This window comes from Ketobacter sp. GenoA1 (genome assembly GCF_003671475.1).
Lineage (GTDB): Bacteria > Pseudomonadota > Gammaproteobacteria > Pseudomonadales > Ketobacteraceae > Ketobacter.
This window is the reverse complement of record NZ_RCHM01000007.1, coordinates 1-115,343: the sequence shown is the minus strand read 5'-3', so window position 1 is coordinate 115,343 and position 115,343 is coordinate 1. Positions and strand designations below refer to the sequence as shown.

Genomic DNA, 115,343 nt, shown 5'->3' with positions numbered 1-115,343 from the left:
TGATGGTAGCTGCGGGACAGGTCACCGATTTCATCGGCGTGCCGGGAGGGCTGGAAGGGGTGTACTTTGCCGTCTGTACTGATGGCGTCTTCTGCGGACCGTTTCAGTTTGCGAATACGCCAGGACAGGCTGCTGGCAAAGGTCACCAGGGTAGCGATCACCAACCCCAGCACCCCCAGGGTGAGATGGGTTACCCGCCGCAGGGCGTCGTTGGTGAGGCTGATCAGGGCGTCCCCGGTCTGGGACAACAACAGATAGCCCGAGAGGGTGCCTCCGTCATAAAGAGGCTGGCTCACCAGCAGGGCGGAACGGCGCTGATCCTGCAGCTGGTACCAACCGGCCCGCGCCGTATCCGTTAACGGCAGTCGCTCCACTTCAAAACGGCCCTGGGCATGGCTCAGTTCTTCTTCACTGAGGGGCCACGGGCTTTGGCTGCCACGGGGGGTGAGCAGGTCGATCAGCAGGCGATAGAAGCGACTCATGCCCTCGTTGAGCAGGTTCTCGGGGGTGGTGGGGGATGGCAGCTCCGGCGGCTGACTGACCCAATCCCGCTGCGGTGACAGGGGCCAACCCTGCGGGCTTACCAGTACCGCGTCCAGCTGATGGGTGCGTTGATCCTGCAGCAGTCCGGCCAGGGCGGGTATCGGTTGCAGCCAGCGATCCCCCTGCCCTGACGGCGACGTCCGGGAGGACGCGGTTTTCACCGCCGGCTGTCCGGCTTGCTGTGCCCGGTACAGATCCAGCACCAGGTGGTCTTTCAGGGCCCGGGTGGCGATGCGGATCTCCACGTTGAAACCGCTGTGGGTTTCTTGCCACCAAACTTTCAGAGCCTGGCTGGGGTGCAGTTCCCGCCGCTGGCGCAACCACTGGTAGGCTTGCAGTTGTCCGGGCCCGCTGGTGAACAGTACCCACTGGCGCTGTTCCTGGCCGTCGTGGGTGGTGAAGCGCAGGTGATCACTGTGGCTGAAATCGAGTCCGGGATCGTGGTATTGGATGCGATCGGTGGCCACCTTCAGCAGCAGGTAGAGGTGGTCATTGTAGAGCGCCTTTTGCAGGCTAACCCCGGGTGCCAGTGTGGTGCTGAGATGATTTTGCCAATCGTCGTCATAACCGTCCACCTGTACCGGCTGATAGCGCCTGGGGGTATAAAACACGGCGCTGCCCGGATCCGGTGGCAGGTCTGCCGTTTGTACCAGCTGCCCCAGCAGGCGCGCCTGTTGCAGCAGGGCCTGACTTTGGTTCTGCCGCAGCGCCTGCTCCATTTCCTGCACATAATGACAGCCTGCCCAGGGCAGCAGCAGGGTGGTGAGGGATACCAGCAGCAGTTGTGTTCGCAGGCCCAATGGCTAGTCTCCGGCGGCGGGCTGGTGCCAGCGGTAACCCATGCCGTACACGGTCTGGATGCCGTCAAACTGCGGGTCGAGCTGATTGAATTTGCGGCGGATACGCTTGATGTGCGAGGTGATGGTGTTGTCGTCCAGCACCACGCTGGCGGCATCCATCAGCTGCTGGCGGTTCTTCACATGCCCCGGATGCTTGGCCAGGGCGTGCAGGATCCAGAACTCGGTGAGGGTCAGGTCCAGAGGTTGCTGCTGCCAGCTGGCGTGCAGGCGGTCCAGGTCCAGCAGCAGCTCACTGCGCTGCAGGCGGTTATCCTCCTGGCGGGGTTGGTTCAGCGCATCCAGACGCCGGAACAGGGCGGTGATACGAGCCGACAAATGGGGCAGGCTGATGTCCTTGGTAAGGTAATCATCGGCCCCCAGGCGCAGGCCGGAGATGGCGTCGAGTTCGCTGTCGCGGGCGGTCAGAAACAGGATCGGCAGGTGCGGTGCCCGCTGTCGCAGTTCCCGGCACAAATCAAAGCCGCCTTCAATTTCATCCTGCAGACCAATGTCGATGACCGCCATGTCCGGTAACTGCAGATCCAGCCCTGCCAATGCCGCGGGGCGGGATTCATAGGTGCTGACCTGATAGCCCTGGCCCTGCAGATAGGCTTTGTAGTTTTCGCGGATGGCCGCTTCATCTTCGATCAGTGCAATGTGTTTTGCCATAGTACGCTGGATCCGTTGGCCCTGTGTCCGGCTGAGATTGGGTGTGGTGTAAGTGTACATCAGTCACGGGCGGGCAAAAGGCCTTGCCACAATTCATCAGAATTCATCGCTGTGCTGCCATCGCTGGTGCGCGCTCCTGCCATGCTCTGAGGGTTTACTGGGGGAACATTCAATCGCGGGAGGACACACTATGTTGACGCAATGGAGCAACCGCTGGTACGTATTGGTGCTGAGCCTGGCACTGCTGATGTTTGCTTTGGGGACGGGCCAGCGCAATCGCGCGCCGCAGCTTACGGTGCCGCTCTCAGCCTACGCTGAACCCGTGGATCGAACGCCGCGTTAAAGCAGGGGGCAGGCCATGGTTACCACCACGCTTTTTCGCCCGGTTGGCCCCGGTCAGTTGCAGGCTGTGCTGGAATGCGACTGTCGCCGTTTTCCGGCGCGACGGCCGAACCAGAAGTTTTTCTATCCCCTGTTGCACGAATGCTTTGCCCGCCGCATTGCCTGGCAATGGCATGTGCTGCGTTCCGGCGTCGGTTACATTACGGCGTTTGAGGTGATCACGGATTATCTGCAGACGTTACCGGTGTTTACTCTGGGTGGCCCTGAACATCGGGAATACCGTATCCCGGCTGCCCAGCTGGAGGCATTTAACGATCAGATTGTGGGGCGCATTCATGTAGTGGGTGTAGTTCTGGCGGGGCAGGGGCAACCGCTAAGCAGGCCCCACTGCGGAGGCCTGTTCCAAAGGGCGGGCTAGGCAGCTGATTCAGTCTGCCAGCCTAGATGCCATAGACGATGTTCTTTTCGCTTTTCAGTAATTCACGCTGTTCGCGCCAGATGGTTTCACCGTTGCTCTGATCCAGTAATTTCAGGCTCAGCCGGTAAAACACTTTCTTCTGCTTGGGCTGGGTGCGGATCACGTTGCTGATTTCACCCACCAGCAGGTAATCGGCCGCCACGGCGGTGGCCAGAGACTGGCCGCTGGCGGGATCTTCAAACAGTTGATAAAGGCTGTCTTTCCACTTTTCGCTTTCTGCGGACATGTCTTCCTGATCGGAGAAGCGGAAGCGGTTGGCTTTGTTCAGCTCATTCATCAGTTGACCGTTGATGGCGGCCAGATCCAGTTTGTCGTAGGTGAAGTTGATCAGACCGAACACCGCCAGCTTGGGGCGGGAGCTTTTCGTGGCTTTCTGTACCTCAGGATCCAGCAACATGGCGTCCAGCATGGCAGTGGCATTATTGCTGATGGTGTCCGCACCCACCTCTTTCTGTACGGTTTTGGAGGCCGGAGTGTCATCGTACTTTACGGTATTGGTGCAGCCTTGAAACATTAGGCTAGCCAGGATGGCACAGCTCATTGCTATTTTTTTGGTCATTGTTGCCCTCTGCTTATTCTTTTTTGGCACGACGGTTGGCAATAACGGCTAAGTGTCTACGGATTCAGTGCATCAATCAAGAGCGAAGGGCGATCAATGTGGTGCCGAACTGGCGGATTTACAGCTTGTCTACCATAGTTAAGGGAGGCGAATTGATTGAATCTCGAGCAGGATAATCGGGATTAAGGCAATGGCGGAGCCAACAAAAACAAGACTAAGCAGTATTGGCAAAGAGTGTCTTCTATGAAGCAGTTTATCCTTCCTAAAATAGTAACCGGATGCCTGAGCGCTACCTTGCTGGTGTTGTCCGGTTGTGGTGGTGACAGCGGCGGTGATCGGTTCACGCCGCCTTCCCTGTCGGATGGGGTGATCTTTACCTACCCCATTGATGGTCAGACGGATGTGCCCCTGGGCACCCGGTTTTACGTCACCTTCAGTAAGAATGCCAGCCAGTCGGCGGTGAATGCCGCCTGCAGCGTGGACGGCGGCGGCACGGTTTCCGGCAACTTTTGTCTGCTAGGCCCGGGCAACACAGTGGTGCCCATCGCCCCCAGTGTCAGCGGCAAAGTGGTGCAATTCGAAACCGATCAACTGCAGCAGGGTACCCGCTACGAGCTTTACGTGCGTGGCGCGGTGATTGGAGGCGGCAGTACCAATCTTTCCTCCACAGATCCCCTGATTACCTTCCTCACCAGCCAGACCGATCCGGTGGCCGGTGTGGCGCCCACCGTGACTGCCATCAACGGCGAAGACCCCGATGTGTATTCCACCACCATGCCGACCCCCCCCGCAGCGCGCTATCCGATGATGGATTTCTCCACCATCCGGGTGGAGTTCAGTGAACCCCTGGATGAAAAAACGGTGCAGGTGGGCACCAGCTTTGAGTTCGTTGAAGTGGATGGCGGTGGCGGTGAAACCCCGGTACCCGGTTCCATTGTGGTGCGCAAGCAGCACATCAGTTTTGATCCGCAGCAGGCGGAGCTGACGGCGGGAATGACCTATCGTTTACGCCTTACCGGCGCCATTACGGACCTGAACGGCGAAGCCCTGAATCCGGTCACCTACGAATTGGTGCCGGTGGATTCCAACAGTTGTGGTTGCGTAATAACCCAGCGTTTCAATACCACCAACGCCTTTGGCGAGTCCGGGTTTCCCACCACCTCCAGGCTCACCGGCCGGCCACTGAACGCCATTGATCTGTATTCTCCGCTGATCGGCAGCAATGAGATCAATCTGCGTGATACCACGTTGGAAGCGCGCCTGGCGGACCCCAGTGCCTTCGGTGGTTTGATTCCCTTTGTGATCCGCAAGGGTGCCTATCTGGATATCACCGGACTGGACCTGGCCCTGGGAGGAGAAGTACCGGCCAATCTGCAGACCGGTGACATCACCGCCAGCTTTATCACCGACGTCACCGGCTACATGGATCGCAACCCCTATCGCCCCTACAGCACGGCGCCGGATGCCGACAAGTCGCCGGTGTTTGTGTACCTGATTTTCGATTTGGCGCTGACCAGTTCCGATGCCAACGGCAATGCCGTGTTGAATCAGACCATTCCCCATGTGCAGGCCACCGGTACTGCCCGGGTGAGCGACGGCAAGCTGTATATTGAAAGCGTGCGTACCCTGCAGATGGATTTACTGGGGCTGGATCAGGCGCCGGCCCATTTGGTGCTGGGTATCAATTCGGATCTGGTGGCGCAGCCGCTCACGGATACCACCGCCCCCACCATCACTGCCAGTTATCCGGCTACCGGCAGCGAGGATTTTGCCGTGGCCGACGAGATTTCCCTGATTTTTTCCGAGCCCATGGATAACGCCGGTGTGTTGCCTCAAGATGAAATCATCTTGAGCAACGTTACCGATGGTGGCCAGGTACCGTTCCAGATCACCTGGGACGGCAGCACGGTACTGCTGAAGCCGGATACTGCCCTCGCCTACGGTAAGCAATACCAGGTTACCATCGGCAGCCTGGTGGATCTGGCCGGCAACAGTCTGGTGCTGGATGCGGGGGACGCCACCGGAGGCACCGGCAATATTACCTTTACCACTGAGAATCCGGCGGCCACCACCGTGGGGCCCCTGGTGAGCAGCCTGTTTAATGGTGCCGCCTGCCCGCTGACCGCCGGCGATGCGAATTTCGCCGGTCGCTGTGTGGGCGGCGACAGCGGCGATGAGCGTTATCTTCCATTTACCATGCCCACCGATGGCCGCATTGAGGTGGCGTTCAATCAACCTATGAATCCGGCCACCCTGGTGCTGGGGTCCGCCTGCGGCAGTGGTGCAGTGCGGGTGGAGGAGCTGGATGGCGGTGGGACCTGTGTCGGTGTGGTGGACGGTTCTTTGATAGCCGATACCCGCAGTTTCAAATTCACCCCCACCAATGGCTGGACCGAAGGCACGCAGTATCGCGTGACACTGGTGCCCGGTACCAATACCAGTTGCGGTGCGGGCGAAATATGCAGTGCCAACGGCGTTCCACTGAACCCCGATCCTTTAAACGGTGGTGAAGCCGCCGACGCCGGTGGCAGTAATATTGTTGCCACCTTCACCGCGGTGGCGGCAGGCAATGATGTGTTCCTGCCGCTGAAACTGGAGCCCTACGCCGACATCAACGGCAATGGCTATCTGGATGGCAGCGAGACGGCACGGACTGAAAACAGCGCCGGTGTATCCATCGTGGACCTGCTGGATGACGGCCTGAACAACGGCATCATCACCCAGGCTCAGTTTCTTGATGGACCCGGTGGCGCGGTCATCCCCGAAGCCAGTATTTATCTTGGCGGGGCCCTGCCGGTCACCGTGGGGGAACCGGAGCCGATTACCATTGACGGCGCAACCTGGGGTATGACCCTTGCCGGCACCAGCCAGATACCGGTGCGGGTGCATCCCGGTATCTTGTACGGCACCTCCATTACCATGGAATCATCGGCCACGGTGCTGGGCATCCCCATTCCCATCAGTGATGTGGAAACCGGCATCAGCGTTTTGCGGGTACGTGAATCCGGCGGTGAACCGGTGACCGGCTATATCGTGGCGGAGGACGGTGTTGAGCAACCCCAGTTCATCGCCCAGCTGGACCTGTACATGGATGCCCCGGATATGCAGATTCAGGTGAATATTCCCCTGTTGGGTGGGCTCATCGCCGTCAATCACAACATCCACAGCCTGCCCCTGACTGCCATCGTCAAAGGCCCCATCACGTTTCTGGAAGATGGCCGTATTCTGATTGAGCAGACCAATCTTGCCGATATTGAATTGGTGATCAATGTCACCTCCATCGCCGGCAACGGTGCCATTAAAATGCTGATCCCGTCCGGTGCCATGAACCTGCGCCTGATCGGTAATCCACTCAAAGGCCGCAAATAGGAGGCGAGCATGAACAAATCAGTGTCATTCGCCCCGCTGGCGGTATTGGCCGCTGCATTGGCGGTTGCATTACAGAGCCCCGCGCTGCTGGCGGAGGTAGCGCAAGCGGAACCGGCCAGTGAAGGCAATATCTGGGAGCGCACCAAAACCAATATGCTGGGAATGAAACCCGGGGCCAAGCCCTTCTATTTCCGGGCCGGCTATACCTCGCTGCAGCCGGATTCGTCCAGTGATGAAGTCAGCCTCAGTATCCCCGCGGATTCGGAAGCCACCCTGGCCATCAGTGACGGCCCGATTGCAGGCTCCGGCGCCTCGGTGAATCCGGTGAGCTTTCCCTCCGCCATTGTGGGCTATCGCCTGCCCTGGATGGATGGGCAGTGGGCGGTGGAAACCATTCTGGCATTGCCCTTTACGGTGGAATTCGAGGCCGAGGGCACCTTGGCGACGGATTCCATCGCACCTTATGCGCTGGACAATATTCCCACCGGTGTAGCGCCGTTGGGCAGCGAGTTTGGTGAAAGCAAGGTGCTGCCTCCGGTGGTGACCCTGGTGTATCGCTTTCTGCCGGATAAGCCACTGCGGCCCTATCTTGGGGCCGGGCTGTCGTACATGATTACCTATGATGCGGAGGTGACCAACCCGATCCTGACCGCCGTGGGTGAGCCGGAGCTGGAGATCGACGATGTCTTCGGTTACGTGCTGCAAGGGGGGGTTGAATACAACTTCTATAACGACTGGTGGGTGAACCTGGACGTGAAATTCATCGGTGGCCTGGAAGCGGAAGCCACCGTGAAAGGCATATACGTGGAAACCCCGGAGCTGGATCTGTATCCCTATGTGGAGGTGGGAGATGCCACTGTCAATGTGACCGTGGACCCCTGGGTTTACCACATTGGCATCGGTTTCGATTTCTAGCGCGGTCACGACTGTGCACCATAAATCAGTATAATGGGCACAGTTTCTAGTCGAATCTGATGCCAGCAGAAATGCTGCACGCCAAATAAGGACGCTGTGCCCGTGACCACCTTGACCACCCGCCTCAAACTGCTCAGCTGGAAGCAATGGGCTCTCATTGTTCTGCTGCTCCTGTACCTGCTCTATATTGCCCTGTCTTACCTGTATCTGCCGGGTAAACTGAAGCAGGTGGTGGAAACCGATGTTGCACAGCTGGTGGGGCGCGACATCACCGTGGAGCGCTTTGACTACAACCCTTTTGACCTTTCCCTGCGCATATTCAATCTCAATGTGCCGGATAAACCCGATGCGCCCCTGGTGGCCTGGGAGCAGTTGTATGTGAATTTCACACCCTGGGGCTCGTTGTTCAACTGGGAGGTTAAACTGGAAACACTGCAACTGGACCAACCGGAAATCAACATCGACAAAACCGCGGAAGGCTTCAATTTCAGTGACATCATCGAGCGCGTGGCCGGGGGCGAAACGCAACCGGAAGAGGGCACGGCCGGCCCCGCCATTGCCCTGGAAATTGTCAGTACCGCCATCAATGCGGGCCGCTTCCGCTTCAGTGATCTGAGCGGCAAACAACCGGCCCGGTCGGAAATGGACGACATCACCATCCAGGTGTTTGACCTGTATCTGGCCACCGGCGATGAGCATCTGAATCCCTTCAATATTACGGCGGCCATTCCCGGGGGCGGCACATTGAAGCTGGCTGGCGAGTATCGTCTTGATCCCTTGTATGTGGATACCAGCGTGCAGGCGACGGGCATTGAACTGAAAGAGTTCAGTGATTTTGTCAACAATGTGGTGCCCATTCACCTGAGCAGCGGCCAGCTGTCTCTGGACGCTGGCGTGCACCTGGAGCAGCAGGGCGCTGACCTGGCTTTCCTCTTTACCGGCCGGGATCTCAGCATTGCGCAATTGGCCATGGACGATTTCATGGCCGATCCACCCATGGCGCGGATCGAGTCCCTGCAGGTGCAGGGCATTGAGTTTGATCTGTTGCAGCAAAGTGTCATCGTGGACCGTGTGCAGGTGATTAATCCGCTGGCCAATCAGTGGATGGATGAAGAGGGCAGGCTGCGCTTCGAGCATCTGTTGGTGGAGAAAGTGGTGGACGAGAATGTGCAGCAAAAGGTGCAGCAACAGGCGCCGCAATCGGGTTCACCGGCGGCGCAAGAGGCGTCTGAGCCCTGGTCGGTACGGGTGAACAGGTTGCAGCTCGACAATGGCCGGTTCAACTTTTCCCACCGGCATCCTGATATTTCCCGCGGCCACAGCGTGACCCAGCTGAATGTGACCCTGCAGAACCTGACCCTGCAGGAGGGCGAGCGGGTGCCGGTGGTGGTGAGCGCCCGGCTCAATGAACAAGGGGAGTTGATATTGGAAGGCGACATGGCGCTGGTGCCTTTCAACCTGCAGATGGATTACTCGGTGAAGAATCTGCCGTTGGCGCCGTTTTCTGATTATGTGCAGGCAGCCACTTACCTGCGCATCGAAAAAGGTGCGCTGCAGGTGGCGGGCAGCGTGGCCCTGGATACCGCAGGCGATGCCCCCATAACCAGCCAATTGCAGGTAGCAGTTGACAATTTTCAGGCCGAAGACACCCGCACCGGCAAGCCGGTGGTGCAGTTTAAACAGGTGCGCCTGGATGAGATCGCCCTGGATACCCTGGCGCAGAAGGTGAGCGTGGGGGCGGTTACCCTCACTGAGCCGAATATGCTGGTGGCCATTGATCAGGACAAGCAGCTGAACTGGGCGAGCATTGCCAAAGACGAGGGGCAGACGGTTGCAGAGGCCGCAACGGAAGGCAAGGCTGCAGAACCCGCCACCGGCAGCACCCCCTGGCACTATGCAGTGGGCAAAATGGAAATCAAAAACGGCCTGACCCGTTTTGAGGACCGCAGCGTGACGCCGGCGTTTACCACCGGCTTGCACAATGTGGAATTCACATTGGAGGAATTGTCCAGCGAGCGTAATGACCCCATAGGCTTTGCCCTGACCAGCAAGATTGACCGCTATGCACCGTTCAACATAAAAGGCGCCCTGGATCCCATTGCCCGGCAACCGGGCTTTACTTTCAAAAGCCAGCTCAGCGGTTTGGACATGCCGGCCTTATCGCCCTATTCCGCAGAGTTTATCGCCTACAACCTGCAAAGCGGAAAACTCAATCTGAATCTGGATTATCAACTGCACGACAACACCTTGCAGGGCCGCAACAACATTGTGGCGGAGCAATTGTATCTGGGTGAAAAGGTGGAGAATGAAGACGCGATCGACGCCCCGGTGGGGTTGGGATTGGCGTTGTTGCGGGATGTGAATGGTGTGATCGATCTGGACGTGGGCATTTCCGGTGATATTGATGATCCCGGGTTCAGTGTGTCCGGTGTGGTGTTGAAAGCATTGATGAACGTGCTGGTGAAAGCCGCCACCTCGCCTTTCACCATGCTGGGCGCGTTGGTGGGTGGCAGTGAGGACATGGGTGAGATCGAGTTTGCACCGGGCAGGGCGGAGCTCAGTGCAGACAATCAACAGGGGCTGCAGAAGTTGGTGCAGGCGTTGCAGCAACGGCCGCAGTTGATTGTGCGCTTCCACGGAGCCGCCCATGGAGATCAGGATACGCCGGTGCTGAAAAAACAGCGTATTCAGGAGCGGGTGGCCGCCGCACGCAAGATGTCATTGCCTGAGCTGCTCGAAGAAGCCGGTGATGTGGACTGGTGGACCGTACGGGCCAACCGCAACGCCATCGAAGAGATCAATGATGCGCTGCAGCTGCCCGCCGCTGCGGCTCGGGAGGCCGCCTTGCAGGCGCAGAATCCGCAGCTGAAAGGCGACGCACTGGACGCCGCGGTTTATCAGGCCATGTATGAAGCGGTGGCCGACCGCCAGGTGATCACGGTAACGGATTTACTGGCGCTGGCGGATCAACGGGCACTGGTGGTGAAGCAGTATCTGGTGGATGACTTGCAACTGGATCATGCCCGGGTGGCCGTTGACAAAACCCGGCAGGAGGATCTGGCGGGGCGCGTGGTGAACCTGGAGCTGGATGCCCGATGATGGGTGTGAATACGGAGGTGAGCGGGCATTGGGTCTTGTTGCGGGGCCTGGTGCGTCAGCAAAAACATTGGGAACGCTTTCCCCAGGTGTTTGCAGAGGCCTTTCCCAAGGCCCGGGTGCACACGCTGGATCTGCCGGGCAATGGTGTGTTGTGTGATCGCCCCAGTCCACTTTCGGTGCGGCAGATGATGGAGGTGGGCCGCGCGCAGTTGGCGGCGCGAGGGGTGAGCGGCCCCATTCACCTGCTGGCCATCTCTCTGGGGGGGATGGTGGCCATTGAATGGATGCATCGGCATCGGCAGGAGGTGGCGTCAGGGGTGATCATCAACTCGTCCCTGCGCGATGCGGGTTCATTGTTTGAGCGCCTGCAGCCGGCCAACTATCCCGCCATTCTGAAAACCATGTTGCTGCAACGGGATCCCCTGTCACGGGAACAGCTTATCCTGGACATCTCCAGCAATCTGTATCCGCACAAAGGGGAGCTGGCCCATAAATGGGCAGGCTACGCCAGCACCCATCCCACCAGCCTGAAAAACGCCGCTCGGCAGCTGCTGGCGGCGGCCCGCTACCGGGCGCCCAAGCGCCGCCCCCACGACCAGGTGTTGTTGCTGAACAGTGCCCGTGATCGCCTGGTGAATCCGGTGTGCAGTCAGCGCATGGCGCAGCGTTGGCACTGGCCTTTGCTGACCCATCCCCGCGCCGGGCACGATCTGCCGTTGGATGACGGGGCGTGGATTATTCAGCGTATTCAGGCTTGGCAGCAGGATGCGGCGCGGCAGGAAACCCCTTTGGCATAATCTTTTCATGTTGCACCGGCAGTAAGGCGTTTGCCTGCACTGAATGACAAGTGAGGATATTGCATGACGAAACCAACCAAGGCACCCAAGGCTGAGCGCAGTGCGGCAAAAATTGCCTTTGATCTGCTTACGGCGGAGGACGATGGTCGGGTCTGCAAGGACATTCCGGAGAGCGCCTGTCGGGATCAGCCACAGAATTTTCTTATCCATGTGATTTCCCTTTCGTTAACCAAGGCAGCCGATGGTTTTATTAACCCCAAGCTGGTATTGAGCTGGATTCTCACGGCCATGGGCGCGCCGGGCTTTTTTGTGGGGTTGCTGGTGCCGGTGCGTGAGGCCGGTGCCTTGCTGCCCCAATTGTTCATCGCCGGTTTCCTGCGCTCCCTGCCGTTGCGCAAATACGCCTGGGCCCTGGGCAGTTTTGTTCAGGGAGCCTGTGCTGCGGGCATTGCTTTGGCCGCGCTGCTGTTGCGTGGTTTTGAGCTCGGTCTGGTGGTGGTGGGTTTGTTGGCGTTGCTGGCCGTCGCCCGCAGTGTTTGTTCGGTTTCCTACAAGGATGTGCTGGGAAAAACCGTGGGCAAATCACGGCGCGGCACCGCCACCGGTACCGCCAGTACAGTGGCCGCCGCCGTGGTGATCCTGTATGCCCTGACCATATCATCCGGCATGTTTGAGAAACAGTATCTGGTGATTGTGGGCCTGTTTATGGCGGCGGGGTTCTGGTTGCTGTCCAGCGTGCTGTTTCTGTCCCTCACCGAAGAAAAAGGGGCGACGGAAGGGGGCGGTAATCCGTTTGCAGTGGCAAAGGAACACCTGGGCTATGTGTTCAGTGATGGTCAGTTGGGGTTGTTTATTTTGACTCGCGGCTTGCTCATAGCCACGGCGTTGGCGCCACCGTTCATGGTGGCCCTGCAGGCGCAGGACGTGCGCGAGGGGGTGGCGGGATTGGGCTGGTTGTTGTTGGCCTCAGCCTTGGCCAGTCTGTGCAGCAGCTATGTGTGGGGCCGCCTGGCGGATGTCTCCAGCCGCAAGGTGCTGATGTTGTCGGGGGCATGCGCCGGCGTGGCGTTGTTGTTGACGGTGCTGTGCGCCCGCCTGGACTGGTTGCAGGAAACCTGGCAGTTGCCGGTGTTGTTGTTCGGTTTGATGGTGGCCTATGAAGGTGTGCGGTTGGGCCGTTCCACCCATCTGGTGGACATGGCAAACCCGGACAAGCGGGCAGCCTATACGGCGCTGTCCAATACCGTGATTGGTGTTTTGCTGTTATTGGGTGGCGTGTTCAGCGTGGTGGCCAAGGTCTATGGTGAGGTGACGGTGCTGGCCTGGTTTTGCGGGATGAGTTTTGCTGCCTGCCTCAGTGCATCCCGATTGCGGGAAGTCCAGTCAGAGGACTGAACTTGCCACGCATGGGGCCCCGTTGCCAGCAGTGTGAGGTCAGCGCAGGGGCAGGCCTTTGTTCAGGCGGCGCCGGAAATCCCACATCAATGCCAGCCCGGGCAGTTGGCGCAGGGTACGGGGCAAGCGGTTGTTCACCGTGGCCAGCAGTTTGATGGCGCGTTTGAAACGGCGTTCCTCTTTCGGCCCCCAGGGCAATCCCATCTGCTCGCGTATGGTGGGGTGCAGGAAACCGCTGGTGAGGAGGCGGCCGGGGCTGCCGAAGGCAAAGCTGATCACCGGCCCCAGGAAACGGAGATCCACCAGTTGCATCAGCCATTGTTTGACATCCTGCGGAATGACGATGGTATCCAGGGTCGAACTCCAGTATTGCCAGAAGGCGTCTATGTCCTCGGGCCACATATCCGGGCGGACCTGCAAAGTGGTGCCCAGGGGCTTGGCGAATTCATAGAAGCGGGCCTGGTCTGCCTTGGACATGGGGCCGCGCAGTTTTTCGTAGACATCCAAATGTCCCCAGAACAGACAGGCCGCGACCCACAATTGCAGATTGGGGTCCAGGCCCCGGTATTGGATGGGTGATTGTGCCGTGGAGGTGACCTGGGCGTGGGCCTGGTTGATGGCCCGGCGGTAGGCCAGTTTCTCCTCGCTGGTACCGTAAAACGCCACCGAAAGATAACTCAAGGTGGTGCGTGCCCGTTTGATGGGGTGCAGCAGAATAGAGCCGGATTCCACCCGGCTTTCCATGACCCCGTGACCAACGCCGGGGTATGCCAGCTGCATGATGGTGTTGGCGGGGCCGCTCAACAGGCCGATACTGTCAATGCAGCCGGGGATGGCGGCATCCAGTTCTTGGGCGGTGGTGTGCTCCCACTGGGTCTGAATAGGCTGTTTTTTGGCCTCAGAATGGGGCTGATCCGGGGTGTTATCCAGTTCGTGTGCGGCAGAATTCATAATCTTGCTCACTTTGAAGTTGGTTTGGGTTATCCTAAACCAAGCAATTATTCAGAAAAACTCGGATATTCAAAGTTCAGGATAGAATACTTTGAGCGGCAAGCAAGTCTATGATTTAAATTATAAAAAGGTGCCCAAGCAAGCCCGGGCCAAGGCCACGGTGAACGCCATAATCCAAGCAAGTGCTCAGATTTTGGTGGAGGAGGGCTACGCCGGATTGACCACCAACAGGGTGGCGGAGCGGGCAGGGGTGAGCATTGGTTCGGTGTACGAATACTTTCCCGGCAAGGAGGCCATGGTGGCGGCGGTGGCCACACAGCGGGTGGAAGTCATGCTGGCGGAGATGCAGTCTGCCCTGTTGCGGGCCGAACGGCTGGCGTTTGAGCCGGCCATGCGCCACTGGATCGAGAGCCTCTATAAGATTTCATGTGCCCAGCATCAATTGCTGAAAGTGCTGTTGTTCCAGGTGCCGTTTGTGCATCAGGTACCCGCGGTGGCGGGGATGCGCGCGGAGCTGTTTCGGCTGGCGTTGGTGGGGGCCAGCAAAACCCGGGAATACCATTTTATTCACCTGTCCCGGGAATCCCTGTACCTGATTACCAGTATGACCGGCGCTGCCCTGTTGCAGCTGGCCCTGATGCCCCCGCCCGGCCTGGATATCGATGCCATAATAGATGAACTCACCCAGAAAATGATTCAGTGGCTGTATCAGGCCCGCGATGGCGATAAACACTAAGGCAAGGCGATGCATCATCACGGCACTCATCACCGGCACCCTCCCGAGTCACAGCAGGCGCAAAGCGGCCGGCGTATTGCGACCGCGTTTTTCCTCAATCTGGCTTTTTCGATTATTGAGTTTGTGGGGGGGTGGCTCACCAACAGTACCGCCATCATGGCCGATGCCGTGCATGACCTTGGGGATAGCCTGTCCATCGGCAGTGCCTGGTTGCTGGATAGGGTGGGCCGGCGCCGCGCGGATGACCAGTTCACCTATGGTTACCAACGATTGTCGCTGTTCGGTGCCCTGTTGAATGGGGTGGTGCTGGTGGCCGGTTCCATCTGGGTGTTGAGTGAAGCCATACCGCGATTGGCGGAGCCGGTGATGCCGATGACCGAAGGCATGTTGGGGCTGGCGGTATTGGGGGTGGCCGTGAACGGTTTTGCCGCCTACCGGCTCAGTGCCGGCAACACTCTCAATGAACGGGTGTTGAACTGGCATCTGATGGAGGATGTGTTTGGCTGGCTGGCAGTGTTTGTAGTGGCGCTGATCATGCAGTTTGTGGAGTGGCCGATTCTGGACCCTCTGCTGTCCATCGGATTTACCCTGTTTATTCTGTTCAGCGTGACGCGCCTGCTGTGGAGCACCGCCAAGCTGTTTTTTCAGGCGGTGCCGGATCCCGCATTACTGGCGGAACTGCGCCGGACGCTTGTGGATACCGACGGCGTGGCCGGCGCCCACCATTTGCATCTGTGGTCTTTGGATGGGGAGCATCATGTGTTGTCGGTGCATCTGGTGCTGAGTCGGGATTTTGATCCCGCGGCCCAGGTGGAACTGAAAGCATTGATCGCCGCTCGGCTGGCCACGTTCCGCCTCAGCCATACCACCATCGAGTTTGAGTTCGCCCATGAACCCTGCCGGGATGCCTGAACCGCCAGCGTTCAGATCAACATCAGTTGCGGTTGCGGGCATCGCGGTACTGGCTTGGGGTTTGACCGGTCCACTGGCGAAAGGCCCGGGTAAAGTTGGCCGGATCCTGATAACCCAACAGGCCGGCAACCCGCTGCACCTCAAGATTGTTGTCATCGAGCAGTTGAATGGCATCCCGCCGTTTGGCTTCTTCCAGCAGGGCTTTGTAGTTGGTGCCTTCCTCATCCAGACGGCGGCGCAGGGTGCGGGAGGTCATGTGCAGGCGCCGGCTGATCTGTTCCAGTGTGGGATAGCCATCGGCACCAAAAGTCATTTCATGGCGGACTTTCTCCCGCACAATGTAGCCGTCATCGTCCAGCAACGCTGCTTCTCGCTGGCATTGCCCAATGGCAAATTCCAGACCGGTTGGGTTGTGCATGGGCAGTGGTCGATGCAGCAGGGTTTCGCTAAACCGAAATTGATTGGCCGGCATGTTGTAGCGCACCCGGCCCAGGGCTCGCGCTACCTTTTCGGCGTAATAAGGTGGGGGGCCGGAAAACCAGATTTCCAGTTCGTCCCGGCTGGCATTCACCAGTAACTGGAAACCACGGTAAAAGCTGGCCATGGTGCATTCAAAACTGAGCCGGTCCAGGGGCGGTGGCAGTGGAAACAGATGGTTGAGATCGACGATGCATTGGGGCGCATCGGTATTCAGGGAGACGGTCATGGCGGGCCCCAGCAGCTTCCAGTAACGAATCAGCAACTGCGCCGCCTCACCCAGCGTTGCGCTGCACAGCAGGGCGTAGCCCAGGTTACTGTAAGCCGTTGGCGGCATGCGCAGGCCCACGTCCACACCCAGGGTATCATCGTCCAGCACGGTGATGACCGCTGAGATCAGATCCCGCATCTGCAGCAGGGTCAGTTCCGGACTGTGGTGATCAAGGGTGGCCACCGGCAGCCCGGCCAGGCGGGCGAGGGTGGTGAAGTCGGCATTGCGCTCCCGGGCGTAATCCAGATAAGCCCGGGGAAACAAGGCCGGCACGGTTTGTTCCTGCCAGATGCTCTTTCTTTTTGTCATGGTTCGCTTCCCGCAGCCCCGCTTCTGGTGGAGTGGTCAGGAAAACGACTGTAGCAGGATCTCCCGCGGTCAGGAATGGCCTCTAATGACAAGTTATAGTGCCGCTCGGCACACCTCCACAATTTGCTTTGCCGGCGCCTGGTGAGGCGGCACGGTTACTCCCGCAGCATGACGCGCCCCACCAGGTTGGAGAAACCCTGGGGAAACACCCGGGTCAATGCATCCAGCAGGTAGGCATCCTTGCCCACCAGGAGCCGTTGCTTGTTATTGAGAATGCCGCTGATGATGATGCTGGCGGCTTTTTCCGCCGTGGTGCCGGCGATTTTTTCGAAGCGTGCCGCCGCCTGCTCCTTACTGAGTTTGGGGGACAGTGGTTTGACGATGCGGCTGTTGCGTACGATGTTGGTTTTAATGCCGCCGGGGTGCACGGATGTAATGTGGATATTGGTGCCCCGCAGTTCCTGAATCAGGGTTTGATTCAATGCCTTTACGGCGTGCTTGGCGCAGTTGTAGGGGCCGTTGCTGGGAAAGGGAAAGAAGCCGTTGACGCTGGAGATGTTCACCACATGGCCTTCCGGCCGTTGCCGCAGGTAAGGCAGGAAGGCCTTGGTGCCATAGAGCACGCCGTAAAACACAATATCGAACACCCAGTTGAAATCGTCGTAATCGAGATCCTCAATCATGCCCTGGGAGGCAACGCCGGCGTTATTGATGACCACATCCACTCCGCCGTGGGCGGCCACCACATCCTCTGCCCATTGATATACCTGCTCTTTCTTGGCGACATCAACCAGGTGGATGGTGACCTGAGTGCCCGGTGGCAAACTGGCCATGGTTTCGCTCAGTCCGGCTTCGTTGACGTCGGCCAGTGCCAGGCGGCAGCCACGGGCGGCCAGTTGTTGTGCCAGGCAGCGGCCGATGCCGGATGAGGCCCCGGTCAGGGCCACTACCTTATCGTGCAATGTTTTCATTCTGTATTCCGTAATGGGATTAGGTTGATTTTTTTGTGGCTTCACTGTAAACCAGCGGACGCTGGCGGGCCAGATGCGGGCGGGACAATCTGCCTGTCATATGGGGCCGTGCCGGTGGTGACGGACGGCCTTTCAGGGGCCCGGATCTGGGGGCCGAAAAACAGCAGATTCCGTGGTTCTATCTATAATTCAGATGTTCTACCCAATAAACGTGCATGGTGAATGCACTTCACAGGATTGAAATAACAGCCCGTTCAGTTGGCTGTTTGGTCACAGGGTCGTGAGTACACATCATCAAAACCCCTTATCCGTAAAAGTTGTCATCCCCCTGTTGCTGCTGCTCACCATAGTGGCGGGCTGGTACCTGCATGTGGGCACGCGAGAGCGGATTCTGGACTATAAAGTGGCGGAGCTGAGCCATCAGCTCAATCTGCGGGAAAACCTGCTGATTCGGGGCATCGAAGAGGCCCGCCTGAAAGTCCGTTTCCTGTATTCGACACCACCGGTACAGGGCATTGTCAGGGCAACGGCCAACAACGGCATTGATCCATATGACGGCACTCAATTGACGCAGTGGTATGTGCGTTTGGAAACCATTTTTGAAGCCTATCTGGAGAACAACCCCAATATCACCCAGGCGCGGTTCATTGGTGTGGCCGATCAGGGGCGTGAGCTGGTTCGGGTGGCACGCAGCTTGGGCAATATTAAAGTAACAGGCCGGGGCCAGCTGCAGCGCAAGGGCGAGCGTGACTATTTCCAGCGGATCAGCGAACTGGCGTTCGAAGAGACCTATGTTTCCGGGATTAATCTTAACCGGGAACACGGGCGGGTGGTGATTCCTTATCAGCCCACCTATCGTTCCGGCATACCGGTGTACGATGCTCAACAGCAATTGTTTGGCATGATGGTGCTGAATTTTGATGCCCGCAGGATACTGGGTGAACTGCAAAGCGACCTGCCTGATACGGTGGATATTCTGCTGCTGAATGCCAATGATGGTTTTATTGTTCACCCGGATCCGGATTACGCCTTCCAGCAGGAGCTGGGCGGGGTTGCGGATTGGGGTAACTATTATCGGCAGCTGGAGGATCCCTTTCCCAAGCTCCAACATTTGCTGGAACAGCGCACCGGGCTTGAGTATTACGCTATGGAATCGTTGGTATCGATCCCGAACTCGGGCGGTAATCAGTTTATGCGGTTGGTACTGAAAACGCCGGTTGCCCTGGTGGAGGAAGAACTGTTTTACCAGAGCACGCAGACGCTGGTGGTGGCCGGGGGTGCGCTGGTGCTGGTCATCGTGTTTCTTGTGATTTACCAATCCAATGTCACCAAGAATCTGCGCCTCAGTGAAGCCCAGGCGCAGTTCGAAGCCATTATTGAAGGCTCATCCGATGCCATTGTGGGTATGGACACCATGGGTGTGGTGACCAGTTGGAATACCTCTGCCCAGGATATTCTGGGCTACTCCTCCCGTCAGGCCCTCGGCCAGCGGCTGGATCATCTGATCGCGGTGGAGGGGCAGCAGGAAAAGATCGATCCGGTAATCAAGCAGATCGCCATGGGAAAATACCATGAACCGCTGCGCCTGACGTTGGCCAAGCGTAATCAATCGCAGTTGCATGTTTCGATGTCGTTCTCCCCGATCATGCTGGATTCCCACAGAGTGGTGGGAGTGGCCACCATCATCCGGGATATTACCGAGCAGGTGGAAGCGGAAGAAGAAATCCAGAAGATGAACGCGTCACTGGAATACCAGGTACAGGAGCGCACCCGCGAGCTGGAGGCGGCCCGTAATGAAGCGTTGTCCGCCAGTCTTACCAAAAGCAGTTTTATCGCCAACGTCAGTCATGAAATGCGAACCCCCCTGAACGGCATTATCGGCATGCATAACATGCTGCGTAAAAGCAATACTGCCGAACAACATAATCGTTACCTGGCCATGGCGGAGGCCAGTGCTGAAGCCCTGGCCTCACTGATCAATGATGTGCTGGATCTGTCGAAGATTGAAGCGGGCAAACTGGAAATAGAGAACGTTAATTACGATCTGATTGAGGTGGTGTCCCATGTGGTGACGTCCCTGTCCATCAAAGCGTTTGAAAAGAACATCGAACTGATTCTGGATGTTGCGGGGATCGAGCAGGCAACGCTGGTGGGTGATGCCAGCCGCTTGCGTCAGATTCTTATTAATCTGGTGGGTAATGCCATCAAGTTCACCACCACCGGCTGGGTTAAGCTGGCGCTGCAAACGCAACAGTTGACCGACGGGCAAGTGGAGGTGGGGATTCAGGTGCAGGATACCGGCGTCGGTATCTCAGCGGAAAAACAGGCCTGGATATTTGAAGCTTTTGCCCAGGAGGACAGCAGCGTCACACGACGCTTTGGCGGCACCGGGCTGGGCCTGTCCATCACCCGTCAATTGTGCCATTTGCTGGACGGAGATATTCAGTGTGACAGCGAACAGGGCGAAGGCAGTACTTTTCGTTGCACCCTGCGACAGGGCATCAGCCAGGAGCCGGGGCTGGATGTGAGTTTGGATCTAAGCGCAAAACAGTTTCTGGTGGTGGACCCCTGTCTTGAGGTGGCCGCCGGTATTGCCCGTCAGCTGCGCTGCTGGCAGGCCGGTGAGGTGGATTGTCTGACGGGCCCCGATATACACAAGCTGCCGGCGCTCGTCACGCAAAAAGCGTTCGACCTTGTGCTGGTGGATGAAACCCTGGTGGATGCAGCGGTGCCGGAGGGAATGGAGGGTATGAAGGGAATGGACGCTCAGCGACTTGTGCTGCTGGTCCATTTTATGGGGCGTGATCAGCCTTCCAGGCATGGGCAATCTTTCCTTAATCTGCAGAAACCGGTAACACCGCTCGCGTTGGCCAGGTTGCTGCATCAGGCTGGGGTGGTACCGGCTTCGGCGCAGGCGCAGGTTGCCGATCGCATCGATGCCGCCATCGTGCCGCAAGCCCTTGACCTGTCAAACCTGAACATTCTGGTGGTGGATGATAACCGCATCAACCAGCAGGTGGCAGTGGGAATGCTTGAGGATTACGGTGCGACGCTGATCACCGCGGATAATGGACAAGAGGCCCTTGCCCGCATGGCGGAAACCACATTCCACCTGGTATTGATGGATTGTCAAATGCCGGTGATGGACGGCTATACGGCAACCCGGGAAATCAGAAAAGGCAGCGCCGGTGAACGTTCAAAATCCATTCCTATCGTGGCCATGACCGCCAGTGCCATGGCGGGTGATCGAGAGCGCTGCATGAGCGCCGGGATGGATGACTACATCACCAAACCCCTGGAACCCGAAGAGCTGGAAACCCGGCTCGTATACTGGAGCCATCAAATCCGGAACAATAAACCGGTGGTGTCTGGTGGGGCGACTGCCACAGGAGTCGCGGCGCAGTCGGCGACTGCTGATCTGGGTGACTACCCGGTATGGGATTCCGGTGCACTGGCGAAAAGAGTGAAGTACAAACAACATCGAATGCTGGAGATGATCAGCCTGTTCAAAGAGGTGAGCGCAGAAAAAATAGATCAACTGAGCGCGGCCATTGAACAGGAACAATTTGCCCGGGTTGATGCCATCGCCCATGCCATTAAAGGGTCGGCGGGAAACCTTGGGGCGACACGGCTACAGATGCTGTGCCAGCACATCGAAACGGCGGCCCGGGCCCAGGCCAGCCGACAATTGCAGATGAGCAAAGACCAGTTGCACGATGAATACAACCTGTTACTGGTACAGTTGCAGCAGAAAGGCCCGGACCGACAGGATGCTATCAATTAGCGTCAGGGGTTTTTCGCCCCAGAATCGATCAGATAGCGGCGCCAGGCACCCAGTTCGGTGATGTCTTCAGCAGCGTCCAGGCCATAGGGCTCGCAGATGAACCCACTCTCCCAGCGTCCATCCTGCAATTGTACTTTGCCGATGCCCAGCGGGGCTGGAACCTCCGCCACGAAACTGCCGAACGCCTCCAGCGGCACCCGCCACACTTCCACTTCGATGGCACGGCCGCCTTCCTCCACCCGCAGCATGCCCGGGCGTAAAGGCGGGCCGCCGGCCAGGGCGAATAACTTATAGCAAGGGGCAGATTGGGTGGCCTCCACCAGAGTGGCACCGCGCTCCTGCAATTGCCAGTTGAGCGGCAATCCATCCAGATGGGCGCCGCACACCACAAGGTTGATCGCGGTGCGTGGTGGTTTCGACGCCGGTGTCATTGCCCTGGGGTGAAGCGCCGTTGCGCCCAGGGTGATGGGGTTGGCTTGTTGCAGGGTACGCCCGATACTCAACAGCCGTTTGTCGCTGAACGCATGCTGAAACAGGGTGATGCCGAAGCCCACACCGTTGCGATAAAAGCCGGAGGGGATGGCCAGTGCACTGCAATCCAGAAGGTTCATGAAGTTGGTGTAGTAGCCCAGGTTGCTGTTCAGTTGAATAGGGTCGTTCTGCACCTCGGCCACCGTGTAAATACTGCCGTTGGTGGGGGTGACGATGGCATCGACCTGCTGCAGCACAGCCGCTGCCTGTTGCGCGTAGGCCTGTAATTGATACTGGGCACGAAACGCATCCAGGGCAGAGGGTTGGCTGCCGCTGCCGATGATGGTGCGGATCACCGGCAACAGGGCGTCTGGTGCGGATTCAATTAAGGCTTGGGTTGCCAGATAGCGTTCTGCCACCCAGGGGCCCTCATACAGCAGCCGGGCCGCGCTGCGAAAGGGTTCAAAATCAATCTCCACCAGTTCGGCACCCAGATCACGCAACGGTTGCAGGCCGGCGGTAAACAGGGCCTCGGCTTCGGTGTTGCCGAAAAAATTCAGTTGCGAGGCAGGGGGTACCCCAATGCGCAGGGCTCCGCTGTGTGAGTTGAAATAGCGTTTGCTGTTGGCATAGGGGTTGGCGCGGGCGTAAGGATCCTGCGGGTCGAACTGAGCGGCCACATCAAACACGGTATTGGCGTCGTCCACCGTGAGCGCAAAAATGGAAACGCAATCCAGGCTACGGCAGGCGGGAACCACGCCCCGTGTACTGAGCACGCCCTTGCTGGGCTTCAGGCCCACGATATTATTCAGCGAAGCCGGCACCCGTCCGGAACCGGCGGTGTCGGTGCCCAATGAAAAGCTCACCAGTGCCTTGGCCACGGTGACGGCCGAGCCTGCACTGGACCCACCGGATACGTATTCGCTGTTGAGCGCGTTATGGCATGGGCCCCAGGGCTGCGGCGAACGCACACCCACCAGGCCGGTAGCGAACTGATCCAGATTGCTTTTGCCCAGGGGCAGGGCACCGGCAGCCAGCAACTGCTGGACCACAAACGCGTGCTGCTGCGGTGTATAAGTGAACGCCGGGCAGGCTGCGGTGGTGGGAATGCCGGCCAGATCGATGTTGTCTTTAATGGCGAAAGGGATGCCGTAGAGCGGTAATTGCTGCGGGTTTTTGCCTTCCAGTGCTGCCAGATACGGCGCGAGTTCCGCCTCGCTGAGCAGATGTATCCAAACCGGATTGCTTTGATTCAGCGCCAGGTTGGCCTGGCGCAGACTGTGGATTAACTGTGCCGGGGTAAAGTCACCGTTGGTGTAGTGATCCAGCAAACCGGTGATGGTCATGTTAATGGTGGTGAGATCCAACATAATGGCTCCTGCTACGAATCCTGCTCCAGAATTAAAAGAGGTTGGCCGGCATTCACCTGCTGGCCCTGTGTGCGACACAGTGATTGCACTGTTCCGCTTTCCGGTGTGGTGATCTCAATTTCCATTTTCATGGATTCCAGCACGCACACCACCTGCCCGGTGCTGACCCGATCCCCGGCGTTGACTTTCCATTGCCACAGGTTGCCGGCAACATGACTGTCGATGGCGATGCAGCCCGGGGCCAGGGTCTGCTCCCCCGCGGACTGGTCCTGGCTAGCGGGTTCGGAATCAAAATGAAACTGACCGCTGTCGATCCAGTGCTGTAGTTCGGTTTCAAAGGCAGCATTGCGGCGGGTGGTGAACTGCTCGATGTCCGTTTGATGCTGTGCCAAAAACGCCTGGTACTGTTTCAAGCTGAAACTGGTTTCCTCAATCTTCAGCGGATAGTGTCCACGGGGAAACTGGTGTCGTATCGTTTTCAGTTCATCGGCGCTGACTTCATAAAATTTTATCTGGTCAAAGAAGCGCAGCAACCAGGGCTGTTCAAATTCCGGGGTTTTGCGATAGCGGTTCCACATTTGCAGGGTGCGGCCCACAAACTGATAGCCTCCCGGGCCTTCCATGCCGTACACGCACAGGTAAGAACCGCCGATGCCGACGGAATTTTCCGCAGTCCAGGTGCGGGCCGGGTTGTATTTGGTGGTGACCAGTCGGTGGCGGGGGTCCAGTGGTGTGGCCACCGGTGCACCCAGATACACATCGCCCAACCCCATCACCACATAGTGGGCATCAAACACAATGCGTTTGACGTCGGCTATGCTGTGCAAGCCGTTGATCCGGCGGATGAACTCGATATTGCTGGGGCACCAGGGGGCATCCTTGCGCACCGACTGCATGTATTTTTCGATGGCGATGCGGCAGGCCTCGTCATCCCAGCTCAAGGGTATATGAACAATGCGTGAGGGCACCGTCAGATCATCGTGGCGCTGCAGCTCCTGCTCAGCCGCCTTCAATATCGCAATCAGATCATCCAGCGGCAGTTGCAGACTGTCGTAATGAATCTGTAGTGAACGGATGCCGGGTGTCAGTTCTTTCAGTGCCGCCAATGCCGGGTTGCGGTGCTTGTTGTCCTGCAACCACAACATCAGGGTGTGCACCATAAAGCGCAATTCAATATCCAGTTTTTGCGGGCCGTATTCCACCAGCAGATATTTGTCGCCGGCGGGCCGGTATACCACCTGTACGCCGTTTTGCTCCGCGCTCAATGTGCTGTGAATGGGATCCAGCGTTGACAGAGGGGCCGCTTGCGGCACAAACGGGTCGGGCGTCAGGGTTCGCAGCTGTTGCCGTTGCGCCACTTCCATCGCTTTGGCGGTGTCCTGGCTGACCGGTACAAACTGAATCTTGTCGCCTGCCCGCAACTGGCCCAGTTTCCACAAATCGGCGGTCACCACCGTAGCCGGGCACACAAAGCCACCCAAAGAGGGGCCGTCGGGGCCCAGTATCACGGGCATATCACCGGTGAAATCCACCGTACCGATGGCATAGGCGTTGTCATGAATGTTGGAGGGGTGCATGCCGGCTTCGCCACCGCTGCTGCGCGCCCACTTGGGCTTAGGCCCGATCAAACGCACGCCGGTACGGCTGGAGTTGTAGTGCACCTCCCAGTTGGCGGCAAAAAAATTCTCGATATCATCACCGGTAAAGAAATCCGGGGCACCATGGGGGCCGTAGGTGACGTGCAGTTGCCACTGGGTTTGGATGCTGGGCCGCAGTGCCGCGGGTAAGGTGGGTGATGGCAACGTGCCGGTGGGGTTGCCGGCGGGTTGCAGCATATGCAGCACGTCGCCGCTGCGCAGGGCCCGTCCACTGAAACCGCCAAACTGGCCCAGGGTAAACGTGGCCCGCGAACCAAGGTACAGGTTGCCGTCCAGGCCCCCGCTGACCAACAGATAGGCGCGGGCACCGGCGCCGTGCACCTTACCCAGTTTCAATACCTGGCCTGGCTGTGCCTGTTGCACCTGCCAGCAGGTCACCGGCGCTTCATCCAGCTGAGCCTCCAGCGTCGCGCCGGTAATGATAAAGCGCACCGCCTGATTGAATTGCAGGGTGGGGCCGTTCACTGTGATCTCAAGGCCCGCGGCCTGTTCCGGATTCTGCAACAGGCGATTGCCCAGTCGGAAGGAGTAGTTGTCGAAGGGGCCGGACGGGGGCACACCCACATCCCAGTAACCACTGCGCCCGGGATAGTCCTGGATGGTGGTCAGGGTGCCGGGCAGGATGACGTCGATGGTGGCCGGGTGGTACGCCAGATCGTTGAGGTAGCGGGTATGAATGCGGCCTTGTTGAAACACCTCTGTCTGGAGAATGGTGTGAACATAGTCGATGTTGGTTTCAATGCCCTGAATGGTGCATTGCTGTAGCGTACTCTGCAGTGCCGCCAGCGCCTGTTGCCGTGTTTCGGCCCAGGTGATCACTTTCGCCAGCATGGGATCAAAGTAAGGCGACACCTCCAGACCGGCACTGATCCAGTGATCAATGCGCAGTTGCCTGCCATCAGCCTGGGGCAGTTCCACCGCCGAAAGCAGACCGGCACAGGGCTGGAAGTTGCGCTGTGGATTTTCGGCGTAAACGCGGGCCTGTATGGCGTGTCCCCGGGGTACCAAGTTGTCGGCCAGTGTCTCCAGGTCTGTCAGTTCGCCGGCCGCCAGTTGCACCATCCACTGCACCAGATCCACACCATAGATCTGTTCGGTTACACCGTGCTCCACCTGCAGTCGCGTATTGACCTCAAGAAAGTAAAACGTCTGTGCTGACTGATCGTAAATGAATTCCACGGTGCCGGCGTTGCGATAGTTCACCGCGCTTACCAGTCGTTTGGCCACGCTCTGCAAAGTGTGGCGCACCTCATCGCTCAAATTGGGGGCCGGGGTTTCTTCCAGGACTTTCTGGTTGCGGCGTTGGGCGGAACAATCCCGCTCACCCAGGGCCACGGCCTTACCCCGGCCATCACCAAATACCTGAACTTCAATATGACGGGCGTGCTCAATGTATTTTTCCAGGAACACACCATCGTTGCTGAAGTTATTGGCGCTCAGGCGTTTCACGCTGTCAAAGGCGCTTGTAAGCTGGCTGCGGTCATAACAGGTTTGCATGCCGATGCCGCCGCCACCGGCGGTACTCTTCAGCATTACGGGGTAACCAATGTCTTCGGCGGCGTCCAGCGCAGCCTGCAGCGTGGTCAGCAGATCCGTGCCCGGCAACAGGGGCACCTGGCTGTTGCGGGCCACTTCCCGGGCGGTGTGTTTCAAGCCGAACACCCGCATCTGTTCTGCTGTGGGGCCGATAAAGGCAATGCCACAGGCTTCGCAGCGTTCGACGAATTCCGGGTTTTCACTGAGAAAACCATAACCCGGGTGCACGGCGTCGATGGCGTGCTGCTGCATGATGGCAAACAGTTTGCCTTGGTTAAGGTAGGTGTCTTTGGCGTTGCCGCTTCCCAGGCTGAAGGCACTGTCAGCCTGCTGCACATGCAGCGAATCAGCATCCGCTTCGGCGTAAACCGCAACCGCGTGGATACCCATTGTTTGCAGCGTTCGTATCACCCTTACCGCAATGGCGCCTCGATTGGCAATCAGAACTTTCTTCAACATATCAGGTCAATGGCGGGTCGTCCCGCTGTGAGTAACTGAATCAGGCCGTCCTGATCAGTGGTCAGTCGGAGGGGTTGCGTTACTGATCCCAGACCAGTATTTCCACCGGAGTGGGGTTATAGCCATTGCACGGATTGTTAAGTTGAGGGCAGTTGGAAATCAACACAATCACGTCCATCTCGGCGCGCAATTCCACGTATTTTCCCGGCGCGGAAATACCATCTTCAAAGGTCAGGCCGCCTTCACTGGTGACCGGAACATTCATGAAGAAATTAATATTGTGGGTGATGTCCCGTTTGCTGAGCCCCAGTGCTTCATGTTCGGCAATGGCCAGCATCCAGCTGTCGCGACAGGCGTGCATGCAGCGCTTTTCCAGGTCATAGCGCACCGTATTGCTCTCGGTGGCACAGGCTCCGCCCAGGGTGTCGTGGCGGCCGCAGGTGTCGGCGACGATGGTCAACATGGTATTGCCCAGATTGGACAGTAATTCTGTGCCGGCTGTAAGATAAACATTGCCCTGCTCGCGAATGGTATCCATGGCACTGTAGCGCTCAGAGACATCGGCGGCATTATAAAACAGGGTGTCGGCGGCCTGGTTGCCTTCCAGATCCAGAATGCGAAAGATCTGTCCGGCCTCTACGATCTTGAGAAAATATTCCCCGGCCGGGACCACTTCACTGAAGACGGCAGTGGATGCTTGTAATGGGCTTTCCACGATCATGCTGTCAGCCTCCTAATGAAAAAAATGGTAGAGACGGTTGTTTGCAAAACCGCGCTGGTTTTCAGGGCGCAGGTTCTTGCAGAAGTCGTCGTCGCTGACCGGTGGCGCCGCCATCATTTCGCAATGCACCGGCCTGTAGGGGTAATCCGAAGCCGGATTCAATGGGTGCGGGCAAGTGTGCAGAATTACCAGCGTGTCCATTTCAAAACGCAGGGTGACCTGGGCACCGGCGCGGGCCGCGCTGCTGTCCAGGCTCAGGTTGCCGGCATCGTCCACCACCACTTTGCTGAACAGATTCAGGTTGGATGCCAGATCCTTACCATTGAGGCCGTACTTGGCCAATTCCACCAGAAAACTGTCATAGCCATTCTGGTGCCATTGGTTGCGGGCTGCCTGATAATCTTTTTCTCCCCACTTTTCGGCCACCATGGCTTTGTTGCTGTTGCCGCACACGGTGTCGTGCCAGCCGAAACTGTCTTCTACAATGGAGCAGAATATGCGCCCCATATCGGAATACAGACAGTTGCCCCGCGTCAGTTTGAAGGTGTGCTGACACTTCAGGGTGTCCGGTGCGTTGTATTTTTCCAGCAGGTCTTCCGGGTTGTAAAACATCATTCCCAGATTGGCACCACCCTCCACGTCGGTCAGGCGTAAGCTGGTACCGCGGCGCACCCGCAGCGACCAGTGGGCCGCAGCCGGTACCGTGTATTGATAAAGGATTTCCGTCATGGTGTTGCTCCATCCAGTTCAGGTTGAGATTGGTCGCTGTTTGATTGCTTCAGGGCGGCGGCCGTTGCCTGCACATCCTCTTCGATAATGTTACCGGCGTTGGGGTCCACCTCGCCGGCGGGCACGTCGTAGGTGATGCGGGCACCGAAGGCTCCCGGTGCTTGTGGGTCAAGGCGATCCTTATCGAATACCCACAGGCGGGTACCAAGGTAGAAACCCTCTTTCAGATCATGGGTGATCATGAAAATTGTGAGTTTGTAGCGCCGCCACAGATCCTGCACCAGCAGGTGCATGTCGGCACGAATGCCCGGGTCCAGTGCGCCGAAGGGTTCGTCCAGCAACAGGATGCGGGGTTTTTTAATCAGGGCCTGGGCGATGGCCAGACGTTGCTGCATGCCACCGGATAGCTCATGGGGGTATTTGTCCACCGCATGGCTGAGCCCCACCGCCTTGATCATGGCCATCGCCTCTTCTGTTGCCTGCTGTTTGGCTGTGCCGAACAAACGCGCCAACAGTTTACTTTTTTCAAACTCCTTGGCGGCCACCACATTCTGCAGTACGGTCATATGGGGGAACACAGAGTAGCGCTGGAACACAATGCCCCGCTCCGAATCCGGTTCATAACGCAGAGCTTCGCCCGCGACGGTAATCAAGCCCCGGGTTGGGGCCTCGGTGCCCAGCAGCATTTTCAAAAACGTGGTTTTACCGCACCCGGATGCGCCCACGATGGTAATGAACTCGCCTTCTTCCACCGTGTTGTTGATGCGTTCCAGCACCACCTGATCGCCGTATTCCTTCCACACATTATTAATGGTGATGTAGCTCATGATCACGCTCCTTCCGGGGTTTGTGAATGGAACCAGGGATACAGCCGTTTGGACAGCACGCGCAGCAGGTAATCGATGGCAAAGGCCAGTAGGGTGATCCACAGCACATAGGGCAGGATCACATCCATGGACAGGTAGCGGCGTACCAGAAAAATGCGATAACCCAGGCCGTCGGTGGCGGCGATGGCTTCGGCGGCGATCAGAAACAGCCAGGCCGACCCCAGGGACAAACGCACGCTGGCGATCAGCCTCGGCATGACCTGTGGCAGCACCACGCGCACAATGATCTGCCAGGTGTTGGCACCCAAGGTCTGGGCCTTAATGATTTGTTCAGCGGGAATCTCCAGTGCCCTTTGCTGCATGTCACGAATCAGAAACGGGGTAATGCCGATGGCAATCAGCACGATCTTGGACAGCTCACCCAGGCCAAACACAATGAACAGTACCGGCAGTATCGCCATGGGGGGCACCAGTGAGATGGCCGTCACCAGCGGCGAGAGGTTGGCCCGCACAAAGGGAATCACGCCGTTCATCACTCCGATGGTGAGCGCAATCAAGGCACTGATTCCCACACCGATGCCCAGCCGTTCCAGGCTGCTGGCGGTATCCTGCCAGAATACGTACTCGCCCGAGCGTTTACTGGGCTCAAACGCCATACGCTGCATGGCGTCAGTGAAGCTGCTGAACGCAGGCAATAGTTTATCGTTTGGATTTTCCGCCAGGCGGGCGTTGGAGGCCCCCACATAAAACAGCAGCAGAATCAGAAATGGAATAACGCCCAGTAACCAGCGAAACGGTTTGGTGGGATGTTGATTGATGAGCTTTTTCATACAGAACCCCCAGCACAGTCGGCTAACATGAGAGACAGCAATTGTCACAACAGCAGTGAAGTGCCCAGGTACCGATTCAACACCGGTACCTGGCGCTGGCTTTACAGTTTGCCGTCGGCCGCCATCTTCATGTAAGAGGGATCAAAGCGCAGTTTGATGTTGCTGTCACTGCCGAAAACGCCGGAGGGGGTTTCGATGCCGATAAAACCGGCATCAGGTGCACCTTCTCCCAACAGGCCGTGTTTGAAAGAAAACTCGGCCACATATTTCATGGTGGTTTTCAATTGCGCGCTGTTGGTAAAGGTGACGGCTTCGGCGGGGGTGTAAAACATTTTGGTGGAGGCCAGCTGAGCCTCGTAACCGGCAAGATCGGTGCCGGATGCTTTGCCCATGAATTCACGGGCGGCTTTGCCGGCGGCGCTGTCGGCACTCATGGTGCTCATGATTTCATACCAGGCACCGACCAGTGCCTTGCCAAAATCGGGGTTGGCCTTGAGGGTCTCGGTGTTGACCACCAACAGGTCAATGATCTCACCGGGAATTTTACCGGAGTCGAAAACCTTGGTGCTGTTGGGCATGGCTTCGATTTCGCTTAGCAGCGGGTTCCAGGTCACCACCGCAGTAACATCGTCAGTGGTGTAGGCTGCCACCATATCGGCATCGGAGGTGTTGATGACCTTCACATCTTTTTCTGTCATACCAACGGATTCCAGGCCACGGGCCAGCAGGTAGTGAGATACACTCAATTCCACCAGATTGACGGTTTGGCCCTTGATGTCTTTGAGGTCTTTTTTACCTTTGAGCACCACGCCATCATTGCCGTTGGAGAAATCACCGACGATCAGAGCAGTGGAATCCACGCCACCGGCGGCGGGAATGGTCAGCGCGTCCATGTTGGTCATGCTGCAGCCGTCGTATTGGCCTGCCGTGTATTGGTTGATGGATTCAACGTAATCGTTGATCTGTACCACTTCGATATCGATGTCGTATTTGTCGGCCCATTTTTTTACGATGCCTTTTTGCGCGCCGTAATCCCAGGGCATCCATCCAACGTAGATGGACCAGCAAATTTTAAAAGAGTCTTTAGCGTTGGCGAGGGGAGCAAAGCTCAGCAGAGCGGTGAGAAGACAGAGAACAGTGGTGATGCGCTTGGTCATGGTTAACCTCCTGAAGGTTACACGTTTTTAATACAGAGGAGTCAATGGCATCGTGGCCATGCTTGCCTCCCGGGCTTTTGTCCCGCCGTGTAACCTCTCCGCCGCCTGATGTTGCTGCTACGACAGTCTGAGGTCGACAGCTCTCGGACCAGTCACCAAATCATCAGTGCCCTGAAAATTTGATCGGAACCCTAGCTGTCCATTGTTAGTGCGCCAGATTGTAGTCAGAGCCAACAGCAAGATCAAGATGCCATTGATTCCTCTGATGTGGTCAACGATTATTTAGCAAGGGCTATGCCACGGGAGTTACGGGCAAAAAATGCCCTTAAACCGTTGTTTTATTGAACGATCGGTAATTGGCTCGCGCCCCATTGGGGCGGTGCAGGGGGTAATGTTTTCTTTTAGTGCGTAAACTGGGTGGTGCAATAGGCTTGGTTAACACAGGTGCAAACGATGTTATCTCATACTGATGCGCGCCCTGGTGCAGGCGTGGCACTGGCGTGGCTGGCCTGGGGGGCCGCGTTGTTGCCCTTCCTCACCACCCACATCAGCTTTCTGCTGGCGGCGGGTTTCGAGCAAGTGCCCTGGTGTGTTCCCTATTGGGACAGCTGTACTTCGATCAGCGCCACCGGCCGTGGGCAGCCGGCCAAATACGTGTTCAAACTGGGCATGATTCCGGCTGCGTTATTGACCGGCACCCTGTGGTGGGCATTGCAGCGTTGGTGCCGTCAGTTGGGAGTCGCAACCGGCAGGGCAATGCCGGTGGTTGGCGGTGTTGCGGCGCTGAGTCTGGTGCTTTACACCTTGGCCTTGGGGGAAGTGGGGGATGGCTTTCGGCTGTTGCGACGCATTGGCGTTGTCCTGGCGTTTGCGTTCACTTTTATTGCCCAGGTGATGTTTACCCGTTGTGTCCGGGAGCTTGCCCGGCGTGATGGTGATGCCCGCTGGCACAGGTTTTATGGCTGGATGATGCGCTTACTGGGCCTGTTGTTGGTGGTGGGTGTGGTGAGTGTGGTTCTGGATGCGCTTTTGGCCGACGATTACGACGCCATGGAAGATGCCTTTGAATGGTGGATGGCGCTGTTGCTGAATGCGTATTTTGTGTTGGTGGCGTTGCTGGTGCAACGGGCGCGGGTCTATCTTGATGTGGTATCGGCGGGTGGCCCGCGATAGCTATCAATGCGCTTTAACCAGCCCGGCAACCAGACCTCCTGTTCAATCGACCTGCCGGATAACCGGGCCCGCTGGGTTAGCACTGTCGCGGCGGCATCGGCAAAACGCTCGTGGGCGGAGTGCGCATTGCCGCCGTTCATGCGGATCAGCACCTGCTTTAGCCCCCAGCCCTCACCGGCATAGGCCTCGCTGGGGTTTAGCCCCTCACCCTTGAAATTGACATAATCAATCAGGCTGTACCAGCCCAGCCAGCTGTCGCACAGTTGGGTCAGTTTGCGCTGCAGGCCCGGGCGTTCGGCGCTCGGCACCTGTTGCATCAGATCCGGCAATGCCTGTTGCAGGCGCTGCAGCAGAAACGCAGTTTGGGCATCGGTATGCCGAGCCAGAAATGCCTGCAGCGCAAGCACGGGTTTGCTGTCGCGTTGTTGCAGAAACGTGGCACGATCAGGCCAGGGCGCTGTCAGGGGTTTCAGCTGATCCAACCAGCGGGGTAATGTCACCCGCTGTTGATTAAGGTGCTGCACCAGCAACGGAAAGCTTTCGGTGAAGCGGGGTTCAACACCCTCTGGATACCAGATGAAGTGGCCAATACCCAATGAAGGAAAATCCTCACCGGGGTTCCAGTCCACCAGGCACTGGGGCTGTCGATTGCACTCATTGCGATAGATCAGATCACCAATGCGGGTCAGTTCGCCGGGGGAAGGGGGGATTGCACAGGGGTGGTCAGCGCCGCTGGCGTTACCGCACAGCAGCAGGAGCGCGGCAATGAAAACAGTCGGTCTGGGCACTGCCGTGGCCGGGCTGATTACTGTGCTGTAGCCGCGCTGGCATTGCGCGCTTTCATCGCCTCCGGTACCCGCTTGGCAACGGTTTGCACGGTGTAATCCAGTGAGGCGCGCAGGGCGGTGAACAATTTCTTGCCGGGGGGGCTGTCGGCAAATTGCAGAAACTCTTCAATGGTTTCGTCACTGACGGTTTCCAGTGCCACTGTCTGTTGCAGCAGCAATTGCTCGGCGATCCTGTCCTGCATGGTGGTTTTAGTGGCATCAAAACTGGCGTGCACCTGCTGAAAGCTTTGTGTCTGGTTGGGAGCGATCATGGTGCCCAGGCCGGTCATAAAGGCAGCCTGCAGATTTACCATCATATCCAGGGCAATGTCGTTGGCGCGGGTGGATCTTGCCATGTGCTGGAGCAACTCAAGCCGTTGCGGTGGTACGTCGGCCTGTTGGGAGGCCAGCACTTCGCCCATTTTTTTCAGGGTCTCGGGTTTGGTGGCGTGCTGCTGCGCACCGATCAGGGCGCGGGCATTGTCACTGCGGTACCACTGCATGGCGTCCAACAGGGTGGGGACATCCAGGCGTTTCATTAAATCCTTGGCCAGGATGTCCAGCATTTCCTCAGGCTGGAACACCGAAACCAGTGATTTCATCAGTGGGTTGACAAAGGTGCTGGCGGGGTTGTTGGGGCTGTCGGCGGTTTTGTGCAGCGCCTCCGGAATCTGTTGGATGTGTTTATCCAGCCCGGTGGCGGAAATCAGTTGCTGAACCTGGTTCAGGTCAGGCTTGGCAGGTTGCGCAGCGGCCAGGTGAACGCTCAGCAGCAGCGTGATACAGGTCATAACAAAACGCATAATCGTTCCTTAGTTACCGTTTTTGGTGCCGGCCAGCACTTCTTTTTCCAGTGACCAGAGGCGATCCTGTCCCCACAGTACCAGGCTGCCGTATTTAAAGGCCGGTACGCCCCACAGGCCCAGTTTGCCCAGCTCTTCGTTGTTGCGTTCGGCCTGCTTGCGCCAACGGTCGGTGCCGAGGAAGGTCTCTGCTTCCGACCAGTCCAGCTCCGCCCGCTCCACTATTTTCCTTAAATGGCTTTTACGGGTCACGTCCAGGCCTTCCGACCAGATGCCACTCATGACCGACACCACATACTCTTTATCCAGCCCCTTTTGTTGGGCGAACTCGAAGAGTGCCATGGCATTGTAGATTCCGTCACCCAGTGGGTCACAAATTTTACCGAAAGGCATGTTGTACTTTTCCGCTTCCCGCTTGGCGTCGATAAGAATGTAGCGGCGTTTGGCTTTGGGCAGGGCGATGCCGCGGCTGACCATGGGCAGCACCGGTTTCGGAATCACCGGGATTTTGTACAGGTCTGCCAGTTTGAATACCCGATCCGCCGCCAGGTAAGAGTAGGGGCTGCGGAAGGAGAAATAGAAATCCAGGGTTTTGACCTGCTTGGGGCGGGGGCGCAGGGTATTGTAGCTTTGCAGCACATGCCGATACTGGCGTTGATAGTCGGCCAGATCCCCGGTGACCCGCCGCATGCCCGGTTTGTTCAGGCGATCCGCCAGGTGCGCCAGTCGGTCCAGGCCCCAGTACCATTCACCGCCGTAGTACAGCATGGCGGAGTTATAGTGGCCACGGGCCTGCAGCTCGGCGGTGGCCTGGCCCAGCAGAGCGCGGGCCTCACTGTCTTTCAGGCTGCCATAGCGTTTGGCGGCACTCTGGAAGGTGGTGGTGCTGCAGCCCCACAACGCGCTGGTCACCTCGGTGACCAGGTGCAGCAGCTTGGGCCGGTTTTGGTGTTTGAGCAAAATGGCAGACGCTTTGAGGGCATCCTCCTGGCTGGGCAGGCTGGCGTTGTCAGGAAACACCAGATCGTGCAGTTTGGCCAGGCGCTTGGCGTCCTGCAGCGCGTAGTTGGCCTGCAGTGACTGATGTGGGTTGGTTTCTGCCGGCAACTCCAGCACGAACCGGATTTCCAATTTGACTTTGAAGTCTTCCAGGAAGCGGGGCAGGGCTTGCAGCAACAGCAGTGAATAGGGATCGTTCACCCGATGGTAGAAGATAACCGTATTCAGCGACGGCAACAGGCGTCGTTTTACTTCAAACCAGCCCCGTCTCAGGTTACGGACGTTCGGGCTGGTTGCCATCTTCGCAAAAAATGGCATGAGCATTCTGCTTAAAGTCATGATGTTTTGACGTGTTCCCCCAGTCCGTATTCTGCGGCACTGTAATGTATAACGTTAACGCTCCGCTGTCAGACGCTTAACAAATACCTTTGAGTTCCGCTGGTAATTGTACAGGGATTGTTTGTGTTGTGGCAGTTCTGATATGGCGGCACTGCTGAACCCCCGTTCCATAAACCAGTGTGCGGTTCGGGTGGTGAGGACGAACAGGGTATGCAGGCCGAGCATGGCGGCGCGCTGCTCAATGGCTTTCAATAAGGTTTCACCCCGGTTGCCCTGGCGGTAATCCGGATGCACCACGACGCAGGCCAGTTCACCGCTGTGTTCTTCCGCAAACGGGTACAGGGCCGCGCAGGCAATGATTTTGTCATCCCGCTCAATCAGGGTGAAATGTTCAATTTCGTTTTCCAGTAATTCGCGGGAGCGTCTCACCAGTACGCCCTGCTGTTCCAGGGGCTCGATTAATTCCAGCAGGCTGGCCACATCATCCACACCGGCCAGGCGCACGTTCTCGTAGGTTTGCTGGGTGAGCAGAGTGCCGGTGCCGTCCAGGGTGAACAGTTCCTGCAATAAGGCGCCGTCGTTATTGTAGCTGATGATGTGGGCGCGATTGATGCCCTTGGTGACCGCATCGCGGGCACTGATCAAGGTATAGTGGGGTGCATGATGGGCGTTGATCAGGCCATTGGCTTCGGTGACGGTGAGTTCCCTCACCAGTTGGCCGTGGTCATCCAGAATCCCTGCCTCGCCATTGAAATAGATGATCTTGTCTGCCTTGAGGCTGGTGGCCGCCGCTTCGGCCACCTCTTCCCACAACAGGTTGAAGGCTTCACCGGTGGGGGAATAACCCAGGGGTGACAGCAGCACCAGATGGCCATCCTGCAGTTGCTGATGGATGGCATCCTGACGCACCCTGCGCACTTCGCCGCTGTGCTGATAGTCGATGCCGTTGTGCACCCCGTAGGGTTTGGCAACAACGTAGTTGCCACTGGAAACCACGCTGTGATCCGGGCTCAGGTGGGCGGCGGCCATGCATTGCACCAGTTGGCTCTGTACCTGGATGGCGGTGCGGCCGATGGCTTCCATGACCGCCGGCAGGCTGGCCAGGTCGGTAACGCGACGGTGGTGCTCAATCTGAATGGGGAGCAGGCTGTCCTGCAGGCGTTGATCAATCTGCGGTCGTGCCCCGTGAACCAACACCACGCGGATGCCCAGGCTGTGCAGCAAGACTACATCCTGAATCAATTGGGGAAAGCGCGGCGCTGCCACCGCCTCACCGGGAAACGCCACCACAAAGGTTTTGCCACGGTGGGCGTTGATATAGGGCACACTGTTGCGGAACCAGCCTACGTAGGCGCTGGTGGCGTCGGTACCGGGTGTGTTTCCCGCCTGTTCAGTTTGCATGCTGATGCTGCTAAGCCTCCGATTCGTCAGGGGTTATCTTATCCTTGCGTCGCCCCTGATCTCAATCATCCGTCAGTAATTTTGTATTGCCACCCACGGCTGCGGTGTTAACGGAGATGGTTTTTTCATTGGCCAGGCGCAACAGATAGTGGGGTCCGCCGGCTTTCGGGCCGGTGCCGGACAGGTCCTGGCCGCCAAAGGGCTGGGAGCCCACGGTGGCCCCGATCATATTGCGGTTGATGTAGACATTGCCCACCTGAGCCCGTTGGGCCACGGTTTCACAGAACTGATTGATGCGGCTGTGCACACCCAGAGTGAGGCCGAAGCCGGTGCGGTTGATCTGATCCAGCAGCTCATTGACTTTGTTGGCACTGAAAGCAATCACGTGCAGTACCGGGCCGAACACCTCTTCGTGAAGCTCGTTGATGTCTTCCAGTTCGATGATGGTGGGGGGCACGAAATAACCCTTCAGGTCGGGCAGTTTGCCTTCATAGAGAATGCGGTCCTGGGAGCGGAAGCGTTCGATGTGCAGCATCAGCTCAGCTTGGGAATGGCGGTCGATCACCGGCCCGATGTCGGTGTCCCATTGCAGTGGATCACCCAGCGTGATGGTATCCAGGTAACCGGTGAGGGTGGCCAGGGTTTTGTCTTTTACGTCTTGCTGGATGAACAAAACCCGCAGCGCCGAGCAGCGTTGCCCGGCACTGTCGAAGGCCGATTGCACAATATCCCGCACCACTTGCTCGGTAAGGGCGGAGCTGTCCACGATCATGGCGTTCTGGCCGCCGGTTTCCGCAATCAGGGGAATAATGGGGCCATCCCGTTCGGCAATGTGGCGGTGGATCTGCTTGGCGGCGGCGGTGGAGCCGGTGAACATCACCGCCCGCAGCGCCGATTCCTTAAGAATGGTGTCTTCCACCAGTTTGGCCGGTGCCAGCAGGCATTGGACCACCTCGGGGGGAAATCCCGCCCCGTGGAACAGTTCAATGGCACGCTTGGCAATCAGTGGCGTCAGGGTGGAGGGTTTGGCGATCACGGTATTGCCTGCCGCCAGGGCGGCCGCAACCTGGCCGGTAAAAATGGCCAGGGGAAAGTTCCAGGGGCTGATGCACAGAACCGGGCCTTTGCCTTCCAGCACCAGGGTGTTTTCCTCGCCGGTAATGCTGGGCAAGGGTGTGGGTTCAAACAGCTTGCGCGCCTGGTTGGCGTAGTAGCGCAGAAAATCCACCGCTTCCCGTACTTCACCCAGGGCGTTGCTCAGGGTCTTGCCGGCTTCCTGCATGGAGATCAGCATCAGTTCCGCGTAATGTTCCTCATACAGGCGGGCGGTGGCTTCCAGTAATGACGCCCGTTCCTCCACCTCCTCAAAACGCCAGTGGCTCCAGGCTTGCCGGCTGCGGTCAAAAGCGTGGTGGCAGTCCTGGCGCCCGGCCTTGCGATAATAACCAATCACCTCTTCGGGGTTGGCGGGGGACGGCACCGGGGTGTGCTCGCCTTCCTTAGCGGGCAGTTGCGGCGGTTGCCTGAGCAGTTCCTGCATGGATTTACTCAGGGTTTGCAGCGCTTTCAGGCTTTCCAGGTTAATGCCGTGGGAGTTTTTCCGCTCAGGCTGGAATACCCGGTGTGGCAGGGGAATGCGGGGGTTGCGCAGACGCTCCATGGCGCGGATGTTGGCGCTGGGCTCCTCGATCAGCCAGCTGCCGTCGCTTTGTGCCAGCTGTACCTGGCGCACAAAGGAGGTGTTGGCACCGTTTTCCAGCAGGCGGCGCACCAGGTAGGGAAGCAACTCCTGATAGCGGCCCACCGGTGCGTAGATGCGGCAGCGGGCGTCGTCGTAGCTTTCCAGCAGGTGGTCATATAGGCTTTCCCCCATGCCGTGTAAACGCTGGAATTCGTAGTGGGTGACGTTGTGTTGCCGGGCCAGCTCCAGAATACTGGATACGGTGTGCGCGTTGTGAGTGGCAAACTGGGGATAGAGAAAATGCCGGCCGCTGAGCAGCATTTGGGCGCAATACAGAAAGCTGAGGTCGGTGTGATCCTTTTGCGTGTAAACCGGGTATTCTTCCAGGCCCATCTGTTGGGCCTGCTTGATTTCGGTGTCCCAATAGGCGCCTTTCACCAGGCGCACCGGCACCTGACAGTGCTGGGTTTTACTCACATCCATCAGCCATTGAATCAGGGCCGGAGCCCGTTTTTGATAGGCTTGTACCGCCATGCCCAATTTACCCCAGTTGCGCAGGCGATTATGACCGATGGCGCGGGCAAACAACATCAGGCTGGATTCCAGACGCCAGGATTCCTCGGCGTCGATGGTGACGGCAATGTCTTTTTCCTGGGCCAGCAGCAGCAGGTCCATCAGGTGCGTGTGCAACTGATCCAGGTTTTTGCCCTGACGCAGTTCGAAACGGGGGTGCAGGGCCGATAGTTTGATGGAAATGCCGCCATGATCCTTGCGCGTTTCCAGCTTTTCACTTTGATGACTGATGGCATGCTCGTAGGCATCCATATAGCGTTCAACATCGGCGGCGCACATGGCTGCTTCACCCAGCATGTCGTAGGAATGGGTGTAGCCCTGTTCGGTTTCCTGCGCGCTGCGTTGCAGGGCTTCCTCAATGGTTTCGCCGGCCACAAACTGCTGGCCGATGACCATCATGGCCTGGCGAATGGCACCCAGCGCCAGGGGTTCCCCCAAGCGCCTGATCAGGCCCTTGAGGCTGTCGGACAGCCAGTTGCCGGGCAGTTGTTCCTTGGTAAAGAGCTTACCGGTAATGAGCAGGCCCCAGGTGGAGGCGTTGACCCAGCGGGCGTCACTGTGGCCAAGGTGTTCGGCCCAGTTGCCCTGTCGTAATCGATCCTGCAGAAAGCGCTCGGCGGTGTCCTGATCCGGAATCCGCAACAGGGCTTCCGCCAGGCACATAAGCGTGACCCCCTCTTTGTTATCGAGTCCGTACTCCTTGAGCAGGGTTTCCACGCGCACCCCGGGTTTGGCATTGCGAATCGCCACCAGAAATTCACTGGCCTGGGCTTTGATGCGGTCCCGGGAGGCGTTGTCCTGTGTGTAACCCATGAGCAGTTCCTGCACAGCGTCTTCCTCGTTGCGCAGATAATGGGTTAACAGGTTGTCCGGGAGTGGAAATTCCAATCCCATGGATGATGGGGCTTTACAGCGTGCCACGTGTGTTCCTGATGTCCAAAGCAATGTTCTATAAAGACATTTTGGCACAGGATGGGCCAGGGTGTGAGGAATTTACGGCTTTTGTTTGGGATCATTGCCCCAGGTGTCGGCGATACTCCCCCGGGGTTTCTCCGGTCCAGCGTTTGAAGGCTTTGGTAAACGGGCTTTGTTCTGAAAATCCCAGCAGAAAGGCCACATCCACCAGGGACATGTTGGGATCGTTCAAATAGTGGCGGGCCAGTTGCTCGCGGGTGTTATCCAGCAGTGTGCGAAAGCTGGTGCCGCTTTGTTCCAACTGATACTGCAGGGTCCGCGCCGGTACCTGCAGTTCGGCCGCCACCTGTTCCAACGAGCAGCGACCACTGCTGATCTGCTGGCTGATGATGTCCCTGATAGAAGCATGTAACTCATCGGGGCGCTGCAGATGTTCCAGTTGTTGAATCACCTGGGACACCAGGATGCGGTGGGCATCCGGGTCATGGTAGGTGATGGGCAGCTGCAGGTAATTGGCGGGGAATATCAGTTGGGTGATGGGCTGCCCGAAACAAACCGTGCCACCGAACAGCTGTCGGTAGGGTTCGATGTCTACCGGTGTTGCAAAGGTAAAATCCACATCAGCCACCAGATCCCTGCGCCCGGTATGGCGCCGGGCAAAGGCAACCCAACTGGCCAGAGACACCTGCATCAGAGCCGGGTGCAGATGTTCCAGGCGCGGTATCCATTGCAGGCAGACGTTGTCTCCCTGCATGATCAGTCTGCTGTCGTTGGCATCATCAATCAGGCGCTCATAGCGCACCAGCATGGCGGACACTTCCCCCAGGTTTTTGCAGGTCATGGCAGCGTAGGCAAATACGCCCCAGTGTTTGGGGATCAGCTCCTCGGCCAGGTGCAATGGCAGGCAGGGATCGGCGGAAACGGCAATGGCTTTGGCCAGCAACTCACCCCACAGCACCACTGAAATCCGCTCGTTGAGTGAGCCATCGTCCAATTGGTTGCGCAGTTGGGGTGTAAAGACCGCAGCCGTGTCCAGTTGATGGTTCTCCAGGTAATCCAGTAACGCCCTGACATAGCCGGTGCGAACGGTACCGGTGGCGGCATTTTGCATCCCGATTCCTTGTGTAGTGTTTTATTTTTATTCGTTTTTACTGAGTTACGCTTCACGCGTGGCCGCATATAACAAGATGTGGCCGCTAAGGAGTATAAATCATACCCCCTATTACAGCCTTTTTGTACAGTAAAAAAAGATTGCGCCATTGATCTATGGCGTCCGGTTTCCATCAATACGGCAGGTTTTATGTGCGTTAAGGTGGTGGGCTTATTCAGGAACAGAACTAAAACAATAAATAAATAAATAAATAAAATAAATAAGGAGTCAGCCTGTGTTTACCTTCATTGGTCGGATGCTTGTTGTGGGTTGGGGAATAGTATTGATTACCGGCTGTGGGGCCGGATCCTCCGGCGGAGGCGATGCCTCTGCCGGAGACAACGAACCCCGCACCCTGGTGCAATCGGAGTCAGGCGCGCTCAACGATACAGTGGAGAATTTGCCGGTTATTGAGGATGAGCAGGCCGCTGCGGTGGGCGGCAGCGCCTTGTATGACCGCCCCGCAGATTATCCCCGCGTGCACATCGCCCCCATGCGCTACATTCCCATCTCATCCGGCCAGCAGCTGGGGATGCGCCTGGCACTGCCTGCCGATGAGCAGGGCAACCCGTTGCCAGGTCCGTTCCCGGTGATTCTGGTGCAAAGCGGATACAACATTGGATTGATGTCATTCGCCGCGGCGCCTGGAGGTGTAATGCTGGGGATTCCCGATTCCTATCTGGTGCGCCGCGGTTACGCCATGGTGTCGGTGGATGTTATCGGGGGAGGGATTTCCCAGGGGGGGTGGGAGCTGTTCGGCACCAAGGAGCAGATCGGCTACGGCGACACGGTGGATTGGGTTAAGGCTCAACCCTGGTGTGATGGCAACATCGGCGTGGCCGGAGCATCGTATATGGGCATCACATCGCTGTTTACGGCACAGCAACGGCCGGACGACATCAAAGCCGTGTTTGCCAGTGTGCCCCTAGGGGACGCCAAGCGCGGCATCGTGGGTACCGGTGGCATGCTCAATGCCGTGTTCATGGGAGAGTGGATGACGTTGACCCATTTGACTTCAACCCAGAATATTCCCTTGATGTTGTTGCAGCCCGAGCTGATGACAGAGGTCATGAGTGCCACCCGGGAGCACATTGATCATATCGATAGTTACTATATTCCCCTGATTGAAAAAGCGGTGAATGGCGATCCGGAAATGGCTTACGACACGCCATTCTGGCGGCAACGATCACCGCTGGAAAACATGGACCGCATTCAGGCTCCCACCATCATCACCGGTGCCCTGAATGATTTGTTTCAGCGCGATGCGCCCCTGTTGTATGAGGCACTCAAGGATCAGGTGGACACCCGTTTGATGTTGTTTGACGGTGATCACCTGAGCAATTTTATGCAGGGCCTGCCCGGTACCGAAAAAACCAGCCCGTTATTGCATGTGATGCTGCAGTGGTTTGATCGTTATCTGAAAGACATGGCTTCCGGCACAGAATCGATTCCACCGGTGACCCAGTATGTAAAACATTTCAAACCCGGATTGTGGCAGGGCTTTATCACGGCACAGGATTGGCCCCATCCGGCCGCCGAACCCCAGCGCTGGTATCTGCACGGTGATGGCGGTTTGTCGCAGCAGGCACCCTTTATGGATGAGCCGGTGCGCGACATGGCGGCGGCACCGTTTGCGGATTACGACTATGGCAAAAGTGATGACGGTGGTTTTCTAAAACTGGATATTACCCCCAATGACGGTTCGGATTGCTCGCTCAGTTATGTGCAGTGGACCCTGGGGGTGGCGGGGCTCACGGATATCCGCTCCTGTTACTGGGATCACCGTGTACTGGAGGCGTCGGCGCTGAATTATGAGACTGCCCCCATGGCAGAGGATTATGTCATTGCCGGTCCACTGCAAGCGGATCTCTGGATCTCCAGTACGGCGGCGGATGCAGTGCTGTCGGTGCGCATTGGTGAGGTATTACCCAGTGGCCGCGTGGTGCCGATCACCAACGGTTTGCAATTGGTGTCTCTGCGCGCGGTGGATGAAAGCCGATCCCGCTATGTGTTCGGGGAGATGGTACAGCCTTATCATTTTCTTACTCAGGATAAGGAACAAATGCTGCAGCCCGATGAGGTGGTGAAAGTATCGGTGGAGATCTTTCCAACCAGCGTCATGATTCGTGAGGGGAGCAAGCTGCGTATTTCCATCAGCCCCAGCAATCAGGCCCAGGGGGTGCTCAATCTGGTACAGCGGGAGAATGTAAAAGGGGGGGTGACCACGCTGCATCACAGCGTGGATTATCCATCCAGCCTGGTATTGTTAAACGTGCCGATGTCGGTGTTGAGCGATTAAGTTTCAAGCCCTGTGATCCAGTGTTTGCTGGATTATCTTTGGCGGAGTGATGGCCTGTTGCCGGTCACTCCGCCTTTTTTTTCTGGTGCCTGATGTTGTTCGGCCCATGGCCGGCTCAGGATGAGGGTTCGACGTTGCCCTCGAAAGCCGCAGCTCCGGTTTGCGCCGGGTTGTCGCCAAACAGCTTCAGCAACAGAATCGGCAACAACACCAGATCCACCAGTAGCGCGCACACAATGGTGATGATGGTGATCAAACCCAGATCCTGGTTGGGAATAAAGTCAGACCACAGCAAGGCCGTGAAGGCAATGGCCATCATGGCGGTGGTGAGCAACATGGCCACGCCCACCGTGTCCATGGCGTACTGTACCGCCTGATAATTATTTAAATGCAGTTGCTCCCGGGCATATTTGTATTTCGCCAAAAAGTGGATGGTGTCATCCACCACGATGCCCAGGGTGATGGTGATTCCCACCGACATGCCGAATCCGATTTTGCCGCTGATCAGTGCCCAGATGCCGAAGGCCATGGCAGCCGGAAACAGATTGGGCACCATGCTGATCAGGCCCAGCTTCCAGGACCGGAACAGGGCAATGAGCAGCAGTGAGATCATAATCAGCGCCAGCACAAAGCCTTTCGACAGATTGTTCACGTTGCTGTATTGCATGTGGGCGAAGGCCAGGTTGGCGCTGCCGATGGTGGCTTGCCTGGTGTCGAATTGATGCTGGTCCAACCAGAGCTGAATGCGCTGCTCCAGATCAATCAGCTCCTTATCCGACAGTTGATCGTATACGGCGATGACCCGGCTTTCCGAACGGTCAAAGTTGATCAGATTACTGAGATCCTGGCCAAACGGCAGCGACATTTCGTACATCAGCAAATATTGCGACGCCAACTCACGGCTGTCGGGTACCCGATACCATTCGGCGCTGTCTTCGTGCAGGTTTTTATTCAGGGTTTTCATGACTTCCAGCAGCGATGTGGTAAAGCGCAGTTGCGGGTTTTCCTGCAGGTGTTGTTCCAGATCCTGCAGCAGGTTCAGGTACTGCGGGTCGTAAATGCCGCCGTTTTCCGTGGCCGGAATACTGATGTTGACCACCACGGAACCACTGATGCGCTCGATCATGAAATCCATGTTACGGCGCACCTCCAGATCCTCATCGAAGAATTCCACAAAATTATCATCCAGGCGGTTCATGGGGATGAGTGATGCCAGCGACACCATGATCAGCACAAAGCCAATGATGATTTTGTTGGCGTGGGGTTGATACCAGCGGATCAAGCCACCCATGTTGGGCATCCTGGTGACACCGCGGGCTTTACTCGGCAGATAGTAGATCAGCGCCGGCAGAAAGGTCAGCGAGGCCAGCATGGCGTACAGGATCCCCACTCCGGCGGCGGTGCCCATATGAGCAAAGGGCGGGGATTCGCTGAAGTTCAGGGCAAAGAAACTGATGGCGGTGGTGAGGCTGGTGAAAATAATGGGGCTGAAGTTTACCTCGATGCTTTTTTCCAGGGCGGCCTTTTTATCCAGGCCCCGGGCCAGGCCCTGGGCGTAGTTCACCATCAGGTGAATGCAATCCGCCATGGCGATGATGATAATGATCGACGGCGTGTTCACCAGAATGGGCGAGACTTTCACGCCGCTCCACAGCACGGCACCCATGCCGGCCATGATGGCCAACAGCGCCGTCACGATGCAGGCAAGATTTGCCACCAGATCCCGTAGGGTAAAGGTGAGAAACAGGAACACCAGCACCAGGGCAAAGGGGAAAATGGTGCGGCCGTCCTCCTGCACAATGGCCGGCAGAGAGGTTTCCACGGCGACCCCGCCCACCACCCGAAAATCAATGGCCGGATACTGCTGCTGCAACCGGTCGACGTATTGATGCACGGTGTCAATCACGTCCACCGCTGCCTGGCCGTTGTCCTCTTCGGGAATATTCAAAATCACAGACACCAGCGACAGGCCCCCGTCGCGTGTGACCAGATAATCTTTGACCCCGGTTTTGCCGGTGGCGTAGCGTTTGCGTTCCAGCAGGTCCTGTGGCGACAGGGCGTCCACATCGTCTACCAGGAAATCCACGGTCAATTCATCGCCATTTACCCGGGTGTAAAGGTGGTTGCTGAGGGATTCCACCCGCTGGGAGTGGGGTATGGACCAGCCGAATTCGGTCAGTTGCTGAATGGCCTTTAAGGTGTCCGGGGTAAACACATTGCCGCTGTGGGGTTCCACCAACACCATGACATTTTTGTCGCTGGTGTAGTCCTCCTCGATGCGGATCAGGTCATTGAGGTTTTTATCATCGGGTTTGAAGAAGTCTCTCTGGTTGGCTGAGAATTGCGCGTCCTTGGCCCCCATTCCCAATAGCAACGCCCCCAGAACCACCAGCGCCATGCTGGTGAAGCGATGATTCATTACCCATTTTGCCCATATTTTAGCCAACACGATGACTGCCCCCCCAACACCTTTTCTTGGTATATACCGTATATAAGCTGGGACATAATAATGTGAATGTCTTGGCGGTGACAGCGCAGGAACGGACAGAAAACTGTGAAATGATGCCACCCGGTTTGGGGGTGGCAGGGTGTGAGGGGGTGGCTTCAGTGGCTGGCGGCTTTGGTGGCGCGATCCATCTTATCCATCAATTGCATGCACAGGGCAGACAGCACAAAACCCATGTGCACAATCAGCAACCACATCAGTTTGTTCTCCGCGGTACCGCCTGCATCGGGGGTGTATTCCATATAGGCTTTCAGTAGATGAATGGCTGATATCGCCACAATCGATGCAGATAACTTCAATTTCAGCGAGCCTGAGTCCATTTTTCCCAGCCAGGAGAGTTTTTCGCCGCCTTCATCAATGTCGATTTTGGAGACGAAGTTCTCGTAACCGGAGAACATCACCATCACCACCAGGCTGCCCACCAGGGTCAGATCCACCAGGGTGAGGATTTTCAGGATCAGGGTCTGCTCCGGCATGGTGAGGATGACCGGAACGATGTGGGCCAGCTCCTGAAAGAACTTGAAGGCCAGCACCAGCAACAACAGGCTGAGCCCGAGATAGACCGGGGCCATGATCCAGCGGCTGGCGTAGAGGGTTTTTTCGATCAATGATTCCATGGGAAAACGTATCCTAGAGACCGGGAGATGGGGCAAAAGATACCGGATTTTTTGGGTGTGGTCACGATTCTGATAGAGGAATGATGCGGGAGGTTGGTTTGGATAAACGCTTGAGACTACAATTGTTTTAATAGACCAAACACGCTCGGACCCAGCAGGTGAGTATAGAGCGGTGGTGGAGGGCAGGGCATGCGTTAGCCTGAACTCCAGGATCGCCCTCTGATTCCACTGCGCTTCCAACCAATAAAGAGCAATCATTGTGACCAGTATTCATAAAGGCAAAGCCAGTTTCCTCCAGCCCAGTATTCGTATTGATGTGCGCTGGGCACTGGATGGATTGTTCGAGGACGGCCGTATCAGTGAGCGGGATATGAACTTTGTCTCCGGTCAGCGGCGGGAAAAGCAGGAGCTGAACTGGAATCCGCTGCAGTTCATCGCCAAGTTCAATCTGGACGATCAGCAATTTGAGCATCGCAAGCTGGACCTGGACAATCTGACGGAATGGCTGGCCAAGCGTGCCGACCAACCCCTGTACCATATCGATCCGCTGAAAGTGGATGTGGGGGCCACCACCGCCGTCATGTCGTTTCAGTTCGCCGAACGCCATGAGATTCTGGCGGTGGCGGTGGACGACGACACGGTGACCATCACCAGCGGCCAGCCTTTCCTGAATGAATGGGAGCAGGGGCTGGAGCAGACCTTAAAAGGCAAGCGCATCAGGCGGGTCATCACCAATCCCGCCGATATCCGCCGGTTCACCCTGGAATTCTATAATCTGGCCCGCTCGGTAAAAGGGGCTGCCGGTGGCAAGGGGCCGTCCAACGTCACCAACTTTGAGCAGCTGCTGCAGTTGGGCGAGCTGACCTCGCCGGATGCCAATGATCAGCACATCGTAAAAATCGTGGACTGGCTGCTGCAGTATGCGTTTGACCAGCGCGCCAGTGATATTCATCTGGAACCGCGCCGGGAGCACGGCAATATTCGTTTCCGTATTGATGGTGTATTGCACGATGTGTATGAACTGCCCGCCCCGGTGATGGCGGCGGTGACCAGCCGCATCAAGATACTGGGGCGCATGGATGTGGCGGAAAAGCGCCGCCCCCAGGATGGCCGCCTGAAAACCAAAAGCACCGAAGGGGATGAAGTGGAGTTGCGTTTATCCACGCTGCCCACGGCATTTGGCGAAAAAATGGTGATGCGGATCTTCGATCCGGAGGTGCTGGTGCGCTCGTCGGCGCAGATGGGGCTGGCGGATGACGATTATGAGCGCTGGAACAACATGGTGACCCAGCCCAATGGCATCGTGCTGGTGACCGGCCCCACCGGTTCCGGTAAAACCACTACCCTGTATTCCACCCTCAAGCAGCTGGCCACCCGTGAGGTGAACGTTTGTACCATTGAAGACCCCATCGAGATGGTGGAACCCTCGTTCAACCAAATGCAGGTGATGGACAATGTGGACCTGACCTTTGCCGACGGTGTTAAAGCCCTGCTGCGTCAGGATCCGGACATCATCATGGTGGGGGAAATCCGTAATCTGGAAACCGCCAATATGGCGATTCAGGCAGCGTTGACCGGACACCTGGTGATATCCACCCTGCACACCAACGATGCCCCTTCCGCCATTGTGCGGTTGACGGATCTGGGGGTGCCTTCCTATATGATTTCGGCCACGTTGCTGGGGGTCATGGCCCAGCGTTTGGTGCGTACCCTGTGCCCGCACTGCAAACGGGATACCTATGTGGATCCGGATGTCTGGCATAACCTGATCCACCCCTGGAAAGGCAAGCAGCCGGAGAAGATCAAATCGCCGGTGGGTTGTCTGGAGTGCCGGAAAACCGGTTATCTGGGGCGGGTGGGCATCTACGAGGTGATGCCGCTGTCCCAGGAGCTGAAGGACATGATCAGCCACGACGCCGAACTCAATGAATTGCGCAAGCAGGCCATGAAGGAAGGCATGCGCACCCTACGTTTGAGTGGTGCACAAAAAGTGGCCGCAGGGCTTACTACGCCGGAAGAAGTGTTGCGGGTGGCACCGGTTGTGGGGGGCGCCTAGCCGGCTTTGTTATATCGGTTTTCCTAAAGCGTGAAACCGTTGCTAGAATGGGGGCTCCCTTTACTGCAGACTTCTCGTCAGGAAGATGAATGTGCTGAGGGAGCCATGGGTCGGCTCAGCAGTCTGATATAAGAATAAGAAGAGTATAAAATGAGCACCCTGCTGTCGGCGTTTTCACCAGTACGCAATTTCAGGCAACTGTTTATCCGGCCAAGCTCCAACTTTCCGGTGTTGGATGGTTTCCGTGCCCTGTCCATGCTGATGATCATGGTCTTCCATACCTTCAGTATTTACTCTCTGTACCATCCCGATGTGGAATTGATCAATATGGTGGAGGCCAGTACCTGGTCCGCCTGGATCTGGAATGCCGACAAGAGCGTCGACATCTTTTTCGTGATCAGTGGTTTCCTGATTACCGGCATCCTGTTGCGGCAGATTGATCGTGAACAGACCATTCACTTTGGCAACTTCTATTTTCGGCGTTTTTTGCGTTTGAGCCCTGCCTACTGGCTGGTAATAGGGCTGTACCTGCTGATGGGGTTGTCCACTGCGGACCCGGAAGCCCGTGCCCAGTTGAAATTGGAAAGCCTGTGGGCCAACCTGCTGTATGTGAACAACTTTATTCCCTATCAGGATCAGGCCATGAACTGGACCTGGACCCTGGCCATTGAAGAACAGTTCTATCTGGTGTATCCCCTGATTCTGTTGTTGCTGGTTAAGTACACCCGGCAGCCGTTAACCGGCTTGTGGGTGCTGATGGGGCTTTCCTTTTTGATCCGGTTTCTGGTCATCGTGAGCGATGAACGCATTCGCACCATGTCCGGCAGTGACCTGGCCCTGGATGAGGAATTCCATGCCCATCACTTTTCCGTGCTGTATGACAATTTGTATACCCGCTTCGGGGCCTTGCTGTGTGGCTGTATTGCCGCGTTCTATTACTTTCATCATGAACCCGGCCTGCGCCGGTTTCTGAACTCCTTTTGGGGCAAAGTGCTGGAGTTTGCCAGTTTTGGCATCATCATTCTGTTCTTATGGTTGCCGGTGCTGAGCCGGGAGATGAACGATCATCCTGCCTTTACCGTACTCTATCAGACCTTCAGCCGTAATCTGTTCAGCGGCGCGGTGGCTTATCTGGCGCTGGTGTGCCTGGAGAAAAGCTATCTCAGCCGGGTGTTGAACCTGATCTTCTCCAATCGGTTCTGGTACCCCCTGGCGCAGCTTTCCTACTCCATGTACCTGCTGCATATCTTCCCGATCCTGGTGTTGGTGCAATTGGGTGTCAATGCCATGCAGCAGTATCCGGAGCGCTACGATTACACCCACTGGGAAGCCATGAGCCTGATCTGTCTCTACGCCACCGGGCTTACCATTTTAGGATCCGTTGTCATTTACCTTATTATTGAACGCCCGATCATGAACCTGAGGAAGTAGTTTGAACCTCCTGCCATTGGATAAGAAAGTCGTTGGGGCGCTGTTGCTGGGATTATTACTGGCCCTGCCCTCGTTGTGGGTGGGTATGCAGCTGGATGATTATTTTCACTGGGGGCTGGTGACCCAGCGCAGCCAGGTGTTGCAAACCGTGAGTCCGGCCAGCCCCTATGGCCTGTTCAGTTTTGTGGATGGCGACCCGGCACGGGTGATGGATTTGATGAACCTTGGGCTTGCGCCCTGGTGGACCTATCCCCAGGTGGAATACGCTTTCTGGCGCCCGCTCACCGAACTCACCCATGGTCTGGATTATTCCCTGTGGCCACAACACCCCATGCTCATGCACGTGCACAGCATGTTGTATTTTGGTTTGATGCTGGTGTTCGGGTTTCGCCTGTTCCGAAAAATCCAGGGGGATTCGGCGGCCTGGGTGTGGGCCATGTTCCTGTTTGCCCTGTCTTATACCCATGGTGTTCCGGCGGGGTGGCTGGCCAACCGCAATGCCGTGCTGGCGGTGCTGTTTGTGATTTTGACCCTGTCGTCCCATCACCGTTGGCGTGAGGGCAACCGTAGTCCGTTGGATTTTCGCTCCAGTATTTTCTTTGCCCTGGGGTTGCTGTGCGGGGAGATGGCGGTGACCGCGGGCGCTTACCTGTTCGCCTATGCCATGGTGCTGGAGCGGGGCCCGTTCCGGGATCGTTTGTTCTCGTTGCTGCCCTATGGCGTAATTGGTGCCGCCTGGTTGGGGATGCGCTCGTTGCTGGGCTACGGTGCCAGCGGCTCCGGTCACTATATCGATGTTTTGCAAACGCCCGGGCTGTTTATTCAGACGCTGGTGGGGCGCGGCCTGGACCTGCTGGGTGGTTTGTTCTGGGTGGTGCCGCCTGAACTGGGCTCCGGTTTGCCGGAGATCCGCCGGCTGGCCTACCTGGGATTGTTCGTGGGGTTGATGTGGGTGGCCTGGCCGCTGTTGAAAACCGATCGCCGGGCCCGCTTCTGGTTGCTGGGTGCATTGTTGTGTCTGGTGCCGGTGGCCAGCACCATTCCCCATAGCCGTTTGTTGATTGCCGCCAGTGTGGGGGCTGCCGGGTTTTTGGGATTGCTGCTGCAGGCCTGGCGCACTGCCGGTCTGGCACCATCCGGCGCACGCAAAGCGGCGACCACTGTGCTGGCCGCAATCCTGGTGGTGTTGCACCTGGGCCTGTCCGCCCTGTTGTTGCCGTTGGAAATGGTGTCCATGCGCATGGTGGGGGACAACTATCTGAACAGTGGTGCGCAATCCTGGGATCTGAGCGATATTCCCCGGGAGACCACGCCGATTTTAATCAATCCCCCCCTGTCCAGTGCGGGGGGGTATATCAATGGGGTGCGGGCCTATCAGGGCTTGCCGGTGGCTGCGAAAACCTGGTTGTTGGCGTCCGGCCTGCAGCCGCTGACCCTCACTGTGCTGAACGATCACACTCTCGATTTGTACAGTCCAGAAGGGCTCTACGACCCCGTGCAGGAAGGGGTTTTACGGGGGCCGCAGGCGCCCTTTGCGGTGGGTGACAGCGTGCAGCTGGCGGGCATGATTGTCACGGTAATGGAAGTCCGTAACGGGGTGCCGCTCAGGGCCCGTTTCCAGTTTGCTCACCCCTTGAGCAGTGATCACTACCGCTTTTCACACTGGAACAGCGGCCAGGTGGCGCCCTGTGTGTTACCGGGCAAACAGCAATCCATCGAATTGAGGGTGGATTCCGCCCACTGTGCCGGGCCCTGAGCCAGCACCGGGCGCTCTGTTGCAGATCATGGTGTCGTGACGTACCTTGGCGGATAATGTCGGGCACTGTCGACCCGAATTGAAACTCGCGCCCAATTTATAAAAAGGATCGTTGCCCCCATGACTCTGTTTGCTCCGGAGCGCTTTCCGGATTCTGTGCAACCTGCTCTGCAACCCAACCTTGACCGACTGCAGGACGCGTTTGCGGAAGCCGATCTGATGGCGGCCGTGGCGGCACTGGACACGCAAACCCTGCGCCAATTGGAAGCCTGTGTGCTGGCCAGTGATTACGTGGTCGACCAACTGGTGCGATACCCCCGGTTGCTGTTGCAGTTGGTGGACAGCGGGGATTTGCTCAGCCGCTACGGGAATGACCGATATCGATCTGCCCTGCAGACTCAGTTGGCAGGCGCCCAGGATGAGGCGGCCTTGGCCAGGGTGCTGCGTCAGTTCCGGCGCCGGGAAATGGTGCGCATCATCTGGCGGGACAGTTGTGGTCTGGCGGATTTTCAGGAAACCGTGGGCGACCTCAGTCATTTGGCGGATGCCTGCATTGATGGGGCACTGGATAAACTCTATGGCTGGATGGAGCCGGAGTTCGGCTTGCCGTACTACCACCCATCGCCATCACCATCGTCACAACAGGGCCAGCCCATGCCCATGGTGGTGCTGGGCATGGGCAAGCTGGGTGCCTGCGAACTGAACCTCTCCTCTGATATCGATCTTATGTTTGCTTATGCCCATGAGGGTGAAACCCGGGGTGGGCGCCGCTCCCTGGCCCATCGGGATTTCTTTACCCGCTTGGGGCAGAAGCTGATCAAGGCATTGGATGAAAACACCGTGGACGGCTTTGTGTTCCGGGTGGATATGCGCCTGCGCCCCTATGGCAGCAGCGGGGCTTTGGCGCTGAATTTCCGCGCCATGGAAAGTTACTACGAAGAGCAGGGGCGGGAGTGGGAGCGCTACGCCATGATCAAGGCCCGTGCCATTGGTTCCGATAATGGTGACGGGGATGAATTGCTGCGGCGGTTGCGACCGTTTGTGTATCGCCGCTATGTGGATTTTGGTGTTATTGAATCGTTGCGGGAACTGAAAAAACTGATCAATCAGGAGGTGCTGCGCAAGGGCAACGAGGACAACGTCAAAACCGGTGCCGGCGGTATCCGCGAAGTGGAGTTCATTGCTCAGGTGTTTCAACTGATTCGCGGTGGCCAGGATGTGGCATTGCAACAGCGCAATCTGATGCAGGTGATGGGCATCATTCGCGATCTGGAACTGCTGCCCGCCGCCGTCATTCAGTCCCTGTGTGACGATTACGTGTTGCTGCGCAATGTGGAACACCGTATTCAGGCGTTGCAGGATCGCCAGACGCAATTGCTGCCCACCGACCCGCTGCAGCAGGCACGCATCGCCGTGGGCATGGGGTATGCGGATTGGGCGGGCTTCTACCAGGTGTTGGGGCAGGCGCGGCAACGGGTGCGCAGCCATTTTGATGCCTTGATTGCCGCGCCGCAGGATCAGGATGAGGTGGTGGTGCGGGATCAGGCGGTGGCATTGTGGATGACAGAACAGTCCGGTGCGGAAGGGCAGGAGGATTTGCAGGCACTGGGGTTCCGAGCGCTGGAGTCGAGCTGGCATCTGTTGCATGAGTTTCGCACCAGCCGTCAGGTCACCCACCAGCAGGCAGTGGGGCGGGAGCGTCTGGACAAACTGATGCCCATGCTGATCAATGCCTGTGCCCAGCAGGCCGATCCGGACCTGACCCTGCAGCGGGTACTGCGGCTGGTGGAAGCCATCCTGCGCCGGTCTGCCTATATTGCCCTGTTGGTGGAAAACCCCCATTCCCTGGAACGTCTGGCCATGCTGTTTGCTGCCAGCCCGTGGGTGGCGGATACCATTGCCCGTTACCCCATGTTGCTGGATACCCTGCTGAATGAAGCAACCCTGCTTAACCCCCTGGATGTGGACACCCTCAAGAACGAACTGCGCCAGGTGCTGCTGCGCATACCCGAGGACGATCTGGAACGGCAGATGGACGCCCTGCGCCAGTTCAAACACAGCCATGTGCTGCGGGTGGCCGCCTCAGAGATAGCAGAAACGCTACCTCTGATGAAAGTGAGCGATTACTTAACCTGGCTGGCGGAAACCCTGTTGCAGGCGGTACTGGAGCTGGCCTGGCATCAGATGGTGGATAAATACGGGCGCCCGATGCGGGTAGACGGCACTCCCTGTGAGCAGGATTTCATCATCGTCGGCTACGGCAAAGTGGGGGGGATCGAGCTCAGCTACAGCTCGGATCTGGATCTGGTGTTCATCCATGATGCGGATTCCAGCGGCGTCACCGACGGCGACAAGAGCATTGATAACAACGTGTTTTTTGCCCGCCTGGGGCAGCGCATTATTCATATCCTGACCAGCAAAATGGCCTCCGGTGAACTCTACGAAACCGATATGCGGCTGCGACCGTCCGGTAATTCCGGCTTGCTGGTGAGCTCCCTTAAGGCCTTTCAGGATTATCAGGAAAACAACGCCTGGAATTGGGAACACCAGGCCCTGGTGCGGGCCCGGGTGGTGGCCGGCTGTCCGCGGCTGGCCCGGCGTTTCGCCGAGGTGCGGGAAGCCGTGCTGTCTCGACCCCGGGATGAAGCGCAACTGCGGCAGGAGGTGGTGGCCATGCGGGAAAAAATGCTGGGCCACCTCAGCACTTACAAAGAACTGGAACTGAATGAAGCCCGCTTGGCTGCCGACTGCAGCTTCGATCTGAAGCAGGATCCCGGCGGCATTGTTGATATAGAATTTCTGGCCCAGTACCTGGTGTTGCGCTGGTCGGCCCAGAAGCCCGCCATGACCCGCTGGACCGACAACATGCGCATTCTGGACAGCGCCCTCGAACAGGCTATTCTCAGTGCCGAGCAGGTGACTGCCCTGCAAAATGCCTATTTGCTGTATCGCAGTCAGACCCATGCTCTGGCCCTGCAGCATGGGAGCGGCAAGGTGAGTGCGGAACAGTTTGTGGAACAACGCCGGCAGGTACGTGAAATCTGGCGTAAAACCTTCAATTAATGTGATATAGTTGCGGGTCCCGGTGGCCCGTACCCTGCGGGCTCCGGCTATAATCCAGTACGGCTATAATCCGTAGAGGAATCCCCAATTTTTGAAGGAGAAGTAGATCATGTCCATGGCCGACCGTGACGGTCTAATCTGGTTTGACGGAGAAATGGTTCCCTGGCGCGATGCCCGGGTGCATGTGCTGACACACACCCTGCATTACGGCATGGGTGTCTTTGAAGGTGTCCGCGCGTATGAAACCGTCAAAGGCCCGGGCATTTTCCGCTTGCAGGAACACACCGACCGTTTGTTCCGCTCCGCGCATATCATGAACATGAAGATTCCCTTCTCCAAAGAGCAGGTGAACGAAGCCCAGCTGGCGGCGGTGCGGGAAAACGATCTGCCTCACGCCTACCTGCGACCCATGGTGTTTTACGGATCAGAAGGCATGGGCCTGCGGGCCAATAACCTCAAGGTGCACATGATTGTGGCGGCCTGGGAATGGCCTGCCTATATGACCCCGGAAGCCAAAGAGATCGGTATCAAGGTACGCACTTCGTCCTATACCCGTCATCACGTCAACATCACCATGTGTAAGGCCAAGGCCAACGGCAACTACATCAACTCCATGCTGGCGTTGAACGAGGCGTTGTCCTGTGGTGCCGAAGAAGCCCTGTTGCTGGACCCGGAGGGCTACGTTGCCGAAGGCAGCGGTGAAAACGTCTTTATCGTGTATAACGGAAAACTCTATACACCGGAACTGACTTCCTGCCTGGATGGCATCACCCGTGCCACGGTGATCACCCTGGCGGAAGAGCTGGGCTACGAAGTTATTGAGAAGCGCATCACCCGTGATGAGGTCTATGTTGCCGATGAAGCCTTCTTTACCGGTACCGCAGCGGAGGTGTTGCCCATTCAGCAGTTGGACGGCCGTGTGATTGGTTCCGGTAAGCGCGGGCCCATCACCGAGCAACTGCAAAAACTGTACTTTGATCACGTCATGGGGCGCACCGACAAGCATCCGGAGTGGATCAGCCTGGTATAAGGCGGCAACCATTGTGATCATCCTTAAAAACCGCAGGTGGTGAACCTGCGGTTTTGTTTTATGAACGATCCTGAATTAAGCAGCACAACGGGCAGGCACAGCATGAAAGACGCAACATCCCGCGTATTATGGGTGGTGACGGATGAAAAGCCGGGCCATCGCAGCCAGCAGGAAGGGCTGGTGGAGCGCTTGCAGGCGCTGGCCAGTTTCGACGTGTTCTGGTTGAATGTCGAGAGCCTGGATATCTCCCTGCTGGATGTGTTGCTGCGCCGGCGTATCAAGCCCGAGCTGCCGGCACCGGACTGGATTCTGGGGGCGGGTGCCGGTACCCATAGCCTGATTCTGAAACTGAAACGGATTTTTCGCGCCAAAACCATCTTGCTGATGCGCGGGGCTTTCCCCATGGCCTTGTTCGACGCCAATATCACCCCGGTACACGACAACCCGCCCAAACGTCGCAATGTGCTGCCCACCACCGGCGTGATGAATCCGGTGGTGCCCCGCTATGAAGGCCGGGATGAGCATACCGGTACCTTCCTCATTGGCGGTGTCAACGATCATTACCAGTGGGATGACGCCTGGATCATCGAACAGGTGGCACGCATTTGCCGGGCCCAGCCCCAGGTACAGTGGACCTTGACGGATTCACGCCGCTCACCGGACGCATTCTTGCCGGCCTTGAAGGCGCTGGCGTTGCCTAACCTCACGCTTATTTCCTACCGGGATACCCAACGGGGATTCATCAAGCAGCAGCTGGACACCACCGGGCAGTTGTGGGTGACCCGTGACAGCGTGTCCATGGTGTATGAGTGCATTACCTCCGGCGCCGCCACCGGATTGCTGGATTTGAAACCGCTGCGTCAATCCCGGGTGGTGAAAGACATGGATAAATTGTTGCAGCAGGGCTGGGTGCAGGACTATGCCCAGTGGGACATACAGCAGCCATTACCGGTGACGGAAACCAAATTGTGGGAAGCGGACCGGGGCGCCCGCTGGCTGCTGGATTTTTTACGCTAGCGACGAATGCGCGAGTAGAATTCCACGTATTGTTGCACGATGTGATCTTTGCAATAGCCCTCAGCGTACACCCGGCTGCCGCCTTCGATCAGGCTTTGCCGTAATTCCTTGCTTCCCAGCACCCGCAGAACCGCTTTGGCCAGGGCATCGGCGTCATCAATGGGGGTGATCAATCCACTGACCCCGTCGGTAATGGCTTCGCCGGGGCCCTGGGAATGGGTGGCCACGATGGGGCAGCGGTGGGCCCAGGATTCCATCACGATGGAGCCCAGGCCCTCGTGCCGTGACGGGCACACAAACAGGTCGACGCTGGCCATCAAGGTGGTGACGTCGTTGCGCCACCCCAGAAACCGGACCCGTTCGTTCAACCCCAGTTGCCGGCACAATGCTTTCAGGTTGGCCTCCTCCGGCCCGGCGCCCGCCAGCCAGAGGGTGACCTTTGGCATTTGCGTCATGCTGTGCAGCAGGGTGTCGAAGCCCTTGTTTTCATGCAGGCGCCCCGCCGCCAGAATCAGGGGTTGATCCGCAGGGGTATCGAAGCTGTCTCGCGCTAACGGCGTTACCGGGGTTTCGTCGGCAAAATTGGGGATATAGACCACCTTGTCTTTGGGGAAGCCGCCGTCGATCATATGTTGGCAGATGCCACGACTGATACCCACCCAGTAATCCGCATGACGGTAGTATTTCAGCTTGTAATAGTGCCCCAGCCGGTTCACCAGTACGTAATGTGGGGAGGCTGGCGTAGTGCCGCTGGCGCGACTCATCCAGGTCATCACAATGTCGGGATCGTAGGTGTTGAGTGCGCTTACGTAGCGACGTTTACCCAGCAGGTCCAGCTTGCCGCCGAAGCGGAAGCCCTCGGTAAGTACGCTGTTCTCGCGCAAGGCAGCAATGCGGTGAGCGTGATCGCGGATAAAGGCTTTTTGCTGCAACTCCGGCCGTTCATTTAAGCCACTTACCAGGCGCACAAAAAAGTTTTCGGCACCACCCTGTTCGGCACCCGCCAACACCTGGGCTATGCGGATGGGGTCGGTCATGGTTTTTCTCCGTTCATTCGATCATTGTCCAGGCCATTGTGATAGAGCTGGCCGTGATAGCCCGGGAAGCGACCGGTTCCTCGTTGTGACAGTAATTCCTCGATGCGCTCCTGCAGATTCTGTATTTTACGTTGCGCTTTTCTGCGTCGGTAGGATAGGGGTTGCAGCCAGTCCGGCAGCATATTGGGTGCGCCCAGCCCATCGATGATCACCAGCCGCTGCAGATTGCCGTTGCTATCCCGCTGCACCACCAGGTTATGCAGAATCAGATCCCGGGAGGGCACGGCCAGTTCAAGCCACAGCCGGGAGAACCGGTTGACCACCTGCTGGCATTGTTCTGTGTAACCGTGATCCCATAGGTACTGTTTCAGGGTATGGGAGATGGGGCCATCGGCGTCCCGAATCAGTTCCGAGGTAATGCCACGCCCCAGGTCGGTGTCTTCAAAGCCGAAGCAGCGGCTGACCAGGGTGAAAATCGCGTCGCCGTAATGATCGTGTAGCCGCTTCATCACCCTGAATTCCTCCAGGTTGTCATCGAAACTGGAGAGGGGACGCAGATTTTTGGGAAAGCGCTTTTGCGCGCGCAGTTTGGTCAGCGGCCGATCCGGCCGCCGTACTTTAATGCAGCGATCCGGGTGTTGTGGATGCACAAAACACAGCCGGTTGCCGCCACGGGCGAAGGGTTCCAGAGCGGACAGCTGCAACGTCATTTCATGGTGCCGTTTAAGTGAATATCCCGTGCCCATACATAGTCATGGCTGAACGGAATCTGCAGCGCCGCTTCCAGAATGTATTGCGCATAGAGTTTGGAATTCATCTCGGTATGAAAGAACTCCCGTGCCCTGGCGGCCCAGGCCTGACGCTTGGCATCGTCGTGATGGAATTCGCGGATTTTGCTCAGCAGGTCATCCTCATCCTTGAAATATACCGCGCTCTCCGCCGGCAGCAGCTCATCAAAACGGGGTTCGGCGCTGGTGAACTGGAGAATTCCGTTACCAGCCAGCTGTGCCATACGGGCGGAAGAGTACCAGTAATCTCCTTCCTGGCGGTTCAGGTTGAGGCCCATCCTGGTATTGGCCAGGGCGCGATCGTAATCACGCCCCCACACCGGTGGCTCACCGAAGCTGCCATAGGTTTTAAAATTCATCTCGTCAGCCAGGGCGTCCTTGAAGCGCTTGATCATTTGCAGGCGCTGGGTGAAGTCGTTGCTGTTGCTGCAGAACAGCAGATCGATGGGCAGATCGGTACGCTTGGAGTTGTCCAATATCTCAATAGACGCATCCACTGGGTTGGGCATGTGATAAACCCTGGCACCAAGGCCTTCGAATTGCGTCAGTTCCCGGCGTCCGGTGGACACAAAAATGGCGTCAGTGATGCTGGCCCGGTGCTTGATACGTTCCACATTGCTGGGCACAAACAGAGGGTCGTTGTTGCAATGAATCACCGCGCAGTCAGGAAAGCGACGTTTGATGGCCTGCAGGGTGTCGTTGGTAATCATATCGCAGTGACCGGCAATCACCAGATCCGGCTCAAAGGCCGCCACCGTTTCCAGCAGACGTTTGTTGGCGCTTTTAGTGCCCAGTTCGCGTATGCCCAGGGGCGCTTCAAAGGCCGCCACATCCCGGTCGCTGAAGCCCTGGGTATAGTGATCGTTCTTGATCAGGCCGAAGGTCAGCTTCTGTGCCCAGCTGACCCGGGTTTTGCCGTAACGGCGCAGCTGCTGGTAGGCGATGTGCAATACTCTCATGAATGCTTCTCTTGTGGCGATTCCAGGCCGATGACACCGGGCTTAATCCGGGTTTGATCGGGCGGCATTATAACAATGCCGGCGGGCCGGGATAACCCATCAGCAAGGCCGGTGGGTGGCCAGCAGTTGACGATAGACCTGCAGGGTGGCGTCAACCTGGCTTTGCAGATAAAAATCCCGGGGTAACGTAATGCGGTAGTGCGCATGGAGGACGTCGCTGACCCGTTGGGCAAAGGCTGCAATGTCATCCGGCGTAACCAGCCCCTGGGGAAAGCCCGCGCTGAGGGATTCGCTGGCGCCGCCCCGGTCCCAGGCCACCACCTTGCAGCCGCAGGCCAGGGCTTCCGGTACGGTGCGGCCGAACGGTTCGGCCTTGTTCGACATATGACAGGTTACCGCCGCAAGGCCGTAAAACGCCTGAATGTCCGAACGGTGGCCCACAAAGGTGACTCTGTCGGCCAGCCCCAACTGATCCCGCAGCGCCAGCAGTTCCTCCAGGTAGTGTGCTTTATCCGGCTCCGCTGCCCCCACCACCACTCCGTGGCACGCAGGCTCCAGCGTCACCAGCTTCGCCATCATGTGCAGAAAATCCTCCTGACCTTTCCAGCGTGAGAGCCGGCCGGGCATGAGGATGACATTGCGATCAGCCAGTTGCGGGTAGTCAGCCAGCAGCTGCTCGCGCCATTGCCGGGTGCAGGCGTTGGCGTTGAAGGCGGACGGATCCAGCCCGCGATAGATGCGGGTAATGACGGCGGGGTTCACATCGTAGTTGTCCAGAATATAGCGGTGCACGCAATCAGAGATGGCAATCAGGCGCTCACCCCTGGCCATGATGGCGCTGTACGGAGTGACGGAGTACATGCCGTGAAAGGTGCTGACCAGGCCGGGCCTGGTGGCCGGTGGCATGCGGCGCCAGGCCAGCCAGCTGATCCAGGCGGGGATGCGGGAGCGTACATGCACTATATCCGCGTTCAGTTTCGCCAGCAGCCTGCGCATGGGGCGTACCTGCAGCAGGGAGGCCAAAGATTTTTTGTGCACCGGCATCTGGATGTGCTCGGTGCCCTCAGCCTCCAGCTGCGCCACCATTCTGCCGCCACTGGAAATGACGATGGAGCGATGGCCCAGCCGCACCAGTTCGCGTGCAAACTCCACCGTGCCCCGCTCTACCCCGCCGGCATTGAGGGCGGGCAGCACCTGGACTACGGTGAGTGGGCGATCCTGTTCGGTAGCCGCCAAATCCACTGACCGGGGTTACTGTATCGGCGCCAGGGAATCGCCCCGGGCGACGGCGTAATACATAAAGCCGGCGGCCTTGGCATCCGCAGGGTTGTACAGGTTGCGGCCATCCACCACCACGGCGTGGTTAAGCTGTTGCTTCAACCACTGAAAATCCACGGTGCGGAAGGCTTTCCACTCGGTGCAGATTACCAGTGCATCGGCGCTTTTCAGCGCCTCGTTGCGGGTGCCGCACAGCATCAGGTCGTCGCGGCTGCCATAGATGCGCTGGCACTCTTCCATGGCTTCGGGATCATAGGCCTTCACCTTGGCACCGGCGGCCCACAGGGATTCCATCAGGTTGCGGCTGGGGGCCTCCCGCATGTCATCGGTATTGGGTTTGAACGACAATCCCCACACGGCAATGGTTTTACCGGCCAAATCACCCTCGAAGGCTTTGTTGATCTTGGCAAAGAGGGTTTCCTTCTGGCGATTATTGACGTTTTCCACCGCCACCAGCAGCTCAGGATTGTAGCCCACCGATTGCGCGGTTCTGGCCAGGGCCTGCACATCTTTCGGAAAGCAGGAGCCCCCGTAGCCGGCACCGGGGTAGATAAACTGATAACCAATGCGGGGGTCGGAACCAATGCCTTCCCGCACATGCTCAATATCCACCCCCAACAGCTCTGCCAGTTGCGACATTTCATTCATAAAACTGATTTTGGTGGCCAGCATGGCGTTGGCGGCGTATTTGGTGAATTCCGCGGCGCGGATATCCATGAACATCAGTTTGTCGTGTACGCGCATGTAAGGCGAGTAGCAATCCCGCATCAGTTCACGCACGGAGTCAGAATCGGTGCCAACAATGATGCGGGCACCCTTGGTGAAGTCTTCCAGGGCACTGCCTTCCTTGAGAAATTCCGGGTTGGAACAAACGTCAAAGTCGATACTGGCGCCGCGACTGGCCAGTTCGGAATCGATGGCGGCTTTCACTTTTTCGGCCGTACCCACCGGAACCGTGGACTTGTCGACCACCACCTTGTAATCGTTCATGTGCTTGCCAATGGTCTTGCCCACGGCCAGCACGTATTGGAGGTCCGCGGCGCCATCTTCATCCGGCGGTGTGCCCACGGCGATGAACTGCAGCACTCCGTGGGCCACGGCCTCTTCTGCCGATGTGGTGAAGTTGAGGGTGCCTTCTGCCACGCAGTGTTTCACCATGGCTTCCAGGCCCGGCTCAAAAATGGGTATAACTCCTTGTTTTAATTTGTCTATTTTGTTCTGGTCGATATCCATGCAGACAACTTGATGGCCTACATCGGCCAAGCAGGCACCAGTGACCAGTCCGACATAGCCGGTTCCGAATACAGTGATTTTCATGAGCGGATTCGTACCTTTGTAAAAAATGGGTGTGGTGATGCGGGCTAAATCCCTTAGCGGGGTGTCGCCTGAAACATGGCGCAAAAGGATACTGATCATTGGCCGTAAAATCCATGCCAGTACGGCCGTGAAAACCGGAAATTATAACAATTGATGGTCGCTGGTGTAGAATGCGCAGCCATTGTTTTGCCCGCACCTGGAGACAAATGGATACTATCGCGGTCTGTGTTTGCACCTTTCAACGGGAAGCGCTGCTTGAGGCATGCCTGTCCAGCGTTGCCGCAATGGCGCTGCCGGCGAGCACCGCAGTGCATGTGGTGGTGATCGATAATGATGCGCAGGCTACATCCCGGGATTTTGTGGAATCCTTGCGGGGCCGCTTTCCGTTGCCCCTGCACTACGAATGTGAACCCCGGCGCGGCATACCCTGTGCCCGCAATCGCGCCATTGAGGTGGCACATGCGTTGAAGGCGGATTATTTTGTCTTTATTGATGACGATGAGCGGGTAGAGCCGAACTGGCTGGTCAGCCTGGCGGATTACTGTCGTGAAAAAGGCGGTCAGGCGGTTATTCATGGCGCGGTTGAGCCCATGTTGCCGGAAGGTACCCCGGCGCATATCCAGGCCGTTTATCAAAAGAAGAACCGGCCCACAGGGGCGCGATTGAGCACCTGTGCCACCAATAATGTCATGGTGCCGGTGCGGGTGACCCGGGAGCTGAATTTGCGCTTTGACGAGCGCAATCCGTTGGCCGGAGGCACGGACACCATATTTTTTACCCAGGCGGTCAGGCAGGGTATCGAAATCTATGAATGCAGGGAAGCGTTGGTGAGGGAAACCATTCCGGCCAGCCGTGCCACCCTTGGCTGGTTGTCGAAGCGGAAGTACCGGGCCGGCATCACCGAGGCCTGGCGCAAGCGGCAGGGCGGACGCAGCGGTTTCAGTATTGTGTTGTCGGCGTTGTTGCAGTGCCTTGTGGAGGGCATCAAAGCCGGGGTCACGGGGCTGTGTGGGCTGAAACACCTGCGTAATCGTTTTTGGCTGAAAGCCTGCCGGTCCGCGGGGGTGATGGCCGGAATGTTGGGGGCAAAAGTGGACAGTTATCGAAAAATCGATTCCTGAGGGGAAAGCGTGGCGATCAGAAATGTCGTACTCTATTCGCAGACCTTGCCGCCTGTGCACGTAGGGGGCATTGAAACCAATGCATTCTATCTGGTGCAGTATCTGAGTGGCAAAACGTCGCTCAACCTGTCTATTGTAACGGCCACCAAACGTAAGTTTCTGCTACGCTCCACTCTGCCTCTGCAGTACGGCAACGTCCGTTGCAAAGCGCACCTGGTTCGTAAAAAAGTGACGAAAGACCCTGCCAGAATCACCGCATATTTGGATGCTTTGGGGTTTAAGCCGCAGGAAACCGTGGTTTACCACAACAGCCTCGATCTCTATAAATCCTACGCTGCGCTGAAAGCCAGAGGCTATCATCAGGTGGCCCGATCCGGGGGTAACGATTTATCGTTTCTGCAAAAGAATGCCGGGGATACGCGGAGTTTCTGCACCGCGTTGGCGCAATTGGACAGGTTGTTTGTCAACAGTGATTATAGCCGGTTGCGGGCTGAATCAATCGGCCTTTCCGCTGCGACCCTGCACGTTGTGAAAGGTGGTTGTGAGGTGGTGGGCCGGCAGCCGATGCAGCGTGAGCAATTGGGGTTGCCGGCAGACCGCCCGCTGATTGTCAGCTGCGGTAGGCTGGTTGATTTCAAAGGTCTGGATGATGCCCTGTCTGCCATTGCTATTCTGAAAAAACGCGGTAAAAGGCCGCTGTTTGTGATGGTGGGGGAGGGCGCGCTGGAGGCGGATCTGAAGCGGTATGCTGCAGAACTGGGTATCGATTCCTGCTGCCATTTTGTGGGAAAGTTGGGGCCGGCCAGGGTGTTTGATTACTACCACAGTGCCGATATTTATCTGTCTTCTTCCAAAGAGGTGGTGCGAAATATCGACGGCTTCCGTTATACCCACACTGAAACAATGGGGCGCAGTATATGCGAGGCTCAGGGGTGTGGCCTGCCGGTGGTGACCACCGATGCGGGCGGTGCTCCGGAGATGGTGCTGGACGGTAAAACCGGGCTGGTGGTTCCACAAGGTAATGCGGATGCCATGGCTGTAGCCCTGGCATCATTGATTGATGATGCCAGGGCGCGTCGGGCCATGGGGGAGGCGGCGCTGCAATACGCCAGGCAGCAGTTGGGGTGGGATGCGGTTTTGGGGCAATATGTGAAGGTTATGACCTCACTGGCGTAATTATTCACCCTGCACTTTGCGGTAAGAATCTACTTTAATACCCCAGGGGCCCAGACCTTCGCCCAGTTTTTGACAACCTTTGAGCCAGCTTTTCAGGTACTTGTGTTTTTTCAGTAAAACCAGGTACAGGCAGGATTTTAAACTGTATTTGAGAAAGGCAACGCTGCGTTTCAGTGTATGGATGGCTTTGGGCAAAGTGCCCGCAAATGCAATGTGTTCACCCATGGTCAGGCCGATCCTGAAGTAGCGTTTGGATAGCCATGCTAGGCGCAGTCTTTCTGCGGGCACGTCTTCGTTGACCACGGCCTCATCACAGTAAATCAGTGGTACACCCAGGGCATGGGCTTTGCGGAACAGTTTGCTGTCCGTGCCGCCGGCAAAGGGGCGCGATTCATCAAAGCGCAGGTTATGCTCAGAAAACAGAGTCACTGGAACCAGTACATTGTTCGTTCTACACATGTGTAATGTACTGCCGGTGGCAATCGGTTTACGTTGAAAGAAAGGCAGATAATGTGCCGGAGTGCCGGGGGGCAGGGTGGAGCGCACACTGCCCTGGATAACGGTGCCCGGTGGTTGCCTGTTGGCGTAGTGCCAGATGTTGACAAGCCAGGATTCGGTAAACCATTCATCATCGTCCACAAAGGCGAGGTAATCCGCTTTGGCTTGTTGTGCAATTTGGATACAGTGGTTACGGGCGAAGGGGATACCCAGGCGAGATTCATGGTGGTAATTCACCTTATGAACTTGGGAATTATAGCTTTCGACCAGCTCACGGCAGGTAGGCTGGGTATCGTTTTCAACCACCTCCAGGCTTAACGACAGGTTGTCCGGGATGCTCAGGCGGGTGAAGCTGTCAATCAACTTGCTCAGCATCTTGGGGCGTTGGCGAGTGCAAACACAAACAGCGATATAAGGGAAAGGGCTCTGGGGTGGCATAATGTATTGGTGTGATCGTTGAAATGAAACCACATTTTAGCAACAATTCGCGGTTTTTGGGTATGAGGTTATGGCCTGGGCAGTATCGAAATTAACAGAGATTACGGTGAATGTCGTACACTTGGCGATGTGAAATAACGGTATGTCCCCATCAAACGGTACAATTCACTTCGGCGGCAACTGTATTCATGATGTCAGGGGCGCTGCTGTTGATCACCATGTTGCACCCCGGTATCGATTGCGGGGCAAATGTGAAGCGTAAAACTGAAAAAAGGAAGCGGCAAATCCGCTTTATGTGAATGAATGAGTGAACCCATAATCACGATAAACAAAACCGGCAAGGGCAGCCTGAAAACCTATCTCAGGATGCTTAGATACCTCAAGGGGCTGATTGGGGCATTTTCCCTGAGTATCATAGGATTTCTGGTTTTTGCTGCTTCCCAGCCCATGCTTGCCAAAACAATGGAGCTGATCATTGAGGCCATCGAAGCGAAGAATGATCAGGCACGCTGGACCTTGCCTGCCTTCGCCGTAGGTGTTTTCCTGTTGCGTGGAATCGGCATGTTCATGGGTACCTACTTTAACGACTATGTGGGCGCCACCGTCATCAAAAAAGTACGCCTGGAAATATTCGACAAATTAATGGTGTTGCCCGCAAGTTATTATGACGGTATCACTCAGGGACAGCTGTTGCACCGCCTGAGTGGGGGCGTGAGCAGCATCCGGGGAGCCATTACGAACGCACTGAAAACCATTGTTCGCGAAGGGTTCACCATTGTTGCTCTGTTGGGATACGTATTTTATTTGAACTGGCAGCTGTCGTTGGTGTTTTTGGGGGTGGCCCCGATTCTGGCTTATATGGTGTCGTATACTTCGAAGACCTTCAGAAAAATTGCCCGCAAGGATGAAGGTGCAATGGGTAAGGCCATGCAGGTGTCAAAGGAAACCATCGGTAATTACGGTGTGGTGCGCGGGTTTGGCGCGGAGGTGTACGAGAAACGCCGATATGAGGGAGCCATTAATCAAGCCTTTAAAGCCCAAATGAAGATTCGGCGCATTCAGGCTGTGTTTTCCCCGCTCTCCCAGGTGGTTATTTCGATCGCGGTTTCGGTGATTATTTTCCTGTTGCTGGATCCCACCATTCTGGCTGCCAATACAACAGGTGAATTGGTCGGCTATTTGACTGCCGTTGCTCTGATTCCGAAACCCTTGCGTCAATTGAGCGGAGTGTCGGTCACCATACAGCGGGGGATTGTCGGTGCCGAGTTGGTGTTCGGTGTGTTGGACGAGGCAGAAGAGACCGATCAGGGCACCTATGTGACGGAAGGGGTCGAAGGGGGCATTCGGGTTGAAAATTTGTCGTTTAAATATCCTTCCACCGAACACAATGTGCTCTCGAATATCGGGTTTCATGTGGAGCCCGGCGAAATGGTGGCCTTTGTTGGTAAATCCGGCAGTGGGAAATCAACCCTCATGAGTTTGCTGTACAGAACCTATGATGTTGAGGCTGGTAAAATATTTCTCGATGACGTGGATGTGAACGATTACCGGCTGTCCAATCTGCGACAGCATATTGCCACGGTGAATCAGAATATCGCTTTGTTCGATGACACGATCAGGAACAACGTTGCTTACGGTGATTCGGAATATTCGGATGAGCAGGTGATTGCAGCTCTGAAAAGTGCTCATGCCTGGGAGTTTGTTGAAGGGTTGCCGGATGGTTTGGATACCATAATTGGAGAGAACGGATTGAAGTTGTCAGGCGGTCAGCGTCAACGCTTGTCTATTGCCCGAGCATTCCTCAAGGATGCGCCTATTTTGATTCTGGATGAGGCGACCTCATCACTGGATAATGAATCGGAAGCGAAAATAACCCAGGCCATTGAGGCACTGGCAAAAACAAGAACAACACTGGTTATTGCTCACCGTTTGTCTACCATCATGAGAGCCGATCGTTTGGTGGTGCTAAACCAGGGTAGTATAGTGGAGCAGGGTGTGCATTCTGACCTTATAGAGAAAGGCGGAGTCTACGCTGACCTATTTCATGCAGAATTCGAGTAACAGGTGGAAGCAGCCTTGTCCCCTACAGAAAACGAGAATCATCGCCCAATAATTTCCTATTGCGTCACCTGTATGAATCGGGGTGAGCAGTTGAAAAAGACGCTTGAATATAATCTTGAGATCATCAGGGAATATTCAGGCCAGGTAGAACTTTGCCTTGTGAATTTTATAAAAGATGCTGAAGGTGAGGCGATACACAATTGGTTGAAGGGGTTGGCTGGCCGCGAAGGTTTTCGCTATTTCTTCAGTAGAAATCTCACTGTATGGCATGCCTCGGTTGCAAAGAACACGGCCCACATGCAGGGAGCGGGATGTTTTTTGGTTAATTTGGACTGCGATAATTATCTGAGTCGCGGTCTGGTGGATGGCCTGCTGGGGCTGCCTGATGATGTGAGAGACAATACCGTGTTTTCCGGGTTTACAGGGGGATTTAGGGAGGAAATTACAAAACATAAAAGCAAATCCGTCCGTCTACGGCAGGCGTTGGCCTGGTTACTGGCCTGTTTGAAGTCACGGCAGCCGGGTGTGCGCGGTGTCAAAAGAAAGCCTGTTTTATTACGCAGTGTTCGGCAGGGATCAGACCGCCATTTCAATGGAACCTATGGGCACATTGGTTTACCCGCCACGTTATTCCATTACCTGGGTGGATATGATGAATCGTTGCCGCCTATGGGCGGGCAGGATAAGAACCTGTTGTGGCGGGCCTACAATATAGCGGGGGTTACCCTGACCCATATTCCTGTGCCTCAGGATTGTATTCCGGTTGAGAATACCAAAATAGAATCCATGAAACACACTGATCTTAGCAGTGGCTGGTCCCAGCTTCAGCTTGAAGGTACGGCGCTGACATTGAATGCGATACGTGACCGGCGTCTTATCGCTAATAACGGATGCCCGGGCGGAGTTGCGGTGGAGAAATGTAAATGATTTACTTAAGGGAATGTGTGCGGGGTAAGGTTAATGTCAAACAAAGTAACGGTTCAGGTTAATCGGGTTTGAATATTCTTCATGTGGTGCGAGACTTTTCACCGTTGTCTCAGACATTCATATACGATCTGATCTGCAACCTGTCGCAGAGTGAAACCTTGTCCCTTAAGGTCTTGTACTATCGTAACAGGATGCTGGAGCAAGAAAGGCCACTTGATAACGTACACTCCTGCAAATTGGTAGAAGAGGAATCCATTCTTCGATTGGAACGGCTATGGCTGAAGTTGCGCAACCGAAGCTGGCGTGCGCTTGCATTCTCCCGATATATCGAAAAAGAGAACGTAGATCTTATTCACTGTCATTTTGCCTGGTGTTTGTGGGAATGCTTCGAGCGCTTTGATCAGGCGTCTGTGTTGAAACGCCCCATGTTGGTGTCCGTGCATGGTACGGACATAAGCAAAAAAATGTGTCACGGCAATCATCTGGCGAAGTTTGAATTGATGGCAAGCAAACCCAACCTGTTCTTTGCTGCCACTACCCCGTTTTTGATGCACTCATTGTTGGCATTGGGGGTGAAGAAAGAAAAAATCTTTATCATTCCAAACGCACTAAACCCGCTGTTTTTGGCCCCTGCCGCTACAGCCTCCGCTCCACCTGGCAGTGCTGGCTTCAGAGTGGCGTGCAATGCCCGTTTCGTGCCCTGGAAAGGTCACCGCTTTCTGATCGAGGGCTTTGCCCGGTTTGTTAACGAAGTTAATGACGATGCGGAACTTACGTTGATTGGCGAGGGTGAAACAGAGCAGCAGGTGAAGGAGCAAGTGCAGCGGTTGGGATTGGAGCAAAAGGTTCGATTTCTGGGGGCGGTTCCCCACGCCCACATTCCTCAAATTGTGGGCAGTCAGGACGCGTATGTACAACCGTCCATCAAGGATGAGAGCACAGGGCAGGTGGAAACCTTTGGCATTGCCGCATTGGAAGCGGTTGCGCTGGGTGTTCCTGTGGTGGTAACAGATCAAGGCGGTTTACCCTATGTTGTTGGGGAAAGTAATGAGTTTGCCCGAATAGTTGCCCAGCAATCGGCGGACGCGATATTCGGTGAGCTGGCTGCGATTTATCGTGCCGGAGACTTGAAAGCCCGTATGCGTCCCTACTCGCATTCGCGGGCCGCGCAATACTCGCAGGAAAGGCAGTTGGAGTCCTGCCACTCCGTCTATGAGGAGATCAGTCGCCGCTGTGGCAGGTGATGTTTTATGAAGGGCCTTGGTTTGCTTTAACCGATGTGGCGCCGAATCGATAACCGCTTGCGTTCAGTAACGCCGCACTGCAAATACCAAAAAGCAGGACGCCGGTTTTATAAAACATAAAGGATTCAAATATATTGGCAACCAGCCAGAGTGTGCCGGCGATAATCGTAAAGACCTGAACATCTCTAATTCCAAGTTCGAGGCAACCCTTTCTAATCTTCATCGCAAGCCAGCCTAGTAAGGCGGCGATTATAAATAAGCCGAGAATCCCATTGTTGACCAGGGTTTCAATATAGCTATTATGCAAGTGTCCGAACTTATTCCTAATGGAACCAGGAAGTGTGGAAGATTCCTGGATGGCTAGACTTTTACCATTTTCGCCCCATCCTACCAATGGGCTTTGGGTAAACCAGTGCCAGCCTTCAATCCAAGTGTGTATGCGAACCCCTGAACTTGATTTGTAAGGAATATCTGCGATATCACCTGAGGCCAGCGATTTCACCGTATCAACTTCACGTAACCATTTTGTTAGTGGGTTAGAAATAATGCTCAGCGACACAATCATAATAATAGAGAGAGCAACTGTCAGAAGTACTTCACGCTTTCTGGGTTTTTTGTTTTTCATAAGCAGCCCTGCTCCAGCGAGCAAAATGCCAGCAAGTAGACCTAAAAAAACTCCCCTTGTATAAGTAATGGCTACGATACTAATGCAGTAAAGCATGGCTGTTGCAAGTGCTATTATGACTTTTGCTCTCGATGAAGCATAAGCATCTAAAGCCCGTTTTCTAAACACCACCAAAGCGACAAATAAGGTCGCAAACATCAACGCCGGATGCTGTGCGTTGCGTAGTCCAAACCCTGATCGTTTGGCTTCGATAAACTCAGATAGCCCCTCGCCACGGGTAAAAGGCATGATGCAGAGGCCAACAAAAAACACAAACAAGAGCATCCAGGGAGCGCGATTGTTGGCTTGCAGTATCCAGGCAATGGGAATAAACAAAAACAGATAACCCAGCCGTTTAAAGTCCGGGTCCGACTCCGCGTATTGGGGAAAATTGTTCTTGCAAACCATCCAGGAGGCTATCTGTATCAATATCGCGGCACCGAATAGGAAGAAAGCCGGGCTGCGCCAGATTTGTGGCAGATGCCACAGTATGCTGATGATGCTGGTGATCAGAAACAGCTTGAAGGCGGGTTGGCCCAGAGTGGGATTGTTAAAGTAGAGAAAGGTACTGCAGTACATCAAGTACAGAGAAAACAGGTTAAGGTGTTTTTTGATTTCAGTCCCGGTCAAAGCGCTCATGCGTATGCTGTCTGCTTAAAATAGTGATGATGAATACCAGCTTGATCGGAACCGCAGTGCAGGCGTTTTCAGACCAATGTGTGCGGATTATATCAATAACCCTGGTTGTCTGGATACTGTATGCGGACATTCAGATTGTGCCGGTTAGGCAGGTAGCATCAGTGTCTCAGGCGTTCGCTACGGCCGGGAGTTGACGTGGGTTTAGTGGCCGGTGTCAGTTCACTGCGATGTCGCAGATTGTACCAGCGCCGCATCACACTCCGAAACAACTTATACAAGCGCCAGCCCACCGTAACCGAAAGCCTCTTATCAATGCCTCCTTTGGTTTTGGTAATGTTCGATGGCCCGCCCAACTCGTAAATGGCGTGGGGTTCAATGCCGTAACAATTGAAGTCGAACACAAAAAAGCTGTCATAAAAACTGTCGATGGGCATAAAGATACGGGCGCCGGATTTCACGATCCTGCGCATGCCTTCACGGTTCACAATGTAGCCCTGAGTGCCCAGGGAGCCTCGAATGGGGCGTACCAGATTGAATTGATCATTCAGCGCCTGCACTACCTTGCGCTTGCGGATCTTCAAGGCCATCAGGCGCACCAGATGTGCGGTGTCATCCAGTTCCAGAATGCGCCGCATGGCGTCCCCCAGGCCTGGTTCAGCAACTACGTCGTCTTCAAACAGCGCCACGTGGGATAGGCCGTTTTCATAAGCCTGCTTGATCAAACGGTAATGAGACAGATAGCAGCCTACCTCGGAGGAGGTCAATTTGGCGCGACGGTGCACTAGCGCCAGCTTCTGCGATAATTTTTCGCCGGGCTGTAGCGGGGGCATGGCGTGACGACCGTCAATCGCGCGCGAAATTTCGGCATCGAAACCCTCTGCGAGCAAGGTTTTCTGCAGCGCCAAGGCGATGGGGTTATCAGGATTGAGCGCGATGATCCAGGCTTTAAGTGGCATGATGTAAACAATATTGGAAATATTTATGTTAATGGGTTGGCAGTATCGATAGTTATTTGGTGTCACGCAAGCGGTGGTAAAAAATTATTGAGGCAATCACTTGGGCCTCCTCCGGGCAACCATTATACTGCCAGGTACCATCATAATCTGGATCGAAAATGCTTACCCGCTGGCTATACACTCTGGCATTTTACCTTGCTGTTCCAATTCTGCTGCTGCGTTTGCGCAAAAGAGTGAAGAAGAACCCTGCTTACCGGGAGCGCGTTGCCGAGCGCTTCGGCCTCTATCCTCCCGGCAAGCCGCTGCAGGGTGCATTATGGTTCCACACTGTATCGGTGGGCGAATTCCTGGCGGCAAAACCCCTGATTGATCGAATTGCCCAGAGCTATCCGAATGCCCCGATTCTGATCACCACCATGACACCAACGGGCTCGGAGCGGGTGCAACAGGCCTATTCGGAGCTGCTTGCCAGCGGCAGAATTCATCATGTCTACCTGCCGTACGACCTGCCGGATGCCCTTAATCGTTTCCTGAAACGCTTCAACCCCAAGCTGCTGGTGATCATGGAAACCGAGCTGTGGCCCAACATGATCCACTTTACCCAGCGGCGGGGTGTTCCCATCATCGTGGCCAATGCCCGCCTGTCAGAAAAATCGGCCGAGGGCTATCGCAAGATTCTGCCTTTGTTCCGCCCCATGATGCGGGAAGTGGCCCTGATTGCTGCGCAGTCGGATGCCGATGGCGAGCGTTTCGTGGAGCTGGGGTTGCCACCGCGTCACCTGCAGGTAACCGGTACCATAAAGTTCGACATGGACATCAAGCCGGACACCCTGGCCGCGGCGCGGGCTTTGCGGGAATCCTGGGGTGGTTTGCGCAAGGTGTTCATTGCGGCCAGTACACACCAGGGTGAGGATGAGCAGGTATTGGAAGCCTATCTGTATTTGCGCAGTGAAGTGCCGGAATCGCTGTTGGTGCTGGTGCCCCGTCACCCGGAGCGGTTTGAGGATGTGGCGAAGCTGGTGGAGGCCCGTGGTCTGAACCTGAGCCGCATCAGCCAGCAGGAGCCGGTGACCCCGGAAACGGAAGTGGTGCTGGGGGATACCATGGGTGATCTGTTGACCCTGCTGGGGGCATCCGATGTGGCCTTTATCGGTGGTAGCCTGGTGCCGGTGGGCGGTCACAACATGCTGGAATCCCTGGCCATGGGGACACCGGCGTTAACCGGGCCTCACGTCTTCAATTTTCAGGTGGTGGCGCAGATGTTGGGGGAATTGGATGTTTTGAAGACAGTGACCACTCCGCTGGGGCTGGGTCAGGCGGTGGAATCCCTGTTCAAGAATGAAGAAGCCCGCTACGCCCTGGCCAAGCGGGGTAAGTGTGTGGTTGACGAAAACCGGGGCGCCATGGACCGTTTGTTTGGTCTGATTTGCCAACAGATAGTCTGAGGGTTCGGTTGCTGCCATCTGGCACACTGGTTATAGTTGCTGTTCAGCTTTAACGGGAAAGATTCCCGTCCATTTTTTGGAGAAACCCGGATAAATACAGCGGTTTTTACTCCACTTGCAACGATAGAGACCACCATGAGCGCTTATTCAGACGATTTCCTCAGCCAAAATGCCAAGGTCGATGAGGCATCCATTCAGCCTTTTCCCAATTCCCGAAAAGTGTATGTGCAGGGCAGTCAGCCGGACGTGCGGGTGCCCATGCGTGAAATCTCGCTCAGTGACACACCCACGGATTTGGGCGGGGAAAAGAATCCACCGGTGTTTGTTTATGATACCTCCGGTGCCTACACCGACCCGCAGGCGACCATTGATGTGCGCACCGGCTTGCCGCCCATTCGCCAGGGCTGGCTGCAACGCCGAGCAGATACTGAACAGCTCACCGACCTCACCTCGGCCTATGGACAACGACGCAAGAATGATCCCATGCTGGCGAATCTGCGCTTTGACCACATCCGCAAACCGATTCGGGCCAAATCCGGGGCCAATGTCAGTCAGATGTATTATGCCCGTCAGGGCATCATTACTGATGAGATGGAATTTGTTGCCATTCGCGAGAACATGAAACTGCAGGATGCCCGCCAAAGCGGTGTGTTGCAGAGCCAGCACCCCGGGCAACCTTTTGGTGCCAGTATTCCCGATGAAATCACCCCGGAATTTGTACGCCAGGAAGTGGCTATGGGGCGGGCGGTGATACCGGCTAACATCAATCACCCTGAGCTGGAACCCGCCATCCTGGGGCGCAATTTCCTGGTGAAGGTTAACGCCAATATCGGTAATTCGGCGCTGAGTTCCTCCATTGAAGAAGAAGTGGCCAAGATGACTTGGGCCACCCGTTGGGGTGCCGACACCGTGATGGATTTGTCTACCGGCAAAAATATTCACGAAACCCGTGAGTGGATCGTGCGTAATTCGCCGGTGCCCATCGGCACGGTGCCCATTTATCAGGCCCTGGAAAAGGTGGATGGTGTACCCGAAGAACTCACCTGGGAGCTGTTCCGCGATACCTTGATTGAACAGGCAGAGCAGGGTGTGGATTACTTCACCATACATGCCGGCGTTTTATTGCGTTACGTTCCACTGACCGCCAACCGTCTCACTGGCATTGTGTCCCGGGGCGGTTCCATCATGGCGAAATGGTGTTTGGCCCATCATCAGGAAAGCTTTCTCTACACCCATTTTGATGAAATCTGCGAAATCATGACCGCCTACGACGTCACCTTTTCCCTGGGTGACGGCTTGCGCCCGGGTTCCATCCAGGATGCCAATGACGAGGCCCAGTTCAGTGAACTGCGTACCCTGGGTGAACTGACCCATAAAGCCTGGGAACACGGTGCACAGGTCATGATTGAGGGCCCCGGTCACGTGCCCATGCACATGATCAAAGAAAACATGGAAGAACAGCTCAAGCATTGCAGCGAGGCGCCTTTCTATACGCTGGGGCCGCTGACCACGGACATTGCCCCCGGTTATGATCACATCACCTCCGGCATCGGAGCGGCCATGATCGGCTGGTACGGCACGGCCATGCTGTGTTATGTCACACCGAAAGAGCACCTCGGCCTGCCCAACAAGGAGGATGTGAAGGAAGGTCTGATTACCTACAAGATCGCCGCCCATGCGGCCGATCTGGCCAAGGGCCACCCCGGTGCTCAGATTCGGGATAACGCCATGTCCAAGGCCCGCTTTGAGTTTCGTTGGGAGGATCAGTTTGCCCTGGCGCTGGATCCGGACACCGCCAAAGCCTATCACGATGAAACCCTGCCCAAGGAAGCCCATAAAGTGGCGCACTTCTGCTCCATGTGCGGCCCCAAGTTCTGTTCCATGAAGATTACCCAGGATGTGCGGGATTACGCGGCCAGCCAGGAAGCGGAAAAGGCCGCCGAGGCCCGAGAAGCAGAGCAGGGTATGCTCGAGAAATCCCGTGAGTTCAAAGCTCAAGGTGCTGAAATCTATAAGAAAATCTGATGTCAATCCACAGGTGGTAAAAATAGTGAGCGCCTGAGCGTTGTTCTCGTGGGCTATACTGACTAGCCTTAGGGTAATGCTTTAGTGCAGTTCGAAATCAGGTATCAGGTGTATTCATGGATCGAAACGAAGGACCCTGTTTTGGCCACGACGATGTGGAAGTGGCGGAAAAACGGCTGGTGTACGACGGCTTCTTTAAGATGCAGCGCTATCGGTTGCGCCATCGGCTGATCGAAGGGGGCTGGAGCCGCGAGCTTACCCGGGAGTGCTTTGATCGTGGCCCATCGGTAGGGGTGTTGCTGTACGACCCCTACAAAGATGCGGTGGTGTTGCTGGAGCAATTTCGTGTTGGCGCCCTGGAAGCCAATGAGGGCCCCTGGCAGCTGGAGTTGGTGGCCGGTATTGTGGAGCCCGGTGAAACCCCGGAAGACGTGGTGCATCGCGAGGCCATAGAGGAATCCGGCAGTGATGTGCTGGATCTGGAGTATATCTTTGAATACTACCCCAGCCCCGGAGGCTCCAACGAAAAGCTTCACCTTTATTGCGGTGGGGTGGATTCCACCGGTATTGGTGGTGTGCATGGCCTGGCGGAAGAAGGCGAGGACATCTGGGTGCAGGTGTTTCCTCGGGAGGAGGCCTGGCATATTCTGCAGGAGAACTACATTCACAACGCGGCCACGATCATTGCTCTGCAGTGGCTGCAAATGAACTATCAACGTTTACAGGAAAAGTGGCAGTAATCACTTGATGAATCCCAAAAAAAAGAACTACACACCCAATCTCAGCAAGCTGATGAGTGATTGCGAAATCAATTACCATCGTCTTATGCGCCTGCTGCCTGAAATCGATGAGCAGGAGGAGTGGTGCTTTGGGGTGGATGCGGATTCAGAACAGCTCAGGCAGGTCAGTATTCATGTGGTGGAGCGCAGCAAGTACACCACCACCGTGGCGGTGGTACAGGAATCGTTGCTGGAAGATTGGGTACCCAAACCCACGTTAACCGTCCGGCTATACCATGATGCCCAGATGGCTGAGGTACTGTCCTTTCAGCGCAACCGCTATATCCGGCAAAATTATCACTATCCCAACGAAAAAATGTTCCAGCCAGATGAAAAAGCTCAGCTCAATGCGTTCCTGGGGGAGTGGCTTGAGTTTTGTCTCAGGTCCGGACGGGCGCTGGTCAGGGTGTAATGTGATGGGCTGCACAGAGTCGAAAAATGTGAAAATTCACAGAGAGTTGAGATCGATTTTGTTGCAATGGAACCTGCCGGTCGTGTGAAAACCCGTTATACTGATCAGAATGCCGCCTGCTTTATACACTTTACTGGTTGAGGTGTGTGCGGGGGCTGGCGGTTTATAGGCTGGTAGTTTATAGCTATCTAATGACAAATAGAATGGATTGACCTTTGGTTAGAGACACTACCCAACCATCAATTCGTATCGTTCAACTCTCAGACTGTCATCTGTTCAAGAGCACAGAGGGCAAGTTGCTGGGCCTGAACACAGAGCAGAGTCTGGCGCTGGTCATGGACCTGATTCAGGATCAGCAGCATGCTATTGATCTGGTGTTGGCCACCGGGGATCTGTCCCAGGATGGCAGTAGCGAATCCTATGCCCGCTTCCACCAATGGATGGAGGCGTTCAGCTGCCCGGTGTACTGGCTGCCCGGTAATCACGATCTCACTGACATTATGGCCAATCATCAGGCCGCCCAGCGCATGAGCCCCTGTGTTATTGATGCCGGTAATTGGCAGATCATCATGCTGGATTCCACCATTCGCGGCAAAGTGCCGGGTAACTTTGCCGCATCCGAGTTGCAGTTTTTGCAGCAGGCACTGCAGGCATCCACCGGCAAACACGTCTTGATTGCATTGCATCACCAGCCGGTGCCGGTGGGCAGCGCCTGGCTGGATCAGCAAATCGTTGGTAATGCCGCTGAATTCTTCAAAGTGGTGGACCAGTTCACCAATGTGCAAGCCATCATCTGGGGCCATGTTCACCAGGTGTTTGAAACCCGGCGTAACGGTGTACAGTTGATGTCGGTACCGTCCACCTGTGTACAGTTTCTGCCCAATAGCAAGGATTTTGCGGTGGACAAGACCAGCCCGGGCTACCGCTGGCTGGACCTGCACGCAGATGGCACCATCGGCACCGGAGTCTCCCGGGTGACCGGTGTGGATTTTGTGGTGGATTACAGCGTCAAAGGCTATTAGTCTGAGCCCCATGGCAGAACGCTTTCATCTTTTTTATATCCATGGTTTCAACAGCTCCCCCCAATCGGCCAAGGCCCGCATTCTGGGTGACGCGGTGGCGGACGATCCCCGGGTTCAGTTGCATGTGCCCGCTTTACCCTATGATCCCGGCCAATCCATTGCCATCCTCAAGGCCGAAGTGGAACAGTGTCTTCCGGAACCCGTGGGCTTGGTGGGCAGTTCCATGGGAGGTTTTTACGGCACCTGGCTGGCGGAGCGTTATGCTCTGCCGCTGGTGCTGGTGAACCCGGCCATTCGCCCGTTTGAATTGCTGCGGGATTATCTCGGAGTGAACGAGAATGTGTATACTGGTGAGCGTTACGAGTTCACCGAGCAACACATTCAGGAGCTACGGCAGCTGGATATTCCCCAGGTCAGCCAGCCCGAGCGTTACCTATTGCTCACCCAGACCGCCGATGAGGTGCTGGATTACCGGCAGGGCGTGGCGAAATTCGCCCACAGCAAACAGATCGTGGAAGAAGGTGGCTCCCACGGTTTTGACGGCTTTGAACGCCATTTACCCACCCTCTATTCGTTTTTCAACCTGACACAACCGGAATAACCCAATTCTATGGCAGACAATAATTACACCTCGGAATCCATTGAAGTACTGAGTGGACTGGACCCGGTGCGCAAACGCCCCGGCATGTACACGGATACCACCCGCCCTAATCATCTGGCTCAGGAAGTCATCGATAACAGTGTGGACGAAGCCCTGGCCGGTCATGCCAGCAAGATCGAGGTTACCCTGTACAAGGATGGTTCGCTTGAGGTGACGGATGACGGCCGCGGTATGCCGGTGGACATTCATCCCGAAAAGGGTGTGCCCGGTGTGGAAGTGATTCTGTCCACCCTGCACTCCGGTGGCAAGTTCTCCAACAAGAACTATCAGTTCTCCGGTGGTTTGCACGGTGTGGGGGTGTCCGTGGTGAACGCCCTCTCCACCATGCTGGAGATTACCATCCGGCGGGATGGTAATGTTTACCGCATGGGATTCAAGAACGGTGACAAAGCCACTGAGCTGGACATCATCGACACCTGCGGCAAGCGCAACACCGGCACCTCACTGCGTTTTATGGCGGATCCGAAATATTTTGATTCCCCCAAGTATTCCGTGGCGCGGCTGTCTCACCTGTTGCGGGCAAAGGCGGTGCTGTGCCCGGGTCTGCACGTTAAGTTCACCGACCAGAACAGTGGTGAAGTACAGGAATGGTGTTACGAGGATGGCCTCAAGGATTATCTGTTGAGCGCCAACCGTGGCTGGAACTTGTTGCCGGAAGAACCCTTCATCGGTGCCATGAGTGCGGACACCGAAGCGGTGGACTGGGCCGTGCAATGGCTGCCTGAAGGCGGCGAGCTGATCACGGAAAGTTATGTAAACCTGATCCCCACCGCCCAGGGTGGTACCCATGTGAACGGCCTGCGCACCGGCCTGCTGGAAGCCATGCGTGAGTATTGTGAGAATCGCAACCTGTTGCCGCGGGGTGTAAAGCTCACGGCGGATGACGTGTGGGATAAATGCACCTATGTGTTGTCGGTAAAAATGCAGGATCCCCAGTTTGCCGGGCAGACCAAAGAGAAATTGTCATCACGCCAGACGGCGGCGTTTGTGTCCGGTGTAGTGAAAGACGCGTTCAGTCTGTGGTTGCATCAGCATACTGCGGAAGGGGATGCGCTGGCGGATCTGGCGGTGAGTAACGCGCAGAAGCGCATGCGCGCCAGCAAGAAAGTGATACGCAAAAAAGTCACCGCCGGCCCGGCTTTGCCCGGTAAGCTGGCGGATTGTTCCAGTCAGGATTCCGAGCGCTCGGAATTGTTTCTGGTGGAAGGGGATTCTGCCGGTGGCTCTGCCAAGCAGGCCCGGGATCGGGAATTTCAGGCGGTAATGCCCCTGCGCGGTAAAATCCTCAACACCTGGGAAGTGGATTCCACCGAGATACTGGCATCCCAGGAGGTGCATGATATTTCCGTGGCCATCGGCCTGGAGCCGGGCTCGGATGACCTCAGTAATCTGCGCTATAGCAAAATCTGTATACTGGCGGACGCTGATTCCGATGGCCTGCACATCGCCACCCTGCTATGCGCCCTGTTTGTACGGCATTTTCGACCGCTGGTGCTGGCCGGTCACGTGTATGTGGCCATGCCGCCCCTGTACCGCATCGATGTGGCGAAAGACATGTACTATGCCCTGGATGAAGACGAAAAGCAGGGCGTACTGGATCGCATCAAAGCCGAGAAAAAACGCGGCAATATCCAGGTTACCCGCTTTAAGGGTTTGGGCGAAATGAACCCCTTGCAATTGCGGGAAACCACCATGACCCCGGACACCCGCCGTTTGGTGCAGCTCATTGTGGAGCAGGGGGATGACACCAACGAAGCCATGGATTTGTTGCTGGCCAAGAAACGGGCCGGGGACCGCAAGGAATGGCTGGAGACGAAAGGAAATCTGGCGGTGGTGTGACGGTGTTGTGAGCTGAATCGTTCACCATTAATCAAAAAAAGCCCCGGCAAGCTCGACTTGTCGAGGCGTTTCAGCATTTCAAGGAGGGGGTATGGCGTTTGCAATCACTCTGCATTTACTCAGTGCAGTGATCTGGGTCGGGGGTATGTTCTTTGCGTATATGGCGCTGCGGCCGGTGGCGGCCGAACTATTGGAACCACCACTGCGTTTAACCCTGTGGCGCCAGGTGTTTGCCCGGTTCTTTGTCTGGGTAACCATTGCCGTTGTGCTGCTGCTTGGTACCGGGTTGTGGATGATCTTTGCCGTGTATGGTGGTATGGGGAACACGCGCCCGCACATCCATGTGATGTTGCTGCTGGGTGTGATCATGATGGCGATCTATGGGCACCTGTACTTTGCCCCCTATGGCCGCTTGTGCAGGGCAGTGGATGCGGAAAACTGGCCGGAGGCCGGTAAGCAGTTGAACAGCATTCGTAAGCTGGTGGCGGTGAATTTGTCATTGGGGCTGTTGGTGGTGGCCGTGGCGGCGGCAGGGCGGTTTTTATAGGTGATGTGTAATTAGGGAGTGCTTTGCCGGGCAAGATTCGGTAGATTTTACCTGTCCGTCCGTTGCCTACCCGGGGATCACAGTGCAGCAACCACCCTCATCACCAGCGTCATCTCATAATCGCCATCGTCATTATCGTTACTACGATTACCTGATGGCGGGCTTCGTCACGGTATTGATCTGTTCCAATCTGATTGGTCCGGCCAAAGTCAGCGAGATTGATTTCAGCTGGCTGCCCCTGATCGGGGGCGTTTTGGTATTCGGTGCGGGCAATATCTTTTTTCCCATTAGTTACATCTTTGGTGATGTGCTGACGGAAGTGTATGGCTATGCGCGGGCCCGCAAAGTGATCTGGGCGGGTTTTTTCGCCATCCTGTTTGTCTCCATCATGAGTGCCATCATCATACGCTTGCCGGTGTCCGGCACTGAGCCTTTTAATGTTGCCTTGCAGTCCTCGCTCGAAACCGTATTCGGTAATACCTGGCGTATTGTGGTAGCTTCCATCATCGCGTTTTGGGTGGGCGATTTTGTCAATGCCTATGTGATGGCAAAGATGAAACTGCTCACCCATGGCAAATATCTGTGGACCCGTACCATCGGCTCTACCCTCTGCGGGCAGGGTATCGACAGTTTGATTTTCTATCCCATTGCGTTTTACGGAATCTGGGAAAATACCACACTGGGTTTCGTCATATTGTTCAATTGTGCCTTTAAGATCTGCATTGAGGTGATTATGACGCCGGTGACCTATGCGGTGGTGGGTTGGTTGAAAAAGCAGGAAGGCGAAGACTTCTATGATACGGATACGAACTTCACTCCGTTTTCGGTCCGTGACTGAGGCCAAAGAAGCGACGCATGATCCGATTGTTTTTTTGCATTAAAGTAACTTGTTGCTAGAGTTAACATTAATCCATCCCTAAGCTCAGCCTTGAATTTGGATGGGTTTATAAGTGTGTTGCCGATGATAGACGGTTGCGCATTTTTTTCTGTCAGACCACCGCCGGGAAGTTGCTACTGTATGTCTCAAGACGCACACAGCCTGTTGCTGTTTTTTGATGATGAATCGCGGCACAAGCAGTGCCTGTTGATGTTGTTGAAGCTGCACAAACAAGAAGATGAAGAAGCCTCCAGATGGAGCGCTGCACTGGGGGTCGATATTCGCACCGACTGGCAAGATCACTGGTTTAACCATGAGCTTAGCGCCCAGCCTGAGTATATCCGCATTGATTATGAAACCAGTACCCATTACGGCTTGCCCCTTCATGCCCTGCAGCAGCTGTTTGCTTGCGGTATGACGGCAGCGGTGGTGGATACGTTTCACGATCAGGTGGGGGAGTGTTCCCGTCACTATTTTTTACAGGGGCAGTTGGTGGATGAAAACACCCTGTTTGAAGCATGCCCCGCAACCCGGACGGTAGTTGAGGCCCAGTTCGATGATGATTTGGAAAATGAATCGGAGCCGGTGCGTCCTGTCGATATTGCTGCCTTGATCAAGCAAACCAGGCAACAGCAAGATGATGCCCAGGAGATGGTGGGTACTTTGCTGGAGCTCAGCAAGATCGCCCGCGAGTCAGGGCAGAATCCCATGGACGTAATGCGGTTTGCATTGGTGCTTCGGGCACTGGTGAAGGGGGTGGTTCAAGGGGTTCTGTTCGGTGTAGTGACGGTATTGTTGTTCAAAGGCATGTGGCTTTGGGTGGGGTTGAGCGTGCTGCTGGTAGTGATTTTGCCCTTATACCATGTTACGCAGGCGAGTAAAGAATTTGACGATGAGGAGCGGGCCGATGCTGACTGAAATTGAATGGTGGGGTGGCCTGCTTTACCTGTGTGGTGCTTTGGCTTACTGGATCACGTACAAGGAAATCGGAATGAAGTGGGCCCTTGACTACATCGGATTTCATCTGGCGTTCCTGACATCCGCCGTATTATTAGCCCTCTATTTCTATGAGCTGGATTCTCCGCTGCTGCAGAAACTCTATGTTGGCCTGACTGCGATGGCGCTGGTGTCGATTCTGTTGATGTGGTTTTGGCCCAGCAGCGACGAGGAGCCCTCTGCCGATTCACTGCATGAGGATGTTGCTGATAAAAAGGCGGACGAAGAGGCGGACGAAGAGGCGAGCCTGCTGACAACAATTATCGGTAATCTCGTACTCTGTGGCCCTCTGTTAGCAACCGTGGTGTTGGGGGCGTTGAAATCTTATGGGCTGGTGCAACAACTGGGGTGGATGAGCTGAATCCTGTTCTCCCGCTGTGGCCAACCGGTCATTTCCATGTCCCGCGCAGGCCCGTATAATAGGCCACTTTCAAATCCGGTCTGGTTACAGACATCAACGTCAGTGGGAATTCAACTATGCAACGTCCTTTCAAAGTGCTGGGTGTCCAGCAGATTGCCATCGGTGGCCCTTCCAAAGAGCAGCTCAAGAAACTGTGGGTGGACAGGCTGGGCCTGGAAATCACCGGTAACTTTGTCTCTGAGCGGGAAAACGTTGATGAAGACATCTGTGCCATGGGGGCGGGTCCGTTCAAGGTGGAAGTGGATCTGATGCAGCCGGTGGATCCGGAGAAGAAGCCCGCCGTGCACACCACGCCGTTGAATCACGTGGGGTTGTGGATCGATGACCTGCCCAAAGCAGTGGAATGGCTCAGTGCCAACGGCGTGCGGTTTGCGCCCGGTGGTATTCGTAAAGGGGCAGCGGGCTTTGACATCACGTTCCTGCACCCCAAAGCCAACGATGAGTTTCCCATTGCAGGTGAAGGCGTACTGATCGAGCTGGTGCAGGCCCCGCAGGAGGTCATTGACGCCTTTGCCAAGTTGGCCGCCCAATAACGGGTTGGTCATTGCGTGAAATGAAACCGCCGCTGTCGAGCGCCCTGTGGCGCCAGGTTATACTGGCCGCTGTCCATTGGATGCTGGGTTTGTTCGTAGGCGGCGTTGCGGTGCTGCTGTTCGTGGTGGATTCCATGCCTGATCTGGATGTATGGCACCAGGCTCAGTTCAGGCACGAGTACAACCACCAGCAGCATCGGGCTTTCCGCACTCTGCAGCAGTATCAGACGCTGGAACAGCAATTGTTCCAGGAGCTGCAGGCGCAGGTTTATGATCGGGTTGATACCGCTGCCTTGCCGGATGTTCATCGTTTTCATCGCGGCAGTCCGGTGGACCCCACTGCTTACACCCATAACTGGAATCGCAGTCGGGAATTTTCAGTCGCCAACCCCCGGGCTGCGGTGTTATTGCTGCATGGTTTGTCGGATTCCCCTTACAGCCTGCGGCAGCTGGCGCAAACCCTGCACGCCTCCCAATCCCATGTGGTTTTGCTGCGCCTGCCGGGCCATGGTACGGCGCCCGCTGCCTTAACCCGGGTCAGCGTCGAGGATTTCAAGGCTGCCGTACGTTTGGCGGCGCGGCATCTGCGTCAGCAGGTGGGGCCGGATGTGCCCTTGTTTGTGGTGGGCTATTCCAATGGTGGTGCGCTGGCGGTTGAGTACGCTCTGGCGCAGCTTGCGGGTGAACCTCTGCCGGAGTTGGCGGGGCTGGTGTTGATCTCGCCGGCCATGGGGGTATCCAGGCTGGCGGTACTGGCATCCTGGCAACGGCGCCTGTCTTACCTCCCCGGCCTGGGTAAACTGGCCTGGCAAGCAGTGCAGCCGGAGTTCGATCCCTATAAATACAATTCCTTTCCCCTCAATGCGGCAGAACAGGTCTATGACCTGACCCAGGATATTGCGGTGCGGCTTGAGCAGTTGCAGAACCAGGGGCGGCTGGGGGATTTTCCGCCTACTCTGGTGTTCAGTTCAGCGGTGGATGCCACCGTCTCGGTGAGCGCGCTGATTGATGGGCTGATGATGAAGCTGGCGTCCCACCGTCACAGACTGGTGCTGTACGATGTGCATCAGCGGGCCAACAGTGCGTTCCTGTTCACTGATGAAGCCAGGCAGGTGGCGCAGCAAGCACTGTCCCGGAGCTTACCTTTTACCCTGGATATTTTGTCCAACGGGCCGGCGGACAATGATCAGTTGGTGCGCATGATCAAACCGGCCGGAACGGATGCGGTGGAGCTGGTGCGCACCGATCTGCAGTGGCCTGATGAATTGTACTCGCTCTCCCATGTGGCATTGCCGTTTGCACCCTGGGATCGGGTCTACGGCGATGTGCCCCACGTGAACGGCAAACCGGAATCGCTGGGTAATGTCACGTTGCGGGGCGAGCGCGGCATCCTGCAGGTACCCATCAATCAGTTGATGCGCTTACGATACAATCCCTTCTACGCGTATCAGGAAACCGAGATTCACGCCTTTATCCTGGGTCAAACCAGCGCAAACTAATGGGTTTAGACGCAGTCTACGGCGTTTACCATCTGTAAAACAAGCACACCAATTCGTAACTGCATGGGCGCAGTATTCAGGGTACAAAGTAAACATTCACGCTGTTTATGAGTACACCATCATAATAATGAACGCCATGTTTAGATCTTGGAATGGACATCAGTAATCGACTCTACACCCGAATTGGCAATCCGCTGGAATGGACCTCCACACGCAAAGCCGCCTTTCTCATCTGGATCTACTTTTTTCAACAGGGGATCTACATGGCATGGTTGCTTTGGTTGCCCGGTCAGGGTGAGTTTGAGCAGCATTTCAATCGGGTGGCCATTGCGGATCACACCCAGCGCTTTATCTGGCTGCAGCTGGTGTCGCTGGGGTTGATCGTGATCACCGGTTGGGCGCAGCTGCGTAAAAGTGACCACTTGTTTTATGAATACCTGGCAACATTGTATTTTGGTGTCACTCATGTTTACTACGGGTACTGCGTGGGCCTCATGTCGCTGCCGGTGGGCGTGGTGCTGGTGGGGGCACCGGTGGTGGGCTTTATCTTCTTCAACCGCAGGGCGGTGGCGCTGGCTTTTGTCAGTGCGCTGTTGGCGGTGAGTGTGTTGAGCTATTTAACCTACATGGGGCGATTACCCTACGCACCATTGGCAGAACAGCTCTATCTGCAGAACCATCAGTTGTCGCCGTTCTGGTTGTTGGCCTATTGCGTATTTGCCTCACCTCACTTGTTGATCATATTTGCACTGACCTACTACGTGTTGCAGCGTTGGCGGGTGCGGGAACAGGAAGCCAATTACCACAGCAGGACGGATTCACTGACCGGACTGGTGAACCGGCGTTGCATTCTGGAACTGCTGGAACAGGAACAGAAAAGAAGTGTACGGGAACGCGCACCGCTGTCGGTGGTGATGGTGGATCTGGATCACTTCAAGTTGATCAATGATTCCTGGGGCCATCAGGTGGGGGATGCTGTGCTGGTACTGGCATCCAGAGCGCTGAAGCATACCCTGCGCCAGCACGATCATGTGGGGCGCTACGGTGGTGAAGAATTCCTGGTGATATTACCCGGCCTGGAGGCCGAGCAAGCCCGGAACCTGGCAGAACGGATACGCGTTGCCATCGGTGAGGTGATGATGGACCTGCCCGGAGGCCAGCATCTGTCGCTGTCGGCCAGCCTGGGCATGACCAGTGTGAGCGCGACCCATCCGGTTTCCGTGGATGTTCTGATAAAACAAGCGGATACGGCACTTTACCAAGCCAAGAGCTGTGGCCGTGACCAGGTGGTGGTGATGGTTTGATGGCGGTGCGTTTTACCTAATTCGTTTGCGTAGACCATATTTCCGGATTTGCACAAGTTCTTGGTGTTTTTTTCGTAATCCACAACTTACCAATCGCAATACAAGATCACCATTTTATAACTGCATAACAGATAGAATCAGGTTAAAAAGTAAACATAGCCCGGTTCCAATGACTACCGGGAATGGTTTAATAATGTGCTGAAGCGAATGACTATCAAGCAAAAACTGATACACCACATTGCCAACCCACTGGAATGGAGTTCATCCAGAAAAACAGCTCTGTTGCTGTGGATGTACCTGTTCGATCAGCTGTTGTACACCGCGTTTATTGTGCTTGGCCAGTATCACCCTTTGGTGGCGCCCTGGTTTGATCAGCAGCAGGCGGCGTTACACAGTTATTATTTTGTGTTGCTCATGGTGACGTCAGCGGCATTACTGGTGTTGGTGCATTTTACGCCGCAACGGTACCGGAATAACGTGGCAATCGAGTACATGGGCTGCCTTTTTTTCGGTCTGACCCATGTGTATTACGGTTACTGTGTCGGATTGATGTCGCTGCCGGTGGGAGTGGTGCTGGTGGGGACACCGGTGGTGGGGTTTATTTTTCTTGATTTGTGGGCGGTGGCCACGGCCTTTGTTGCCAGCCTGTTGCTGGTGGTGGTGCTCAGTACTGCCACGCTGATGGAGCAGTTGCCCTATGCTCCCTTGTTGCAGAACCTGTACCGGGCCGATGGTCAGATGGAAGCCATATGGGTGATCTCTTACTCGATTCTGGCGTCACCTCACCTGTTCTTCATTTTCACGCTGGCATACTATGTGTTACAGCGTTGGCGGGTCAGGGAGCAACAGGTTGTCGCGCTCAGTCGCACAGATTCCCTCACCGGGCTGATTAACCGTCGTCATATTGTGGAATTGTTATCCATTGAGAAAACAGAATGTGAATCACTGAAACTTCCATTGTCTGTTGTTATGGTGGATCTGGATCACTTCAAGAAAATCAATGACGGTTGGGGCCATGATGTCGGGGATCGAGCGCTGATTGCTGCGGCTGCGGCACTGCGCAGTGCGGTGCGACAGAATGATCATGTGGGGCGCTATGGCGGTGAAGAGTTTTTGGTGGTATTGCCCGGTTTGGACGCCACCCAGGCGCGTATGTTGGCGGAACGCATTCGTACCACTATTGCCGCAACCGTATTGGAATTACCGAACAATCAGTGTTTGTCTTTGTCCGCGAGTTTGGGGATGAGTTGTGTCGCGGTAGCCGATGAGGTCACAGTGGAGCACCTGATTAAGCAGGCTGATCTGGCGTTGTACCGGGCGAAGGATTCCGGCCGCGATCAATTAGTGGTTGCTGCCTGATATGATCCGGTTTTTTGTTGAGTGAATAATGAGTTGGGGCTCGGATGTCAGTCATTAACATTACAAGAAGAATCACCAAAGCAGCCAATCGCCGCATCGGCAATCCACTGGAATGGCAATCCAGCTCCAAAGCCATGTTGCTGGGGGCGGTTACTGCAATTCTTTATTTGCATTACGCGTTGTGGGCAGAGTTCCTGTTACTGTCCGGCAATGGAGCAGACCATATTGATCTGGACTACCTGGCCGGGGAGCTGGATTATTTCTATGGCTTTGTGTTTGCGTCTTTGGGCCTGGTGGTGGCCACCTATCTGGCGCAACGCAGCACTCGTGATCTGGTGGCCTATGAGTATGTCGCTGCCTTGTATTTCGGCCTGTCGTTATGCTATTTCAGCTATCAGGTGGGTACCTTGTCGTTACCAGTGGGTGCGGTGATGGTGGGTGCACCGGTGGTGGGCTTTATCTTTTTCAACCGTAGCGCCATTGTGTTGGCGCTGGTACTGTCCGCGTTGGTGCAATTGATTCTCTCTTTTGGTGCCGCCTGGAAGTGGTGGGCCTATGCGCCCATCTACCGTGATGGACCGCAGCTGCTGGTGGCACCTTCAGCCTATACCACCTTCCAGATGTACATATTCACTTTTCCCCATTTGGTGTTTCTGGTGCTGGTTTCCTATCTGGTGTTGCGCCGCTGGCGTGATCGCGAGGAAAGAGTTCGTTTACTCAGCATTACCGACCCGTTAACCGGCCTGTTTAACCGGCGCAGTATTTTGGTTCATTTGGAGCAGGAACAGGAACGCAGTCGCAAGAAAGGGCCGGCGTTGTCACTGCTGATGGTGGATCTGGATAACTTTAAATCCATCAATGATGATAAAGGCCACGAGGCTGGGGATTTCGCCTTAATAGCGGCGGCGGATGCCCTGCAGCAGAGTTTGCGTCAGAATGATCGGGTGGGGCGCTATGGTGGCGAGGAGTTTTTGATTATTCTCCCCGGCACCGATTTGGATGGGGCCAGAAAACTGGCCGAGCGCTGTCGTCAGCAGTTGGAATCCACCAATGTGCGTTTGGAGAGTGGTGAGAACCTCAGGTTAACCGGCAGCTTCGGCCTGGTATGCAATGAGGGTGATGTGCACATGGATGTAGACGAGCTGTTGCGCCGCGCGGACCGGGCCATGTATCAGGCAAAGGAAGCAGGCAAGAATCGGGTGGTACTGGATGGTGAGGGCGTGGTTTGATCCGCACCCTCTGGTGTGCATGCGCTAGGGCTGGCTCACATCCAAATTCAGTCTTGTTTCCGAGATGGTGTTGGCCCGGATGTCTTTTTCTGTAAAGTGCAGGGGGCGCAACGCCGGTTGATGTGAATAGAGCCGGGTTTGGTCGTCACGATGTACAGAAGTGGGATCGATGGATTGAGAGTAGGTCATCAGGCCCCGTGCTTGCGGCCCCTGTTGGGTGAAACTGACAAACATGATCCAACTGGAGCCCTGCGATATCTGGTAACCCTGGCCTTCGGCACTGATCTGGCTGCCGGGGATAGGGGGATAAACATGACGGGGGATTAAGGAGCTGTCATCGCCGATGGAACGAAACACGTTAAAACCACCTTCCACATTATTGGCTCCCTCCCAGGGCAGCTTTTCACCACTGGGGGAGCCATCCAGATTCGAATATTCCACAAACTGAACCTCCCCCAGGCTGGCATCCAGCGCCACTCCGGTTTCCTGCAATACCAATACGGCTCTGGCCAGGTGCTGTAACACCACATCGTTGCTGGCCAGGGTGTTGGGCGTGTTGATCGGATCGGTGGGATCAAAGGGGGCTAACCACTGGGGATCGGTGGCAAACTGTTGGGCGAATTCGCGAAAGACATGGGCACCGCGGCTGTTTTTTCCATAGCGGCCATCCCAAGATGCCAACCCGTGACAGGCCGGTGCAATGTTGACGGCCAGCGTCTGTGTTGATGCTGTCGCCGTTGACGTCCCGGGTATGGGGATCTCTACCGCAACCGGCTCATGACCCTGAATGCGGCACAACTCCAACAGGTCGTCCAGTACGGCTTCCGCCAGGAAAGCCCGCTCGCTGAACAACATCTGTTCCAGATCATCCAGGTCAAAACGGCCATCCTGGCCGGCGCTGTCGCTGAGCATGCTGTGTGCCATGCGGGAACGCAGGGTTTGTTCGGTATGGGTTGCGCCGTAGAGAATGGAATAGTCAGTCAGTGGGGATGCGGGATTGGTAAGCCAATAGCTGTCGTTGGAGTTTTGTACAAAGTCGGTGCGCTCCAGCTTGGGCGCCTGTTCATAGGGAACCGGGCCGTCAAAATCAAAAACCGCCGAAGTGCCGGGCAGGATGCTGAAGCCGATGGATTCACGGGTCTGGACTAAAATGGGATCGCTGCGCAGCGCCTGTTCGGCAGTGGGGGTCAGATTGGGTACGGTGGAGTCGTCGATGTAGAAGGTATTGCCCTGCTGATCTACGGCCAGCGTGTTGTTGAACAGTACACCGTCGTATTGGCGGAAGCTTTGCTTGAACTGGTCCATGTTGTGAGCCAGGTTCATGGCCAGCCAGTGATCCACAATATCGAAGTTCCGTTGGTTCACGTCCTTGATGCTGTAGGCCACGTAACGGGATTGCTCATCGGTACCCCAGGGCAGTACGTCCGGAACCACAAGCATGGGGCCAAAGTCACTGTAATACACTTTTTTGGAAAAGGGCAGAACCGTGCCAGGCGCGACGGCTACGTCCAGGGTCAGGGTTTTTTCGGTCATGGTGCGGGGTGCTCCGTCCACCAGATAGGTCAGCCCGCTGCTGTCGTCGGGGTCAAGCATAAGCTGGTAGACGATAAAATGTTCGGCAGTGGAATAGGTATGGGACCAGGCCAGGTGCTGGTTAAAGCCCACGTTGACCACACCCGGTGTGCCGTAGAGGGAGGCGCCCATCACATCCAATACCCCCGCGATGGTGGAGTGAAACTGCCAGAAACGCAGGATACCGGTGTGGGGAAAGTGGGGATTGGCCATCAGCAACCCTTTGCCGTTGGCGCTCAGCTCTTTGCCAATCGCCCAGGCGTTGGAGCCCAGCGCCTGGGAATGGGAGCGGGGTAGCTGCGGCAGCCTGATGTTGTGGGTTAGCGGCAATCCCGGTTGCGGTTTGCTGTTGTCCGCCAGCGGGGTGGGCAGATAGCTGGTGTTCGGTGGTGCGGCCAGAAAAATCGGTGCCAGGAAGTTACCGGAACCCGGTAACAGGGCCGTGCCCAGCAGCGCGGTGAGCATATCGATCTCATCGATGGGTTGTACCCAGGGTTGACCGGCACAATTGGGATCCAGCTGGTCCCGGCCGGTTTTGGCCAGGTAATGATTGAATCCGCGGCTGTAGCCCAGCAGCATGGCTTTGGTGTTGTCAGTCAAGCCGGCATAGCCCTGTTCCGCCTGCTGGCGAATGCCCAGTGCCAGATAGCTGAAGTCGGAAATCAGGTTGGCGCTGTCGCCGGACCCCGGAATTTTATCAGGGCCGTAAAATTGTGAGCGGCGGCTGTTGTAGCGGGCCACTATGTCCAGCAGCATGCAGGCGTTGTCCTCTGAAAACGCGTAGCCGATGCCAAAGGACAGGCTCTCCAGATTATCCGCCTGGATGTGCGGGACACCGTAGTCGGTACGACGAATGGTGGCTTGCAATACGCCGTCGTCGTCAAACGCGATCAATTGTTGCTGAAAGCAGCCGGTAAAATTCAGGCTGGCCAGGGTGAGTGCAAGCGCACCAATGACGCCTGGGATGCGTAGTCTGGTCATAATGTAATCCTTGTTGTGGGTGGTGATTTCCCTATCCTGGGAACATTTTTTATAGCGCAGAACAGCGGGATCGAACAGCGGAAAACAGCGGTGGGTCAGGCGGGGTGATGGAATGCAGACCGGCAGGACGGCAAAGCATCCCGCCGGTCTGTTGAGCGGGATTAGTGGAACGGGAACAGATAGTTCATCCAGGCAGACATGCGCAGTAATATCTTGCGCATGATCGCCACATGGTGGGCGTGCTCACTGTAGATGGCCGCCTGACCGAATGCACCGCCGGGTACCAGATGACGATAGGCGTCGAAGGCCGGATCGGTGATCTGAATCTGAACCGGAATGCGCCCTGCCTGGTTGTTGTCCGTCATGAGATTGCCACTGGGCTGTATCTGACCTTCTGCTGTCACCGGCAGTACACTGAGCACCTTGCCACTGAAGACCTGGCCGGGAATACCGTCAAACGCGATTTCCGCTTCTTCATTCGCCTGCAGTCTGAGCAGACTGTTCTGGCGAAACCAGCCGGCGAAGATGTCCTCCTCGTGGTGAACAAACACCATCACTGGCCGCAGTGGCAGGCTGACTGCCATCATGCCGGGATGCAGAAAAAGTTGGGTAACATAGCCATTGGTGGGGGCCCGCACCACGGTTTCATCCAGGTTATCCTGCGCCGCCAGCAGTTGGGCGGTCAGGTCGTCCACTTTGGCTTGAGCCAGATCCTGATTGCGGCGCGGACCGGCACCGCTCTTGGCCAGTTGTGTGGCCCGTGCCAGATCTTCCCGGGCGGATGTCAGTTCGGCGGTGATGGATTCCACTTTCGCCCTGTACTGCACGTCATCGATGCGAAACAATACGTCGCCTTTTTGCACCGGGGTGTTGGCGCGGACGGTAACGTCCGTCACCCGGCCGGAGACAGTGGGAACGATGGGGGTGGTGGCCACGTACTTGCGCACCCGCTCTGAGTAGGGGTGATTGTAATTCATGGCGGTAACCAGGGTGCCGATGATGACCACCCCACCCAGCACGGCGCTGGGTACGGTCCATTTGTTGACGGGCACCCTGAACACTTTGAAGATAAACAGGCAGATGGCACCATAGGTAAGGATCAGCAGCATTTCCATCAGTCGCGTACTCCTGTTTCCGGGGTGGTGCTTTCCTGTGGTGGCTGTTCCAGTTGCAGCAGGCGCTGGTTTAGCTGTGCCAGTTGCTGCTCCAGGGCTTCTATGTGCTGCCGGCTGTCACGTCCATCCTGAAACCCCCAGCCTCGATCCGAGCGATACAGCGTGGCCCAGATCCAGAGAAAAGGCCAGATCACGTGTAACGTCAGTAGGCTGATCCAACCTGCCACGTGAATGGCATCCTGATGCGGATGGTGGCGGTGTTTGGCGATTTCATAGGGAATGTCGTGAATGGCAATAATGCCATAGAACAACACCACCGCCACGAACAGCAGTATGGCCAGGGCGACATATTCCAGCATAGGGGATGCTCCGCTTCAGGATCAGGCTAAAGGATAGATTGGTTTATCTTTGGATTCACAGATCCAGCGTGCCCACAATTTTTTGTCATTGCCTTCCTGTAGGTCGACAAAGTTGCGACTGCGCAGATACTTGTCGGAATGATAAGGCTGCAGCATGGAGATCTCAATGCTGTGATCTTCGTTCATGTACTCCTTGCAATCATTGGTTACCGCCATGATGCCGAGCCAGGCGATGCGGCTGGGGGCTGGGTGTACGATGCCGGAGGACACAATCTGATGAATGCGTTGCCCGTTACCGCGGCGGTCATTGATCACCCCCAGGCATCCGATGTGCACGTCGCCCGATAGAATCACCGTCTTACCGCCGCGCTTTTCATGGTTGGCCAGCAGGCGCATGATCAGGCGGGCCCGTTCACCCTGGTGTTCCTTGGCGCGCCAATGGTCTTTCAGGTCATCGGTGAGTTCTTCTTCCCAGGGGGTAACGTCGAGCACGGATTCACTGAAAGAAAAGTCACGGTACACCACGGGCACTGCAGACAGCAGTAATAGATGGCCGTCGGTGGCGCGGGTGTTCAGGTAATCAATCAGGTCAGCCCACTGCTGTTTGCTCATCACCTGTTCCAGGGTACGTTCACCCCGGTTGTCCATGGCCACAATGTGATAACCACGAAACTTGAAGCCCAGGGCATAGTGGCCGGCGGCGATGTTGAGCAGGCTTTTGTTCTGCTGGGAGCGAATCTGGAACAGTTCAAAATAGTGTTTGGCGATGCTGAAAATACCCTGGAATACATGGCAGTTCTGCAGGTCATCGGGGTAGCTGCCCCAGCCGTCAAAAATGTCGTGGTCATCCCACATCATGACGCTGGGTATGCTGGCGAACACTTCCGCCATATCCGGATCGCTCCAGCGGGAGCGGTACAGATCGTCGTAGAAGCGTTCAACCTGCTGTGCCATAGTTTTGGTAAAGGTGGTGCGCTTTGATGTTTTCTTGCTTCGGGACAGTTTGCCCCAGGTTTTCAGGCTGGGCACGCTGCCCCACATTTCGTCGGCATAGAGTTGATCCCCGCCCATCAGCAGCAGGGAATAGGGTTCCTCCTGATGGCAACGTTTCAGGCGCTCCCACAATGCGTAGGGGGTATCGGTTTTGTTGACCAGGTCCGCACTGGAAAAACCATTACAGGAAGCGTAGGCAAAGCGGGGTTTTTCATCGGCGGCCGGCACGTAAAAGGTCCAGTCATGTTGACCTTGGGCGTTAACGGCCTGATCGCCGTTCAAGTTAACATGATAGCGTACCAGCTTGGCGCTGCTGTGAGGCGCTTCGGTGTGTTCCGCTCGCCAGAAAAAACTGCTGCCGGTCTCGCCCACTTTACTGGCGGCGCGGCTGTGTCCATTGAGGTTTACCTGGGCTTCGGTTACCGATTTATCGGTGCTGAAGCAGATGGTGTATAACGCGTCGGATTCCAGGCCCAGTAATGGCCCCACCTGAATTTTGGCGCTCATGTTATCCCCTGATCTTATAAAGTAATCGTACCTGAATGTGGGCTACCGATAGTGTCGGTTATCGATAGAACTCAGGTGCATGTTTGATGTCGGCATTTTGTTCTTTGTCGTGCTGTATCCACAGTTGCGCACCACTGCTTTGTACCAGTTGTTCGATTTGCTCCATGCTGTGCAGTGTCTGTTGCTTGTCGAAGTTAAAGGCCGGAACGCGGCGCTGTTCGCGGTTGCTGGTGAAGTGGTACAGATCCCCGGACAGAATAATGCGCCCGCTTTGGGGCAGATCCAGATACAGTAACTGATGGCCCGGGGTGTGCCCCGGCGTGCTTTTGATAACGACACGGCCATCGCCGAATACATCGTAATCACCCTGCAGGCGTTTGCTGTTGTTTGCGTTGAATCCGCTGTAGCTGTCCGGATCGAAACCGTATTGGTGGGCGTTGTCGCCAAAGGCTGCGGTGAACTCCGCCTCCTGGATCAACAGGGTGGCGTTGGAAAACCAGTTGGCGTTGCCCGTGTGGTCCGAGTGAAAGTGGGATATGCCCAGCCATTCGATTTCTTCGGGTGTGACGCCGATGGACTTTAACTGATCCTGCAACGGCTCGGTCACGCTCATGTGAAAGGCGCCGTCCATAAACTCGACACCGTCGGGGCCGAAATGATCGGGCAGGCCGGTGTCCCAGAACAGATCCCCCTGTGGGTGACGAATCAGGTAACAGCTGTTGGTCAGTTGTTTGCTCTGCCCCTGGTTGACGCCGGGGGAAAACAGGGACACATCCCGTGATTCGATATTACCGCAGTGGAACACGTACAATGTGATGTCGGACTCTTGGGTGGGTTGGGTGGCACAGGCGCTCAAGCCCAGCACGGCGGCTGCACTGATCCACAACGCGGCCAGAACGGCGCTTGGAGTTTTTTGCTTCATAATCATTCCCTGATGGGGTTCAACTTTATCTTGCTTCAGCTTATTAATCTTGGTTCAGCTTAATAGTGGGGTGGTTTTTCATCGACCTCTGCACCGGGTTGCGATTGCATTAGATCCTGCACTTTGCCCAATAAAAGCTGCACGGTTTTTTCCAGCTTGTCGATCTGTTGCTGCTGGCGGTAGATGATGTCGCTCAATTCCTGAATGGTATCATCCTGAAATGCCATGCGGGTTTCAATGTCGATAATTTTTTCTTGCATGATGGTTCACACCTCTTGATTGAGCGTGGTTTTCAAAACACGGATTTTAGAAGTTGTTGCAGGGCGCGCCAACGGTTGATGAGCAGCGCCAGAAAAATCAATGAGCAGCCGATGAGTTGCTGGAGCGTCATGGTTTCCGCAAACCAGAATACCGCCAACAGGGATGCCCATAAGGGCTCCAGCACCATGATCACCGCGGCGTGGCTGGCGCTGGCCATGGACTGGGCATAGGCCTGGATCAGAAAGCGGGCGGAGCTGGCCAACAGCACGCTGGCCAGAATCCAGCCCCAGGTGTGCGTGTCGATCAGGGGGGGCCAGGGTTCCCGCAGCATGGCAACACAGAGTGCCACCAGCCCCACGGTGGTCAGCTGTATGGCGGTAAGGGCAAAGGCGGGAATGTTCACCAGGGCCCGGCTGATCAGGTTAAAGTGTACGGCAAACATGACAGCGGCCACCATAAACAGCACCTGGGCCTGTTCAAAGCGGAAACCGTTGTTAAGCGACAGGCAGGCCAGGCCCGACACCGCCACCGGCAGTGCCAGCCAGGTACTGCCTTCCGGTGTGTCACGAAATATCAGAGTGGCCACCACCGGTACCAGGACCACACCCAGACTGGTAATGAATGCGCCTTCCCCCACGTGATCACTCTGGAACAGGCCGTTGATCCAGCACATCAGGGCCACGGCGAACAACAGCCCCATAGCCAGCGACAGGCGCCACTGGGGCCGGCTCATGCGGGTGAGTTGGGGCAGACACAGGGCACCCAGCAACAGGCCCGCCAACAAAAAACGAATACCCAGAAATGACAGCGGCGCCACCCCCTGCAGGGCCTCCTTGGAAAAAATCCAGCCCCCTGCCGCCAGCAGGGTCACCAGCAGCAGTAACAGGTCGGAGAGCAGGGTTTTATCGATTTTCATTGGGGTTATCTGCCGCGGGTGGATTGTTGCTGCAGGCTGCGCTGCAAGCGCTGTGCGATCGGAGGCCAGTCATCATCAATGATGCTGAAATACACCGAATCCCGAACATAGCCCTCCCGCACCACCATGTGTTTACGGAACACCCCTTCCCGTGTGGCACCCAGGCGGGCAATGGCCCGCTGCGAGCGTTCATTGCGGCGGTCGCACTTCAGCTCCACCCGCAGTGCCTGCAGGCTGTCAAAGGCATGGCGCAGCAGGCAGAATTTGGCGGCGGTATTGACATGGCTGCGTTGAAAATCCCGCCCCAGCCAGGTGTAGCCGATCTCCAGGCTGCGATGGGCGGGGCGAATGTTAAGCAGTCGGGTACTGCCTGCAAGGCACCCACTGACCTGATCCCGAATGGCAAAACCAATCTGTTCGCCCAGCTCCGCCAGTGCCTGCGCTTCCTCCAGCCAGCATCGGGTGTCGGCCAATGAAGTGAATTCGCTACGCGGCATATAGCGCCAGTCCTCAACCTGCTGACCAATGCTGTAGAGCGCCGCAGCGTGTTCAGCGGTCAGGGGTTCCAGGCGCACTCCGTAGCCTTCCAGTACCAGGGGGCGGACGGTCAATGCCATGATACAGACTCCTTGTGTCGGCGTGAGGCAGAAGGGGGCATACAGTACCACAGTCCTTGGCGGCCGTGCTTGATTTCCAATTGAGCAATGCCCTAAGCTGCCGGGGTCTCTCACTTGAACCCTGAGCAGTATGGATATTGATCTTCTCAAGACGTTTCTGGAAGTAAACAAAACCCGCCATTTTGGCCGTGCCGCCGACAATCTGTATCTGACACCGGCCGCGGTCAGTGCCCGGGTGCGGCAACTGGAGCAGATTCTGGGGGTGGAATTGTTTCTCCGCACACGCAACAACATACAGTTGACTCTGGAGGGGGAGCGCCTGCTGCCCCACGCGGAAACCATGTTGCTGTCCTGGTCGCGGGCGTTGCAGGATGTGGCGTTAAAAAGTGATCAGGGCCTGCAGGTTAATGTGGGCACCACCCACAGCCTGTGGAGTTTTGGTTTGCACCAGCAGTTGTCCAAACTGTTTCAGCTGCTGCCGAAAACGGCGCTGCGCGCTATTTCCCACCCCTCGGATCTGTTAACCCGGATGTTGGTGGAGCGTACCCTGGATGTGGCGTTTCTGCTGGAACCGACAACGCTGGCGGATTTTCAGGCCGAAAAAATCGGTCAGGTGAAGCTGGTGTTGGTGAGCAACGAGCCTGACCGCAATCACAAAACCGCGTTTCAGTCCGGTTATGTGTATGTGGATTGGGGGGTGTCGTTTGAGATGTTTCACGCCAAGCGCTTTGGCGATCTGCCCAAACCGGTGCTGCATACCAACATGGGGGCCATTGCCCTGGATTACCTGCAGCATGAGCAGGGTGCCGCCTACCTGCCTCACAGCGTGCTGGAGCTTGAGTACCAGCGGCCCTTATATCAGGTGCAGGGCGCGCCGACGTTTTCACGCCCCCTGTATGCGGTGTATCGGACCTCCAGTGATCGCAAGGCTATTGTGGAGGAGGTGGTGCATCTGTTGCAGCCGCTAGCGGTCTGACCGGGTCGTTGCGGACACCTAGTCCAGCCAGGACATATCCAGGTCGTCTATCTGTGAGCGCAGGCGTTTCATTTCCATACGGTCTTCCAGTTTGCGGCGGATATCCAGTTTCTGCTTGCGTGTCAGCTGCACATCATCCAGCGTGGTGTCTTCCACGCTGTCGTCTTCGAAGATATCGTCATCCCAGTCAGTAGTGGCCGATTGGCTCATGGCTAACCTCAATCAACATTTGATAAATCCGGTCAATGGGGCGCAGGCGGATTCAGCCGCTGCGAACATGCGCATTAGAAAACACCGCCGCGCCCGGTGGACAGCAAAAAATATTTGATATGAGATTAACGGAATTTGAATAAAGTTATGGCTCAGAAACCGGTTTGGCTGTAGACGCAATCGTCTACGAATACGGTTTTGTCTTCCCCTTCCATGCCGGACTCCCGCGCCCACTGCTCACACTGGCTGCGCACTTCTTTTACCTGGGTTGCCTGATAACTGTCCATTTGCGGCTCTTCGTAGGCGGGTTCCTCGTAAGCCGGCTCCTGATAGGGCTGCTCATAGGGTTCTTCCTGGTAGGTTGCTTCGCCGTATTCTTCCTCTTGCACGTAGCTGTCCTGATAGGGTTCTTCAACGTACTGTTCTTCAACATAGTCTTCGTTGGCGCAGGCGATATTCACATTAAACAGCATGGCCATTGCGGCCAGCATCGCTGTGGCGGAAAGTTTGAACGTCACTGGAAAGCTCCCGGGGTACAGTGTTGGTCTCATTTTGGACGCTGCCCCCCGGGATGTGTATCAAAAAACCTGATTCGTGGTGACTAAAAAATTTTGATGTAAGGCGCTGCCGTCAGCCGTTTGATTTCTCCACCGGGCGGTACCAGTGGGCCCACCAGGAGAAGGCAGAGACCCCGCGGGTTTGTATCCAGACCTTACCCTTACCCTTGAACCGGCAGACAAAACCCTCACCGGAGAAGAACAGGGATTTGTAGCCCCCCACTTTGCTGATGCTGTAATCGAGGCCGTCGGTGAAGGCAACAATGTTGCCGGTATCCACCACGTAGTCGTCTTCCACATCAATCTCGATCAGTGCGCCGTAGGTGTTGAACCAGAGGTCACCCTGACCGCTGGCCCGGATCAGAAACAGATTCTCGCCGGAGAAAAAACCCTTGGTAAAACCCTGCCATTTGGTTTCGATTTCAACGCCCATGGTGGAGGCTACAAAGGCCGAGTTCTGCAGGTAGACGATGTTGTTGTCCAGGTACAGGTGCGTCATGTCGCCGGGTGACCCGGGGGCGATGCCGATTTCCGCCGGACCCCCTTCGGCGGTGAACTCATTGATAAAAATGGATTCGCCGCTGAGGAAACGGCTGAATCCACCCCGCAGTTTGGTTTTCATTTTGACGTGGGTATCCATGGTGGCCATGGAGGACGCTTCCACTTTGAGGGTTTCGTTGGCTGGTATGCTCACCGTCAGAAACGCGTAGTCCGGCCGGCCTTCAATGCTGAACTGGTAGCCGCGGGGGTCCGGCGCCTGGGTTTCCAGCTGAGGGGAAGTGGACGGCGGGGAGCCCTGGGCAGCCGGTCCGCTGTCACTGACCGGTTCCGGCTCATCGAAACTGAGCGGGCTCTCGCTGCCGGGCAGGGGCGGATCAATGACGGCAATGGCGCCAATCTGCTCCAGCGCTTTTTGGAATTTGGCGGCGGTTTGTTCATCCACCCCTTTTTTAATGGTGACATTACCCTTGTCGAAAATGGCGTTGGCTTTTTGCTCATCAATATTGGCCATTTTAGCAAATGCTTGAATTACGGTTTCCCGCTGCGCGTAGGGGCTGATTTCACCGGTCACATTGACGTTGTACGTGCTCATAATGCCTCCTATACGCGTCGTGGGCGCAGGCCGGTGGTAAGGGCCTGACCGAAACTGATGGGGTTATGGGATTGGCACCAGACGGTACCCTGGCCACTGAATTTGCACACCAGGCCTTCGCCGCCGAACATGGAGTGAAACCAGCTGGAGCCGGCCTTGGTGATACTGAAATTCAGGGTCTCGTTGAAGGCGACGATGTGTCCGGTGTCAACGATGTATTCCCCGTTGACCTGTACCGGGTAGATGGCGCCGAACGAGGAAACCACCACTTTGCCTTTTCCTTTCAGGTTGACCCAGAACACGCTCTCGCCGGAGAACACGGATTTGAAGCCCTGCCAGCCCAGATCGATGTCCACGTCATGCTCGCAGGCCAAAAACGAACTGCCTTGCACGATCAAACTGTCCTGATCCAGCTCCATTACTTCCATGTCGCCGGCCAGGGCGGTGCCCAGCCACACTTCACCGGGGCCGTTTTTGGGTTCAAAGTGATTGAGGAACAGGGATTCGCCAGCCACCATGCGCTTGATGGCTTTCATCAGACCGCCGCTCTTTTTCTTGTGCGTGGTGGTGGTGATGTCCATGTTGCCGCTCATGGCAATCATGGCGCCGGATTCGGCGGTGCAGATTTCCCCGGGTTGCAACACCACTTTGGCCGCCGTATTACCGGGGCGGTTCACCAGTTCAATGTCCATGGTTGTGCTCCTTATGGCAAGCGCGGGTTGATCCAGCTGGTAATGCCGGCGATGCTGCGGGATTGAATCACAATCTTGCCCTTGCCCACCACACGGGTGACCAGGCCTTCGCCGCCAAACAGGCTGGAGAAAATGCCGCCGGCCAGTTGCAGTTTCAATTTGATGCCGGGCTCATAGGCCACCAGGTGGCTGGTGTCGACAATGTATTCGCCGTCCACTTCCCGGTCCAAAAGTGCGCCAAAGGCACCGTACCAGACTTTGCCCTTGCCGCTCACGGCGATGCGAAACAAGCCTTCGCGGGCAATCCAGGAAATGAAACCGGCAAATTTAACCCCCACTTTGACACCTTTAGTGCAGGCCAGAAACGCTCCGGGCTGCATGTAGAGGGTCTCGTCATTCAGCGTCAGTTCACGGACCTCCCCCGGGGTGGGTTGGACAATGGTCATGCGGCGGGTGCCGTCTGTTTGATTGCTGAAATCGTTGATAAACAGGGTTTCGCCACCCAGAAACTTGCGCATTAGGCCCACCAGGAACCCACCGTTGAAGCGTGAGCGCAGTTCCAGATCAGCGTCCATGCTGGACATGGCGTCGGATTCCGTGGTGATGGACTCGCCGGGCTCCAGTTCCACGTCGATATAAGAGAAGGCCGGCTGGCCCTTGATTTCCGTTTTCATGATTATGTTTGGTCCTCTTCGGCAACGAACAGTTTGACCCGTTCCTTTAGTGCATCAAATTCGTTTTGCAGATCCCGCTCCCGCTGATGGGGCAGAGCGTCTATGCGCTGGCGCAAATTCTCGATGCGCTCATCCGTGGCCGGATGGGTGCTGAGAAACTGTAACGTAGACTCCACCGTTTCCGAGTTGTCTTCACCGGCTATCTCCTGCATTTTTTCCTGCTCCAATGCCCGCAGCTTTTCAAAAAAGGTAACCAGCCCCACGGGGTTGATGGCGGCCCGGTGCAGCAGTGCCAGGCCTTTCTCATCGGCATCGGATTCGAAGCCACGGGAATAGCTTTGATTGATCAGAAAGGGGGCGGCGTCGGCCACCACGGCCATCAGCCCACTCATATCCCCCAGCATAGCGTTGACGGTGAGATACACTCCGGCGGTGCCCATGATATTACGCACACTGTGCTGCTCGGTAACATGGGCAATTTCGTGGGCCACCACGCCGAGCATTTCTGCGGCGGAATCCGCTTTCAGTATCAGTCCGCTATTGATTACTATGTAGCCGCCCGGCAGCGCAAAGGCGTTAACCTGTTCATCGCGGCTGATATGAAAACGGTACTGGTAGCGATCCGTTTCAATATTGTCCAGCAGCGGTTGCACCAGGGGCGTAAGCAGCTGGTCGGTGTCCTCCTGCTCCAAGAATTCCTGCCCCAGGGTGTACTGTTCAAACACGGTTTCCCCCAGGGAGGTTTCCCATTCCGCTGGAATATGGGGGGCCAGCACACCGGTAATGCTGTCCATGAACAGTATAATGCACAGGGGAACGGCAACCAGCAGGGCGCCGACGGAGCCGAAAATTCCCCAGGCCAGCCGTTTGGTGTTGCGGGCCTTTTTTACCTGCTGCTGCACCTGCGGGTCATTTTGCAGCGCCGGGTGTTTAAGGATGCTGAGATCCGATGTGTACAGGTTCCAGTCCCCATGGCTGGGGTGGCTGATAAACAGCAGGCGGTCGCTGGCTCCTCCCAGTTTGAATTGCGCCCCGCGCAGGCTGAAGCGTACGTTGCCCTGTTCATTGTGAAACTGTATGTGGGCGTCGGTCAGCGTGATGTTACCGGAGGCCTTGCCATTCTTGAAGCGCTCGTGAAAGGCGTGGCCCGCAAAGGTGGACTGAGTCATGCCCGTTAACCTTTCAAGTCAGGCAGTGGGCGCAGCAGGCTGCGCACAATGTATTGGAAACGTTGCTCCTGCTGTTCAGCGCTAAGCTCCTGGGAGGTAAACACCTGCACCACCGCCCGCCAGTTGGTGCTGAAACTGTTGGGGTCCACCAGCATCAGCAGCAGACTGCCTTTTTCGTAGTTCTGGTTGCGTGCCACCAGGCCCGGTTCAAAGCCCAGCACATCCCGCAATTGTTGTTCATTCAATTCGTTACCCAACACGATCAGGCCGTGAATCAGGTAATCCGGTTGTTGGCCCGGGTGAGTAAAGGCATAGCCTTTGGCCACCAGCTGGCTGTCGATCTTGGCTTTGAGATCATCCACCATCTGTTGCGGTACCGGCACCCCCTCCGGTGCATGCACGGTAATACTGTCGCGCCAGGCCACGGTATCGCCGGGCTTGGGCTGGAATTCCGGGTTGCTGGTGGAGACCACGGACGCTTGCCGCAGTACGGGATTGATCTTGCTCACCGGCTCCTCCGTGACACAGCCCCCGGTCGACAGGCTGGCGAGCAGGGTGATGGTGGCTAGCGTGATGGCGGAGCAGGAAATCCGCGGCAAGGCGACATTCAGCATGGTGGTCCTCATCGTCAAAAGTGGCCGTGCAATCGATGGCGTGGCCCGGCAGTGGTATGATACGGGTCTTATTGCTGATTTATGTAGGAAATATCCCATCAGCCTGACCGGTTAAAGAGAGTCTAGCATGTTGAAATATAGAATTATTCCTGTGACCCCGTTTGAACAGAACTGTTCCCTGATCTGGTGTGATGAAACCATGCAAGGCGCGGTGGTGGACCCCGGCGGCGATCTGGACCGGATTGACGCCGCAGTGCAGCAGGAAGGGGTGGAGCTGGATAAGATTCTGCTCACGCACGCTCACATTGACCACGCCGGTGGTACCGCGGATCTGGCGGATGAGCATTCCTTACCCATTATCGGCCCTCATCAGGGGGATGATTACTGGATAAAGGGCCTGCCGGAACAGGGCAAGATGTTCGGTTTTGCGGCGGCACGGGTATTCGAACCCACCCACTGGCTGCAGGACGGCGAATCCGTGCAGGTGGGCAATTGTACCCTCAGTGTACTGCATTGCCCCGGGCACACCCCGGGCCATGTGGTGTTTTTTGATCCGGTGAGCCAGCTGGCCATCGTGGGGGACGTGTTGTTTAACGGATCCATTGGCCGCACCGACTTTCCCGGTGGTGATCACGCCACTTTGATCCGTTCCATTCGAGAGAAGCTGTTCAGTCTGGGGGACGACATTGAATTCATCCCCGGCCATGGCCCCATGTCTACTTTTGGTTATGAGAAGAAGACGAATCCGTTTGTGAGAGGTCAGTGGGGCTAGGGCCATTCAGTGGTGCCAGATCCCGTTGCGGATCCTGTTGTGGATTCTCCAGAAAATTGAGCAGTATCCGCCGGTAACGGGGATGGCCAAAGGTGGCTATATGAGGCCCGTGACTGGTGACCCAGAACTTGGGTTGCGCTGCCCGCTGGTACACCGTTTGGCCCTGCTCATAGGGTACCACCTGATCCTCGGGGCTGTGCATGAACAGTAGCGGGATGGGGTTGAAGTTGGCCACGTGATCCTTGGGGTTGTAGTCAGTGGGCATAAACAATGGCACGATGAACTGCAACGGCCAGGTGATGATATTGCGGTTGAGCACATCCCGGGTGATGTCGCGGTGCCCGGCGAACACGGCATCCAGTACCACCGCTTCGTAAATGCGTTGCTCCGGTGGCAGTTGGCTGAAGTAAAAACTGGAGATGGACGCCCCCAGGCTTTGCCCCAGTATATAGACGGGTAGCTGTTGTTCAGATGCATACTGTTCCAGCCAACCGTACATGGCCTCTACATCCAGAAACACGTCGGGTATGGCCGGCGAACCTTGCGATTGTCCATAGCCCCGATAGTCCATCAGTAGAACCTCATATCCCTGTTCCGGCAACCAGTAGACACTGGCAATGTGGGTGCTGATGTTCTCGGCGTTGCCATGCAGAAAAAACACGATGCCCTTGGGATGGTCCGCATGCAGCAGCCAGCCGTGGATGTCGACGTTATCGCGGGTGGTCACGGTCACATCGTCGTAGCGGATGTTCGCATCCGATGGCGAATGGATCAGCTCCTTCATCGGATAGAAAAAGTAACCGGTGCAACCGTTCATGAGCAGTACCATCAGGACAGCCAGTGTGCCGTAGAAAAGGGTTCTAGAAATAGTGACGGAATTCCAGGCTGAATTCATCAAAACGGGTGTCCACTTGTTTTTGATGGGAGGCAGATAATCGTACGGCATTATCCCGGCCGATGGGAATATTCTGGATCAGCTGATGCTGATAACGCTCCAGCCCATCCGTGTATTGATAGAAACTGGATTCCAGTTGCAGGGTGCCCAGGGGCAGATAGATGAGGCTACCGGCCAACGCACCCAGCCCCGGCCCCCAGTTGTGATCCAACAATGCATTGTACTCCAGCCGTGCCATGGCCATACCATACACCAACACCTGATCGCCCAATCCATAGGTGACACCGGCCCCGCCATGCACCTGTGCGGCCAGATCGTCATCCGAGTCACTGTAGATTCGCTCCAGGCCGGCTTTTACCCGCCAGGTGATGGGGTTTAGAAACAACGTGCGCGGGGCATGGGAGTTGATGTCCACCACATTCAATTGCTCAATCTGAATGGAATCGGATTCCCGTTTACGCAGCCGCAGTTCGCCGATGTTGATGGCGGCCCCATCCAGATAGCCGGCGCGGTTATCCGCCAGATCGTGATAGCTCAGTCGCATGCGCAAATCCGCAAATCCGGTATCGGCCTGTTCGCCGCCGGTCAGCCCGACCAATAATGTTTTGTGGCCCTCTTCCGGTGGCACCGCGGGTGTTGGCGGGGTGGTTTTTTTCAAGGGCAGGCGGCTCACGGCTTTCAGCAGATCCAGGCTGTATTGGGCCATAGCCGGAGTGCGGGGATTTTCCAGCTCCAGGTAACGCAGGTATTCGTAAGCAGCGGAATAGATTCGGGCGCGCGCAGCCGGGTCCAGTTCGGTCAACCGGGGATCATCCGGTTGCATCCTGCGGTGGGCCAGCTGCCAGGCCAGCAATTGATGGCCATCACTGAGCCGGTTGACGTCGTGCTCCAGCAGGGTCGCCACAGAGGGGCGATAGGTTACCGACGCCACAAAGCCTCCGTCAATCACCGCCCGCACCGTATCAATGGGAATGGCCCGGGCGCCGAATTCGTCACGCAGGGATGTGCCGGGGCGGGCAACTTCCAGTAGCTCCAGTAAGCGATAAGAGCAGTTTTCATCAAAGAAGTAATAGTCAAAGATGACGTCCCGCAATTCCCATAGGTGAGAGATCATGGTGCGGGTTTCCGCGGGGGTCAGGTTCAGATTGTATTCCCACAGGTCGCGGTTTTCGATGCGGCTGTATTCCTTGATCTTCTCGTAGTAGCGAATAACACTGAAAAATCCGGGATAGCCACCAAACAATCCCTTGTAAGCGTAGAGGAGGGAGTTGTCGTCTGAATTCAGTTCCGCGCCAAAATTGATGGCATAGGAAAGCCAGGTGGAGCCGGTTTCAACATTGGCCGGGTCTACCCGCAGAAAGGTGTGGCCAAACATGGACGAAGGGCTGTTCAGGTAGGACGAAGCGAAGATCAGGCTGATGCTATGGGGCTTCAGCGTGTTCATCCATTGATTGAATTCGGGGCATTGTTGTTGCGTTAAGGGGGGCAGCGGTAATTTCAGTTGCTCATGCAGAAACTGCCAGCGGGCCGGGAAGCGGCACATGGCATGCTGGTTGAGCTGTTCTTCCCCGGGCTCGGTGAGCGCTGCATAGAACGCGGCGAGGGTGGCTTTCAATTCTGCTACAGGATTGTGTTTGCCATCAGCGGCAAGAAAAAAACGCGCATCATCCACCTGGCTTTCGACGCGGTGCCCGCTGAATCCAGGTTCATAGTGCAGCAGGCGATGCCATTGCGGGCTGGCTGCCAGCGTCTGGATCTGTTGATCATCCGTGGTGATGGTGGCAGCAAAACAGGGATGAGTCAGAAATAAAGAGAGCAGCCAGAATACTGCGGCAAGGCGCTTCAAAAGAATCATGTTGGCGGGAGAAGTTTGTGATTATTATTGAAAATAAAAAGGGGGCGAGGCCCCCTTTTTGCAGCAAGGCCTGATTAGGCTACGTACTTGGACAGACGCTCGTCAGCTTTCATCACGCTTACGATGTTGTTCAGTACATCTTCTGCAGTGGTGTCTGCAGAAACAAAGATGCTGGAGAAATTGGCGTGGACTGCATCAGCAAAATGCGCGCGATCTTCCGGGGCGATACCCATGGACACGGCAACGGCAGTCATCGCTTCACCTTCGCCTTTGGCTGCATCAGCCACAAACTCATCCATGACCTGAGTCAGGTTAACCAGTGACTGGCCACCGTAAGTCAATGTGCCGTTGGAAGAGCAGCCGTTGGTACCGGAAGTCATACCGAACGTTGCGTTACCGGTGGTGCCGTTCGTCCATGAAGCCAGGAAGTGAGGACCCAGGCCGCTCTGGCCTTCAAAAAGCATGTTGCCCCAACCGCAGTCCGGGCCACCAGGCGCTTCGGCCATGGCGATGGAAGTTGAACCCAAAAGTACTGCGCCGATTAATAGCTTCTTCATATCCATTGATCTCCAGATTGTTAGTTTTGGTATGTCTCGGTATCCGTATCGGTACTGCACCGTAAACAATAACACACCCGATATTGATCGAAACATAATTGTAAGTAAAGGATATTTGGGAAAAAAGTCCAATGCAGATCGGTGTGATGTTACTGCGTCGGAATGGAGTAGGTGATGGTGACGTGGGCTACAGATTGATCAACTCCTTCGCTGTAGAGTAGAACGTCGCCCACTGCCAGACGCGCACCCATTTTCAGAATGCGGGCTTCTGCGCGCAGTTTTCCCGGGGCGGGTTTGCGATAGAAATTGATGTTGAGGTTGGTGGTCACCGCCAGCGCCACTTTGCCGATATTACCCAGAATGGCAACGTACATTGCCGCATCCGCCAGCGCCATCATGGTGGGCCCGGATACGGTTCCGCCCGGGCGCAAGTGGCGTACATCAGTGGCCAGTTCCAAGATGGCGCCCTCTTTATCAAGATGTACGATGCTGGCATCAAACTGCGGAAAGATATCTGCCAGGTACTGCTGTACCTGGCTGGCACTGAGTGTGCTGGCTGTCATAAAGTCATACCTGCGGTTTGGCCCGTTGAATAATGGCTTCGCAATCCACACCCCGGGGAATGGTGCCGTACATCTGATGACTGCCCTGTTGCAGGCGGGTTTCGCAGAACCCGTTGGCCACTGTTTCGTTGTCGGCGCGCAACAGTACACTGGCCTGCAGGGACAGTGCCAGCTGTTCCACCAGCGCGCGTGCGCGGAATTCAACATCGGTCAGATCAGCAAACTGTTGTTTGGTGGCATGCACGAAACCATCAAAGGTTTTGTTGAGCCCTCTGGCTTCATCAATCTCAGCGAATAATGCTTCCAGCGAACCGGGGGTACGGCTCATGGCGCGCAGCATGTCCAGGCATTGAACATTGCCGCTGCCTTCCCAAATCGCATTCACGGGGGCTTCCCGGTACAGGCGCGGCATGATGCTGTCCTCCATGACGGCGCTGCCACCGATGCATTCCATGGCTTCATAGGCGTGGCCTGGAGCGCGTTTGCAGATCCAGTATTTGCCGATGGCGGTACCGATGCGGGCCAGCAGTTGCTCATGCTCATCCTGCGGATTATCCAGTGCGCGGGCCATGCGCATGGTGAGTGCCAGAGAGGCTTCACTTTCAATGGCCAGGTCCGCCAGTACGTTCTGCATCAAGGGCTGATCCGTGAGTAATTTGCCGAATGCCTTGCGCTGGCTGCAATGGTGCAGAATCTGACTCATGGCCTGGCGCATGCCGGAGGAAGAGCCGATCATGCAGTCGAAGCGGGTCAACGCCACCATCTCGAGAATATTGGCAACGCCGCGGCCTTCCTCACCCACCAGCCAGCCCATGGCGCCTCGCAACTCCGTTTCGGAAGACGCATTGGACACATTACCCATTTTGTTTTTCAGTTGTTGAATCTGCAGGGGGTTTTTGCTGCCGTCCGGGCGCCAGCGCGGCACCAGAAAACAGGAAATCCCGCCCTCTGCCTGCGCCAGAACCAGGAATGCGTCACACATGGGTGCCGACACAAAATATTTGTGTCCCACCAACTCATAGATTTCGCCACCGCCCCGCTGCCCAATAGGATAGGCGCGGGTGCTGTTGGCACGCACATCGGAGCCGCCCTGTTTTTCTGTCATGGCCATGCCAATGGTCACACCGCTTTTCTCAGGGGCGGGCACATTGCGCGGATCGTAACTGCGGCTGGTGATGAGGGGCTCCCAGATTCGGGCGAGGGAAGGTTGCTTGCGGATGGTGGGGATGGCGGCGAAGGTCATGGTAATGGGGCAACCGTGGCCGGCTTCCACCTGCGATTGCAGATAGAACAATGCGGCACGATACAGGTTCTTGCCGGGGCGCTGGTCGGTCCAGGGGCCGCTGTGAATGCCGTTGACGATGGCGGTCTCCATCAGCTTGTGATACGCCGGATGAAATTCGATTTGATCCACTCGCCTGCCATAGCGGTCGTGGCTGCGGAACTCCGGTTTGACTTTGTTGGCCTGAAAGCCCCATTGGATCACTTCGGCGGAACCGGTGAGCTGGCCGAAGGCGGTGAGCTCCACCTGGGATTGGGCTGCGCCCTCCCGCTGCACCGCTTCCTGCAAAGCCACATCGGCCAGGTAAGGGTTGTAGTTTTCCAGTGGCTGGGGCTGGTTCTCCACTTCATGGGTGACTGCTTGCATGGATTCGGCCATGGGCGTGTGCGCAGAGTTCATACGATGTGCTCCGGTTTGACCACTGCGCGCAGACAAAAGGCAACGATTTGCTGGCAGTGGGATTGGGTTAATGGCGTGGTATCGGTGTTGGCGTCATGGCGGGCCTGCTGTAACGGAATGATCACCGTTTCGGCCATGGCACCCACCAAAGCGGTGGCACACAGGGTCTCCGGTTGCGGAATGAATTCGCCCTGCTCAATGCCCAGCCTGATGAGGGTCGAAAAACTCTCGGCCCAGTGCGCCCGATAGATGAGCCGGGTCTGTTCCAGCTCCGGGTCAACGGGTTCGGCAATCAGCGCGTAGGCCAGGGTGGGGTTTTGCAAGGCGCGCTGGATAAAGCATTCCAATGAGCTGCGCAGGCGCTGGGTAGCAGAGTGTGCCGTGGTGCCCGCCTGGCTGACAGCATCGATTTCCCGCTGTGTGGCCTGTTCAAAAACTGCTACGCAAAGCTCTGATTTTGAAGGAAAATAGCGGTATACCGTGCCGGTTGCGATGGCGCTGCAGCGGGCCGCCTCGGCAATGGATAGCCCGCGAAACCCTGCCAGTGAGACCAGCTTTTTGGATTCCTTCAATAGCCGTTCCCGGGTTTGGGCTTTGCGGTTTTCGGTGAATTCGGTTGCGCGGTACACCATGATATGAACCTGTATTCATTTCTTGGCTCCAGTTAAGCACGATCCCGGTTGTGGGTCAACTTAACCGTTATCGCGGTTCAGGTTTTGGGTGAAATCCGGCAGCTCGAAATTGACCTGATTGCGGCCATTGGCTTTGGATTTATACAGTGCGTTGTCGGCTGCGGTAATGAACTTGTCCACATCGTGATGTCGCTCCGGAATGCAGGCACTGACCCCGATGCTGGCGGTGACCATCACTTGCTGTCCCGCAACGTCAAACTCAATGGCACGAATGGCCTCGCAGACCTGTTCCGCCACCTGCAAGGCCCCGGTTTGGTCGGTGTTGGGCAGCAGCACGCAGAACTCCTCGCCGCCGTAACGGGCCACCACGTCGTTGTCACGCAGCGCGCACTGACCGATGGTTTGGGCAACTTCCCGCAGGCAATCATCCCCCACCAGATGGCCGTGGGTATCGTTGAACTGCTTGAAGTGATCAATGTCGATGAGCAGGGCCGCAACCGGCACCTTTTCCCGGCGGGCCCGTGAGAACTCCCGTTCCAGGGCTCGGTTCAGATAACGCCGGTTGCGGATACCGGTTAAACCATCGGTGTAGGTCAGCTCTTCCAACCGCTGATTGGCAATTTCCAGTTCATGGGTGCGTTCGCGGACTTTATGCTCCAGTGTCTCGGTGGCCTGACGCTGTACCGTCAACGCCGCGGCTTGGGCTTCTCTGGCCTCCCGTTCGTGCCTGAGAGCCTGCTCCTGTGCCTTGCGTGCGTTCTTTTCCTGTTGCAGCGCTTCGGCTTGTGCCAGTCGTGCAACACGCTCATTCTCAAGGGCATGCAATTGTGCTTCAAAACGCCGTCGTTTTTCGATGTTGAGGCGGTCCGCCAGGGCAAAGGAGAGCAGGATGACTTCCATACCGGAACCGAACTGGGTGGCGTTTTCGGTCAGAAAGTTACGTGGGATGACATCAAATTTGTTGAGTGCCAGCACAACACCGCCAATTAAAAACGTGAACCAGGAGATGCAGTAGTACTTGGCCGAAGAATCCCCCGATACCCAGCGATACATCCCCACACCAATGGCCAGCGTGATGCCGATCACCGCCCAGGCAATGACCACGGCAATCATTGTGCGATAGTCGAAGAGCAGTGTACCTGCCGTAATGAAGGCACTGACCACCACCACCAAGGTGCCGAGGTGATGAATGCGCGGAAACGTTTCCTCTATGCGTAAGAAACGAATGGTGAACAGGGCGGCGAACAGCACCACGCAGGAGAGGAAGAAGACAATGCTCTGATCATTCCACCAGGTGTTGTTGGGCCAGAGATACTGGAATGAAATGCCGCTCAAACTGGAAAAAAACAGGGATATACTGGCTACATACAGGACGTAGTACAGGTAGTTGGATTCCCGTACCGAGAAAAACACAAACAGGTTGTACAGCACCATGACACCCATGGTGCCGAAATAAATGCCCAGCCCCAGCATCTCACTTTGGGTGTTGTGCAGCAGGCTTTCATTGCGCCACAGGAAGATGGGTACCTGCATGGAACTGGTGCTTTGCACCCGCAGGTAAATGGTGGCAGCGGCATCCGCGGTCAGGGTCAGAGGGATGATAAAGTTGCGGTGATCCACGGGGCGGTCGTGGAAGGGGCGTTTATCGCCCAGCTCAAGCAACACGGTTTCCTGTTGCGAGTGCTCGATATAGACATCCACGTAGTCCAGCACAGTGTAGCCGACTTCGATTTTGGTTTCCTGGTTGTTGTTGGTGGTGTTTTGCAGTTGAAAGCGAAACCAGTACACATCGTCTGTGTAACCAAAGTTCAGGTTTTCCCGGTCGCGCGGTGCTTGGCGCCAGGCGCTGTCGGCAGTTTGCCGAATTTCTTCAAATGACAGGGTGTGAGCGGAATCGGGCAGGTATTCCAGATAGGGGAGCAGGTTGATGCGGTCGGTTTGATCCGACACCATCAAAGCCTGTTCCGAACGGGCAAAGGTACTGATCAGGCACAGTAGGATCAGCAGTGATGTGTTGAAAAACTTATTCAAAAACAACCCTTTCTCTAGTACTGCCAAGTGTGATGGGCAAGTTGATTGCAGCCATACTGTACAGTTTAGACGGTGCTGCCGGGAAAACGTGTCCGGTTTCAAATAATAACAAAATGGACTTAGGTAATACGTTCTGTTACGGGCGCTTACTTCACCAGCGCTGCAATATTATTTTCATCTCCCAGATCCTGGATAATGATGCGGTTGCGACCGCTTTCCTTGGCGCGATACAGGCTTTGGTCTGCCTGGTGCAGAATGGCTTCTGCCAGGTGCGGCCGGGTGGGGACGCCCGTTACCATGCCGCCGGAAATCGTCACAATGTCGCTGATTTCAGAGGCGTTATGGGGTACGGCGAGCTGGTCGATGCTGCGCTTGGTTTTTTCGGCAAAGGTACGCGCTTCATTGGGTGCCGCGTCAAACCACATCAGCAGAAATTCCTCGCCCCCGTAGCGGCCCGCGAAATCCAGTGGCCGTTGACAGTTCCTGGCCAGGGCCGTTGCCACTTTTACCAGGCAGTCATCCCCCTTCAGGTGTCCGTAAAGATCATTGAAATACTTGAAAAAATCCACGTCGACCAGCATGAGGGTAATGGTTTTCTGCTCGCGATAGGCATACTCCGTCAAGTGCGTCAGTTTTTGATTGAGGGCGCCGCGGTTGAAGAGCCCGGTCAATGGATCAGTCTTGGCCAGGCACTTCAGGGCACCTCGCTGCAGAAACGAAATCCGCACCTGATATTCCAGTGTGTAGGCACTGACCCCACCAATGAGGCAGGTGGCAAAAATAAAAAAGTACTGGTGCAGTTTGTACTGGTAAGGCACCAGATAAATTTCGCTGAGCAGCATGTAGCTGAGAGCAATAATGATGATGCAGGCCAGAGACTGGCGGAAATACATGCCCCCCAGAAAGAAGGCCACCATGATCAGAAGCATGGCGCCTTCATAGGGTGCGAACAGCCCGGCCTGCAGCCCGTAGACAACCTGAATGTTGGTGGTTATGCCGATAAACGTAATGATAAAAAAACTGAACACGGAAAAGTAACGGCGCAGGTTTTCGCGAAAGGTGAACAACAGCGCAACCACCAGAATGGGGATGGTGATCCAGACTCGGGCGATTAGATAAAAGGTGAGGATGTCTCCATCAAGGTGCGCGATATCCAGTGGGATCAGCAGCAACAGCAGGATGATGCCCACCATGATCGCACCGCGCTGTTTAACGACGTTGCGAGCGTGAAAAAAACTGCGGAACTCTGATTCCAGCTCACCTGTAAAGGAGAGAGATTTAAATCCTTTTTTGAGTTGCCGATCGTATTTTTGCAGATCCCAGTCTAACTCTGGCATTTCACCGACACACTAGATTGATTAGCTCAAGTATAGCAACTAATTAATCTGTAAAGCGAAACGCTGCCGGTTCAGATAACCCGGGTTACTGAAACAGGGTCAGGGCAGCTTCGCGACTAGCCTGATTAGCCTGGGCATCCAGTGCGCTGGCAGGTTGCTCATTGAGTTGCTGTTGCAGTTGCACCGCAGCGGCTTCCGCCTGCTCCTGGCTGGAGATTGAATTGCTCTGGTCTGAGGCTGGAAAAGCGGTGTCTCCCTGTACTGCCTCGAGGCCCGCCTGTTGCGCCTGCCCCAGGCTCTCCACTACTTGGCTGCGTTGCAGTTGCAGCTCGCTTACCGGGTTGCTGCTGCTGAAACGATCTTCGGCTGCTGGCCGCTGGGTTTCATTCTGGCGCTGAACCTCAACCTCGTCACGGGATTCTTTTTCCGTAACGGTTTTGGGTTGAATCAACGTTGTAGAACTGTTGCTGTTAATGGGTTCCATAACAAAGCCTACGCAAGCATCGCAAATGAACCTTCAACATAGTTAATCTCTGAGGTGGCGTCCAATAACCTGCGGTTGCAAGAGACAGGATTAATATGCGAATAGGTCAATCTGTATGCTGGTTTGGCCATTTCGTGGTTAAGACATCTTTGTTCAGTGGGCGCCGGGATGCGGTGCCTATGGTGTGGATTCCGGAACAGAAATTTGCCGGTTAGTGACCCGGGAAAAACTGATGGAAGCCAGCAATGGAGCAAGCAGGACACGAGTGCGATGGGCTCACGAACCAATCCACTCTCTTGATTATTATGAAACCTGTGTTCAGTTAATGTGGGTTCGTAAGCTACTTGTGTTAGGCAGCAAGCAAAACCGCTTCTACACGCTGGATCAGGTGGCGGATCAACTGCATATGTCGGTGCGAACCCTTACCCGCCGGCAGAGTGAATAGCCGCAGGGTTCCGTCTGCAAGGCGAATCCCAGAGTGTTTTCTTTCATGGTATGATTCCGCCTCAATTAAATCGAACGACTTAAATAATAACGAGGGAAGCATGATCTGGCATCACATTGAAAAGGGTCACGGACGTCCCCTAATCCTGTTGCACGGAATTGGCATGAACAGCGAGGCCTGGGCGCCGGTCATGGACCGCCTGGCCATCCAGCGGCGGGTCATCGCGTTTGATATCCCCGGATTCGGAAAGACACCGGGAATTGAGGGGCGTGAACCGGATTCCGCTGCCATGGTGGAAAGCCTGGGGCAGAGTCTGCGCAAGATGGGTATCGACGAACCGGTGGATATGGTGGGTAATTCTTTGGGGGGGCGGATTATTCTGGATGCCGCCGCCGACGGGTTGGCGCGCAGTATCGTGGGTATATCCCCTGCCGGCCTGTGGCGTGAAACCGGCCCCGGTCACATCGAGCCCATGTTTGGCGCCATGCGCAAGGTGTATCAGGCCATGCCGGCGGTGGCCGACCGCTTGTTGAAAACCACGGTGGGTCGTACCGTGATCATGGCCGGTGCGGTGTCGGCGCGGGGCTGGAAAATGCCGGCCCATGAGGCCATTCGATCCGCCCGCATGTTTGCCGATTCCCATCATTTCGAGCCGATCTTTGAAGCCTTCCGGCCACCCTTTACCCGGGCCGGCGACATCAGCGTACCCTGCACCATCGCTTTTGGTGACTTGGATATGGTGTTCCCGGTGGGCACCCGCGACAAGACCCGCGCTCCGGCCCACACCCGTTGGGTGCGGCTGCCCGGCTGTGGCCATGTGCCCATGTGGGATCACCCTGAGCTGGTCAGCCATGTCATCATGCAGGGCACCCACTGAGCCTGCTGAAAATCCCCTGAAATCCTGTGCTCCCCCTGTCTATGTAGAAGGCTCTAATTGCATGACAGTCAGGGAGCGCCATGTCTTTCGCCGCCAATCACAGTCGTTTTGCCTTTCAGATTCCA

The 115,343-nt window shown here is 56.3% G+C and carries 95 protein-coding genes and 1 riboswitch (1 of these 96 running past the window's edge); of the genes, 42 read left to right on the top strand and 53 right to left on the bottom strand.

The genetic code is table 11. The features are described from left to right. Both D9N13_RS00550 and pdsR read right to left on the bottom strand, forming a co-directional pair. Positions 1-1,343: the 5' portion of an ATP-binding protein gene (locus tag D9N13_RS00550; protein WP_290584627.1), read on the bottom strand. 691 nt of this gene lie to the left of the window's left edge; only the first 1,343 of its 2,034 coding nucleotides appear in the window; it begins with the start codon at positions 1,341-1,343; its stop codon lies off the left edge, out of view. 3 nt (positions 1,344-1,346) lie between these two features. Then, positions 1,347-2,051 (bottom strand): proteobacterial dedicated sortase system response regulator, encoded by a 705-nt coding sequence (gene pdsR / locus D9N13_RS00545; protein ID WP_290584625.1) that lies wholly within the window; start codon positions 2,049-2,051, stop codon positions 1,347-1,349. Positions 2,052-2,241: 190 nt separating this feature from the next. Between pdsR and D9N13_RS00540 the strand changes: the two genes are divergently transcribed. Both D9N13_RS00540 and D9N13_RS00535 read left to right on the top strand, forming a co-directional pair. Then, a complete protein-coding gene (locus D9N13_RS00540; RefSeq protein WP_290584623.1) occupies positions 2,242-2,394 on the top strand; it encodes a hypothetical protein in 153 nt (50 codons plus the stop codon). Between the two features lie 15 nt (positions 2,395-2,409). Continuing rightward, a complete protein-coding gene (locus tag D9N13_RS00535; protein ID WP_290584621.1) occupies positions 2,410-2,811 on the top strand; it encodes a hypothetical protein in 402 nt (133 codons plus the stop codon). A 22-nt stretch (positions 2,812-2,833) separates the two neighbouring features. Here the strand turns inward: D9N13_RS00535 and D9N13_RS00530 are convergent, their stop codons facing one another. Beyond that, entirely contained in the window at positions 2,834-3,385 is a 552-nt protein-coding gene (locus tag D9N13_RS00530; RefSeq protein WP_290584619.1) for a penicillin-binding protein activator LpoB, read from the bottom strand. Positions 3,386-3,673: 288 nt separating this feature from the next. Between D9N13_RS00530 and D9N13_RS00525 the strand changes: the two genes are divergently transcribed. From D9N13_RS00525 to D9N13_RS00505, 5 genes are all read left to right on the top strand, one after another. Continuing rightward, positions 3,674-6,799 carry an Ig-like domain-containing protein gene (locus D9N13_RS00525; RefSeq protein ID WP_290584617.1) on the top strand — a complete coding sequence of 1,042 codons (3,126 nt, stop codon included), beginning with the start codon at positions 3,674-3,676 and terminating at the stop codon, positions 6,797-6,799. Between the two features lie 9 nt (positions 6,800-6,808). Then, positions 6,809-7,714: an OmpW/AlkL family protein gene (locus D9N13_RS00520; protein WP_290584615.1), complete on the top strand. Its 906-nt coding sequence runs from the start codon at positions 6,809-6,811 to the stop codon at positions 7,712-7,714. Between the two features lie 102 nt (positions 7,715-7,816). Then, positions 7,817-10,813 (top strand): DUF748 domain-containing protein, encoded by a 2,997-nt coding sequence (locus D9N13_RS00515; RefSeq protein ID WP_290584613.1) that lies wholly within the window; start codon positions 7,817-7,819, stop codon positions 10,811-10,813. Next, positions 10,810-11,610, top strand: a complete 801-nt coding sequence (locus D9N13_RS00510; RefSeq protein WP_290584611.1) for an alpha/beta fold hydrolase — start codon at positions 10,810-10,812, stop codon at positions 11,608-11,610. The genes D9N13_RS00515 and D9N13_RS00510 overlap by 4 nt, the downstream gene beginning before the upstream one ends. 63 nt (positions 11,611-11,673) lie before the next feature. Next, entirely contained in the window at positions 11,674-13,005 is a 1,332-nt protein-coding gene (locus D9N13_RS00505) for an MFS transporter (RefSeq protein ID WP_290584609.1), read from the top strand. A 39-nt stretch (positions 13,006-13,044) separates the two neighbouring features. Here D9N13_RS00505 and D9N13_RS00500 read toward each other — a convergent pair whose 3' ends face one another. Continuing rightward, positions 13,045-13,956, bottom strand: coding sequence for an oxygenase MpaB family protein (locus D9N13_RS00500; RefSeq protein ID WP_290584607.1), 912 nt, complete (start codon positions 13,954-13,956; stop codon positions 13,045-13,047). Positions 13,957-14,047: 91 nt separating this feature from the next. Between D9N13_RS00500 and D9N13_RS00495 the strand changes: the two genes are divergently transcribed. Together D9N13_RS00495 and D9N13_RS00490 are read left to right on the top strand one after the other, a co-directional pair. Further along, positions 14,048-14,692 (top strand): TetR/AcrR family transcriptional regulator, encoded by a 645-nt coding sequence (locus D9N13_RS00495; protein ID WP_290584605.1) that lies wholly within the window; start codon positions 14,048-14,050, stop codon positions 14,690-14,692. A gap of 9 nt (positions 14,693-14,701) precedes the next feature. After that, positions 14,702-15,604 (top strand): cation diffusion facilitator family transporter, encoded by a 903-nt coding sequence (locus D9N13_RS00490; RefSeq protein ID WP_290584603.1) that lies wholly within the window; start codon positions 14,702-14,704, stop codon positions 15,602-15,604. 22 nt (positions 15,605-15,626) lie between these two features. Here the strand turns inward: D9N13_RS00490 and D9N13_RS00485 are convergent, their stop codons facing one another. Both D9N13_RS00485 and D9N13_RS00480 read right to left on the bottom strand, forming a co-directional pair. Further along, complete coding sequence (locus D9N13_RS00485) at positions 15,627-16,661, bottom strand: AraC family transcriptional regulator (RefSeq protein ID WP_290584600.1); 1,035 nt, start codon at positions 16,659-16,661, stop codon at positions 15,627-15,629. A 155-nt stretch (positions 16,662-16,816) separates the two neighbouring features. Then, positions 16,817-17,632, bottom strand: a complete 816-nt coding sequence (locus D9N13_RS00480) for an SDR family NAD(P)-dependent oxidoreductase (protein ID WP_290584598.1) — start codon at positions 17,630-17,632, stop codon at positions 16,817-16,819. A gap of 280 nt (positions 17,633-17,912) precedes the next feature. Between D9N13_RS00480 and D9N13_RS00475 the strand changes: the two genes are divergently transcribed. After that, positions 17,913-21,416, top strand: a complete 3,504-nt coding sequence (locus tag D9N13_RS00475; protein WP_290584596.1) for a response regulator — start codon at positions 17,913-17,915, stop codon at positions 21,414-21,416. 2 nt (positions 21,417-21,418) lie between these two features. On the opposite strand, the gene atzF is transcribed toward D9N13_RS00475, so the two are convergent. The 7 genes from atzF to D9N13_RS00440 all read right to left on the bottom strand — a co-directional run bounded on the left by atzF (position 21,419) and on the right by D9N13_RS00440 (position 31,174). Further along, positions 21,419-23,257: an allophanate hydrolase gene (gene atzF, locus D9N13_RS00470; protein ID WP_290584594.1), complete on the bottom strand. Its 1,839-nt coding sequence runs from the start codon at positions 23,255-23,257 to the stop codon at positions 21,419-21,421. Between the two features lie 11 nt (positions 23,258-23,268). Next, a complete protein-coding gene (gene uca / locus D9N13_RS00465; protein ID WP_290584592.1) occupies positions 23,269-26,910 on the bottom strand; it encodes an urea carboxylase in 3,642 nt (1,213 codons plus the stop codon). Between the two features lie 79 nt (positions 26,911-26,989). Continuing rightward, positions 26,990-27,631 carry an urea amidolyase associated protein UAAP2 gene (locus D9N13_RS00460; RefSeq protein WP_290584590.1) on the bottom strand — a complete coding sequence of 214 codons (642 nt, stop codon included), beginning with the start codon at positions 27,629-27,631 and terminating at the stop codon, positions 26,990-26,992. Positions 27,632-27,643: 12 nt separating this feature from the next. Next, positions 27,644-28,360, bottom strand: coding sequence for an urea amidolyase associated protein UAAP1 (locus D9N13_RS00455; RefSeq protein WP_290584588.1), 717 nt, complete (start codon positions 28,358-28,360; stop codon positions 27,644-27,646). Further along, positions 28,357-29,187: an ABC transporter ATP-binding protein gene (locus D9N13_RS00450; protein WP_290584586.1), complete on the bottom strand. Its 831-nt coding sequence runs from the start codon at positions 29,185-29,187 to the stop codon at positions 28,357-28,359. Before D9N13_RS00450 ends, D9N13_RS00455 begins: the two co-directional genes overlap by 4 nt. Before the next feature lie 2 nt (positions 29,188-29,189). Then, positions 29,190-30,017 carry an ABC transporter permease gene (locus tag D9N13_RS00445; protein ID WP_290584584.1) on the bottom strand — a complete coding sequence of 276 codons (828 nt, stop codon included), beginning with the start codon at positions 30,015-30,017 and terminating at the stop codon, positions 29,190-29,192. 101 nt (positions 30,018-30,118) lie between these two features. Further along, a complete protein-coding gene (locus D9N13_RS00440; RefSeq protein WP_290584581.1) occupies positions 30,119-31,174 on the bottom strand; it encodes a putative urea ABC transporter substrate-binding protein in 1,056 nt (351 codons plus the stop codon). 64 nt (positions 31,175-31,238) lie between these two features. Then, a riboswitch (guanidine-I (ykkC/yxkD leader) is annotated at positions 31,239-31,380 on the bottom strand. Between the two features lie 247 nt (positions 31,381-31,627). Between D9N13_RS00440 and D9N13_RS00435 the strand changes: the two genes are divergently transcribed. Then, a complete protein-coding gene (locus D9N13_RS00435; RefSeq protein ID WP_290584579.1) occupies positions 31,628-32,347 on the top strand; it encodes a hypothetical protein in 720 nt (239 codons plus the stop codon). On the opposite strand, the gene D9N13_RS00430 is transcribed toward D9N13_RS00435, so the two are convergent. The 6 genes from D9N13_RS00430 to D9N13_RS00405 all read right to left on the bottom strand — a co-directional run bounded on the left by D9N13_RS00430 (position 32,311) and on the right by D9N13_RS00405 (position 40,996). Beyond that, positions 32,311-33,135, bottom strand: a complete 825-nt coding sequence (locus tag D9N13_RS00430) for a hypothetical protein (RefSeq protein WP_290584577.1) — start codon at positions 33,133-33,135, stop codon at positions 32,311-32,313. The two genes, D9N13_RS00435 and D9N13_RS00430, sit on opposite strands and share 37 nt — an antisense overlap. 17 nt (positions 33,136-33,152) lie before the next feature. Continuing rightward, positions 33,153-33,977: a hypothetical protein gene (locus D9N13_RS00425; protein ID WP_290584575.1), complete on the bottom strand. Its 825-nt coding sequence runs from the start codon at positions 33,975-33,977 to the stop codon at positions 33,153-33,155. Positions 33,978-33,986: 9 nt separating this feature from the next. Next, positions 33,987-35,294, bottom strand: coding sequence for a DsbA family protein (locus D9N13_RS00420; RefSeq protein WP_290584573.1), 1,308 nt, complete (start codon positions 35,292-35,294; stop codon positions 33,987-33,989). Between the two features lie 75 nt (positions 35,295-35,369). Continuing rightward, a complete protein-coding gene (gene argA, locus D9N13_RS00415) occupies positions 35,370-36,716 on the bottom strand; it encodes an amino-acid N-acetyltransferase (protein WP_290584571.1) in 1,347 nt (448 codons plus the stop codon). Between the two features lie 61 nt (positions 36,717-36,777). Beyond that, complete coding sequence (putA, locus tag D9N13_RS00410) at positions 36,778-39,891, bottom strand: bifunctional proline dehydrogenase/L-glutamate gamma-semialdehyde dehydrogenase PutA (protein ID WP_290584569.1); 3,114 nt, start codon at positions 39,889-39,891, stop codon at positions 36,778-36,780. A 91-nt stretch (positions 39,892-39,982) separates the two neighbouring features. After that, positions 39,983-40,996, bottom strand: coding sequence for an AraC family transcriptional regulator (locus D9N13_RS00405; RefSeq protein WP_290584567.1), 1,014 nt, complete (start codon positions 40,994-40,996; stop codon positions 39,983-39,985). Positions 40,997-41,300: 304 nt separating this feature from the next. Between D9N13_RS00405 and D9N13_RS00400 the strand changes: the two genes are divergently transcribed. Further along, on the top strand, positions 41,301-43,334 hold the full coding sequence (locus D9N13_RS00400) for a CocE/NonD family hydrolase (protein ID WP_290584565.1): 2,034 nt from the start codon (positions 41,301-41,303) through the stop codon (positions 43,332-43,334). Positions 43,335-43,449: 115 nt separating this feature from the next. Here D9N13_RS00400 and D9N13_RS00395 read toward each other — a convergent pair whose 3' ends face one another. Together D9N13_RS00395 and D9N13_RS00390 are read right to left on the bottom strand one after the other, a co-directional pair. After that, positions 43,450-45,753: an efflux RND transporter permease subunit gene (locus D9N13_RS00395; RefSeq protein WP_290584563.1), complete on the bottom strand. Its 2,304-nt coding sequence runs from the start codon at positions 45,751-45,753 to the stop codon at positions 43,450-43,452. Between the two features lie 185 nt (positions 45,754-45,938). Further along, on the bottom strand, positions 45,939-46,457 hold the full coding sequence (locus tag D9N13_RS00390; protein WP_290584561.1) for a TIGR00645 family protein: 519 nt from the start codon (positions 46,455-46,457) through the stop codon (positions 45,939-45,941). A 259-nt stretch (positions 46,458-46,716) separates the two neighbouring features. Between D9N13_RS00390 and D9N13_RS00385 the strand changes: the two genes are divergently transcribed. From D9N13_RS00385 to D9N13_RS00360, 6 genes are all read left to right on the top strand, one after another. Then, positions 46,717-48,513 (top strand): GspE/PulE family protein, encoded by a 1,797-nt coding sequence (locus D9N13_RS00385; RefSeq protein ID WP_290584559.1) that lies wholly within the window; start codon positions 46,717-46,719, stop codon positions 48,511-48,513. A gap of 150 nt (positions 48,514-48,663) precedes the next feature. After that, positions 48,664-49,944 carry an acyltransferase family protein gene (locus D9N13_RS00380; RefSeq protein WP_290584557.1) on the top strand — a complete coding sequence of 427 codons (1,281 nt, stop codon included), beginning with the start codon at positions 48,664-48,666 and terminating at the stop codon, positions 49,942-49,944. 1 nt (position 49,945) lies between these two features. Next, positions 49,946-51,700, top strand: a complete 1,755-nt coding sequence (locus D9N13_RS00375; RefSeq protein WP_290584555.1) for a hypothetical protein — start codon at positions 49,946-49,948, stop codon at positions 51,698-51,700. Positions 51,701-51,820: 120 nt separating this feature from the next. Beyond that, positions 51,821-54,763, top strand: coding sequence for a bifunctional [glutamate--ammonia ligase]-adenylyl-L-tyrosine phosphorylase/[glutamate--ammonia-ligase] adenylyltransferase (gene glnE, locus D9N13_RS00370; protein ID WP_290584552.1), 2,943 nt, complete (start codon positions 51,821-51,823; stop codon positions 54,761-54,763). 109 nt (positions 54,764-54,872) lie between these two features. After that, complete coding sequence (locus tag D9N13_RS00365) at positions 54,873-55,793, top strand: branched-chain amino acid transaminase (protein WP_290584550.1); 921 nt, start codon at positions 54,873-54,875, stop codon at positions 55,791-55,793. A gap of 102 nt (positions 55,794-55,895) precedes the next feature. Then, positions 55,896-56,810 carry a mitochondrial fission ELM1 family protein gene (locus D9N13_RS00360; RefSeq protein ID WP_290584548.1) on the top strand — a complete coding sequence of 305 codons (915 nt, stop codon included), beginning with the start codon at positions 55,896-55,898 and terminating at the stop codon, positions 56,808-56,810. Here the strand turns inward: D9N13_RS00360 and D9N13_RS00355 are convergent. The 5 genes from D9N13_RS00355 to D9N13_RS00335 form a co-directional block, all read right to left on the bottom strand. Continuing rightward, a complete protein-coding gene (locus D9N13_RS00355) occupies positions 56,807-57,847 on the bottom strand; it encodes a glycosyltransferase (RefSeq protein ID WP_290584546.1) in 1,041 nt (346 codons plus the stop codon). The genes D9N13_RS00360 and D9N13_RS00355 overlap by 4 nt on opposite strands. After that, positions 57,844-58,557, bottom strand: a complete 714-nt coding sequence (locus D9N13_RS00350; protein WP_290584544.1) for a YrbL family protein — start codon at positions 58,555-58,557, stop codon at positions 57,844-57,846. The genes D9N13_RS00355 and D9N13_RS00350 overlap by 4 nt, the downstream gene beginning before the upstream one ends. Then, the gene (locus D9N13_RS00345; protein ID WP_290584542.1) at positions 58,554-59,594 is read right to left on the bottom strand and encodes a glycosyltransferase; all 1,041 of its coding nucleotides are present in this window, start codon (positions 59,592-59,594) and stop codon (positions 58,554-58,556) included. The genes D9N13_RS00350 and D9N13_RS00345 overlap by 4 nt, the downstream gene beginning before the upstream one ends. A 99-nt stretch (positions 59,595-59,693) precedes the next feature. Beyond that, entirely contained in the window at positions 59,694-60,836 is a 1,143-nt protein-coding gene (locus D9N13_RS00340) for a glycosyltransferase family 4 protein (protein ID WP_290584540.1), read from the bottom strand. 9 nt (positions 60,837-60,845) lie between these two features. Further along, positions 60,846-62,189: a UDP-glucose dehydrogenase family protein gene (locus tag D9N13_RS00335; RefSeq protein ID WP_290584538.1), complete on the bottom strand. Its 1,344-nt coding sequence runs from the start codon at positions 62,187-62,189 to the stop codon at positions 60,846-60,848. A 206-nt stretch (positions 62,190-62,395) separates the two neighbouring features. On the opposite strand from D9N13_RS00335, the gene D9N13_RS00330 reads away from it, so the two are divergent. Both D9N13_RS00330 and D9N13_RS00325 read left to right on the top strand, forming a co-directional pair. Next, entirely contained in the window at positions 62,396-63,310 is a 915-nt protein-coding gene (locus D9N13_RS00330; protein ID WP_290584536.1) for a glycosyltransferase family 2 protein, read from the top strand. Positions 63,311-63,319: 9 nt separating this feature from the next. After that, a complete protein-coding gene (locus D9N13_RS00325; protein WP_290584534.1) occupies positions 63,320-64,486 on the top strand; it encodes a glycosyltransferase family 4 protein in 1,167 nt (388 codons plus the stop codon). Here D9N13_RS00325 and D9N13_RS00320 read toward each other — a convergent pair whose 3' ends face one another. After that, positions 64,487-65,422, bottom strand: a complete 936-nt coding sequence (locus D9N13_RS00320; RefSeq protein ID WP_290584532.1) for a glycosyltransferase — start codon at positions 65,420-65,422, stop codon at positions 64,487-64,489. Positions 65,423-65,725: 303 nt separating this feature from the next. Between D9N13_RS00320 and msbA the strand changes: the two genes are divergently transcribed. The 3 genes from msbA (at position 65,726) to D9N13_RS00305 (ending at position 69,654) form a co-directional block, all read left to right on the top strand. Further along, positions 65,726-67,483 carry a lipid A export permease/ATP-binding protein MsbA gene (msbA, locus tag D9N13_RS00315; RefSeq protein WP_290584530.1) on the top strand — a complete coding sequence of 586 codons (1,758 nt, stop codon included), beginning with the start codon at positions 65,726-65,728 and terminating at the stop codon, positions 67,481-67,483. A 90-nt stretch (positions 67,484-67,573) separates the two neighbouring features. Then, positions 67,574-68,410 carry a hypothetical protein gene (locus D9N13_RS00310; RefSeq protein ID WP_290584528.1) on the top strand — a complete coding sequence of 279 codons (837 nt, stop codon included), beginning with the start codon at positions 67,574-67,576 and terminating at the stop codon, positions 68,408-68,410. 68 nt (positions 68,411-68,478) lie between these two features. Then, a complete protein-coding gene (locus tag D9N13_RS00305; RefSeq protein WP_290584526.1) occupies positions 68,479-69,654 on the top strand; it encodes a glycosyltransferase in 1,176 nt (391 codons plus the stop codon). Between the two features lie 4 nt (positions 69,655-69,658). On the opposite strand, the gene D9N13_RS00300 is transcribed toward D9N13_RS00305, so the two are convergent. Continuing rightward, entirely contained in the window at positions 69,659-70,957 is a 1,299-nt protein-coding gene (locus D9N13_RS00300; protein WP_290584524.1) for an O-antigen ligase family protein, read from the bottom strand. A 158-nt stretch (positions 70,958-71,115) separates the two neighbouring features. Then, positions 71,116-71,913 (bottom strand): glycosyltransferase family 25 protein, encoded by a 798-nt coding sequence (locus D9N13_RS00295; RefSeq protein ID WP_290584522.1) that lies wholly within the window; start codon positions 71,911-71,913, stop codon positions 71,116-71,118. A gap of 158 nt (positions 71,914-72,071) precedes the next feature. Here D9N13_RS00295 and waaA point away from each other — a divergent pair, with 158 nt between their 5' ends. The 16 genes from waaA to D9N13_RS00215 all read left to right on the top strand — a co-directional run bounded on the left by waaA (position 72,072) and on the right by D9N13_RS00215 (position 88,861). Beyond that, complete coding sequence (waaA, locus tag D9N13_RS00290; protein WP_290584520.1) at positions 72,072-73,358, top strand: lipid IV(A) 3-deoxy-D-manno-octulosonic acid transferase; 1,287 nt, start codon at positions 72,072-72,074, stop codon at positions 73,356-73,358. Between the two features lie 135 nt (positions 73,359-73,493). Further along, a complete protein-coding gene (gene thiC / locus D9N13_RS00285) occupies positions 73,494-75,383 on the top strand; it encodes a phosphomethylpyrimidine synthase ThiC (protein WP_290584518.1) in 1,890 nt (629 codons plus the stop codon). A gap of 116 nt (positions 75,384-75,499) precedes the next feature. Continuing rightward, entirely contained in the window at positions 75,500-76,123 is a 624-nt protein-coding gene (locus D9N13_RS00280; RefSeq protein WP_290584516.1) for an NUDIX domain-containing protein, read from the top strand. 7 nt (positions 76,124-76,130) lie between these two features. Continuing rightward, positions 76,131-76,574 (top strand): DUF1249 domain-containing protein, encoded by a 444-nt coding sequence (locus D9N13_RS00275; protein ID WP_290584514.1) that lies wholly within the window; start codon positions 76,131-76,133, stop codon positions 76,572-76,574. 215 nt (positions 76,575-76,789) lie between these two features. Next, complete coding sequence (cpdA, locus tag D9N13_RS00270; protein ID WP_290584512.1) at positions 76,790-77,596, top strand: 3',5'-cyclic-AMP phosphodiesterase; 807 nt, start codon at positions 76,790-76,792, stop codon at positions 77,594-77,596. A 10-nt stretch (positions 77,597-77,606) separates the two neighbouring features. Beyond that, positions 77,607-78,197, top strand: coding sequence for a YqiA/YcfP family alpha/beta fold hydrolase (locus D9N13_RS00265; RefSeq protein WP_290584510.1), 591 nt, complete (start codon positions 77,607-77,609; stop codon positions 78,195-78,197). A 9-nt stretch (positions 78,198-78,206) separates the two neighbouring features. Beyond that, positions 78,207-80,096: a DNA topoisomerase IV subunit B gene (gene parE, locus D9N13_RS00260; RefSeq protein ID WP_290584508.1), complete on the top strand. Its 1,890-nt coding sequence runs from the start codon at positions 78,207-78,209 to the stop codon at positions 80,094-80,096. Between the two features lie 91 nt (positions 80,097-80,187). Continuing rightward, positions 80,188-80,643, top strand: coding sequence for a DUF4149 domain-containing protein (locus tag D9N13_RS00255; RefSeq protein WP_290584506.1), 456 nt, complete (start codon positions 80,188-80,190; stop codon positions 80,641-80,643). Positions 80,644-80,725: 82 nt separating this feature from the next. After that, positions 80,726-81,481, top strand: a complete 756-nt coding sequence (locus tag D9N13_RS00250) for a queuosine precursor transporter (RefSeq protein ID WP_290584504.1) — start codon at positions 80,726-80,728, stop codon at positions 81,479-81,481. A gap of 180 nt (positions 81,482-81,661) precedes the next feature. Beyond that, positions 81,662-82,438 carry a hypothetical protein gene (locus tag D9N13_RS00245; RefSeq protein WP_290584502.1) on the top strand — a complete coding sequence of 259 codons (777 nt, stop codon included), beginning with the start codon at positions 81,662-81,664 and terminating at the stop codon, positions 82,436-82,438. Further along, positions 82,428-82,877: a hypothetical protein gene (locus D9N13_RS00240; RefSeq protein WP_290584500.1), complete on the top strand. Its 450-nt coding sequence runs from the start codon at positions 82,428-82,430 to the stop codon at positions 82,875-82,877. Before D9N13_RS00245 ends, D9N13_RS00240 begins: the two co-directional genes overlap by 11 nt. A gap of 116 nt (positions 82,878-82,993) precedes the next feature. Further along, complete coding sequence (locus D9N13_RS00235) at positions 82,994-83,470, top strand: VOC family protein (RefSeq protein ID WP_290584499.1); 477 nt, start codon at positions 82,994-82,996, stop codon at positions 83,468-83,470. Between the two features lie 20 nt (positions 83,471-83,490). Then, the gene (locus D9N13_RS00230) at positions 83,491-84,969 is read left to right on the top strand and encodes an alpha/beta hydrolase (protein WP_290584960.1); all 1,479 of its coding nucleotides are present in this window, start codon (positions 83,491-83,493) and stop codon (positions 84,967-84,969) included. 152 nt (positions 84,970-85,121) lie between these two features. Beyond that, positions 85,122-86,273: a sensor domain-containing diguanylate cyclase gene (locus D9N13_RS00225; RefSeq protein ID WP_290584498.1), complete on the top strand. Its 1,152-nt coding sequence runs from the start codon at positions 85,122-85,124 to the stop codon at positions 86,271-86,273. A 207-nt stretch (positions 86,274-86,480) separates the two neighbouring features. After that, the gene (locus tag D9N13_RS00220; RefSeq protein WP_290584497.1) at positions 86,481-87,632 is read left to right on the top strand and encodes a GGDEF domain-containing protein; all 1,152 of its coding nucleotides are present in this window, start codon (positions 86,481-86,483) and stop codon (positions 87,630-87,632) included. 44 nt (positions 87,633-87,676) lie between these two features. Continuing rightward, positions 87,677-88,861: a GGDEF domain-containing protein gene (locus D9N13_RS00215; protein ID WP_290584496.1), complete on the top strand. Its 1,185-nt coding sequence runs from the start codon at positions 87,677-87,679 to the stop codon at positions 88,859-88,861. Between the two features lie 24 nt (positions 88,862-88,885). On the opposite strand, the gene D9N13_RS00210 is transcribed toward D9N13_RS00215, so the two are convergent. The 8 genes from D9N13_RS00210 to D9N13_RS00175 form a co-directional block, all read right to left on the bottom strand. Continuing rightward, a complete protein-coding gene (locus D9N13_RS00210) occupies positions 88,886-91,414 on the bottom strand; it encodes an acylase (protein ID WP_290584495.1) in 2,529 nt (842 codons plus the stop codon). Positions 91,415-91,575: 161 nt separating this feature from the next. Then, entirely contained in the window at positions 91,576-92,529 is a 954-nt protein-coding gene (locus tag D9N13_RS00205; RefSeq protein ID WP_290584494.1) for an HlyD family secretion protein, read from the bottom strand. Further along, entirely contained in the window at positions 92,529-92,888 is a 360-nt protein-coding gene (locus tag D9N13_RS00200; RefSeq protein ID WP_290584493.1) for a DUF3302 domain-containing protein, read from the bottom strand. Before D9N13_RS00200 ends, D9N13_RS00205 begins: the two co-directional genes overlap by 1 nt. A 21-nt stretch (positions 92,889-92,909) precedes the next feature. After that, a complete protein-coding gene (locus D9N13_RS00195) occupies positions 92,910-94,388 on the bottom strand; it encodes an alkaline phosphatase D family protein (protein WP_290584492.1) in 1,479 nt (492 codons plus the stop codon). A 58-nt stretch (positions 94,389-94,446) separates the two neighbouring features. Then, positions 94,447-95,310 (bottom strand): N-acyl homoserine lactonase family protein, encoded by an 864-nt coding sequence (locus D9N13_RS00190; RefSeq protein ID WP_290584491.1) that lies wholly within the window; start codon positions 95,308-95,310, stop codon positions 94,447-94,449. Positions 95,311-95,369: 59 nt separating this feature from the next. Next, positions 95,370-95,570 carry a SlyX family protein gene (locus tag D9N13_RS00185; RefSeq protein ID WP_290584490.1) on the bottom strand — a complete coding sequence of 67 codons (201 nt, stop codon included), beginning with the start codon at positions 95,568-95,570 and terminating at the stop codon, positions 95,370-95,372. A 32-nt stretch (positions 95,571-95,602) separates the two neighbouring features. Then, positions 95,603-96,487 carry a DMT family transporter gene (locus D9N13_RS00180; RefSeq protein ID WP_290584489.1) on the bottom strand — a complete coding sequence of 295 codons (885 nt, stop codon included), beginning with the start codon at positions 96,485-96,487 and terminating at the stop codon, positions 95,603-95,605. 5 nt (positions 96,488-96,492) lie between these two features. Beyond that, the gene (locus tag D9N13_RS00175) at positions 96,493-97,104 is read right to left on the bottom strand and encodes a GNAT family N-acetyltransferase (RefSeq protein WP_290584488.1); all 612 of its coding nucleotides are present in this window, start codon (positions 97,102-97,104) and stop codon (positions 96,493-96,495) included. Between the two features lie 130 nt (positions 97,105-97,234). Here D9N13_RS00175 and D9N13_RS00170 point away from each other — a divergent pair, with 130 nt between their 5' ends. After that, entirely contained in the window at positions 97,235-98,080 is an 846-nt protein-coding gene (locus D9N13_RS00170; protein WP_290584487.1) for a LysR family transcriptional regulator, read from the top strand. An 18-nt stretch (positions 98,081-98,098) separates the two neighbouring features. Here D9N13_RS00170 and D9N13_RS00165 read toward each other — a convergent pair whose 3' ends face one another. The 7 genes from D9N13_RS00165 to D9N13_RS00135 form a co-directional block, all read right to left on the bottom strand. After that, positions 98,099-98,290: a PA3496 family putative envelope integrity protein gene (locus tag D9N13_RS00165; RefSeq protein ID WP_290584486.1), complete on the bottom strand. Its 192-nt coding sequence runs from the start codon at positions 98,288-98,290 to the stop codon at positions 98,099-98,101. Between the two features lie 152 nt (positions 98,291-98,442). Beyond that, positions 98,443-98,808, bottom strand: a complete 366-nt coding sequence (locus D9N13_RS00160) for a hypothetical protein (protein WP_290584485.1) — start codon at positions 98,806-98,808, stop codon at positions 98,443-98,445. A gap of 112 nt (positions 98,809-98,920) precedes the next feature. Next, a complete protein-coding gene (locus tag D9N13_RS00155) occupies positions 98,921-99,940 on the bottom strand; it encodes a TIGR00266 family protein (protein ID WP_290584484.1) in 1,020 nt (339 codons plus the stop codon). 8 nt (positions 99,941-99,948) lie between these two features. Next, positions 99,949-100,632 carry a TIGR00266 family protein gene (locus tag D9N13_RS00150; protein ID WP_290584483.1) on the bottom strand — a complete coding sequence of 228 codons (684 nt, stop codon included), beginning with the start codon at positions 100,630-100,632 and terminating at the stop codon, positions 99,949-99,951. Between the two features lie 11 nt (positions 100,633-100,643). Then, positions 100,644-101,306 carry a TIGR00266 family protein gene (locus D9N13_RS00145; protein WP_290584482.1) on the bottom strand — a complete coding sequence of 221 codons (663 nt, stop codon included), beginning with the start codon at positions 101,304-101,306 and terminating at the stop codon, positions 100,644-100,646. A 2-nt stretch (positions 101,307-101,308) separates the two neighbouring features. Continuing rightward, positions 101,309-102,475 (bottom strand): M48 family metallopeptidase, encoded by a 1,167-nt coding sequence (locus tag D9N13_RS00140; protein ID WP_290584481.1) that lies wholly within the window; start codon positions 102,473-102,475, stop codon positions 101,309-101,311. A gap of 5 nt (positions 102,476-102,480) precedes the next feature. Continuing rightward, positions 102,481-103,089, bottom strand: coding sequence for a DUF4136 domain-containing protein (locus D9N13_RS00135; RefSeq protein WP_290584480.1), 609 nt, complete (start codon positions 103,087-103,089; stop codon positions 102,481-102,483). Between the two features lie 127 nt (positions 103,090-103,216). Between D9N13_RS00135 and D9N13_RS00130 the strand changes: the two genes are divergently transcribed. Further along, on the top strand, positions 103,217-103,861 hold the full coding sequence (locus tag D9N13_RS00130; protein ID WP_317622441.1) for an MBL fold metallo-hydrolase: 645 nt from the start codon (positions 103,217-103,219) through the stop codon (positions 103,859-103,861). Here the strand turns inward: D9N13_RS00130 and D9N13_RS00125 are convergent. The 9 genes from D9N13_RS00125 to D9N13_RS00085 form a co-directional block, all read right to left on the bottom strand. After that, a complete protein-coding gene (locus D9N13_RS00125) occupies positions 103,806-104,678 on the bottom strand; it encodes an alpha/beta hydrolase (RefSeq protein WP_290584479.1) in 873 nt (290 codons plus the stop codon). The two genes, D9N13_RS00130 and D9N13_RS00125, sit on opposite strands and share 56 nt — an antisense overlap. 43 nt (positions 104,679-104,721) lie before the next feature. Next, positions 104,722-106,602, bottom strand: coding sequence for a DUF4105 domain-containing protein (locus D9N13_RS00120; protein ID WP_290584478.1), 1,881 nt, complete (start codon positions 106,600-106,602; stop codon positions 104,722-104,724). Between the two features lie 83 nt (positions 106,603-106,685). Then, a complete protein-coding gene (locus D9N13_RS00115) occupies positions 106,686-107,168 on the bottom strand; it encodes a DUF3015 domain-containing protein (protein WP_290584477.1) in 483 nt (160 codons plus the stop codon). Positions 107,169-107,317: 149 nt separating this feature from the next. Beyond that, on the bottom strand, positions 107,318-107,731 hold the full coding sequence (locus tag D9N13_RS00110) for a PaaI family thioesterase (RefSeq protein ID WP_290584476.1): 414 nt from the start codon (positions 107,729-107,731) through the stop codon (positions 107,318-107,320). 4 nt (positions 107,732-107,735) lie between these two features. Continuing rightward, entirely contained in the window at positions 107,736-109,412 is a 1,677-nt protein-coding gene (locus D9N13_RS00105; protein ID WP_290584475.1) for an isovaleryl-CoA dehydrogenase, read from the bottom strand. Continuing rightward, positions 109,409-110,044 carry a TetR/AcrR family transcriptional regulator gene (locus D9N13_RS00100; RefSeq protein ID WP_290584474.1) on the bottom strand — a complete coding sequence of 212 codons (636 nt, stop codon included), beginning with the start codon at positions 110,042-110,044 and terminating at the stop codon, positions 109,409-109,411. The genes D9N13_RS00105 and D9N13_RS00100 overlap by 4 nt, the downstream gene beginning before the upstream one ends. A gap of 60 nt (positions 110,045-110,104) precedes the next feature. After that, on the bottom strand, positions 110,105-112,075 hold the full coding sequence (locus D9N13_RS00095; protein WP_290584473.1) for a 7TM diverse intracellular signaling domain-containing protein: 1,971 nt from the start codon (positions 112,073-112,075) through the stop codon (positions 110,105-110,107). Between the two features lie 146 nt (positions 112,076-112,221). Next, the gene (locus D9N13_RS00090) at positions 112,222-113,412 is read right to left on the bottom strand and encodes a diguanylate cyclase (RefSeq protein ID WP_290584472.1); all 1,191 of its coding nucleotides are present in this window, start codon (positions 113,410-113,412) and stop codon (positions 112,222-112,224) included. A gap of 85 nt (positions 113,413-113,497) precedes the next feature. Next, a complete protein-coding gene (locus tag D9N13_RS00085; protein ID WP_290584471.1) occupies positions 113,498-113,896 on the bottom strand; it encodes a hypothetical protein in 399 nt (132 codons plus the stop codon). A gap of 545 nt (positions 113,897-114,441) precedes the next feature. Here D9N13_RS00085 and D9N13_RS00080 point away from each other — a divergent pair. After that, entirely contained in the window at positions 114,442-115,218 is a 777-nt protein-coding gene (locus tag D9N13_RS00080) for an alpha/beta fold hydrolase (protein ID WP_290584470.1), read from the top strand. Positions 115,219-115,343: the final 125 nt, after the last annotated feature.

Coding starts and splice junctions, on each gene's coding strand:
- pdsR (WP_290584625.1), bottom strand. CDS start 2,051: ATGGCAAAACACATTGCACTGATCGAAGATGAAGCGGCCATCCGCGAA.
- D9N13_RS00540 (WP_290584623.1), top strand. CDS start 2,242: ATGTTGACGCAATGGAGCAACCGCTGGTACGTATTGGTGCTGAGCCTG.
- D9N13_RS00535 (WP_290584621.1), top strand. CDS start 2,410: ATGGTTACCACCACGCTTTTTCGCCCGGTTGGCCCCGGTCAGTTGCAG.
- D9N13_RS00530 (WP_290584619.1), bottom strand. CDS start 3,385: ATGTTTCAAGGCTGCACCAATACCGTAAAGTACGATGACACTCCGGCC.
- D9N13_RS00525 (WP_290584617.1), top strand. CDS start 3,674: ATGAAGCAGTTTATCCTTCCTAAAATAGTAACCGGATGCCTGAGCGCT.
- D9N13_RS00520 (WP_290584615.1), top strand. CDS start 6,809: ATGAACAAATCAGTGTCATTCGCCCCGCTGGCGGTATTGGCCGCTGCA.
- D9N13_RS00510 (WP_290584611.1), top strand. CDS start 10,810: ATGATGGGTGTGAATACGGAGGTGAGCGGGCATTGGGTCTTGTTGCGG.
- D9N13_RS00505 (WP_290584609.1), top strand. CDS start 11,674: ATGACGAAACCAACCAAGGCACCCAAGGCTGAGCGCAGTGCGGCAAAA.
- D9N13_RS00500 (WP_290584607.1), bottom strand. CDS start 13,956: ATGAATTCTGCCGCACACGAACTGGATAACACCCCGGATCAGCCCCAT.
- D9N13_RS00490 (WP_290584603.1), top strand. CDS start 14,702: ATGCATCATCACGGCACTCATCACCGGCACCCTCCCGAGTCACAGCAG.
- D9N13_RS00485 (WP_290584600.1), bottom strand. CDS start 16,661: ATGACAAAAAGAAAGAGCATCTGGCAGGAACAAACCGTGCCGGCCTTG.
- D9N13_RS00480 (WP_290584598.1), bottom strand. CDS start 17,632: ATGAAAACATTGCACGATAAGGTAGTGGCCCTGACCGGGGCCTCATCC.
- atzF (WP_290584594.1), bottom strand. CDS start 23,257: ATGTTGGATCTCACCACCATTAACATGACCATCACCGGTTTGCTGGAT.
- uca (WP_290584592.1), bottom strand. CDS start 26,910: ATGTTGAAGAAAGTTCTGATTGCCAATCGAGGCGCCATTGCGGTAAGG.
- D9N13_RS00460 (WP_290584590.1), bottom strand. CDS start 27,631: ATGATCGTGGAAAGCCCATTACAAGCATCCACTGCCGTCTTCAGTGAA.
- D9N13_RS00455 (WP_290584588.1), bottom strand. CDS start 28,360: ATGACGGAAATCCTTTATCAATACACGGTACCGGCTGCGGCCCACTGG.
- D9N13_RS00450 (WP_290584586.1), bottom strand. CDS start 29,187: ATGAGCTACATCACCATTAATAATGTGTGGAAGGAATACGGCGATCAG.
- D9N13_RS00445 (WP_290584584.1), bottom strand. CDS start 30,017: ATGAAAAAGCTCATCAATCAACATCCCACCAAACCGTTTCGCTGGTTA.
- D9N13_RS00440 (WP_290584581.1), bottom strand. CDS start 31,174: ATGACCAAGCGCATCACCACTGTTCTCTGTCTTCTCACCGCTCTGCTG.
- D9N13_RS00435 (WP_290584579.1), top strand. CDS start 31,628: ATGTTATCTCATACTGATGCGCGCCCTGGTGCAGGCGTGGCACTGGCG.
- D9N13_RS00425 (WP_290584575.1), bottom strand. CDS start 33,977: ATGCGTTTTGTTATGACCTGTATCACGCTGCTGCTGAGCGTTCACCTG.
- D9N13_RS00420 (WP_290584573.1), bottom strand. CDS start 35,294: ATGCCATTTTTTGCGAAGATGGCAACCAGCCCGAACGTCCGTAACCTG.
- argA (WP_290584571.1), bottom strand. CDS start 36,716: ATGCAAACTGAACAGGCGGGAAACACACCCGGTACCGACGCCACCAGC.
- D9N13_RS00405 (WP_290584567.1), bottom strand. CDS start 40,996: ATGCAAAATGCCGCCACCGGTACCGTTCGCACCGGCTATGTCAGGGCG.
- D9N13_RS00395 (WP_290584563.1), bottom strand. CDS start 45,753: ATGAATCATCGCTTCACCAGCATGGCGCTGGTGGTTCTGGGGGCGTTG.
- D9N13_RS00390 (WP_290584561.1), bottom strand. CDS start 46,457: ATGGAATCATTGATCGAAAAAACCCTCTACGCCAGCCGCTGGATCATG.
- D9N13_RS00380 (WP_290584557.1), top strand. CDS start 48,664: ATGAGCACCCTGCTGTCGGCGTTTTCACCAGTACGCAATTTCAGGCAA.
- glnE (WP_290584552.1), top strand. CDS start 51,821: ATGACTCTGTTTGCTCCGGAGCGCTTTCCGGATTCTGTGCAACCTGCT.
- D9N13_RS00365 (WP_290584550.1), top strand. CDS start 54,873: ATGTCCATGGCCGACCGTGACGGTCTAATCTGGTTTGACGGAGAAATG.
- D9N13_RS00360 (WP_290584548.1), top strand. CDS start 55,896: ATGAAAGACGCAACATCCCGCGTATTATGGGTGGTGACGGATGAAAAG.
- D9N13_RS00355 (WP_290584546.1), bottom strand. CDS start 57,847: ATGACCGACCCCATCCGCATAGCCCAGGTGTTGGCGGGTGCCGAACAG.
- D9N13_RS00350 (WP_290584544.1), bottom strand. CDS start 58,557: ATGACGTTGCAGCTGTCCGCTCTGGAACCCTTCGCCCGTGGCGGCAAC.
- D9N13_RS00345 (WP_290584542.1), bottom strand. CDS start 59,594: ATGAGAGTATTGCACATCGCCTACCAGCAGCTGCGCCGTTACGGCAAA.
- D9N13_RS00335 (WP_290584538.1), bottom strand. CDS start 62,189: ATGAAAATCACTGTATTCGGAACCGGCTATGTCGGACTGGTCACTGGT.
- D9N13_RS00330 (WP_290584536.1), top strand. CDS start 62,396: ATGGATACTATCGCGGTCTGTGTTTGCACCTTTCAACGGGAAGCGCTG.
- D9N13_RS00320 (WP_290584532.1), bottom strand. CDS start 65,422: ATGCCACCCCAGAGCCCTTTCCCTTATATCGCTGTTTGTGTTTGCACT.
- msbA (WP_290584530.1), top strand. CDS start 65,726: ATGAGTGAACCCATAATCACGATAAACAAAACCGGCAAGGGCAGCCTG.
- D9N13_RS00300 (WP_290584524.1), bottom strand. CDS start 70,957: ATGAGCGCTTTGACCGGGACTGAAATCAAAAAACACCTTAACCTGTTT.
- D9N13_RS00295 (WP_290584522.1), bottom strand. CDS start 71,913: ATGCCACTTAAAGCCTGGATCATCGCGCTCAATCCTGATAACCCCATC.
- waaA (WP_290584520.1), top strand. CDS start 72,072: ATGCTTACCCGCTGGCTATACACTCTGGCATTTTACCTTGCTGTTCCA.
- thiC (WP_290584518.1), top strand. CDS start 73,494: ATGAGCGCTTATTCAGACGATTTCCTCAGCCAAAATGCCAAGGTCGAT.
- D9N13_RS00280 (WP_290584516.1), top strand. CDS start 75,500: ATGGATCGAAACGAAGGACCCTGTTTTGGCCACGACGATGTGGAAGTG.
- D9N13_RS00275 (WP_290584514.1), top strand. CDS start 76,131: ATGAATCCCAAAAAAAAGAACTACACACCCAATCTCAGCAAGCTGATG.
- D9N13_RS00265 (WP_290584510.1), top strand. CDS start 77,607: ATGGCAGAACGCTTTCATCTTTTTTATATCCATGGTTTCAACAGCTCC.
- parE (WP_290584508.1), top strand. CDS start 78,207: ATGGCAGACAATAATTACACCTCGGAATCCATTGAAGTACTGAGTGGA.
- D9N13_RS00255 (WP_290584506.1), top strand. CDS start 80,188: ATGGCGTTTGCAATCACTCTGCATTTACTCAGTGCAGTGATCTGGGTC.
- D9N13_RS00245 (WP_290584502.1), top strand. CDS start 81,662: ATGTCTCAAGACGCACACAGCCTGTTGCTGTTTTTTGATGATGAATCG.
- D9N13_RS00240 (WP_290584500.1), top strand. CDS start 82,428: ATGCTGACTGAAATTGAATGGTGGGGTGGCCTGCTTTACCTGTGTGGT.
- D9N13_RS00235 (WP_290584499.1), top strand. CDS start 82,994: ATGCAACGTCCTTTCAAAGTGCTGGGTGTCCAGCAGATTGCCATCGGT.
- D9N13_RS00230 (WP_290584960.1), top strand. CDS start 83,491: ATGAAACCGCCGCTGTCGAGCGCCCTGTGGCGCCAGGTTATACTGGCC.
- D9N13_RS00225 (WP_290584498.1), top strand. CDS start 85,122: ATGGACATCAGTAATCGACTCTACACCCGAATTGGCAATCCGCTGGAA.
- D9N13_RS00220 (WP_290584497.1), top strand. CDS start 86,481: ATGACTATCAAGCAAAAACTGATACACCACATTGCCAACCCACTGGAA.
- D9N13_RS00215 (WP_290584496.1), top strand. CDS start 87,677: ATGTCAGTCATTAACATTACAAGAAGAATCACCAAAGCAGCCAATCGC.
- D9N13_RS00210 (WP_290584495.1), bottom strand. CDS start 91,414: ATGACCAGACTACGCATCCCAGGCGTCATTGGTGCGCTTGCACTCACC.
- D9N13_RS00205 (WP_290584494.1), bottom strand. CDS start 92,529: ATGGAAATGCTGCTGATCCTTACCTATGGTGCCATCTGCCTGTTTATC.
- D9N13_RS00200 (WP_290584493.1), bottom strand. CDS start 92,888: ATGCTGGAATATGTCGCCCTGGCCATACTGCTGTTCGTGGCGGTGGTG.
- D9N13_RS00195 (WP_290584492.1), bottom strand. CDS start 94,388: ATGAGCGCCAAAATTCAGGTGGGGCCATTACTGGGCCTGGAATCCGAC.
- D9N13_RS00190 (WP_290584491.1), bottom strand. CDS start 95,310: ATGAAGCAAAAAACTCCAAGCGCCGTTCTGGCCGCGTTGTGGATCAGT.
- D9N13_RS00185 (WP_290584490.1), bottom strand. CDS start 95,570: ATGCAAGAAAAAATTATCGACATTGAAACCCGCATGGCATTTCAGGAT.
- D9N13_RS00180 (WP_290584489.1), bottom strand. CDS start 96,487: ATGAAAATCGATAAAACCCTGCTCTCCGACCTGTTACTGCTGCTGGTG.
- D9N13_RS00175 (WP_290584488.1), bottom strand. CDS start 97,104: ATGGCATTGACCGTCCGCCCCCTGGTACTGGAAGGCTACGGAGTGCGC.
- D9N13_RS00170 (WP_290584487.1), top strand. CDS start 97,235: ATGGATATTGATCTTCTCAAGACGTTTCTGGAAGTAAACAAAACCCGC.
- D9N13_RS00165 (WP_290584486.1), bottom strand. CDS start 98,290: ATGAGCCAATCGGCCACTACTGACTGGGATGACGATATCTTCGAAGAC.
- D9N13_RS00155 (WP_290584484.1), bottom strand. CDS start 99,940: ATGAGCACGTACAACGTCAATGTGACCGGTGAAATCAGCCCCTACGCG.
- D9N13_RS00150 (WP_290584483.1), bottom strand. CDS start 100,632: ATGGACATTGAACTGGTGAACCGCCCCGGTAATACGGCGGCCAAAGTG.
- D9N13_RS00145 (WP_290584482.1), bottom strand. CDS start 101,306: ATGAAAACGGAAATCAAGGGCCAGCCGGCCTTCTCTTATATCGACGTG.
- D9N13_RS00140 (WP_290584481.1), bottom strand. CDS start 102,475: ATGACTCAGTCCACCTTTGCGGGCCACGCCTTTCACGAGCGCTTCAAG.
- D9N13_RS00135 (WP_290584480.1), bottom strand. CDS start 103,089: ATGCTGAATGTCGCCTTGCCGCGGATTTCCTGCTCCGCCATCACGCTA.
- D9N13_RS00130 (WP_317622441.1), top strand. CDS start 103,217: ATGTTGAAATATAGAATTATTCCTGTGACCCCGTTTGAACAGAACTGT.
- D9N13_RS00125 (WP_290584479.1), bottom strand. CDS start 104,678: ATGAACGGTTGCACCGGTTACTTTTTCTATCCGATGAAGGAGCTGATC.
- D9N13_RS00115 (WP_290584477.1), bottom strand. CDS start 107,168: ATGAAGAAGCTATTAATCGGCGCAGTACTTTTGGGTTCAACTTCCATC.
- D9N13_RS00110 (WP_290584476.1), bottom strand. CDS start 107,731: ATGACAGCCAGCACACTCAGTGCCAGCCAGGTACAGCAGTACCTGGCA.
- D9N13_RS00105 (WP_290584475.1), bottom strand. CDS start 109,412: ATGAACTCTGCGCACACGCCCATGGCCGAATCCATGCAAGCAGTCACC.
- D9N13_RS00100 (WP_290584474.1), bottom strand. CDS start 110,044: ATGGTGTACCGCGCAACCGAATTCACCGAAAACCGCAAAGCCCAAACC.
- D9N13_RS00090 (WP_290584472.1), bottom strand. CDS start 113,412: ATGCCAGAGTTAGACTGGGATCTGCAAAAATACGATCGGCAACTCAAA.
- D9N13_RS00085 (WP_290584471.1), bottom strand. CDS start 113,896: ATGGAACCCATTAACAGCAACAGTTCTACAACGTTGATTCAACCCAAA.
- D9N13_RS00080 (WP_290584470.1), top strand. CDS start 114,442: ATGATCTGGCATCACATTGAAAAGGGTCACGGACGTCCCCTAATCCTG.